This is a genomic window from Inhella proteolytica (assembly GCF_016093275.1).
GTDB lineage: Bacteria > Pseudomonadota > Gammaproteobacteria > Burkholderiales > Burkholderiaceae_C > Inhella > Inhella proteolytica.
This window is the reverse complement of the sequence record NZ_JAEDAK010000008.1, coordinates 112,828-226,931: the sequence shown is the minus strand read 5'-3', so window position 1 is coordinate 226,931 and position 114,104 is coordinate 112,828. Positions and strand designations below refer to the sequence as shown.

Below are 114,104 nucleotides of genomic sequence, written 5' to 3'. Positions count from 1 at the left end.
GAGCGAGCTGTTCGGCCACGAGCGCGGCGCCTTCACCGGCGCCCAGGCCACGCGCCGCGGGCGCTTCGAGCAGGCCGAGGGCGGCACGCTGTTCCTGGATGAAATCGGCGACATGCCGCTGGAGCTGCAGACCCGCTTGCTGCGCGTGCTCAGCGATGGTCACTACTACCGCGTCGGCGGCCACAGCCCGATCAAGAGCCAGGTGCGCGTCATCGCCGCCACGCACCAGCATCTGGAGCAGCGCGTGCGCGAAGGCGCGTTTCGCGAGGACTTGTTTCACCGGCTCAACGTCATCCGCCTGCGCCTGCCGCCGCTGCGCGAGCGCCGCGAGGACATTCCCTTGCTGGCGCGCTTTTTTCTGGCGCAGAGTGCACAGGAACTGGGCGTGGAGCCCAAGCGCCTGAGTGAGGCGGCGCTGGCGGCGCTCACCGCCTTCGACTTCCCCGGCAATGTGCGCCAGCTGCAGAACCTTTGCCACTGGCTGAGCGTGATGGCGCCCAGCCAGGCGGTGGAGCCACGCGACCTGCCGCCCGAGGTGCTGGAGCGGCGCGAGTCCGAGCTCGCCCCGGATGCGGCGCAGGCCCTCGCACCCGCGCAGGCGGCACCCGTGCTGCCGGTGGCGGCCCTGCCGCCGCCGGTGTCCGACTGGGCCCAGGCCATGGCCGTGCAGGCGCGCGAACTCCTGCGTGCCGGCGCGCCCGAGGTCTGGGACCAGCTCACGCGCCGCTTCGAGGCCACGCTGATCGAGGCGGCACTGGCGCATACGCAGGGCCGGCGCGTGGACGCCGCTCGCCAGCTCGGCATCGGCCGCAACACCATCACGCGCAAGATCCAGGAATTGGGCCTCGACCACCGCGACGAAGACGCCTGAGCTAGGCTGTGGGTTCAACTCGACGGAGGACCCATGGCGAAGAAGAGCAAGGCGGCCAGCGACGGCATCGACATCGGCATCAGCGGCAAGGAGCGCGCGGCCATCGCGGCCGGCCTGAGCCGCCTGCTGGCGGACACTTACACCCTCTACCTCACCACGCACAACTTCCATTGGAACGTCACCGGGCCGCAGTTCAATTCGCTGCACGCGATGTTCATGGCCCAGTACACCGAGCTGTGGAACGCGGTGGACCCGATTGCCGAGCGCATCCGCTCGCTCGGCCATGTGGCGCCGGGCAGCTACGCCCAGTTCGCGGCCCTGTCCAGCTTGCCCGATGCCCCGGCCCAGCCGCCCAAGGCCGACGAAATGGTGCGCCTGCTGATGCAAGGCCACGAGGCCGTGGCGCGCACCGCCCGCGCGGCCTTCCCCACGGCCGACGCCGCCAACGACCAGCCCAGCTGCGATCTGCTGACCCAGCGCCTGGACGTGCACGAGAAAACCGCCTGGATGCTGCGCAGCCTGCTGCAGGGCTGAGCATTTGACCCCGCCGCCTGCCCAAACCCAGCAAACGGTGGGCGTGCGCGCCTTCTGGCGCGCCGCCACCCCGGCCGAGCGGCGCTGGGTGGGCCTGGGCTGGCTGCTGTCGCTGGCCTCCTGCATCGCCAGCGGCCTGGCCACGGTGATCTTGGCCTGGTCCGGGCTGCCGCTGCACTTTGCCGGCCTCACGGTCTATGTGACGGTCTACCCGCCGCTGGTGCTGGCCAGCTGGTGGGCCCTGTGCTTTGGCTGGGTCTGGGCCGCCCCGCTCGTCTACGCGGCCACCTTCACGCTGGCGCTGTACGCCGGCATGCCGCTGGCGTGGGCGCTGCTGTTCGCCTGCAGCAACCCGCTGGGTCTGGCGGTGTACGCCCTGGGCTACCGTGCCATCGACCGGCGACCCGAATTGCACAGCGGCAGCGCCTGGCTGTACTTCGTGATGCTGGCCTTTGCCTCCAGCGTGTTCGGATCGGCCGGCGCCCTGATCTGGAGCTACACCAACCGCATCGACAACACCGGCCTGCTGCCCATCTGGCAGGGCTGGTGGTTGGGCGGGCTGCTGCAGGCGGTGTTGCTGGTGGGGCCGCTGCTGTGGCTGACGCGCCGCCGCATCAGCGCCTGGCTGACCCGGCGTCCGGCCCTGCTGGCCCCGCCGCCGGCCGACCCACGTCGTCTGACCCTGCGCCTGATCCTGGTCATCGTGTGCGCGGTGCTCGGCTATGGTGCCGGCACCCTGGGGCTGGCCGAGGGCTGGGTGCAGCAGCGCCTGGCCGGCGCCGACGCCCGGCAGCTTGAAACCGTGCAGACCCTGCTCTCCACCGCCTGGAGCTTCTACTGGGTGATGGCGCTGTTCGTGCTGTTCGTCGGCTTCTTCGGCTACCGCAGCTTCCGGCACTGGAGCGCGGCCAATGACCGCTTGCTGGCCGAGCTGGAGCAACTGGCGCGCACCGACCGGCTCAGCGGCCTGTTGAACCGGCGCGCCATGGAAGAAGCGCTGGACGAGCAGATGCAGCGCGGCCGCCGCCATGGCGAGCTTGCCAGCCTGCTGATGCTGGACATCGACCACTTCAAGCGCATCAACGACGCGTACGGCCATGCAGTGGGAGACGCCGCCATCGTGGCCCTGGCCGACACCCTGCGCGCCGGCCTGCGCAGCCTGGACCGCGCGGCCCGCTGGGGCGGCGAAGAGTTCCTGGTGCTGCTGCCACAGCAGGACGCCGCCGCGGCCTGTGCCGTGGCCGAACGCCTGCGCGCCGCGCTGGCCACCTTGCCGGGCCCGGAATTGCCGCGCTTCACCGTCAGCGTGGGCGTGGCCAGCCTGCAGGCAGCCGACCGCGGATGGGGCGACTGGCTCAAGCGCGCCGACGGCGCGCTCTACGCCGCCAAGCAGGCCGGACGCGACCGGGTCGTGGCCACCGACTGAGCCCGCTAGGCCTTGCCCAGCCAGACCTCCAAGCCCTGGGCGTTGAGCTCCAGGTCCGTGGCCAGCAGGCGCTCGATCTCGTCCGCGTTCAGCGGGCTGCCGTGCTCGCGCAGGCTGCTGGCATAGAGCGCCAGCAGGCCTTGCTTGATGCGCTCGTGGCGCTCGGCTTGGGCCTGGCGGGCCACGGCGGCCATGCCGTCGATCAGCCCGTTCAACAGGGCGGCCAGGCGCGGCACCTCGCGCACGCGGCCGTAATGCGTCAGGTAGAGGCAGTCGGGCTCGGCCGCCAGCATGCGGGCGATCGAAGCCTTCATCGCCTCGGGCTCGAACTGCACCGGCGTGCTGGTGGGCAGGGCCCAGGGCCGGCCGCCTTCATCGAACTCGCGATAGGACAGGCCAAAGGTGTCGCCCGTGAACCAGCCGCGGCTGCGGGCATCCCAGATGCAGTGGTGGTGCTTGGCATGGCCGGGGGTGTCGATGAAGCGCAGCGGCCGGCCGGCCAGGTCGAGCACCAGCTCGTCGCTGCTCGGGCGGGCACGCTCTGCCGGCACGGGCACCAGTTCGCCATAGCTGCGTGCCATCTCCTCGGGGCCGTAGACGGCGGTGGCGCTGGCCCAGAGCTGGCTCGGGTCCACCATGTGGCGCAGGCCGCGGGGGTGGCAGATCAGCGTGGCGCCGGGCAGTTCGCGCATCAGCAGCCCCACGCCGCCGGCGTGGTCCAGGTGCACATGGGTCGGGATCACGTAGTCCACCGCCGCACGCGCCAGGCCCAGGGCCTCCAGGGTTTCGAGCAGGCGCGGCACCGAGTGGTTGGTGCCGGTGTCGATGAAGGCGGCCCGGCCGGCCTCGACCATGAGGTAGGCGGCGTCGAAGCGCGGGCGCTGGAAGCCGGTGTCGATGGCGTAGATGCCGTGGCCCAGGGCCTCGGTGTGATGGGGAAGAATCGCGTCCTTTGACATGGAGCGGGATTAGGCCATGGCCGTGCGCGAGATTCTGAGAATGGGCGATTCGCGCCTGCTGCGGGTGGCCCAGCCCGTTAGCACCTTCGACACCCCCGAACTGCGCGCCCTGGTGCAGGACCTGCGCGACACCATGCTGGCCGCCGGCGGCGCCGGCCTGGCGGCGCCGCAGATCGGCGTGGACCTGCGCGTGGTGCTGTTCGGCTTCGAGAAGCTGGCGCGCTACCCCGAGGCCGAGCCGGTGCCCGAGACCCTGCTGATCAACCCGGAGATTGAGCTGCTGGGCGCGGAGGAACAAGAAGGCTGGGAAGGCTGCCTCTCGGTGCCGGGACTGCGCGGCGTCGTCGCCCGGCCCAGCTACATCCGCTACCGCGGCCGCACGCTGGAGGGCGGCTGGATCGAGCGCGAGGCGCGCAGCTTCCACGCCCGGGTCGTTCAGCATGAATGCGACCATCTGGACGGCCAGCTCTACCCCATGAAGGTGCGCGACTTCCGCCGCTTTGGCTTCACCGAGGTGCTGTTCCCCGGCTTGTAAAGTCTTGCAAGCCGGTGCACCGAAACGGGGCTGGCCGCGTTGGGCGCACCATCCGTGCACCCCTGGAGAAGGGCACCATGAAGAACAAGCACCTCCCCGCCCCGTTGCGCACCTGGTTCGGCCTGCAGTTGCTGGCCCTGCTGGCCGCGCTGGCCCTGTTCATGCAGCCGGCCTGGGCCGACCCGCCGACGCGCGTGGCGCGCGTGGCCGAAGTGAGCGGCCAGGCCTGGTGGTTCGACACCGAGCAGCGCGAATGGCAGCCCCTGATGCGCAACCAGTCCCTGGCCGAGGGCGATCGCCTGCGCGTGGACGACAACGGTCGTGTGGGCCTGCGCATCGGCGCCAGCGCCTTGTGGCTGGACGAGCGCAGCCAGATGGAACTGATGCGCTTGGACGATGACCGCATCGACATCGCGCTGGACCGCGGCGCCCTGGCGCTGCGCTGGACCAGCGCCGAGCACGCCCGCGAGGCCCTGGTGCGTACCCAGGAGGGGCGCTTCCTGTTCGAACGTCAGGGCGCCTACCGCATTGACCAACTGGCCAAGGCCAGCCGCGCCCAGGCCTTCGAGGGCCGGCTGCGCTTCGAGGGTCGTGCCAATGGCGATGCCCCAGTCTGGTTGGATGCCCCCGAGCAGGCTGAGCTGTGGTGGGACGGCGGCCCGCGCGCCGAGCGCGGCCGCCTGCTGCGCCAGGACGATTTCGCCCAATGGCTGGTCAGCGAACTGGGCTTTGGCCGCGGCGACGACCGCTACGCCCGCCAGGACCGCCCGGCCTACCGCTATGTGTCGCCCGAGCTCACCGGCGCCGACGAACTGGATGCCAACGGCCGCTGGGAAGACAGCGGCGACTACGGCGCCGTGTGGATCCCGCTGCGTGTGGCGGTGGATTGGGCCCCGTACCGTCATGGCCGCTGGACCTGGACGCGCCACTGGGGCTGGACCTGGGTGGACGACCTGCCCTGGGGCTATGCGACTTCCCATTACGGCCGTTGGGTGCACTGGCGTGGCCGCTGGTGCTGGGCACCGGGCCAGCGCGTTGTGCGCCCAGTGTTCGCGCCGGCCCTGGTGGCCTGGGTGGGGGGCGGTTCGGTGTCGGTGGGCGTGCAGATCGGCAGCCGCTGGGCACCGCCGGTGGCCTGGGTGCCGCTGGCCCCGCGCGAGGTCTTCGTGCCCTGGTACCGCCACAGCCCGCAGTACGTGCGCCGCTTCAACCCCGACCCGGTGACCGTGCAGCGCCCCGAGACCTATGTGCACCGCAACCGGCAGGTGCCGGGCGCCGTCAGCTCGCTGGTGGTAACGGCCGACACGCCGGTGCGCGACGCCCGCCCGAGCCCGGTGCGCGATGACCGCGTGCTGCGCGAACTCACGCCGCTGCCGCTAGGCCCGGCGCACCAGGGCCCGCTGCCGGTGCGCGCCGCGCAAACGCAGGACGACTGGCGTGACCGCGGCAACCCGCGCGGCCGCCCGGCGCCGCCGGTGCTGAGCCAGGAGCCGCAAGCGCGCACCGAACCGCGCCCTGATGTCGGCCTGCCCGCCCGCATCGAAACGGTGCGTCCGGTGGCGCCGGAACAGGGCTTCTCGCGCCGAGACCGTGCGGAGCAGGAATCGGCCCCCAGCGGCAATGCGAACGCCTGGCCGCGCCGCGCGCCGGATGCCCCCCGTGTGGAGCCGGCCCCGGTGCTGCGTCAGGAGCCGCCGCAGCGGGCAGAGCCGCGTCAGGATTGGCCGATGCCGCAGCGGGCCGAGCCGCGTCAGGATTGGCCGATGCCGCAGCGGGCCGAGCCGCAGCGCCAGGCCCCGCCCGTGCTTGCGCCCCAACCGATGCAGCCCATGCAGCCGACGCAGCCTGAGAGTGGTTTCTCGCGCCGCGACCGTGCCGAGCGCGAAGCCGAGATGCCCGCGCGGCGTGCCCCGGAACCGCGCTTTGAGCCGCCGCGTGCTGAGCGCCAGGCCATCCCGCCGGTGCGCATGGAGCCGCCGCGCCCGGCCCCGCCGCCGCAGGAGTCGCGCCGCCCCGAGCCGCGCAAGGAGCGCGAGCGCGACAAGGACGACGGCGTGCCGCGCCGCGACAACCGCTGATCAGAGCAGGGGTTTGAGCGCCGCCCAGACGTTGTCGAGCATGACCGGATGGGCGCGCGCCAGCGGGTGGATGCGGTCCGGCTGGAACCAGGCCTCGGCGTCGGGGCGGTCGGCCACCCCGGCCAGCAGGAAGGGCGCGAGGGCGGCGCCTTCCTCCTTGGCCAATTCGGCAAAGAGCTGGAAGAACTCGCGCCCGTAGCGGGCGCCGTAATTGGGCGGCACCTGCATACCCACCAGCAAGGGCTTGGCCTTGGCAGCCTTGACGGCGCGCACCATGGCGCGCAGGTTGTCGCGGGTGTGCGCCAGCGGCATGCCACGCAGTGCATCGTTGCCGCCCAGTTCGATCACCACCAGGCTGGGCCGGTGCTCCTTCAGCAGCGCAGGCAGCCGGCTCAGGCCGCCGGCCGTGGTGTCCCCGCTGATGCTGGCATTAAAGACCTCGTAGCGCCGGCCGGTTTCCGCCAGGCGCTTTTCCAGCAGCGCCACCCATCCGCTGCCACGCGCCAGGCCGTACTCGGCCGACAGGCTGTCCCCCACCACCAGCAGCTTGCGTGCCGGTGCCGCCGCCAGCGGCAGTGGCCTGACGATCAGCGCGGCCAAGGCCGCGCGGCTACAGTGCGCGACCCATTGCCGCCGTCCCGTCATGTCCGATTCCGTCCTGCTTGAAGTCAAGGCCCTGAGCAAGCGCGTGCGCGACGCCCAAGGGGAGCTGACGATTCTGCATGAGCTGTCCTTTTCCCTGCAGGCGCAGACCTCGGTCGCCATCGTCGGCGCCTCGGGATCGGGCAAGAGCACCCTGCTCGGCCTGCTGGCCGGGCTGGATACCCCCAGCTCCGGTTCGGTGCGCATCCAGGGCCAGGAGCTCTTCGCGCTGAACGAGGACGAGCGGGCCGCGCTGCGCGCGCGGGTGATGGGTTTCGTCTTCCAGAGCTTTCAGCTCCTGCCCAACCTGACCGCGCTGGAAAACGTGATGCTGCCGCTGGAACTGCGCGGCGACCGGGATGCGGCCGAGCAAGCGCGGCAGATGCTGCGCCGCGTCGGCCTGGGCGAGCGCCTGAACCACCGGCCGCGTGTGCTTTCGGGCGGTGAGCAGCAGCGTGTGGCCCTGGCGCGTGCCTTCGTCGTCAAGCCGGCCCTGCTGCTGGCTGACGAGCCCACCGGCAGCCTGGATCACGCCACTGGCGCCCAGGTGATGGAGCTGATGTTCGAGCTGAACCGCGCCGAGGGCACGACCCTGGTGCTGGTGACGCACGACCCGGCCGTGGCCGCGCGTTGCCAGCGTCAGCTCAAGATCGAGGCCGGGCGGCTCGTAGCCTGAGGCGGCGGCGCCGCTCGAAGCGGATCACCCACCACCAGCCGACGTAGATCAGCACATAGGCCAGCGCGCCGATCACCAGGCCGGACAGCGGCAGGCCCACCAGCAGGGCCGGGCCCATGTCCAGCGCCCACACCTTGAAGGCCGGCCACCAGGTGGCGGGCGCCGTCCATTGCAGCGCCAGCACGGCCGGCTCGGCTGTCACGCCGCCATTGCCGATCACCAGGCTGCCCAGCCACAGAGCCAGGCCCCAGATGGGGAACATGGTGAAGGGATTGGTCAACCACGTCGCGGCCACGGCGGCCGCGACGTTGCAGCGCAGTGCCAGCGCACACACGGCAGCCAGCGCCATCTGGAGCGGCAGCGGGATGACGCCAACGGCCAGGCCGACGGCCACACCGAGCGCGACGCGGCGCCGATGCGCCACCCACAGCCAGGGGCGCGGCTGCAGGTAATGGCCCAGCCAGCGCAGGCCCTTGGTTTCGGCCAGGCGGTCCGGCGTGGGCAGCCAGCGGCGGGCGATGCGGGAGGCGGGCATAAGAAAAGCCGCCGGCTGGAGAGCGGGCGGCTTCGTTTCCTCGAACGGATTACTGGAACTTGTAGTCCGTCTTGGCGCCGTCGAACAGCTTCTTCTGGAACTCGGCCCAGCGCATCTGCTTCAGGCGCTCGACCACCTGGGGCTTGACGTCGGCGAAGGCCGGGAACTGCGACTCGCGCGTGTCGTCCAGGCGGATGATGTGGTAACCGAACTGGCTCTTCACCGGGTTCTGGGTCATCTCACCCTTCTTCAGCGCCATCATGGCCTGGCTGAACTCGGGCACGTAGGCGCTGGCATTGGCCCAGTCCAGGTCGCCACCGCGGGCAGCCGAACCAGGGTCCTTGCTCTTGGCGGCCAGGTCTTCGAACTTGGCGCCGCCGTTGAGCTGCTTGATCAGATCCACGGCCTCAGCCTCGGTCTCGACCAGGATGTGGCGGGCGCGGTACTCGGGGCCGCCTTGCTGGGCCTTGACCTTGTCGTACTCGGCCTGGGCGTCGGCGTCGCTCACCGGCGCGGTCTTCAGGTAGCTCTGCTGCAGCTCGCGCACCATGATGGCCTGGCGCGCCAGTTCCATCTGGGCCTTGAAGTCGGCGCTGGCCGGGATGCCGCGGCGCTCGGCCTCTTGCATCAGGATTTCACGGCGCACCACTTCGTCCTTCACCTGCTTCTCCATTTCGGGAGAACGCGGCTGGCCGTTCTTGGTGACCTGCTGGATCAGGGTCTCGGCGCGGGCCTTGGGCACCGCCTTGCCATTGACGATGGCGATGTTCTGGGCTTGCGCGGCAAACGAGGCCGACAGCAGCAGGGCGAGCAGGGACAGTTTCATCGGGGCAGTCTCAGAACAGGGCGCACGGAGGCGCCAAACAGAGGTTCAGGGGAGGGTGGCTCAGAACTCACCCGGGGCCAGGGCCTTGATGTTCAGCGCGTGGATGCGCTGCGCGGGCAGGGGGCCGAGGGCATCATAAATGAGCCGGTGCCGGGCAATCCGGCTGAGGTTTGTAAAGCGCGGGCTGACCACGCGCAATTGGTAATGACCACCCTCGCGTGCACCCGCATGCCCGGCGTGGGCGGCACTGTCGTCAATCAGTTCGAACTCGGTGGCCTGCAGGTGCAGGCGCAGGGCTTCGGCCCAGGCGGGGAGGGTCATGGCGCTTTGTCCTGTGCGTCATGTGGCTCCTCGGGCAGATGGCGCGAGAGGTACACCCCCTGCGCCAAGGTGAACACCAGCATCAGGCCGGTGGCGCCGAAGACCTTGAAGTTTGTCCAGGCCGCGGTGCTGAAGTTGTAGGCCACCAGCAGATTGAGCACACCCATGGCGGCAAAGAAGGCGATCCAGGCCTGGCAGAGTCGGGCCCAGACAGGATCGGGCAGTTCCAGATCCTTCAGCATGGCCTTGAGCGGATTGGTGCCGAAGAAGCGTGCGCTGACCCAGAAGCCCAGGCCCATGGCCCAGTAGAGGCCGGTGGGCTTCCATTTGATGAAGGTCTCGCTGTGGAAGTAGACGGTCAGCGCCCCCAGCACGACCACCAGGGCCAGGCTGACCCAGAGGATGGCGTCGACCTTCTGCCGCGTGAGCTTCAGGTAGAGCACCTGCAGCAGCGTGGCCAGCACGACGACGACCGTCGCCAGCAGCACCGGGGCCTCTTCGGCGCCCACCACACCGCCGGCCACCATGAAGCCAAGCTGCGAGGTGGCGAACGCGGCGGCCCATTCACGGTTCGCATCGGCGTATTTGAAGGCCGCGAAGAACAGGGCCAGCGGCAGGAAGTCGAGCAGCAGCTTCATGGACGCAGGGCCGGCAGCGCCGGCCCTGGAGGGTTCATTTGGAGGGCGCGAATGTTAAGGCGGCCGAATTGATGCAGAAGCGCTCGCCGGTCGGCTCCGGTCCGTCGGGGAAGACATGGCCCAGGTGGCTGCCGCACTGGCTGCAGCGCACCTCGATGCGCACCATGCCATGGCTGCGATCCACCACGCGCTCGACGATCTCGGCGTTCACCGGCTCGTAGTAGCTGGGCCAGCCGCAGCCGGCGTCGAACTTGGTGTCGGAACGGAACAGCGTGGCGTCGCAGCCCACGCAGCGGTACTCGCCGTCCTGCCAGTGGTTCCAGTAGGCGCCCGTGAAGGCGCGCTCGGTGGCCGCGTGGCGCGCCACCTCGTAGGCCATGGGGTCGAGCTGAGAGCGCCATTCGGCGTCGGTCTTCTGGATAGGGTAGTCCTTGTCGTCCGTGTTCATGGGGTAGTCCTGAGAGGGGGGAGGGCGCGGGTGAACCCGTAGCGCGGCCCTGGGTCTTCGTGCAGGGCCGCGGCCTAAGATCGGTCGCGATGATGCGCGTCTCCTTACATCTGTCTAGCCTGCTGCGCCACGCCGCGCGCGAGCATGGGCGCACCGAAGTGGTAACCCTGGACGGCCAGGGCCAGCTACACCGCAGCAACTGGGCCCTGCTGGAGCGCCGGGCGCGCCAATGGGGTCAGGCCTGGGAGCGCCTGGACCTGCCGATGCGCGCACCCGTGGCCCTGCTGGGCTGGAACGCCCAGGGCCTGCTGGAGGCCGTGCTGGGCACGGCGGCCAGCGGCCGGCAGGCGCTCACGCTCAACCCGCGCCAGTTTCCCGAGCAGCTGATCTGGGCCATCAACCAGACCCAGGCCCAGGCCCTGGTGTTCGACCAGGCGCTGGCGCCGCTGATCGACGCGATGCAGCTGCAGATGGCCAGCGTCAAGCACTACGTGCAGCTGGGGGGGCCGGACATGCTGCCCGAGCCCGGCACGTTGATGGTCGAGCCCATGGATGCCGAATCCCTGCTGGGTTTTGACGACCCCGACTGGCACTGGCCCGACCAGGTCGAGACCGATACCGCACTGATCTCCTTCACCGCCGCCAGCAGTGGCTGGCCGCGTGGCGTGCCCACCAGCCACCGCGCTGCCGTGCTGCAGGCCATGGCCGCGGCGCTGCCGGATGCCTATGGCATCGGCTACGAAGACGCCGTCATGCCCCTGCTGCCCGTGGCGCACAGCGGCGGCTGGGCGATGTGCCTGTGTGCGGCCATGGTCGGCTCGCGCCTGGTGCTGGTGCCGCCCGGCCTGGCGCCTGCCACGCTGGCCGAGACCATGGCCACGCTGGGCGTCTCGCTGGCGGCCGGCCCGCCGAACGTCTGGCAGGAGGTGATGAACCACATGGACGCCAGCGGCCTGAGGCTGCCGGCGCTGCGCCGTGCCGTGGTGGGCAGCGCAGCCTTCCCGCCCGAACTGCTGACGCGCATGCGCGCCGTGCCCGGCCTGGACGTGATGCACACCTGGGGCATGAGCGAGATCGCCCCGCCGGCCCTGGTGGCGCGCGGCTCCGCCCTGGTGCTCGGGCCGGATGGCCGGCTGCCGCAGGGGCGGGCGCGCTTTGGGGTCGAACTGGCCCTGGTGGACGACGACGGCCGCTCGCTGCCGCGCGATGGTCACACCGAAGGCCTGCTGGTGGCACGCGGCCCCTGGACGCTGGACGCCTACATCGGCGAGGCCGACTCCCCGCTGGTCTCCGTCGACGGGGTCTATGGCTGGTTCCCCACCGGGGACATCGCCCGCATCGACCCCGAAGGCTGGGTCACCATCACTGACCGCCGCAAGGACCTGATCCGCTGCGGCGGCGAATGGATCAGCGCCGCGCAGCTGGAGCGCATCGCGCTCAGCCTGCCCGAGGTGGCCGAGGCGGCAGCAATTGCCCGCAATGACCCGCTGCTGGGCGAGCGCCCGCTGCTGGTGGTGGTGCTGCACCCTGGCGCTAGCCTCGGTACCGATGAGCTGCTGGCCTATTTCCAGGGCCGGGTGGCCGACTGGCAACAACCCGCCGCGGCGCTGGTCTTCCCCGAGCTGCCGCGCCTGGGCAATGGCGAGGTCGACAAGCGCGAACTGCGCGCCCTCGTCGACACCGTGCTCGACTGACACATCCCCCCCCACCCATGAGCCTTGTTGAGTCCCTTCGCGACGGCGAACTGCTGCTGCTGCAATTTGCCAACCCCCCCGTCAACGGCCTGAGCCATGCCTTGCGCAGCGGCCTCTACGCCGCGCTGGAGCAGGCCGATGCCGACGCGAGCGTGGCGGCCGTGGTGCTGTACGGCGGCCCCAAGGCCTTTTCGGGCGGCGCCGACATCCGTGAATTCGGCCAGCCCCAGGCGCTGGCCGAGCCCAATCTGCCCGGCCTGTGCGCGCGCCTGGACGCGATGAGCAAGCCGGTGGTGGCCGCCGTGGATGGCCTGGCCCTGGGCGGCGGGCTGGAGCTGGCGCTGAGCTGTCACCACCGTGTGGTGGTGGGCACGGCCCAGATCGGCCTGCCCGAAGTGAACCTGGGCCTGTTGCCCGGCGCCGGGGGCACGCAGCGTTTCCCGCGTGCCGTGGGCCTGGCTACCGCGCTGCAGATGGTGCCAAGCGGCCAGCCGCGCCGTGCCGCCCAGCTCGCCGCCTTGTCGGGGCAGCTGCTTGTGGATGAATTGGCCGAGAGCGCGACCCTGCTGGACCAGGCCAAGGCCCTGGCGCGCCGCGTGGCGTCGCAGCGGCCCCTGGCCCGCTTGCGTGACCGCTCGGTGGAGGCTGATCCGTCCGAGCTGGCAGCCGCCGAGGCCCAGGCCGCCGCCCTGCCGTATCCGGCCCCGCTGGCTTGCGTGCAGGCGGTACGCGGTGCGCTGGAGCTGCCCTTCGACGAAGGCATCGCCGCCGAGCGCGCGGGCTTCCAGCGCCTGATGGCCAGCCCCGAATCGGCCGCGCTGCGCCACGCCTTCTTCGCCGAGCGTGCGGCGGCCAAGGTGCCGGGCATCGAAGCCGATACGCCGCGGCGTGCCATTCGCCGCGTGGGCGTGCTGGGGGCCGGGACCATGGGCAGCGGCATTGCCACCGCCTGCCTGATGGGCGGTCTGCTGGTCGATCTGGTCGAGCCCGATGCTGCCGCGCTGGCGCGCGGCGTGGCCGCGTTGGACAAGCACCTGCAGGCGCAGGTGAGCAAGGGCCGCTTGAGCGCCGACAAGGCCGCCGCGCTGCGCGCCAATCTGCGCCCGGGTGGCGACGACGCCGTGCTGGCCGATGCCGATCTCCTCATCGAAGCCGTGTTCGAGGACATGGCGCTCAAGCAGTCGGTGTTCCGCCGCCTGGACGCGCTGGCCAAGCCGGGGGCGATCCTCGCCACCAACACCTCGACGTTGGACGTGGACGCGATTGCCGCCGTCACCCAGCGCCCGGCCGATGTGCTGGGCCTGCACTTCTTCAGCCCCGCCGCGGTGATGAAGCTGCTCGAGGTGGTGCGCGGCGCCGCCACCGCGCCCGCCGTGCTGGCCTCGGCCCTGGGCTTTGGCAAGCAGATCGGCAAGACCTGCGTGGTGGCCGGCGTGTGCGATGGCTTCATCGGCAACCGCATGATCGACCGCTACCTGGAGCAGGCGCTCTTCCTGCTGGACGAGGGCTGCAGCCCGCAGCAGGTCGATCAGGCCATTGAGGCCTGGGGCTTCGCGATGGGTCCGTTCCGCATGATCGACCTGGCGGGCAACGACGTGAGCTGGCGCATCCGCCAGCAGCGCGCCAAGGACGGCACGCTGCGCCGTGCCCAGCCGCTGGCGGACCGCCTGTGCGAGCTCGGCCGCTTCGGGCAGAAGAGCGGTGGCGGCTGGTACGACTACGAGGGCCGCGAGGCCAAGCCCAGCAAGGCCGTGGCGGCCCTGATCGCGGCGCATCGCGAACAGCTGGGCCGCGCGCCGCGTGCCGTGGCGGCCGAGGAAATCGTGGACCGCCTGCTGCTGGCCCTGGCCGTCGAAGGCGAGCGCCTGCTGGCCGAAGGCGTGGCCCTGCGCGCCTCCGACATCGACCTCGTCTACCTGGCCGGCTACGGCTTCCCACGCTGGAAGGGCGGCCCGATGTTCGAAGCTCAGCGGCGCGGCCCCGAGGCGCTGGCCGCACGGCGGCGTGAGTTCGCCGCCCTGGCGCACGACGACCCGCAGTTCTGGATGCCCTGACCCTTCCCGTAAGTCAACCGATCCCACTCCATGCTCGCCAACCTCACCATCAAGCAGCGCGTCGTCATCAATGTCGGTCTCAGCCTGGCCCTGCAGGCCTATGTGATCACCGGCGTGCTGGCCGGCTGGAGCGCGGGCACGCTGATCATCGGCAGCCTGCTGATCGGCGGCCTGATCCTCTGGCTCTACCTGGACAGTGCCGCGCAGACCGGCCAGTTCGTGGTGCGCCTGATGCAGGGCGCCCAGCGCATGTCCGATGGCGATTTGCGCGAGGACGTGCCCATCACCGGCAGCCACACGGCGCGCGAGGGCCTGCAGGTGATGCAGCAGCTGCAGGAAAACCTGCGCGACATGATGGGCACGCTGAAGGACGGCTCCGAGCAGGTGTCCACCGCGGCCAGCGAGATTGCTGCGGGCAACCTGGATCTGAGCCAGCGCACCGAACAGGGCAGCGCCGACCTGCAGGCCTGCGCCCACTCGCTGCGCAGCATGACGGAAGCCGCCCAGCACAGCTCCGAAGCCATGGGCGAGGCCAGCGGCCTGGCCCAGAACACCGCCCGCCTGGCCAAGGACAGCGGCGCCGTGGTGGGCCGCGCGGTGGAGGTGATGGGTCAGGTCAGCCACAGCAGCCGCAAGATCGCCGACATCATTGGCGTCATCGACGGCATCGCCTTCCAGACCAACATCCTGGCCCTGAACGCCGCCGTGGAAGCGGCGCGGGCCGGCGAGATGGGCCGCGGCTTTGCGGTGGTGGCGGGCGAGGTGCGCTCGCTGGCCGGCCGCAGCGCCGATGCCGCCAAGGAGATCAAGAGCCTGATCACCAGCTCGGTCGAACAGGTCGAGCAGGGCTCGCAGTTGGTGAACGACACCGGCGCGCGCATGCAGGAGGTGGTGGGCGCGGTGGAACGCGTGGCCGCGCTGATTGCCGACTCCACCGCCATGGCGCGCACGCAAAGCAACGGGCTGCAGGAGATCGCCGATTCGGTGGACCGCCTGGACCAGTCGATGCAGCAGAACGCCGCCCTGGTGGAAGAGGGCGCCGCGGCAGCCGAAAGCCTCAAGGCCCAGGCCCAGCGCTTGAACGAACTGGTGCAGCGCTTCCGCACCCGCTGAGCTTGCGCTGACCCCCGGCGGCCGCCCGCGCAGGGCGTGCGAGGATCGCCCGCCCTGCCTGCCCCTGGAGCCGCCGCCGTGACCCTGCGCCAGACCCTCGCCTTCCTGTTGTTCGATTGGCTGCAGGTGCAGACCTTGTGTGAACGCCCGCGCTTTGCCGAGCATTCGCGCGAACAGTTCGAGGCCATGCTGGACGCCGCTGAGCGCAGCGCGCGGGAGCAGGTGGCGCCGGCCAACCGCGCCTGCGATGCCGAAGAGCCGCGCCTGGACGCCCAGGGCCGTGTGCAGCTGCCCGCCAGCACCGCCACGGCCTTGCGCGCGTACCGAGACAGCGGCCTGCTGGCCGCCACCGCCGATGCCGAATGGGGTGGCCTGCAACTGCCCTGCGCCGTCGCCATGGCCGCCAATGCCTTCTACAGCCGGGCCAGCGTGGGCGTGGCGGGCTACGGCCTGCTGACCAGCGGCAACGCGCACCTGGTGCTGGCCCATGGCACCGCGCGCCAGCGCGAGGTGTTCGCCCAGCCCTGCCTGGAAGGGCGCTGGTTCGGCACCATGTGCCTGAGTGAGCCGGCGGTGGGTTCTTCGCTGGGCGACCTGACCACGCGTGCCCGGCCGGACGGCGCCGACTTCGAGGCCGACCCGCTGGGCCCGCGTTACCGGCTGAAGGGCAGCAAGACCTGGATTTCCGGTGCCGACCACGAGCTGGGCGAGAACATCGTGCACCTGGTGCTGGCCAAGGTGGTCGGCGCCGACGGTGCGCTGCCGCCGGGTTCCGCGGGGATCTCGCTGTTCATCGTGCCCAAGTTCCGCGTCGAGGACGGTCGCCACAACGGCGTGACCCTGGCCGGCCTGAACCACAAGCTGGGCTGGCGCGGCACCGTCAACGGCCTGCTGAACTTCGGCGAGGCGGACGACTGTTTGGGCTACCGCGTCGGTGCCGAGGGCCAGGGTCTGGCCTGCATGTTCCACATGATGAACGAGGCGCGCATCGGCGTAGGCCTGGGTGCGGCGCTGCTGGCCTACGCTGGCTTCGAAACCAGCCTGGCTTACGCCAAGGAACGCACGCAAGGCCGCCCGGTGGGCCAGCGCGAAGGCCCGATGGTGCCCATCGCCCAGCATCCCGACGTGCGCCGCATGCTGCTGGCGCAGAAGGCGATTGCAGAGGGGGCGCTGGCCCTGTGCCTGTACTGCGCGCAGCTGGTGGATGCCGAGGACGAGGCCAGCCAGGAGCTGCTGGCGCTTCTCACGCCCATCGCCAAGTCCTGGCCCAGCCAATGGGGCCTGGAGGCCAACAGCCTGGCCATCCAGGTGCTGGGCGGCGCCGGCTACACGCGCGACTGGCCGCTCGAGCAGTACTGGCGCGACCAGCGCCTCAACATGATCCACGAGGGCACGCACGGCATCCAGGCACTCGACCTGCTGCTGCGCAAGGCCAGCCGGCCGCAGGCGCTGGGCCTGCTGGCCGCGCGCATCAACACCACGGTGGAAGCCGCACTGCAGCGCCCTGAGCTGGCCGAGGCCGCCAACCAGCTGGCCGCCGCACTCGCCCTGGTAGGCAAGGCCACCAAGGCCGCCTGGGCCAGTGGCGACCCGGCGCAGGCCGCGTTGCAGGCCACGCCCTATCTGCAGGCCTTCGGGCACACCGTGATCGCCTGGATCTGGCTGGATCTGGGGTTGTGCGACACCGACCCCGGCCGCGCCGCCGCGCGCCAGTATTTCTTTGCCTACGAACTGCCGCTGGTGGCGGCCTGGCTCGCGCCGGTGCTGGCGCGCCAGGCCCTGCTGGCTGACGTGAACCCCGACACCCTATGAGCGAACTGACCTGGGCCTGCCGCCCCTTTGCCGAACTCAGCGGCGCCGAGCTGTACGAGGCCCTGCGCTTGCGCTGCGAAGTCTTCGTCGTCGAGCAGCGCTGCCTCTACCTGGACGTGGACGGCGCCGACCCGCAGGCCCTGCACCTGATGGCCTGGCAGGCCGGCCGCCTGCAGGCCTATGCGCGCCTGTTCGCGCCCGGGCTGAAGACAGCGGATGTCTGCTTCGGTCGCGTGCTCACCGCGCCGGCCGCGCGCGGCACCGGCCTGGGCCATGAGCTGGTGCGCCGCATCCTGACCGAGTGCGAGCGCCACTGGCCCGGGCAGAGCATCACCATCTTTGCCCAGTCTCATCTGCAGCGCTATTACGGCGCGCATGGCTTCGTGCCCGTGGGCGCGGAGTTCATGGAAGACGACATCCCCCATCAGGAAATGCAGCGAAAGGCAGCGCCATGAAGGAATTGCAGGGCAAGACGGCCGTCATCACCGGCGCGGGCTCGGGCTTCGGCCTGGAGCTGGCGCGTTTGTGCGCGGCCGAGGGCATGAAGCTGGTGCTGGTGGACGTGCAGGCCGACGCCCTGGCCCGCGTGGCCGAGGAACTGGCCGCCCACCACCCGATGGCGCAGCGCGTGGATGTGTCGAGTGCCGCTGAGATGGAAACCCTGGCCGCCGCCGTGCAGGCCCGCTTCGGCGCGCCGCACCTGGTCTTCAACAACGCCGGCGTTGGCTTTGGCGGCCTGATCTGGGAGGCCCGCGTGGCCGACTGGAACTGGGTGATGGGCGTCAACCTGATGGGCGTGGTGCACGGCGTGCGCCTGTTCACGCCGCTGATGCTGGCCGCCGCCCAGGCCGACCCGACCTGGCAGGGCCATATCGTCAACACCGCCTCAATGGCCGGCATGCTGGATGCGCCGAATCTGGGCGTCTACAACGTCTCCAAGCATGCGGTGGTGTCCTTGAGCGAGACGCTCTACCAGGACCTGGCCCTGGTCAGCGACCAGGTCAGCTGCTCGGTGCTCTGCCCCTACTTCGTGCCCACCGGCATCCACCAGAGCCACCGCAACCGCGACAAGGACGAACTGGCCGCCCCGACGCCCAGCCAGCGCATCTCGCAGGTCATGGTCAACAAGGCGGTCGAGTCCGGCAAGCTCACCGCGGCCGATGTGGCCAAGCTGGTGCTGGACGGCGTGCGCGAGCGCCGCTTCTGGCTCTTCAGCCACCCCCAGGCCCTGGGGCCGGTGGGCGAGCGCGCAGAGGCCTTGCTGGTCGGGCGCAACCCGCCCGATCCGTTTGCGGACAAGCCGGAGGTGGGGGCGCAACTACGCACAGCTCTGCGGCGGGCTTGAGCGGCGCCGAGCCGGTTTGCTACTCAGGTTCCTTTGGGGGCGGCTACCTTGAAAATGGCACGGCACTCAGGATGAGAGCCGCCAGCCAAAGGAAGGCAGCGAAAAAGCCGACGAAAACCAGGGCAATTACCGTGTGCCACTTCCTCTTTGCCAAAAGCACCCAAAGCGGAGGGAGCATCAATCCTCCAACTGTGCCCAATACGGGCAAAGGCGCCTCGCCAATCATTGGCAGCAGCCCAGCTGCGAAAAGGAAGTAGGGGGCCGCAACAAGCCACCTCAGCCACCTCAACCAAGCAGTCCCCTGGGGCTCGGTGCGCGTCGAGGTAGGCGCAGCTTCGTCCCCACAGCCGTAGCCAAATTTGGCCGCGCCGCATGATGGGCAACTTGCTAAGGGTGGGAGGACCAATTTTCCGCAGCCATGGCAGACGTAGGAGGTCATCGATGTCATGTTCAGGAGGCGGTCTTTGGGCCAAGACGCCGAGAAGGAGGTGTGAAGGCAGACTTTGGCAGAATCCGCCCCCTTCGCGTTACGCCCCAGGGCGCCTCCTCAGGCGCCCTTGTTGTTTGTGGATCGAATCCTTTCCCAGATTGCCGCCGAACTGAAGGTTCGGCCGGCCCAGGTGCAGGCCGCGGTGGACCTGCTGGACGGCGGGGCCACGGTGCCCTTCATTGCGCGTTACCGCAAGGAGGCCACCGACGGCCTCGATGACATCCAGCTGCGTGAGCTGGAGGCCCGGCTGGGCTACCTGCGCGAGCTGGAGGACCGCCGCGCGGCCGTCATCAAGAGCGTGGAGGAGCAGGGCAAGCTGACGCCGGAGCTGCGCGCCGCCCTTGAGGCCGCCGACACCAAGCAGCTGCTGGAAGACTTGTACGCGCCCTACAAGCCCAAGCGGCGCACCAAGGGCCAGATTGCCCGCGAGGCCGGCCTGGCGCCCTTGGCTGAGAAGCTGTTTGCCGACCCCGGCCTGGACCCGATGGGCGAGGCCGCCGGCTTCATCAATGCCGAGGCCGGCTTTGCCGATGCCCTGGCGGTGCTGGACGGCGTGCGCGACCTGCTCAGCGAGCAGTGGGCCGAGGATGCCGCCCTGGTGGGCAAGCTGCGCGACTGGCTCTGGGCCGAAGGCCTGTTCCAAAGCAAGCGCGTGGAAGGCGCGAACGAGAACGACGCCGAGGTCGCCAAGTTCCGCGACTACTTCGACTACGACGAACCGATCGCCAAGGTGCCCAGCCACCGCGCGCTGGCGGTGTTCCGCGGCCGCACGGCGGGCTACCTGGATGCCAAGCTGGTGGTGGACGAAGAAGTGCTGCCCGGCAAGCCCACGCTGGCCGAGATGCGCATTGCCCGCCATCTGAACTGGTCCAACGAGAACCGTCCCGGCGACGCGCTGATCAAGAAGACTGTGGCCTGGACCTGGAAGGTCAAGCTCAGCATGAGCCTGGAGCGCGATCTCTTCACCCGCCTGCGCGAGGCCGCCGAGGCCACCGCCATCAAGGTGTTTGCCGAGAACCTGCGCGACCTGCTGCTGGCCGCACCGGCCGGCCGCAAGGTGGTGATGGGCCTGGACCCGGGCATCCGCACCGGCGTCAAGGTGGCGGTGGTGGGCGAGACCGGCAAGGTGCTGGACACCTCCACCGTTTACCCGCACGAGCCGCGGCGCGACTGGGAGGGCAGCCTGCACACCCTGGCCAAGCTCTGCGCCGCGCATGGCGTGAACCTGATCGCCATCGGCAACGGCACCGCCAGCCGCGAGACCGACAAGCTCGCTGCCGACCTGATCAAGCGTCTGCAAAGCCTGGCGCCCGGCGTGGCGATCCAGAAGGTGGTGGTGAGCGAGGCCGGCGCCTCGGTCTACTCGGCCTCGGAAGTGGCGAGCAAGGAACTGCCCGAGCTGGACGTGAGCCTGCGCGGCGCGGTGTCCATCGCCCGCCGCCTGCAGGACCCGCTGGCGGAACTGGTCAAGATCGACCCCAAGAGCATCGGCGTGGGCCAGTACCAGCACGATGTGAACCAGAGCGAGCTGGCGCGCAGCCTGGACGCGGTGGTGGAAGACTGCGTGAACGGTGTGGGCGTGGACCTGAACCTGGCCTCGGCGCCGCTGCTGGCGCGGGTCTCGGGCCTGACGCAGAGCCTGGCCGGCGCCATCGTGCGCCACCGCGATGCCCAGGGCCCGTTCAAGAACCGCAAGGCCCTGCTGGACGTGACGGGCCTGGGCCCCAAGACCTTCGAACTGGCGGCCGGCTTCCTGCGCATCCGCGAGGGCGACAACCCGCTCGACCAGAGCGGCGTGCACCCCGAGACCTACCCGGTGGTGCAGCGCCTGCTTGATCAGCTCAAGCTCCCCATCCAGGACGTGATGGGCCGCAGCGATGTGCTGCGCAAGGTCAAGCCCGAGGCCCTGGCCGATGAGAAGTTCGGCGCCATCACCGTCAAGGACGTGCTGGCCGAGCTGGAAAAGCCCGGTCGCGACCCGCGCCCCGATTTCAAGGTGGCGCGCTTCAACGACGGCGTCGAGGACATCAAGGACCTGCAGCCCGGCATGGTGCTGGAGGGCACGGTCAGCAACGTCGCGCAGTTCGGCGCCTTCGTGGACCTGGGCGTGCACCAGGACGGGCTGATCCATGTGAGCCAGCTGAGCAACAAGTTCGTCAACGATGCCCGCGAAGTGGTCAAGACCGGCGACATCGTGCGCGTCAAGGTGCTGGAGGTGGACCTGCAGCGCCAGCGCATCTCGCTCACGATGAAGATGGACGCCCAGCCCGAGCGCCGCGCTCCGCAGGGCGAGCGCCCTGGGCCACGCACCCCGAGTGCGGGCATGACGAACGCCAAGAACGCGCCGATGGGCAATGCTTTCGCCGCTGCGTTTGCAAAAGCGCAAACCTCCAAGCGCTGAACCCGGCGCGCCGAAAGCCTCCCCCATGAACTTGAAGCCCATCGCCCTGGCGGCCGCCATGCTGGCCGCCCAGACCGCCCACGCCCAGCAGGAAGTGGGCGCCGACGACAACCGCGCCAGCCCCCAGCAGCTGGACCGTGTAGAGGTGCGGCGCCAGAACACCGACACCGATTTGCGCCGTCGCCAGCCCGTGGCCAAGCAGATCTATGGGCGCGACGAGCTGGATAAGTACGGTGACACCCAGCTCAGCGATGTGCTCAAGCGCCTGCCCGGCGTGAACATGCAGGGCGGCCAGCTGCGCATGCGCGGCCTGGGTGGGGCCTTCACGCAGATCCTGGTGAACGGCGAGCCCGCGCCCCCGGGCTTCTCGGTGGAGCAGCTGAACCCGGCCCAGGTCGAACGCATCGAGGTCAGCAAGGCCCCGACGGCCGACCAGAGCGCGCAGGCGATTGCCGGCAGCATCAACATCATCCTCAAGGACGCGCCACGCGTGGTGCAGAAGGATCTGCGCCTGGGGCTGGCCTACAACCACGACAAGCCCGTGGTGAACGGCAGCTTCACCTACGGCGACCGCGTGGCCGGCGGCATGGCGGCCGTGCTGCCGATCTCCTTCTTCTCCTGGCGCCTGCTGAACGAGACCGAGGGCGAGCGCCTCGGGCGCGACGCCCAGGGCCGGCCCCAGCGCCTGGCCACCGAGGGCTGGGATCTGCCCTACGGACATGGCTTCAACGTCGCGCCGCGCGTCAACTGGAAGCTGGGCGAGGACGAAACCCTCAGCCTGCAGGGCTTTGCGGTGCGCAACAACTTCCGCAACCTGGGCCACACCGACACCACGGTGCTGCAGGGCGCGGCGCCCACCAGCGTGGACGACCAGTTCAGCAACCGCGGCAACTTTCAGGCCGCGCGCCTGAGCCTGCAATACAACAAGCGCTTTGAGGACGACCAGCGCATCGAGCTGCGCAGCACCGTGGGCAATGGCGGGGCCGAGTTCGACACCCGCTTCCTGGGCCGCAACGCCGCAGGCGTGCAGACCATGGACCGCCGCACCACCGGCGAGGGCAAGAACCGCGGCGCCACCCTGAGCGGCAAGTACTCGCGCTTTCTGGGCGAGGCGCACAGCCTGACGGTGGGCGGCGAGCTGGAACGCCGCAGCCGCGACGAGCAGCGCCGCACCGTGCAGAACGGAGCCGAGCTGTTGCCCGGCATCGAGGGCCAGCCCTTCGACGCCACCATCAACCGCAGCGCGGTCTATGCCCAGGACGACTGGGAGATCAACAAGCAGTGGTCCGGCTACCTGGGCCTGCGCCACGAGCGCATCCGCACCACCAGTGAAGGCGCGGGCAGCGAGTTCCGCAACACCAGCTCGGTCACCACGCCGCTGCTGCACCTGAACTACAAGTTCGACCCGGCCGCCCGCGACCTGCTGCGCATGAGCCTGACGCGCAGCTACAAGGCGCCCGATGTGCAGCAGCTGATCGCCCGCCCGACCATCAATACCGAGTACCCGACCAGCGGCGGCAACACCGAAACCGCGCCGGATCGGGTTGGCAATGCCGCACTCAAGCCCGAACTGGCCACCGGGCTGGACATCGCCTTCGAGAAGTACCTGAGCGGCGGTGGCCTGGTGTCGGTGGGCGTGTTCCACCGCCGCATCACGGGCCTGATCCGCAACAGCCTGGTGCAGGAATCCGTGCCCTGGGCGGCCGTGCCGCGCTGGGTGGCCAAGCCGATCAACCTGAGCCGCGCCAACACCTCGGGCCTGGAGCTGGAGATCAAGGGCCGCGCCGCCGAGCTGATGCCCGGCTGGTTCGCGCCCACCACGGCCCTGAACCTGCGCGCCGCGCTGTCTTTCTACGACTCCAAGGTCAAGGACGTGCCGGGTCCGGACAACCGCCTGGAGCAGCAGCAGCCCTGGTCGCTGAACCTGGGGGTGGATTACCGCCTCAAATCCCTGCCCGTCAGCATGGGTGCGAGCCTGGCCTTCACGCCCAGCTACGAGGTGCAGCAGACCGAGCTCACGCGCCTGGAAACCGGCCGCGCGCGCACCATCGATGCCTTCATCCTCTGGAACCTGAGCAAGACGGACAGTCTGCGCTTCGCCATCCAGAACCTGGCGCCGACGGCGGGCACCAGCAACACGCTGATCCGCGGCGGCGACTACAACTGGAGCGAGCGCCGGCCCAACACCTGGTACGCGCTCAACTGGGAGCACAAGTTCTGATGCAGGCCCTGCAGGTCTTCGCCGGAGCGGCCGCGCGCCAGCGCCTGGCCGAGCGAGGCCTGCAGCCGCAGGACGTGGGCCTGATCCCGGCCGCGGCGGGCGGGCCCAAGGGCTTGGTCCTCAACGGCCTGGATCGCCATCTGTTCAGCGAGTTCCTGCCACGCAGCCGGCAAGCGGTGCACCTGCTCGGTGCCAGCATCGGGGCCTGGCGCATGACCAGCGCGGCCTCGGCTGCAAGGCCCGAAGATGCCGAGGCGGCCTTTCGCGCCATGGCCGAGGCCTACATCGCCCAGCAGTACGACCCCGAGCCCGGGCGCAAGAGTCCGAGTGCCGGCTCGGTCTCCCGCAAGTTCGAGCAGACCCTGGCCGAGCAATTCGCCGGTCGTGAGGCCGAGGTGCTGGGCCATTCGCGCTGGCGTCTGCACATCGTCACCTCGCGCGGGCGCGGGCTGCTGGCGCGTGAATCGCGCTGGCGCACGCCGCTGGGCTACCTGGGCGCCTTCGCCGCCAATGCCCTGCACCGGCCCTGGCTGGGCCGCTGGCTGGAGCGCGTGGTGTTTTCGGACCCCCGTGAGCGCCTGCCCCTGCGCCTGGGCGACTTTCCCAGCCGTGAGGTGCATCTGAGCGAGCGCAACCTGCGCGCGGCCTTGCTGGCCAGTTGCTCGATCCCCTTCTGGCTCGAAGCCCAGGCCGATCTGCCGGGGGCACCCAAGGGCGCCTACTGGGACGGCGGCATCACCGACTACCACCTGCACCTCGACTACCGCGCCCTGCTCGGACGCGAGGCGCCGCTGGTGCTGTACCCGCACTTCCAGCGCCAGGTGGTGCCCGGTTGGCTGGACAAGGCGCTCAAGCACCGCCACCGCGCCAGCGATTTCCTCAGCAATATGGTCCTGCTGGCCCCGCACCCCGACTGGGTGCGCAGCCTGCCGGGCGCCAAGCTGCCGGACCGCAATGACTTCCTCAAGTTGGAACTGGCGGAGCGCCAGCGCCGCTGGCGCGTCGCGGTGGCCGAGAGCCAGCGCCTGGCCGAAGAATTCGAGCGCCTGACCTGTCAGGCCTCGATTCAGGCGCTGCCGCTTTAGAATCGCGATCTTTCCAAACCCCACAAGAGCGAGAAAGGCACGACGGGTTATGACACCGCGGACTACTTTCACCACTGAACGGCGCGCCTCCGCCGCGTGGTGCCGCGCCTGAATTTCCCTGCTCCTTCCTTCTCGAACGCGGCCCCCGGGCCGCGTTTCTCTTTCCAAGGTGACCCCATGATTTCGATTCAACTCCCCGACGGTTCCGTTCGCCCCTTCGAGGGCCCCGTCACCGTCGGCCAGGTGGCCGCCAGCATCGGCGCCGGCCTGGCCAAGGCGGCCCTGGGCGGCAAGGTGGACGGCAAGCTGGTGGACCTGAGCCACCTCATCGAGCAGGACGCCAAGCTGGCCATCGTCACGGAAAAAGACCCGGACGGGCTGGACCTGATCCGCCACAGCACGGCCCACCTCCTGGCCTATGCGGTCAAGGAGCTCTTCCCCGAGGCCCAGGTCACGATCGGCCCGGTGATCGAGAACGGCTTCTATTACGACTTCTCCTACAAGCGCCCCTTCACGCCCGAGGACCTGCAGGCCATCGAAGCCAAGATGCAGGAGCTGGCGAAGAAGGACGAGAAGGTCGAGCGCCGCGTGCTGCCGCGTGACCAGGCCATCGAGCACTTCAAGGCCATGGGCGAGGCCTACAAGGCCGAGATCATTGGCAGCATCCCAGCCGGTGAAGACGTGAGCCTCTACCGCGAGGGCGCCTTCGAAGACCTGTGCCGCGGCCCGCACGTGCCCAGCACGGGGAAGCTCAAGCACTTCAAGCTGATGAAGGTGGCCGGCGCGTACTGGCGCGGCGACCATCGCAACGAGATGCTGCAGCGTGTCTACGGCACGGCCTGGGCCAGCAAGGACGATCTGCAGGCCTACTTGACGCGCCTGGAAGAGGCCGAGAAGCGCGACCATCGCCGCCTGGGCAAGGAACTCGACCTCTTCCACCTGGACGAGCACAGCCCCGGCACGGTGTTCTGGCACCCCAAGGGCTGGACGGTCTGGCAGGAGGTTGAGCAGTACATGCGCCGCGTGTACCGCGACAACGGCTACCAGGAGGTCAAGGGCCCGCAGATCGTCGACCGCAGCCTGTGGGAGAAGACGGGGCACTGGGACAAGTACCGCGACAACATGTTCACGACGGAGAGCGAGAAGCGCGAGTACGCCCTCAAGCCGATGAACTGCCCGGGCCACATCCTGATCTTCAAGCAGGGTGTGAAGAGCTACCGTGACCTGCCGCTGCGCTACGGCGAGTTCGGCCAGTGCCACCGCAACGAGCCCACCGGTGGCCTGCACGGCATCATGCGCGTGCGCGCCTTCACGCAGGACGACGGCCACATCTTCTGCACCGAAGACCAGATCCTGCCCGAGTGCATCGAATACACGGCGCTGCTGCAGAAGGTCTACAAGGACTTCGGTTTCGAGAACATCCTCTACAAGGTGGCCACGCGCCCAGACGCCCGCATCGGCTCGGACGAGATCTGGGACAAGGCCGAGCACGCGCTGATGGAATCGCTGCGCGCCTCGGGCTGCGAGTTCGTCATCGCCCCGGGCGACGGCGCCTTTTACGGCCCCAAGATCGAATACACGCTCAAGGACGCGCTGGGCCGCGAATGGCAGTGCGGCACGATGCAGGTTGACTTCAGCATGGCCGAGCGCCTGGGCGCCGAATACGTGGCCGAGGACAGCAGCCATCGCCCCCCGGTGATGCTGCACCGCGCCATCGTCGGCAGCCTGGAGCGCTTCATCGGCATCCTGATCGAACAGCACGCCGGCGCACTGCCCACCTGGCTGGCGCCGCAGCAGGTGGTGGTGTGCTCGATCAGCGAAAACCAGGCCGAATACGCCCAGGAAGTCGCAAAAATGTTGCAGAAACAAGGGCTTAGGGCTCAGGCTGACGTTCGCAGCGACAAGATCACCTATAAAATTCGCAGTCACGCCTTGCAAAAGGTGCCCTTCATCTGCGTCGTCGGTGACAAAGAGAAGGAAAACCACAGCGTCGCCGTGCGCGCCCGTGGCAATCAGGACCTCGGTGTCATGCCGGTCAGCGACTTTGCTTCGAAGCTCGCGGCCGACATCGCAGCCAAGGTCTGACCGCCCAGGCGCGCATCGCGTTTTCTGAAACCAACAAGGAACCACCATCGCTACCTTCTTCGACCGTCGCCAGCCGAACGTCGAGCGCAAGCATCGGCTGAACCGCGAGATCTCTGCCACTGAAGTGCGCCTGAACGGCGTGGAAAACGAGCCGCTGGGCATCGTTTCGATCATGGAGGCCCTGCGTCTGGCTGGAGAGGCGGACGTGGACTTGGTCGAGATTGCCGCCACCGCCAACCCGCCTGTGTGCCGGTTGATGGACTACGGCAAGTTCAAGTACCAGGAGCAGAAGAAGGCGGCCGAGGCGAAGGCCAAGCAAAAGGTCATCGACGTCAAGGAAGTCAAATTCCGCCCCGGCACCGATGACGCTGACTACGCCGTGAAGATGCGCAACCTGCGCCGCTTCATCGGCGAAGACGGTGACAAGGGCAAGGTCACGCTGCGCTATCGCGGCCGCGAGATCACTCACCAGGACATCGGTCTGCGTCTGTTGGAAAAGATCCGCGACGAGTTGGCCGACGTGGCGGTGGTGGAGCACATGCCGAAGTTGGAAGGCCGCCAGATGATCATGATCCTGGCGCCCAAGAAGAAGTAAGTCAGAGGAATCAGCGGGGCGGCTTTGGTCGGCGGCCCCACTGCATAAGCCGAGCAGGCCATCAAGTGCCGGAGTCTCTCCGGCCGCCCAGCCCGGCGCACATAGAAGGAGCAGTCATGCCCAAGATGAAGACCAAGAGCAGCGCGAAGAAGCGTTTTCGCGTGCGTCCGGGTGGCACCGTGAAGCGCGGTCAAGCCTTCAAGCGCCACATCCTGACCAAGAAGACCACGAAGAACAAGCGCCAGCTCCGCGGCGCTGCGAACGTGCATGAGACCAACATGGGCCACATCGCCGCGATGCTGCCCAGCGCTGGTCTGTAATCCACTACAACAAGGAGAACACTCATGCCTCGCGTCAAACGTGGTGTAACCGCCCGCGCCCGTCACAAGAAGGTCCTGGCCCTGGCCAAGGGTTTCCGTGGTCGTCGTAAGAACGTCTTCCGCATCGCCAAGCAGGCGGTGATGAAGGCCGGTCAATACGCCTACCGTGACCGCCGCGCCAAGAAGCGCGTCTTCCGTCAGCTCTGGATCGCTCGTATCAATGCCGCCTCGCGTGGCCTCGGCCTGTCCTACAGCAAGTTCGTGGCCGGCCTGAAGAAGGCCCAGATCGACATCGACCGCAAGGTCCTGGCCGATCTGGCTGTGCACGATCCCGCTGGTTTTGCCGCCATCTTCAACAAGGTGAAGGCCGCGCTGGCGTAATTCGACCAGGGTGTCGCAAGACACCGAAACAGCCGGCCCGGGTAACCGGGCCTGCCCATTCCGAAGGCCGACACGCCCGTGCTCGGCCTTCCTTTTTTCTGCTGTCCCATGCTTGAACTGATCCAAGAGGCGCAAGAGTCCTTTGCCCAAGCGAGCACGCCGGCCCAGTTGGAGGACGCCAAGGCGCGCTTCCTGGGCAAGAGCGGTCGCGTGACCGAACTGATGAAGGGCCTGGCCCAACTCAGCGTCGAAGAGAAGAAGACCCGTGGCGCCGAGATCAACCAGATCAAGCAGGGCATCGAAGCGGCGCTGACCCAGCGACGCCAGGCGCTGGCCGAGGCCGAGCTGGCGGCCCAGTTGAAGGCCGAGGCGCTGGACGTCAGCCTGCCGGGCCGCGCGCGCGGTCAGGGCGGCCTGCATCCGGTCACCCGCACGATGGAGCGCATCGAGGCCATCTTCGGTTCGATGGGTTTCGACGTTGCCGACGGTCCCGAGATCGAGACCGACTGGATGAACTTCACGGCGCTGAACAACCCGGCCAATCACCCGGCGCGTTCGATGCAGGACACCTTCTACGTCGACATGAAGGACGCCGAAGGCCTGCCCTACTGTCTGCGCACCCACACCAGCCCGATGCAGGTGCGCTATGCGCGTGCCCACGCGGCCAAATACGCGGGCCAGGCGCACATGCCTGAGATCCGTGTCATCGCCCCCGGCCGCACCTACCGGGTCGACAGCGATGCCACGCACTCGCCCATGTTCCACCAGTGCGAAGGCCTGTGGATCGGCGAGAACGTGAGCTTCCGCGACCTCAAGTCGGTGTTCACCGAGTTCTGCAAGCGCTTCTTCGAAACCGATCAGCTGGAGCTGCGCTTCCGCCCCAGCTATTTCCCCTTCACCGAGCCCTCGGCCGAGATCGACATCGCCTTTGGCGATGGTCCGCTCAAGGGCCGCTGGCTGGAAGTGGCCGGCTCCGGCCAGGTGCACCCGAATGTGGTGCGCAACTTTGGTCTCGATCCGGAGCAGCACATCGGCTTTGCCTTCGGCATGGGGCCGGACCGCCTGACCATGCTGCGCTATGGCGTGAACGATCTGCGCCAGTTCTTCGAGGGCGACCTGCGCTTCCTCGCCCAGTTCAAGTAATTCGTTCGAGCCTGAGCATGCAATTTCCGGAATCCTGGCTGCGGTCCTTCTGCAACCCGCCGCTGAGCACCCAAGAACTCGCCGATACCCTGACGCTGGCCGGTTTTGAAGTCGAAGAGCTGCGCCCGGTGGCGCCGGCCTTCAGCGGCATCGTCGTGGCCGAAATCGTCGAGGCCGTCCAACACCCAGACGCCGACCGACTGCGTGTCTGCAAGGTCAATGCCGGTGGACCCGAGCTGCTGCAGATCGTCTGCGGCGCGCCCAATGCGCGCGTCGGCATCAAGGTGCCGCTGGCCACCGTGGGCGCCGAACTGCCGCCCGGCGAAGATGGCAAGCCGTTCAAGATCAAGGTGGGCAAGCTGCGCGGCGTCGAGAGCTTCGGCATGCTGTGCTCGGCCCGCGAACTGGGCCTTTCGACCGATCACGGCGGTCTGCTGGAGCTCGGTGCCGAGGCGGTGATCGGCCGCGACATCCGCGCCGAGCTGAATCTGGACGACCAGCTCTTCACCCTCAAGCTCACGCCCAATCTGGGGCATGCGCTGTCGGTGATGGGCATCGCGCGCGAAGTCTCGGCACTCACCGGCGCGCCGCTCAGCCTGCCGGCCATGCCGCCGGTGGCGCCGCAGATCGATGACCGCCTGCCGGTGAAAGTGGAAGCCACCGATCTGTGCGGCCGCTTTGCCGGCCGCGTGGTGCATGGCGTGAATCCCAAGGCCCAGACGCCAGCCTGGATGGTGGCGGCGCTGGAGCGCTGCGGCCAGCGCCCCGTGTCGGCCCTGGTCGACATCTCGAACTACGTGATGTTCGAGCTGGGCCGGCCCAGCCATATGTTCGATCTGGACAAGATCCAGGGCGGCTTGCAGGTGCGCTGGGCGCGCCGTGGTGAGCAGCTCAAGCTGCTCAACGGCAACACCATCGAGCTCGACGAGAAGGTAGGCGTGATTGCCGATGCCCGTCATGTCGAATCGCTCGCCGGCATCATGGGTGGCGACAGCACGGCCGTCAGCGACGACACGCGCAACCTCTACATCGAAGCCGCGTTCTGGTGGCCCGAAAGCATCCAGGGGCGTGCGCGCCGCTACAACTTCAGCACTGATGCTGCGCACCGCTTCGAGCGCGGCGTGGACCCGGCCTCGATCGCCGATCACATCGAGCGCATCACGGCCCTGGTGCTGCAAATCTGCGGTGGCCAAGCCGGCCCGCTGGACGATCAGGTGCTGAACGTGCCGGTGCCCAAGCCTGTGCGCCTGCGCGTGGCGCGCGCCGCCAAGGTGCTGGGCATCCCCGTCAGCCCGGCCGAATGCGTGCAGGTGATGCAGCGCCTGGGCTTCCCGTTCACGCAGGAAGAGGGGGCGCTGACCGTCACCCCGCCCAGCTGGCGCCATGACATCCTGATCGAGGAAGACCTGATCGAGGAGGTCATCCGCGTGCTCGGCCTGCATCGCTTGGATGACGTAGCGCCTCTGGGGCCGGTGATTCCGCGGGTGCGGCCCGAAGCCCTGCGCCCCCTGAGCCTGCTGCGCCGTCAGCTGGTCGACCTGGGCTACCAGGAGACCATCAACTTCAGCTTCGTCGAGGAACGCTGGGAGCGCGAGCTGGCCGGCAACCCCGATCCGATCCGAGTGCTCAACCCCATCGCGGCGCCCCTGGCCGTGATGCGCAGCTCGCTGATGGGCAGCCTGATCGAAGCCCTGCGCCACAACCTGGCGCGTCGCCAGCCGCGTGCCCGCCTGTTCGAGACCGGTCGCGTGTTCCTGCGCGATGCCGCGCAGGGCGACGCCGCGCTTGAAGTGGCCGGCGTGCACCAGCCGCGTCGCGTCGCCGGCCTGCTCTACGGTGCGGTCGACGGCCTGCAATGGGCCAGCAAAGAGCGTCCGGTGGACTTCTTCGACGCCAAGGGCGACGTGGAAGCCCTGCTGGTGCCGCGCCAGGCCCGCTTTGTGGCGGCCGAGCACCCCGCCTTGCACCCGGGCCGCAGTGCCCGCATCGAGCTGGATGGGCGCTCCATCGGCTGGGTGGGTGAGCTGCACCCGCGCTGGCGCCAGGCCTATGAACTGCCCCAGGCGCCGATGCTGTTCGAGCTCGATCTTGACGCCGTGCTGCAGCAGCCCCTGCCCCAGGGCAAGGTGCCGCCCAAGCATCCGGCCAGCGTGCGGGATCTCGCCGTCATCGTGGCGGACGGCGTGAGCCACGAAGCCCTGATCAATGCTGTGCAGGCCGCGGGCGATGCCATCGTTCGCTCCGCCCGCCTGTTCGACGTCTTCAAGCCGGCCCAACCCAGCGGCGAGCTGCGCTCTGGTGAACGCAGCCTGGCCCTGCGTCTGGAACTCCTGGACGAGCAGGCCACGCTGACCGACGAGCGCATCGACGCCGCGATGCAGGCCGTGCTGGCCAGCTTGCAGACCCATGTGGGCGCGCGACTGCGTGCCTGAACCGAAAGGACACCATGAGCGACAACCCGCCGCTGCGTCTGGTACTGCCGACGCTGGAGACGCCCACGCTGACCAAGGCCGAGCTGTCCGAGCTGCTGTTCGACAAGCTGGGCCTGAACAAGCGCGAGGCCAAGGATGTGGTCGAGGCCTTCTTTGACCTGATGGGCGACAGCCTCAAGGCCGGTCGCGAGGTCAAGCTCAGTGGTTTCGGCAACTTCGGCTTGCGCCTCAAGGCGGCCCGGCCGGGCCGCAACCCGCGCACCGGCGAGCTGATCCCGATCGAAGCGCGCCAGGTCGTGACTTTTCACGCCAGCCAGAAGCTCAAAGCCTCGGTTCAGGGAGACGAAGAGCCCTCCACCCTCGGCTAGCATCGCCGGCCCTGTGCACGCCTGAGCCGCCATGTCCACGCTGCCTGCCATCCCGGCCAAGCGCTACTTCACCATCGGTGAGGTGAGCGAGCTGTGCGGCGTCAAACCCTATGTGCTGCGCTACTGGGAGCAGGAGTTCACGCAACTGCGGCCGCAGAAGCGCCGCGGCAACCGGCGCTACTACCAGCACCACGAGGTGCTGCTGATCCGCCGCATCCGTGACCTGCTGTACGACCAGGGCTTCACCATCAGCGGGGCCCGCAACCAGCTCAGCGACGGCCCCGCCGCCCTGGGAGGCATGGATCCGATCGCCCTGCCCAGTGACGAGCCGATGAGCATGGCCGAATTGCGCATCGAACTGCTGCGCCTGCGCGATGCCCTTGCAGACGACTGATCGACAAGAGAAATTGCCGGCCGCAAAAAAGCGCAAAAATCTCGCTATACTGCGAGGCTTCGTCGGGGTGTAGCGCAGCCTGGTAGCGCACTTGCATGGGGTGCAAGGGGTCGCGAGTTCGAATCCCGCCACCCCGACCATAGAGAAAAAGCAGAAGCCCGGTTCCGAAAGGAGCCGGGCTTTTCGCTTTCTGGGGTCCGCTGGTCACCGTTCGGTCACCGTTTGCGTTTTGCTGGGGCTGGTGAGTTGGCTGTGCGGCTGCCTTGATTGATTTCAGTGCGGGGAAATATTCTGTGCGTGGGGTGCCGGGTGGTCGTGGCGAGCGAGGCCCCCAAGGATTTGACGCCCCCCGCCCCTCAGCGCAGGGCGCCAAACCAGTTGGCGGCAACGCGCAGCAACTCCGCATCGCGTCGCGCCTCGCAGTTCTCGATTACCGCTTGCAGGCGTTCATATGTCGCCCAATGCATCCCAGGGGGCTTGCTGCCGTCCGGGCTCAGCTTCGCCTCGGCCTTCTTCTGTTTGCGCCACGCGCGGCCCATGCGATCCTCGCTTTGACTGGCATAGGCGAGTCGCGCGCAGCTTCGGCATCGGAAAGGCGCCTTACCGCGCAAGTGCAGCACCGCAGCCCGCTGGTGGCAGGAAGGGCAACGGAACCATGTTCGGGCGCCGCCATAGTGGCAGGGCGTGCGCTCCAGTTGGATGTGATGGTCTGCAGGCTGGTTATTCACTGAACACATCACCCGCAGGGCATGGGCTTCGGCCAGCAAGCCCACGCTGCCGGTCTGCTCGCCGTCGCGATGCCAGGCCCAGACACACGAGGCCCCAGGCCTCAGCCAGCCATCGCGCTGCAGGCGCCGCACGTCAAGGCGTAGAGCGTGCTCAGCCTTGCCCTTCCAGCCGGGCCGGCCGGCCCCGAATCTGCTACCCCCTGTACCCATGCTGATTGCCTCCACAGAATTCGAAATCAATAGGTAATCGACTCGCGCGCACGGTAGGCCGCGCAGCGCTGCGCGTGCCCCGGCGGCGCCCAGGTCAGGATGAAGCGGGGCCACAGGCCGGCGGCCTCGGGTTCCGTGCAATTGCCGTGCTTGGCGCGGTTCGCGCAGTCCTTGCATGTGCGCGCCAGCAGGCGCAGCAACTCGCCTTTGTGCGTACGGATCGCCTCCCGCAGAGATTCGGTCAGCCGATTGGCGGGCGCCACGCGCAAGCCGGCGGGAGTGGCGGTCACGTCGAACTGCTCGGCGCGGAGGGCCTGGAGCAAGTCAGTTGCGTCCATCAAAACACCTCGGCTTCGGCGTCAAGCGGGCCAAGGGTGCCAACAGTGCCAAGGGGTTCAGGCTTGGAATTCTTGGCCTCCTTGGCCTCCTTGATCGGCAGGCGCCAGAGCCAGCCGCCGCTCTCCTTCTGCGAGTCCACCCCCAGCCGATTCTTGGCGCGCTTCAGGGTGCGCTCGCTGTGTCCGGCATGACGGGCTTCGCTGAGCAGGTACTTGGCGGGCTTGGGACCGTGGGCCAACTCGCTCGACAGGAAGGCGCAGGCATCGTCCAGCGCAGTGGATTCGTCGTCCTCGGTGGCTTCGGCATCTGCCAGCAGTTCGCGTGCCGAACCCTGCAGGCATTGGCCCCAGCGCACCCACTGACCCTCAACCCCGGCTGCAACCTCCTTACGCTCCAGTGCATAGCCGATGCCGCCTGAGTCCGGTCCGATGTTGGACTTGGCGCGCAGCAGTACCCGCTCGGCTTCGGCGTCCTCACCCTCGCCCATTCGGCCCTTTGCGGCCACCAGCACCATGCGGGCCAGTGCCCCAAAGGCCAGGCTGCCGGTGATGCGCTCCACCGGCTCGCGCCCTGCAGTGCCCTTGCTGAAGTGCGTGATGCCCAAGACGGCGCAGCCCAGGCGCTGCCCCAGGTCCACCATGGGCTGCAAGCTGCGCCGCACCTCATTGCTTTTGTGCGCATCGCCCGCAACGGCCGACACGATGGGGTCAAGGATCAGCAGGCGTAGGGCCGGCAGGCGCGCGGCCGTGGCCTCCAGCAGCGGCATGTCGCGGCCCGGGTCGAAGGCATCCGCTTCGTTGCGCAGCGGGTTGTCCACGCCCTCAATGAAGCGGACCCGGTCCAGGTCCGCACCCATGGCGCGCAGGCGTGCGGCCAGCACAGGGCGCGCATCCTCGCCACTCCAGATCAGAACGTCCCCTGCCTCGGCGCAGCGGGTGCCGTCCGGCCAGGGCAGGGCGCGAGACAAGGTTGCAGCCATGCTCAGGGCGATGGTGGTCTTGCCGCAGCCGGGCGCGCCGCCCAGCACCGTAAACATGCCAGCAGGGAGGAAACCGGGCCATAGCCAGCGCACCGGCTCCAGCTTCACATCGCTGGCGCAAACCAGGCGTACTGCGTGGCCCGCTGCGCCCGATGCCCCATTGCCGGTGTTCCCGTGCTGGGCGGCGGCATGGGCGTCCAATTTCGCGGCGCTCGCCTCCAAGCGCTTGAAGTCAGGGGCCTTCATTACTGCGCTCCCTGAGCCAACATCTGCACACGCCCCGCAGCCTGAAGGAAGCGCTGCCAGTCGGGGTCGGGGGGCAGGACACCGCGCCTTGCATCGCTCAGCACGATCATGGCGAGCTGCAACTCAAAGGCGGCCAGCTCCAAGGCGTCGGCGGCCGAAAGGCCTGCAGGGGCACGGGGGCGCTGAACATTGGCACCGGTCCAGCAGCCCAAGTCACGCGCGGCCTGCACGAAATCGAGGCCCAGGTGCTGCATGTGAAAGGCCAGAACATCGCCGCCCTTGGCACCACATGCCATGCAGCACCACCCGCCGCTATGGCTGTTGACGCGCATCGAATCGCTGCCGCCGTGGAAGTCGCAGCGGGTGGTGCGCCACTTGCCGCGTCCCGTCAGCGCAAAGCCCTGGTTCTCGAAGTAGCTGATCGGATCGGGGAGGCGGGAGCGGTCAAACGCGCTGTCAGGGGGCGTCGGAATCTGTCGGGCTTGTGCCGTGGCGGAGTGCCGCAGAGAATCCATGGCGTCAGCTTTGATGAAGGTCTTGGAGCCCTGTGCCGCTGCAACGGCCGGGGCTTCGCTCATTCGGGCGGTGTTAGGCGGCATGGCTAGCCCCCTTCTTCAGCGTGTAGAGCCCGATGCAGTGGCGCTCGCCGCTCTCGGTGCGCTCATTGCGGCGCAGGGTGAGGATTTCGTGGCCTTCGCGGACGAGTTCCAGCTTGCGCGGCCTGGGGTCGAAGATGTCCAGATGGCGCATGGCCTCGAAGGTGGTGACATGGCCCAGCGTCTGCAGGGCCACCAACAGGCGCTGGCGCTGGGTGGCAGTGGCCTCGCCCCGGTGGGCGTCGCGAATCGCGTGCAGTGCGGCGATGCGGGCCGGATTGGCGTGAAGGGCCTCCATGTTCAGCCCTCCACCGTTGCCGGGGACTTGCCGCGGCGCTGAGCCGAAGCGGCGGCGCTGGCCTTGGCAGCCTGCGCGGTCAAGCGGGCAGTGGCTTCCTGGTCGGCCTGTTCGGCGCGACAGGCCCAGAACTCGCGCACGTCCTTGAGGCGCCAGCGGGTGCAGCGCGGCTGCTGGATGGCGGGCTTCGGTGCGCGGCCGGCGGCAACCTCGGCCAGCCACCATGAGACACCCATGCTGCCAGTGGCTGCGCAGGCACGAGCGTCAATCAGCGCAACATCCGCCAGCAGTGCGGGAACTTGAGAAATCTCTTTGCGGGTCATACCGGCCCCTAGTGGTGAACACGGGGCACAGTGTTTTGCTGGCAGGCCTTTTTGCCGCTACTTGCGCGGCTTCGCGCGGCTTGGCGCGGCCTGGCGCGCCTTTGCGCGCCTTCGCAAGCGGTCGCCTAGTGCTTTGCGGGTCAATGTCTCGGTGGAGCCTCCGTTGTGCCACCGAACGCCGCCGGAAGTGACCCCGGCGAGCGGTGCGGGGCGCTCCTTCTCGGGAAGACGTGCGCGCTTCTCCAACTCAGCCATCACTTCGGCATTACCTGGAGTCCCAGGTAGGGAGCTAAGGATTTGGTCGATCAATGGCGCAAGCAAATCGCGAGGAAGCCTGTGCCGGATAGTCCCAGGCGCCCCAGTGGCGGTGTCTGAGTCAGGAGGCTGGGAAATTGCCAACCGCAGGCGAACAGGGCGCCCACCGCTCGCGTCCGCTTCGACTGATTCGGCTGGTACGCCACTCCCAACTCGGACTGCCATTTTTCGCGTAGCGAGTAGCCATGCCGCAAGATCGTCCACCGCGACATTTGCCTCTTGCAGCGCAGCGCCATGCGGGAAGCTGTGCTGGCCATCAGAGCGCGGATCTAGGACTGGCAGCTGATTGCGTCGAACTGCCAACCGAAGTTCCTCTTCCAGGTTCACTCTGGCGGCTGCGTACTTCATCCGAGAGTCGTTGGGTCCCGCAGGAGGCCAGAGGGCGTCGGCGATCAGGTCGGCCAAGTCGGCAAACCGTAGACGTGTAGTGCCCGCCGGCAGGGGAAGCACTGTCCTCGGCGCAGTCACAGTCGCCTGATTTGAAGGAGCATGAGGCGGCAGCTCTTCAACCTGGGGCGCTGGTCGCTCGGCTGCAAACTCATCTATGAGCGCGATCAGGTCCTGATCGAAGGCATTTGGGATGCCGGAGACTTGCGCCAACGCGGATGAGGTCACCCCCCAGCTCATCGCCTCAAGTTTCATTAACAGCTTGCCGCAGCCAATCGCGTATGCCAATGGGCCGAACTCGGCTTCCAATCTGGCTAGGTCATATGGTCGCTGCCGCAGCCTCGTGCGCGCCAATTCAAGCAGCCGATCGCGCAGTGCGTCGCGGTTCAAATTCACATCCCCCGATGTGCCCCGGAAATGGTCGCCGCGCCAGCCCGCCGGGGGACGGGTTTTCGGGAATCAGCCTAGGCGCGGCGAAAGCGTGCGGCGGGTCAAATGGCCCGATGCGATCATTTTCAAGCGAGTCGCTGCATCGCAAAAACGTTGTCCGTGGCCTCACGTTCGCCAGTCAGCAAAGCCGACAACTGCACCCCCAGCGCATCAAAAGCCCGGGCTTGATCTGCCTCCCGGCGGTCATGGACGTACACGCGACGAACCCGGCTCTCGATCTTGTGATTTAGGCACTCGTCGATCACGTCCCCGCTGATCCCCAGCCGCGCCATCAGCGTGCCGGCAGTGCGGCGCAGGTCGTGCAAGGTCCAGGGGCCACCGGGCAGCAGCAGGGCCTCGGTGTTCTTGCTGCGGCCGCTCATTCGCTTTTCGGCCGGGCGCTGCCGATCCGCAATCTGCTTGCCCAGGCTCTTGACGCAAACCGGCTGCCGGCGGCTGCGATCTGGGAACAGCCAGGGGCTGGACTCTCCGCTTTCGTCCAGTTCGCGCAGGCCGGCCAGTTCCAGCAGGAAGGTCATTGCAAAGTCGCTCAGGTGGATGGTGTGCGCGCGCTGGTTCTTGGTGTCGGGCAGGTGCCAAGTGCGTGCCTTCAAGTCCACGATGCCGAACTTCGTTTCTGCCGCTTCGGCAATCGCGCGCAGCGTGTCGGTCCGGCTCCGGTCTGCGTGGGAGTCGGCCCAGGTGGCGCCAGTGACTTCACCCGCACGGGCGCCCGTGGCGAGGATCAGCCCCAGCGCGCAGCGGCTGCGCGGATTGAGGCGGGCAGAGGGTAGGGCGGCCCAAAGCTGGCGCAGCTCGATGTCGCTCAAGACGCGGTCGCGCTCGGTGTCCTTGCCGCCTACCTTCTTGCGTTTGACTCCGGCCAGCGGATTGGCCGGGATGATTTCGCGGTCTGCGGCGAAGTCCAGCATCTGGCGCAAGTCGCTGAACAGCACATTCGCGGTGCGCAGCGTGCCGGCGGCCTTTCGGGCATCCAGCACAGCCATCAGATCGGAGCGGGTCAAGTCCGCTGCAGCCAGGTCACCGATGCGCGGGAATACATGGCGTTCAAACTGCGCCAGCACATAGGCGCCGCCATCCTTGCGGCCTTCGCGGGTGCCATCAGCCAGTGTGCGGGGCTGTAGATCTGTGGCCTGCCAGCGGCTGAAAAGTTGGCGCACTGTCAAGCGGCGTTCGGCTTCCTGGGCGGCGGCTGCGGCGTCTTCGGTCAGCTTGCGCGCTTCGGCCTCGGCTTTCAGTCGTTCAGCTTCCAGCGCAGCGGCCTTGGCTGCGGCCTCGGCTTCGAAGTGCTCGCGCAGGTCCTTGTGCCCGTTGGCGTACAGGAGGCTCCACTCGGCGGCAATCGTGTAGGCCTGCGCAACGGTCAGCCCGCCGCCCTGGCCCTTGGGATGGAAGCTGCCGATTGGCAGGAAGGGTCGCCGCCCCTTGGAGTCCGTGTAGCGGAAGTAGAAAAGCCGTTCACCGGCTGGCGTGATGCGGCCCAGGAACACCCCCGCACCGCGCTTGAAAGGTTGGGTCAGCCACTGCTCTTTGTCGGTGGCCTTGGCCTTCATGGCCAGGTCGGTGATGGTCGCCATTGCAGCCCCTTGAAAGTCTGGTCACCGTTCGGTCACCGTTTTGCGCTGGCTGTAAGTGTAGTCACGCGGTCCTATGTGGAGCCGATGAATCGATAAGGCATTGATTTGTAATGGATATGCTTGGCGCATAGGACCGAATCGGCCCCATAAAAATCAATGTTGTATTGAATGGGGTGCAAGGGGTAGCGAGTTCGAATCCCGCCACCCCGACCATAGAGAAAAGCAGAAGCCCGGTTCCGAAAGGAGCCGGGCTTTTCGCTTTCTAAGGTCTCTTGGTGACCAGCCGTGATCGCTCGGTGACTACTACTCACGGCTGGCTTGAGGGTTTCGCGCATGTGGGTGCCTCACCCCCAACTCTCTCCCAACGTCTCCGCCTGGCTCAGCACCAGCTCCACGGCGGCATCCTGCTGATCCGGCGGGTACTTGTACTTCCGCAGGATGCGCTTGACCATCAGCCGCAAGCTGGCCCGCACGCTCTCGCGCTGTGACCAGTCCACGCTGATGTTCTTGCGCAGGTTCTCGGTCAGCTCGTGGGCGATCTTCTTCAGCGTCTCGTCGCTGAGTTCGCGCACGGCCGACTCGTTGGTGGCCAGGGCGTCGTAGAAGCGCACCTCGTCCTCGCTCAGGCCCAGTTGCTCGCCCCGCTGGGCGGCGGCGCGGAACTTCTTGGCCATCTCGACCAGCTCTTCCATCACCTGGGCGGTCTCGATGGAGCGGTTCTGGTAACGCGTCACCACATCGCCGAGCAGCTCTGAAAAGCGCCGCTGCTGCACGATGTGGGTGGCGAACTTGGACTTGATCTCGCCCTCCAGCAGGCGCTCCAGCAGCTCCACCGCCAGGTTGCGCTCCGGCAGGTTCTGCACTTGGGCCAGGAACTCGTCGTCCAGCAGGCCGATGTTGGGCTTCTCCAGGCCTACGGCGTCGAAGATGTCCACCACGGCTTCAGACACCACGGCCTGGCTGATGATGCGGCGGATGGCGTGATCGCGCTGCTCGTCCGCCTGCTTCTGGGCCGACAGATCCCGCTTGGTGAGGATGACCTTCACCGCCTGCAGGAAGGCGACTTCCTCGCGCACCGCCTTGGCCTCGTCCAGCGTGCAGCACAGCGAGAACGCCTTGCTCATGGCCAGCGCCGCATCGGCAAACCGCTTCTTGCCGCTCAGGCCGGCCTCCAACGGCAAGCCCAGCACATGGTTGGCCGCACCGGCCAGGGTCTTGTGGCCCCCGGTCAGGAAGCCCGACCAGTCAAAGCCGTGCAGCAGCGCACGCAGCACGTCCAGCTTCTCGGCCAGCAGCGCATAGGCCTCGTGCGCGTCCACCGTGGGCCGGCCGCGACCCTGGCTCGCGGTGTACTCCTTCATTGCGGCCTTCAGCTCATTGCCGATGCCGATGTAGTCCACCACCAGGCCGCCCTGCTTGTCCTTGAAGACGCGGTTCACACGGGCGATGGCCTGCATCAGGTTGTGGCCCTTCATGGGCTTGTCCACGTACATCGTGTGCACGCAGGGGGCATCGAAGCCGGTCAGCCACATGTCGCGCACGATCACCAGCTTCAGCGGGTCGTCCGGATCTTTGAACCGCTTTTCCAGCCGCTTCTTGACCGGGCCGCCGTACAGGTGCGGGCGCAGCAGGGCCTTGTCGCTGGCCGAACCCGTCATCACCACCTTGATGGCCCCCTTCTCGGGGTCTTCGTCATGCCAAGCGGGGCGCAGCTTCACGATCTCGTTGTAGAGGTGCACGCAGATTTCGCGGCTCATGGTCACCACCATGGCCTTGCCGGGCTGTGCAGCCTCCCGGGCTTCGAAGTGCGCCACCAGGTCCGCCGCCACGCTCGCCACGCGGGGTTCGGCGCCCACCACCTTCTCCAGCGCCGCCCAGCGGCTCTTGAGCCGCGCCTGGGTGCTCTCTTCCTCGTCCTCGGCCAGTTCGTCCACCTCGGCGTCGATGACGGGCAGCTCCTCGTCGCGTAGCTTCAGCTTGGCCAGCCGGCTCTCGTAGTAGATGGCGACCGTGGCGCCATCCTCCTTGGCCTGCTGCATGTCGTAGACATGGATGTACTCCCCGAACACCGCCCGGGTGTCGCGGTCGGCGGCCGACACCGGCGTGCCCGTGAAGGCCACAAACGTGGCATTGGGAAGGGCATCGCGCAGGTGCTGGGCGTAGCCCACCTGGTACTTGGTTTGGAAGGCAGGGGGCTCGAAATGGGCCTCGGGTGCATCAGTGGGTAGCAGGGGCCCATCGCTCGTGCGCAGCGGCTTGGCCTTCACCGTCTTCAGCTTGGCCTCAAAGCCGTACTGCGTGCGGTGGGCCTCGTCCGTAATCACCACGATGTTGTGGCGGTCCGAAAGGCAAGGGAAAAGGTCCTCGTCCTCGCCGGGCATGAACTTCTGGATCGTCGCGAACACGATGCCGCCCGAGGGGCGATTGCTCAGCAGCGCGCGCAGCTCCTGGCGCGTGGTGGCCTGCACCGGCTGCTCGCGCAGCAGGTCTTGCGAGAGGCTGAACACGCCGAACAGCTGGCCGTCGAGGTCGTTGCGGTCGGTGATCACCACCAGCGTCGGGTTCTGCATCGCCGGCTCCTGCATCACCCGGGCGGCGAAGCAGGTCATGGTGATGCTCTTGCCGCTGCCCTGGGTGTGCCACACCACACCGCCCTTGCCACGCTGCGCCGCCGCGCTGCTGGGCCGGGAGGCGGCGACCACCTGCTCGATGGCCGCCTGCACCGCATGGAACTGGTGGTATCCGGCGATCTTCTTCACCAGCTGGCCGTCGTCCTCGAAGAGTACGAAGTGGCGCAGGTAGGCCAGCAGGCGCGCAGGCTCCAGCAGGCCGCGCACCAGGGTCTCCAGCTCGTTGAACTCGCCCAGCGGGTCCAGCTGCACGCCGTCGATGGTGCGCCACTGCAGAAACCGTTCGGCATTGCTGGAGAGCGAGCCCACGCGCGCTTCGCTGCCGTCGGCAATCACCAGCAGCTCGTTGTACTGGAAGACGTCGGGGATCTGCGCCTTGTAGGTCTGCAGCTGCTCGAAGGCCTTCCAGATGTCGGCCTGCTCGTCCGCCGGGTTCTTCAGCTCCAGCATCACCAGCGGCAGGCCGTTGATGAACAGCACCACATCGGGCCGGCGAGTGTGGTGCGCGCCCTTCAGCGTGAACTGGTTTACCGCCCACCACTCGTTGGCGCCCGCGTCCTGCCAGTCGATCAGGCGCGCGAAGTCGCCGCGCGTCTCGCCATCCCGCTGCAGTTGCACTGGAACACCGTTCACCAGCAGCTTGTGAAAAGCGCGGTTGGCCGCCAGCTGCGAGGGCAGCCCCAGGTTCAACACCTGCTGCAAGGCGTCCTCGCGCGCGCTGGCTGGCAGCTGTGGGTTCAGGCGGGCCAGGGCCGCGGCCAGGCGCTCGCGCAGCAACACCTGGCGGAAGTCGCTGCGCTGGGGGCTCGCGCTGTCCGGGGCAATGGTCTGGCCGGGGTGGTGCTGCCAGCCCAGCTCGGCCAGCCAGCCCAGGGCTTCTTGTTCGAGTTGGTCTTCGGTCATCCCATTCCCAGCTTTTGTGTGTGGCCTGGTGCGGCTCAGGCTGCCAGCCTGGCGGCCCGATACGGCAGGCCCATTCGCTCATCCCCCACCAGTTCATCCCTGTCCAGGTCGAAGGGCAGCACCTCCAGCCGCAAGCCGGCATTGAACTCGAACGGGGCCAGAGGGGTGCGGAAGGACTCGGTACGGGGGTAGATCAACGCCATGCGCCCCGCACCGCCCAGGTACTTCTGCCCATAGGCGTAGAGCTGATAAAAGTCCGCCTGGCTGAGCCCGTACTTGGCGGCCCGGTCCTGGCCGTCCAGCAGCTTCCACTTGGTGTCCAGCACCCAGTGCTCACCGCCCCGGCTGATGAAGAGATCCGGCTCCAGCTGAAAGATCGGCTGATCCTGTTGCGTGCACAAGGACTTGAACCGGGCCGGCGTACGCAGGGTCACGTCGGCGACCAGGCGCCGCTGCAGCCACCGGGCCACATAGCGTTCGAACAGCTTCTCCATCGGGAACAGCATGCTCAGGCCCTCGAAGTCGCCCGCCAGGGCCAGGGGCATGTGCTCGCCCAGGATCAGTTCGCACCAGGGGCGCACGGGCCGGTAATGCGCCAGCAGCCGGTCCGTGCCCCAGGCGCGGAAGTCCTGCTTCAGCTGCCGGCTCGGGGGGATCTCCAGCATGCGGCTGCTCAGCTCCTGGGCCAGGCGCCAGTTCTCCGGGTCCTGTGTGCTGGTGCGGGCCCGCTCCAGCGCGCGCTTCAACAACCGGTTCTCGGGCCGGTCCGGCAGGTAGACCTCGTGCCGCACATGAAAGCGATGCTGCCGCCCGGGCGGCTGGCGCAACTGCTGGTTCAGGTCCAACTGGCCGCGCATGAAGGGCAGCTCTTCCTCAACCCGTTGGTAGTCGAACCGCAAGCCCCGGCCCAGCAGGGTGTCCAGCTCGCGCAGGAAGCGGCCCAGCACCCATTCGGACAGCGGCGCCTCGAACAGCTGCAGCGCCGCCGCGCCCACGCCGCGGGCCGGCAAGTCCAGCACCGCCTCCAGCAGCTTGCGCAGCAGCGCGCGGGCCTCGGCCAGGCTGCCGGCTTCGGCATGGTGCTTGGGCAAGATCTCCAGCACCGTGCCGCAGGGCGTTTGCACCACGCCCACAAAGTTGTCCAGCTTCAGGCGCCGCTGGCCCTCGATCTGCACCAGCCGCGCGCCCCCGCGCGACGCCTGCTCGCTCAGGCGGCACAGGTACTCGAAGGCCGACTCGCTCACCTGCGCGCAGTCCAGCGTCGCGCGCACTGGCTCGGTGCTGAGCCATCCGTGTTCGCGAACGCTGATGCAGCGGCGGGTCGGCGTCATTCCGCGTCCAAGACCCCGGCGTGGTCGATCACCCCCAGATAGCTCTCCGCATGCCCGAAGGCGGCGGCATTGACGCTCCAGGCCGTGGGGCTGCGGGCCACGTTCACATCGCTGCCAAACAGCGCCTCCACATCCACCGCCTGCCCGCTGACGAAACGGAACGCCGCCGGCTTGCGGTGGTCGTTCAGCACCCATTGGATGCGCTGCCAGTCGTCGAAGAAGTACTCCTGCAGCAGCGGCAGCACCTGGTTGCGGAACACCTCCGCCAGCCGGCCCAGCGTGGGTTCCTGCTGCAGCGGCATGAAGTAGGCATGCCCCAGGCAATGGTCGCGGTCCAGCAGGGCCTCGATGCGCTGGTTCATCACGGCCAGCAGCCGGTCCACCGGCACGCCCTCCACCTCCAGCCCTTCCAGCAGCTCCGGGCGCGGCGGCATGGCCTTGAACACGAAGCGGCGGCGCAGCGCCACGTCCATGGCGGTCAGGGAGCGGTCTGCGGTGTTCATCGTGCCGATCAGGTACACGTTTTGTGGCACGCTGAAAGGTCTTTTTGAGTAGGGCAGTACTACTTCCAGAGCCTCGCTTGCTCCGGCGCGCTTGGAGGGTTCGATTAGCGTGATCAGCTCGCCAAAGATTCGCGAGATGTTGCCGCGGTTGATCTCGTCAATGAGCAATACGTAAGGTGACGCACTGCTTGTTGCGGCGGGTGCCTGTCCATCGGCCGACTGGTATCCGTGGCTTTCAAGATGAGCCAACAAGTCGGGCCAATTGAGTCGGGGCAACCGATACACGGTCTTCTGTACAAAGCCCGCTCCGTCATTCAGCGGACCGATCGGCAGCGTCAATCCCTTGTACAGCCACTTAACGGGTCGCACATGTTGGTAGTCCGCCTTTAGTCCGTTGGGCACTTGGCTGGGTGCCTCAAATCGATACTCACCGGTAACGACACCGACCGCCGCAATTGCATCGGCAGAGTGAATACAAAGCATCACATCGCCCACCGCCACTTCGTCAGCGAAGTACCGCAATGTCCCGCGATTGCTCGTGCCTAAGGAGTTGTAGTACTCGTTGCCCGAATCGAGCAATTGAAGGTCTCCCGTTTTCCCCCAGCCTATGCGTGCTTCGTCATGGGAAAGGCAGTAGGCCCTGGTCGGCGAGGTGCCCGTCCCATCAATCGAGATCTTCCAAAAGCGAGCATTGGACCGAACGGGCGTTGAGCCCACCGCGACCGGTGTGCGGGCGTCGTCACAGAGCTGCTTGAACACCCCCGGCTCTACCTGGTACTCCAGTTGCTCTTCGTCGTTCACCTGAGCCCGCAGCCCTTCGACAAAGTCCTCGTAGCTGAAGCTTTGATGGAAGGTCACGAAACGAATGCGGCGCTGCTGCATCAGCGCATCGAAGCGGGCCTTGAGAGCGGCACGGTTCGCGTGGTGCTGCGCCAGATGGCCCGGGTCCAAGATGGCCAGGGCCGCATCAACGGTTGCAAAGGTCTTGCCGGTTCCTGGTGGGCCGTAGAGGATCTGGTTTAGCGCCGGCATGGTGCCTTTCGTTGAAGTCGCATCCAATTCAGACTGCTCCCACTCATCGCTGTCCGTGGGCGTGACATTGGCCTGCGCTGCCTCGACCTGTGCCCAGATGGCGTCTCCGTAGGCCAGCACTGGCTGCATGCCCCGGCGGTTCATGAAGCCCTCGTACAGGGCCACCGAGTCTTTGGGGGGCTCCCCTGGCCCAGGCCACACCTGGCGCAGCAGCGGGGCCATGTAGACCGGCAGGATGCAGGGGTGTTCGCGGTCCTGGTACAGGAAGGCGATCTTGCGGCGGACGATGGGCCACAGGTCGATGCCCTCCACCTCGTCCAGCCGCCCGGCGCGCGCCGCCTGGGCCGTCTGCACGATCAAGGCGCGAATGGCCGCAAAGGCCTCCTCTGCCGTGCGGCCGTACTTGGCGTACCAGCCGTAGTGCTCGTCCTGCATCACGCCCTTTTGGGCAGAGGGCTCCTTGGTGGCCGAGCTGCTGCGCGAGTAGATGCCGAACTTCAGCGACGAACCGCCCCAGATCGAACCCAGGGTCTCGGTGCGCTTTTCCAGCCAGCGGCAGAAGTGGTCGTCTTCACCGGCCTGGTTGTAGTCGCGCAGCGTCATGCCCGCGAGCTTGTCCAGCGGCCAACGCTGCAGGAACTGGGTCCAGAGCGTTTCGCGGTCCGCCAGGCTGCTGGGCTGGGCGGGGCTGCTCATGCCAGTGCCTCCTCAACGAATTCGGCGGCCTCGGGCAGGCGCAGCTGGCCGGAGATCAGGCGGGGGAGGAGGGTGTCTCGGAGGGCGGTGAGCGTCTGGCCACGTTCCTCATTTGCAATCCAACCATTCAACAACTGGCCAATGGTGCTTTCGAACTCAAAGGCAATTACTTCGGGCGGACGCACAAGGCGATGACTTTCAACGAGCCCCTTGTTCAAATTCTGTTGCGCTGAACCTGACGACTTCGCTGCGAGCGCTTCCCGCTCGCGTCTTGTAGCGAAGAACAGAAATGCACGAAAGCCAGGCCGAGGTAGTAGGCCGCAGCAAGCTTGATTCGCAGTCGCTGGTTTGGCTAGCAGACACACCTCGCCCGCAGTCGCCCCGTACATCGCGACTACTGTGGTGCCAGCAGGCCAGAGCTTTGCAGAACTCTCAGCGACGCCAAGGTCACTGATGGTTTCTTTGGTATCGAAAACTATCGGATTGCGCACTTCACCCGAAGTGAGCCAAGGCACACAACCTGACCAGTAGGAAGGCACGGACCGCTTTGGAGTGCCGCCGCTCTCGACGCGTGTGCAGAGGGCGCCAAGTGACGAGCACGTCCACCCCCTCGGCACCTCCCCCAATTCCGAGTCCTCGAAGCTCTCGGGGAAGAGGGCGGCGGTGGCATCGTCCATGCCTTCGGGGGCGCGGCCGGCCTGCTTGGCGCGCACGGGGTCGAAGTCCACGAACCAGGACTTGAACAGCGCCTGGGCGATGGCTTCCAGCGTGGCGTTGGTTTCGCGGAGGAGGGTGATACGGTTGTCGAGTACCGCAAGCAGCCTCGCAATTCTTGTTTGCTCAGGCAGTGGTGGTACGGGGATGAACATTGAGCGAAACGTAGGCGCATGCCCTTTGTATTCCTCAAGCACAACTCGCCCCTGTGCCGCGTAATAGATATATCGCGTGTCTAGGCCTTCGCGGGCCTGGAACACAAACACGTTCTGGATGCACGAGAAGGGGCCGGTCATCCAGCGCATCGCACATGTGTGATTGGCAAACGTGAAAACCGGGTCTTCCAGAGAGGCTGGAACTCCTGGCGCATCGTTGTGGTGGCCCATCACACCCGATGGCGACTGATCAATGACCGGAACGATGCCTCCAGGCACAACCGTCTTCCCGTCGTACTTGCGGCCTACAGGTAGTGCAATCGTGGCGTCCTCCAACTTGGTCCATCGCCAGTCAGGCGGCACCGGAGGAAGCGAGCCAGAGTCCAGCAGAAGGGGCTGCAGACGGTCAGAACTCATACCCGAGGGCCCCCAACTTCGCTCGAATCACCGCGTCCAGCTCCGCCCCCTTCGCCATCTGCTCCCCCAGCAACTCGGTCAACCGGGTCATCTTGTCGGCAAAGGCCTCTTCGTCGTCCTCGACGGCTTCAGCGCCCACATAGCGCCCGGGCGTCAGCACATGGCCGTGCTGGGCAATCTCGGCCAGCGGCACGCTGCGGCAGAAGCCCGGCACATCGGCGTACTCACCCTCCGCCTCACCCGGCGCCGCCTCGCCACGCCAGGCGGCCACGGTGGACGCGATGCGGGCAATGTCTTCCTCCGCCAGCTGCGCCTGCACGCGCGAAATCATGCGGCCGAGCTTGCGGGCGTCGATGAACAGCACCTGGCCCTTGCGGGCGGCGGGCTTCTGCTTGGCCAGGAACCACAGGCAGGCGGGGATCTGGGTGTTGAAGAAGAGCTGGCCGGGCAGGGCCACCATCACCTCCACCACATCGGCCTCCACCATGGCTGCGCGGATCTGGCCCTCGTTGTTCTGGCTGGAACTCATCGAGCCATTGGCCAGCACGATGCCGGCACGGCCGGTCTCATTGAGGTGGTGCAGCATGTGCTGCAGCCAGGCGGTGTTGGCGTTGCCTTGCGGTGGGTCGCCATAGACCCAGCGCGGGTCGCCTTCCAGGCTGCCGTGCCACCAGTCGCTGATGTTGAAGGGCGGGTTGGCGAGGATGTAGTCGGCGCGCAGGTCGGGGTGCTGGTTGCGGATGAAGCTGTCGGCGGGTTCGCGGCCCAAGTTGAAGTCGATGCCGCGGATGGCCAGGTTCATGGCCGCCAGGCGCCAGGTGGTGGGGTTGCTTTCCTGGCCGTAGATGGACACGTCCCCAAGCTTGCCGCCATGGGCCTCGATGAACTTCTCGCTCTGCACGAACATGCCGCCCGAGCCGCAGCAGGGGTCGTAGACCTTGCCGTGGTGCGGGCTGAGCACGGCCACGAGCGTCTGCACGATGCTGGCCGGGGTGTAGAACTGCCCGCCCTTCTTGCCCTCGGCGCTGGCGAACTGGCCGAGGAAGTATTCGTAGACCTGGCCGAGCACGTCGCGGGCCTGGCTGGGGTTGTCGCCAAAGCCGATGGTGGACACCAGGTCCACCAGCTCGCCGAGCTTGCCGTCGGGCAGCTGGGCGCGGCCATAGCGTTTGTCCAGGATGCCTTTGAGCTTGGGGTTCTCGGCTTCGATCAGGGCCAGGGCGTCGTCGATGCTGCGGCCGATGGTGGGCTGCTTGGCCTGCCCACGCAGATGCTCCCAGCGCGCGCCTTCCGGCACCCAAAAGCAATTGACGGCGGTGTAGTAGTCGCGGTCGTCGGCCTCGGCGGCCAGGTCTTCGGCGCGGGCCTCGCCGTAGTAGTACTCGTCGTCGGGGTTGGAAAGGCGTGCGATCACCTCGGCGCGGCGGGCGGCGAAGGTGTCGGACACGTACTTCAGGAAGATCAGGCCGAGGACGAGGTGCTTGTATTCGGCGGCGTCCATGTTGGCGCGCAGCTTGTCGGCAGCGGCCCAGAGGGTTTTCTTGATGTCGTCGAGCATGGAGTGGGGGAGCGTCCGGTGTGGGCCGGAGGAAAGGCAATCAGGAGGCGTCTTTGCCGTTGGCCAGGGCGACCATCCAATGGCCGCCGGGTTCTTGGCGCAGGGTGAGCAGGTCGTAGGTCTTGAGCATGCTGACCAGGCCGGAGTGGCCGTAGGTCTGCGGGGTGAAGGCCGGGTCGGTGCGCCGCAAGTAGGAGCCCAAGCCGCCGACGTGCACCAGGCCGTCTGGCGTTTCGGCCGCCAGCAGTTTGACGGCATTGACGATGGACTTGGGCCGCAGCTTGGGCTTGGGCTGCACGGTGGGCTTAGGGTCTGCCGTTACGGGAGCCGGCTCGACCGGTGGCGGTGCAGGTGCCCATTCGAAGAACTGGTCGCTGGCATTGCGCAGGGCTTCGGGGGCTTTGGCCTCGCCCACGATGTGCACGAAGGCACCGCGCTCGCGCAGCTTGCGGCACAGGCCGGCGAAGTCGGAATCACTGGTGACCAGGCAGAAGCTGTCGGCACGCTGGTCGAATAGGGCTTCCATGGCGTCCAGAGCCAGCGCCAGGTCGGAGGTGTTCTTGCCGGCGGCGTACTGGTACTGCAGGCAGGGGGTGAAGGCCAGGCGCACCAGGGCCTCTTGCCACTTGTTGGCCAGGGTGGCGTGGTTGCCATAGCCTCGGCGCACCACCACCCGGCCGAACTGGGCGGCCACCCGCAGGGCAAATTCGAGAATCTCGGGCGAGGTGTTGTCGCAATCTGCGAGCACGGCGACCCGGGCTTCGGCTTCCGGCGCGATACGGTTCATGGAGCTCCCTGATACTTTTTGTGATCGTATGCGGAGCGCTCTGCCGGTTTCTGGCACCGGCAGCAAGGCTGCGTTTGCAAGGGCTGGGACTGGGATCTACCCCAGGCACCAAGCAAAAAGGCCCGGCTCCTTGCGGAGCCGGGCTTTCCAACGGAGGGCGTGGGACAGGGGTCAGGGCTCGGTGCTGAGCTGGCCGGAGCCCCAGCTGCCCAGAGTCAGATCTGTGGTTTCGTCGGCCACGCCGATCAGGCTGACCGTCTGGTCATCGGTGTGGAACACCGTGTATTCCACCGGGCCGTTGTAGCTGTCGACGCCGTACTCCAGGTCCACATCGAGATCGATCTTGAACAGATCGAGCGAGAAGCCGCGGTCGTAGCTCAGGTCGGTCTTGTTGTGCAGGGTGGCCACGCCGTCCAGCACGATCTTGTATTCGACGATGCCGTTGCCATTGCCGCCCTGGGCGAGGGCGTCGTAGGTGGCGGCCGCGTTCTGGATCAGCAGTTCATCGCCGAAGGTGATGGGCAGGGCGGCGCCGTTCTCGAACACCACCTTGCCGGTCAGGGTCTTGGCGCTCAGTTCGAGTTGCTGTTGCAGGCCCAGGGCGGCGTTGAGGTCCATGTCGAACAGCGACAGGAAGCCGGCGATGTCCGGGGTCTCCGGCTCGATGTCCAGGTCGATGCCGTCGTACACCACCACCGGGATGTCGAAGGGGCTGAGGCCGAAGCCCAGCACGGCGCTGAAGAGGGCGGCGTCCAGATCGGACTGCATGCTCAGGAAATTGGCCGACCCCGTGCCCTTGATGGTTTGGGTGTTGGCATTGAACGCGCCGTTCATGGAGACGTCGGCCCACTGCATCAGGCCACTGGTGCCGTTCAGCAGGTCCAGGCTGATGCTGGGATCGCCCTTGGCGAGGTCAAACAGGTTCACCAGGGTCCAGGTGTCCTTGATGCCCATGTCGATGAAGTCGACGGTGGGAATGAGGTCGATGTCCGGGGTGTCGAAGTCCAGCCCGACCTTGAGGCCGAGTTCGTAGCCGAACACCCAGTCCAGCCCCATGCTGCCGCCCGGGCCCTGGCTGCTGAAGCTGCCGCCGCTGAGCGTGGCAGTGGTGGTGAGCTTGAGGGTGTCGGTGGTCTTGTTCATCACCGACTCGGCGGTGACGTCGTAGGTGAGCTGGGCATCGAGCGTGCCGCCCTGGATGTCGATGAAGGACTGCAGACCGGTCTTCACCTGGGCGGTAGCCGAGTAGTAGAGCGGCCAGGCGTAGAGGTCGAGGTCGGGGCCGAGCTCGATGCCCACGAAGGGCCCGTTGATGTCGGCTTGCGGGTCGTTTCCATTGGCCCACAGGCTGGCGTCATCCACCTTGAGGGCGGCGTCCATCTCGTTGAGCTTGTGGAACTGCTGGATAGGCAGGCTGGCGGTGGCGGTCTCGGTGTCGCCATTGGCCACTTCGCGCGAATCGGCGCTGAAGAGCTGGCTGTAGTTGACGTTGCCGTCGGCCGGCAGGGTGATCATGAACTCCTGCTGGATCTGGCCGGGCTGGCCTTGCACGGGCACGCTGGCCGGGCTGATGCTGACGCCGGCCGGCAGCGCGCCGGCGGTCAGGGCAGTGAGGTACTCGCTGCCATCGTTGTCGCCCTGGGTGGCGGTGACGAGCACGCGCACCTGGTTGACGGCGTCGGCGGCGTCCAACACTTGGATTTGCATCTCGGGCTTGTCGGCCACCGGGGTGATGTTCAGGCTGACCTTGGCGGTGTCGAAGCCGCCCTTGCCGTCGCTGATGCGGTAGTTGAAGCTGTCGCTGCCGGCGTAGTCGGTGACGGGGGTGTACTCCAGCGCATCGCCCGGCAGGTTGTCGGCGTCGGGGCCGTCGACGATCTTGACGGTGCCATGTGCACCGTTCTCCACCTCGACGATCTTCAGCACATCGGCTGCATCGGCGTCGCTGTCATTGGCCAGCACCAGCAGCTTCACGCCCTGGGCGCTGCTGCGGGCATCGCCCAGGCCGCTGGCACCGTCTTCAAAGATCTGCATCGCGTCGTCGAATGCGTGCGGGGCGGCGTGCGAGGTGGCGACGAGCTTGGCGCCGTCCTTTTCGCTGCGCTTGGTGTCGGTGGGGCTGCCGATGCTGGTCAGGCGCAGGCCGAACTGGGTGTGGGCGATGTCGTCCAGCGTCAGGTTGTGGGCGGCGTTGTCGAGCGTGAAGCTGGCGGTCTTGATGTCGTCCTTGGCGATGCCGGCGGTGCCGAACTCGAAGCCGACGTCGAAGGGCGAGGCAGCGCCATTCATGTTGGCGCCGTTCTTGAGCTGGATGACGTCGACGGTGTCGAAGTCGCTGACCTTGTTGCCGCTCTGGCTGAAGCTCAGGCCAGTGAGCTTGGTGGCATCGGCCAGGTCGAAGAACAGGCCGCGCAGGTCGGCCGTGGTGCTGGCGGTCTGCAGGACGGTGACGGTGAAGTCGATCTTGCCGCCTGCGGCCTCGACGGCCTGAATTTCCACACTGGGGCTGCCGTTGCTGCCGGGGACGGTGAAGCGGATGCTGCGAGCTTGTTCCATGATGATCTCCTGTTGCTGGATGCGACCGTTTGGATCGATGGCGTCATGCTCGAAGCGGGCGGTATCAGCTGGGTTTCGTGGGTCTGTGCAAGGGGTTTCATTTGTTACGGTCAGGTTGCGAGGGCATTTCGGCGGGGGGCGCGGAGCCCGCGGTGTTGCGCTGGATCACGGCGCTGCAAGACTTGCCGGCCACGCAGTGGGATGCCCTGCTGGAACAGGCCGACGCCCCCACACCCTTCATGCGGGCGGGCTGCCTGCAGGCGCTGGATGCGGCAGCGCGTTCGGAACAGGGCTGGCGGGCGCGCTTTGCCACCTTGTGGCGGGCGGAGCGTCTGGTGGCCGCATGCCCGCTCTATCTGAAGGCGCATTCCTGGGGCGAGTTCGTGTTCGACCAGGCCTGGGCCCGTGCCTACGAGGTGCATGGCCTGCGCTACTACCCCAAGGCCCTGGTGGCGGTGCCGTTCACACCGGTCCCTGGCAGCCGCTTGCTGGCAATCGGCCCGGCGGAGCGACTGGCGCTGGTGGAGCAGCTGCAGGAGTGGGTGCAGCAGCAGGGGCTATCGGGCCTGCATGTGCTGTTCGGCAGCGTGGCCGATGCGCAGGCCTTGCAGGCCTGCGGCTTCAGCCGGCGTGAGCAACCCCAGTTCCACTGGAAGCGGGCGCCGCATTGGCAGGGCTTTGCCGACTTCCTGGCCGACTTGCGGCGCGACAAGCGCAAGAAGATCCAGCAGGAGCGCCGCCGCGTGGCGGAGGCGGGTGTGCAGGTGCAGGTGCTGCGGGGCAGTGCCATCACGGCGGCGGAATGGGACTTCTTCTACGCCTGCTACACGCGTACCTACGCGCTGCGCGGCATGTCTGCCTACCTGCCGCGCTCCGTGTTCGAGCAGGGCCTGGGCGAGCAGGCCGACTGGGTGCTGTTCCTGGCCTGGCAGGGCGGCGAGCGCGTGGCCGCTGCCCTGGTGGCGGTGGACTGGCGCGCTGGCACCGCCTTCGGGCGCCACTGGGGCGCGCTGCGCGAGCTGGACTGCCTGCACTTTGAGCTCTGCTACTACGCCCCGCTGGCCTGGTGCCTGGAGCAGGGCCTGCAGCGCTTCGAAGGCGGGGCCCAGGGCGAACACAAGATGGCGCGCGGCCTGCTGCCAGTCGGCACCCACAGCCAGCACTGGCTGGTGCACGCCGAGTTCCAGGATGCCGTGGCCCGCTTCACCGAAGCGGAGCAGCAGGCGGTTGGCGCCTATGAAGAGGAGCTGGCCGCCCGTTCGCCCTTCAAGCCGCCGGGGCCCCGCAAACCCTTGGCGTGAGCCGGGCCGGTGGTGGGTGCCTCGCCCCAACGCGCCTGCCACTGCGCGAGGAAGTCGCGGCTCAGCGGGCTGCGCGGTTGCAGGCGCTCGCCGATGTAGAGCTGGCGGCGCAGTTCCTGGGCCTGGGCGCGCAGGCGCAGCTCCATGATGGCCAGGGCATCCAGGCCGCGCCCGCGGGCGCGTTCCACATGCTCGGCAAACACGGTGACGGGGTGCTGCCGCAGCAGCACCAGATGGGCGCGAAGCAGGCGCAGCCGGCCCTGGGCGAGCTGCTCGCAGCGTTCCAGCCAGCGCCAGTGGGCATGGATGTCAAAGCCGCCCAGGCGCTGCGGCGATTCGCCGGCGGCGATCAGCAGGGCTTCGAGCGTGGCACGGTCCTGATCGGCATAGGCCAGGTTGGCGTCGCGCATCAGGCCCTCGCGGCGCTGGCGGTCGATCTCGTTGCTGGCGCGGTCCGGGTGCAGGCGCATCGCCGCGCGTCGGTGCAGGTCCTTCAGGCTGGGGGCGGCCAGCTCGGCCTCCTGCGGCGGTGCTTCCGGCCAGGGCACAGCCGGTGGCAGCTGGGGCAGGGCCTGCTGGCGGCGCTGCGGGGGCACCGGGGGCAGGGGGGCACCGTCGGCGCGCGCCAGGCCTTCCAGGGTGCGCAGCAGCTCGCCCTGCAGGCTTTCCACCTCGGTCCAGCCTGCGCCCAGGCGCTGCTGGTAGCTGGCCTGGAAGGCCAGCACCTGTTGCTCCAGGGCCGTGAACTCGGCTTCCATGCGCGCCAGGTAGCCCTGCAGCTCTTCGAGCTGGCGGCGGCGGCGCGCGACCTCCAGCCGCCACAGCTGCGGGTTGAGCAAGGCCTGGGATGCGTCGGGCGTCATTGCGCCGGATTTTGCGGGCGCGGCCCCAAGAAAAATGCCCGCCGAAGCGGGCATCCTTCATGGGACGGGCGGTTTACTGCGAAGCCGCCTCGCTGGCCGGAGTGGCCATGCTGGCGGCCTCGGCCACCGGTGCCGGCATGGAGGCCGCCTCCGGTGCCGCCACTGTGGTCGCCGCCGGGGTGGGCTCGGGCATGGCCTTGAGCGCCGTCATCGGCAGCAGGGGCACGATCAGCAGGGCCACGATGTTGATGATCTTGATCAGCGGGTTCACGGCCGGGCCGGCGGTGTCCTTGTAGGGGTCGCCCACGGTGTCGCCGGTGACGGCGGCCTTGTGCGCTTCCGAGCCCTTCTTGTGCACCACGCCCTTGTCGTCCTTGAAACCTTCCTCGATCAGCTTCTTGGCGTTGTCCCAAGCGCCGCCGCCGGTGCACATCGAGATGCCGACGAACAGGCCGGTGACGATGGTACCCATCAGCAGGCCGCCCAAGGCTGCGGGGCCGAGCGTCATACCCACCACGATCGGCGCGATCACCGGCAGCAGCGAGGGGACGATCATTTCCTTGATGGCCGCGGTGGTCAGCATGTCCACCGCCGCGCTGTAGTCGGGCTTGCGCTTGCCGGCCATGATCTGGCCGTCGGCGAACTGCTTGCGCACCTCCACCACCACCGAGCCGGCGGCGCGGCCCACCGCCTCCATGGCCATGGCGCCGAACAGGTAGGGAATCAGGCCGCCGATGAAGAGGCCCAGGATCACCTTGTAGTCGCTCAGGTCGAAGGCCACGCTCATGCCGCGCTCGTGCAGGGCATGGGTGTAGTCGGCAAACAGCACCAGCGCGGCCAGGCCGGCCGAGCCGATGGCGTAGCCCTTGGTCACCGCCTTGGTGGTGTTGCCCACCGCGTCCAGCGGGTCGGTCACGTCACGCACGCTGTCGGGCAGCTCGCTCATCTCGGCAATGCCGCCGGCGTTGTCGGTGATGGGGCCGTAGGCGTCCAGCGCCACGATGATGCCGGCCATGCTGAGCATGGCCGTGGCTGCCACCGCAATGCCATACAGGCCGGCCAGCTGGTAAGAGGCAAAGATGGCTGCGCAGACGAACAGCACCGGCCAGGCAGTCGACTTCATCGACACGCCGATGCCGGCGATCACATTGGTGCCGTGGCCGGTCGTCGAGGCCTGGGCCACGTGCTGCACCGGGTGGTACTGGGTGCCGGTGTAGTACTCGGTGATCCAGACCATCGCGGCCGTCAGCACCAGGCCCACCAGGCAGGAGCCGAACAGGGCCATCGCGCTGGTGCTGCCGCCGCCCACCAGCGCCACTTCGCCGGGGAACATCGCCTTGGTGACGAAGAAGAAGGCCACGGCACTGAGCGCACCGGCCACGATGAGGCCGCGGTAGAGCGCCGGCATCACGTTCTTCATGCCCGGGCTGGCCTTCACGAAGAAGCAGCCGATGATGGACGCGATGATGGACACGCCACCCAGCGCCAGCGGGTAGATGACGCCGTTCAGTGCGGCGCTCGGGGCCAGCATCAGCACGCCCAGGGCCATGGCGGCAATCAAGGTCACCGCGTAGGTCTCGAACAGGTCGGCGGCCATGCCGGCGCAGTCGCCCACGTTGTCACCCACGTTGTCCGCAATCACGGCCGGGTTGCGCGGGTCATCCTCGGGGATGCCGGCTTCGACCTTGCCGACCAGGTCGGCGCCCACGTCCGCACCCTTGGTGAAGATGCCGCCGCCCAGACGGGCAAAGATGGAAATCAGCGAAGAGCCGAAGGCCAGGCCCAGCATCGGCTTCAGGTCGGCGCTGGTGGCGCCGGTGCCGCCACTGATGGCGTAGTAGAAGCCGCCGACGCCCAGCAGGCCCAGGCCCACCACCAGCATGCCGGTGATGGCGCCGCCCTTGAAGGCGACGTCCAGCGCCGGGCCGATGCCCTTGGTGGCCGCCTGCGCGGTCCGCACGTTGGCACGTACCGAGATGTTCATGCCGATGAAGCCGCAGATGCCCGACAGCACCGCGCCGAGCACGAAGCCGGCCGCCGTCTTCAGGCCCAGGCCCGGCACCACCGCGATGGCGATGGCCAGCACCACGCCGACGATGGCGATGGTGCGGTACTGCCGCCCCAGGTAGGCGGCGGCACCCTGCTGAATCGCCGCGGCGATTTCCTGCATGCGGGCGTTGCCCGCGTCTTGCGAAAGGATCCAGCTGCGCTGGATGAAACCGTAGATCACTGCGGCCAGGCCGCAGGCCAGCGCGAAGTACAGCGCCAAGTCCGTAGTCATGCGTACCACTCCAATTTGCCGAACAGAGAGAAAGAGGACCCAGGCGCCCTTGACGCCGCGCGCGGATGCTAGGCAGCCCGTCTTGCGCGAAGGCTGCGTAATAACCAGCGAAGTGCGGGTTTGCTCCCCCAGCGCTTGCCCTTGGGGGCCTTGCCTAGAATCCGGGTTTCCCCTTGAGAAGCCCACCATGAGCCTGCACAACGTCACGCCCGGCGCCAAGGCGCCCGAAGAGTTCAACGTCATCATCGAAATCCCGATGAATGGCGACCCGATCAAGTACGAGGTCGACGAGGACAGCGGTGCGCTGTTTGTGGACCGCTTCATGGGCACGTCGATGCACTACCCGTGCAACTACGGCTACATCCCGCAGACCCTGGCCGCCGATGGCGACCCGGTGGACGTGCTGGTGATCACCCCGGTGCCGCTGATCCCGGGCGTGGTGGTGACCTGCCGCCCCCTTGGCATCCTGAAGATGGAAGACGAGGCGGGTGGTGACAGCAAGCTGCTGGCGGTGCCGACCACCAAGATCCTGCCGATCTACTCGCAGTGGAAGACGCACGAGGACCTGAACCCGATGCGCCTCAAGGCCATCCAGCACTTCTTCGAGCACTACAAGGACCTCGAAGAGGGCAAGTGGGTCAAGGTGCAGGGCTGGGAAGGCCCGGAAGGCGCCGTCGCCGAGATCCGCGAAGGCATGGCGGCCTGGGCTGCCAAGCAGAAGAAGGCCTGATCCTCCAGGCATGATGGCAAGGCGGCTTCGGCCGCCTTTTCTATTTGGCACCTTTGGAGTTCGAGCACCATGAGCCTTCGCGTCGCGCTGGGTCAGATCAACGTCACCGTGGGTGACCTGGCCGGCAATGCCGCACGCATCCTGGCTGCCGCGCAGCAGGCCCATGCGCAGGGCGCCCAGCTGTTGCTGACGCCCGAGCTGGCGCTGTGCGGCTACCCGCCCGAGGACCTGTTGCTGCGTCCGGCCTTTCTGGCGGCCTGCGAGGCGCAGCTGCAAAGCCTGGCCGCTGAGCTGGCCGCCTTGCCCGGGCTCACCGTGGTGGTGGGCCTGCCGATGGGGCGCGAGGGTGTGGCCCGTGGCCGCTCGCAGCAGCAGGCACCGGCGCTCAACGCGGCGGCCGTGCTGCGTGACGGCCAGGTGCTGGGCCGCTATGCCAAGCGCGAGCTGCCGAACTACCAGGTGTTCGATGAGCGCCGCTACTTCTGCAGCGGCCGCGAGGCCGGCCTGGCACCTTTTGTCTTCGAGGTCTCAGGTCGGCGCATCGGTCTGCTGATCTGCGAGGACGCGTGGTTCGACGAGCCCGCCGAGGCGGCCAAGGCCGCGGGCGCTGAGGTGCTGGCCGTCATCAATGCCTCGCCCTTCCACATGGGCAAGACGGCCGAACGCGAGGCGCGCATGGGCGACACCGCGCGCCGGCTCGGGCTGCCGCTGCTCTACGCGCATCTTTGTGGCGGGCAGGACGAGGTGGTGTTCGATGGCGCCTCGTTCGCTGTCGATGCCACCGGCCAGGTGCAGGCGCGTGCCCCCTTCGCTGAAGAAGCGCTGCTGCTGGTGGATCTGGACCCACAACCGCACGGCGCCCTGGCCGCACTGCCCGAGCCGCTCGCGCAGGTCTGGCAGGCGCTGGTGACCGGGGTGCGCGACTACATCGGCAAGAACGGCTTCCCCGGCGTGGTGATCGGCCTGTCCGGCGGTATTGATTCCGCCCTGGTGCTGGCCATTGCCGTCGATGCCCTCGGGGCCGAGCGGGTGCGCGCGGTGATGATGCCCTCGCCCTATACCGCCGACATCTCCTGGATCGATGCGCGCGAAATGGCCGAACGGCTGGGTGTGCGCTACGACGAGATCGCCATTGCGCCGCTTTTCGAGCAGTTCAACACCGCGCTGCAGCCGCAGTTCGTCGGCCGCACGGCCGACACGACCGAGGAGAACCTGCAGGCGCGCATCCGCGGCACCCTGCTGATGGCGCTCTCCAACAAGTTCGGCAGCCTGGTGCTGACCACGGGCAACAAGAGCGAGATGGCGACCGGCTACTGCACGCTGTACGGCGACATGGCCGGTGGCTTCGCCGTCATCAAGGACGTGGCCAAGACTCTGGTGTTCGAACTGGCGCGCTGGAAGAACCGCCAGCTCAGCCGGCGTGCCGACGGCTCGATCGGCCCGGTGATCCCCGAGCGCATCATCGAGCGCCCGCCCTCGGCGGAACTGCGGCCGGACCAGAAGGACGAGGACAGCCTGCCGCCCTACGCGGTGCTGGATGCCATCCTCGCGCGCTACATGGAAGAGGACGCCTCGGTGGAGCAGCTGCTGGCCGAAGGCTTCGACGCCGCGGCGGTGGAGCGCGTGACGCGCCTGATCAAACTCAATGAGTACAAGCGCCGCCAAGCCCCGATCGGCATCCGCATCACGCACCGCAGCTTCGGCCGCGACTGGCGCTACCCGATCACCAACCGCTTCCGTGCTTAAATCATCCGAACCCCAGGAGACCCCACCATGAAGCAGATCACCGCCGTCATCAAACCCTTCAAGCTCGACGAGGTGCGCGAGGCGCTGGCCGAACTGGGCGTTTCGGGGCTGACGGTGACCGAGGTCAAGGGTTTCGGGCGCCAGAAGGGCCACACCGAGCTCTACCGGGGCGCCGAGTATGTGGTCGACTTCCTGCCCAAGATCAAGGTCGAGGTGGTGGTGAAGGACGAGGACGTCGAGCGTTGCATCGACGGCATCCTGCGCGCCGCCAAGACCGGCAAGATCGGCGACGGCAAGATCTTCGTCACCCCGATCGAGCAGGTGGTGCGCATCCGCACCGGCGAAACCGACGACGCGGCGATCTGATCAAACTTTGACGCCCGGCGGCTGGCGCAGGTCCACCAACTCGGTGCCCGCCAGCCTGTCGTGCAGGTACTGCCGGCCCGGCAGCCAGCGGGTGCTCACGGCATAGATCAGCAGGTTGATCAGCAGCGCGACGTAGATCCAGCGCCGCTGCGATTCCAAGGCCAGCAGGTGCGAGATCGCCAGCGCCGGCAGGAACATCAGCCAGGACCAGGCGAAGCGCTTCAGGGACTGGCCCCAGACCGGTGGGCGGCTGGTACGTGCATCGCGTACGCCGATGTACCAAGTCTTCATCGCCAGCGTCTCGCCGCGCGACCAGCACCAGCTGAAGTACACCGCCAGCACCCCCAGGAACACCAGGCTGGCGCCGGTGGCCTGGCCGGGTTCGAAGCTGCGGCGCGTCAGCGCGTAATGCGCGAAGCCGGCCACCATCAGCAGGCCGAAGACCAGGAAGCTTTCGTAGAACAGACAAGCCAGGCGGCGCCGCAGGCTGGGCGCCTGGGTGATCGGGGCCGGGCTCACGGCGCGCTGGCTGCGCGCGCAGGCGCCTTGGGCAGCAGGGTCACCGGGTCCAGCCCGGACACCTGGAGTGGCCGCTTGCGCGGCGCAACCGGCTTGGCGGCCAGCTGGGTCAGCGGCACGGTGCTCACGCCGGGGCCGGCTTGCACCAGCAGGGGCGTGGCGGGTTTCTGCGGGGCCGGTGCACGGCGCTGTGCGGCACGTTCCTGCAGGGCCTGACGTTCCTCTTGAGGCAGGGCCTGGTAGCGCTCCCACTTGGCCTGACGCTCGGCGGCGGTGACGCGCTTGGCGTCCTGCCAGCCGATGCGGGCGCGCAAGCGCTCCTGCGGGCTCAAGCGCGACCACTCGGCCATGCGCAGCTGCAGGCGCTGTTGTTCGTCGGCGGCCAGATTCGGGTAGCGCGCTGCCACCTTGAGCCATTTTTCCTGGGTCGTGGCATCCAGCTCGGACCACTGCCCGGCCAGCGGGCGCAATGCCTCACGCTGCGGCGCGTTGAGCGAGTTCCAGGGACGGGCGGCGGCCAGCAAGGGGGCGGGCGCGGGCAATTCCTGCGCCATGACCAGGGGCTGAGCGAGCAGTCCCGTCAGCGCCAAGCCGGCAAACGCCCCCCGCATCGTCATGCGCCTTCGTCCTTCTGATCGTCTTCGGGGCGCGCTTCCTTGTCGGTCTTCTGCGCGTCCTCGTCCAGGTACTCGTTGAAGCCAGGGTCTCCGTAGGCGTTGGGCGGCAGTTGGTCCTTCAGCAGCTCGGTATCCACCTCGCTGATGCCCAGCACCTGCTGGAACCACTGCCCCTGGGCCAGCGCCACCAGGCCGAGCACCAGCACCAGCGCCGGCAGCCAGGCCGCGCCAAAGCGCTTGCGGCCACCCGGGCCACCCGAAAGCACGGCCTGACCGGACGCGTCGGCCTGCACGGCCGAGGCCTCGCGCGCGGCGCGTGCCGCGGCCAGCGCCTGGGCGCGTGCGCCTTCCAGGCGGGCCTGGATTTCCGGAGGCAGTTGGTCGGCCTCGGCCTTCAGGGATTGCGCCAAGGCGCGGCCGGCCTGATCCACGGCGTCGTCGGTCATCGTCTGGTTCGGCTTCATCGTTGCAATCCCCGGGCAGTCAAGGCCTTGGCCAGCGCATGCACGGCCCGCGAACAATGCGTTTTCACGCTGCCCTCGGAGCACCCCATGGCGCTGGCGGTTTCGGCCACATCAAATTCCTCCCAATAACGCAGCATGAATGCCTCGCGTTGACGCGCCGGGAGTTTTTGTACTTCTTCGGTGATCAGCGCGAATATTTGCGCCTTCTCCACCTCATCTGCAGCGCTCAGGGCGCCCAGGGCGCCGTCGCCGCCGTCGATGGCTTCGAGCAGATTGAAGCTGTCGTCGGCGTCGTCGCCCTCGAAATCCGACAGATTGACCAGCACCGCGTTGCGCACCTTCTGGCGGCGGAACCAGTCCATCGTGGCGTTGGAGAGGATGCGCTGGAACAGCAGCGGCAGCTCCTCGGCCGGGCGGTGCGCATAGTGCTGGGCCAAGCGGATCATGGCGTCCTGCACGATGTCGAGCGCAGCGTCGTTGTCACGCACCATGTAGGCCGTGCGCTTGAACGCCCGCCGCTCGACCGAGCGCAGAAAGTCGTTGAGTTCGGAATCCGTAGCCAAGGCGATCAGCCGTGCGCAAAAAGGTCGCGGATTATCGACGCGCTTTTGCCTTCGTGTTTGGAGAAGTCAGTCTGGGTTTCAAGCCCGATCTGACTGCGCATAATGAAAGCACTTTCGGCCCCCAGAGGCCGGATGCCAATAGAGCCCGAGCCCGTCTCATAAGGACGCGAGGAGGGGGACCGATGAGTTTTCTTGCCAGAAGACGCAGGAGGTTGCGATGACCGCAATGGAAGCGATGGCGCGCACGGGTGCGCCGGCCGAAGGCCAAAACCCGAACGAAGATCTGAACGGCGCCGAAATCATGGTGCGCTGCCTTCAGGAAGAAGGAGTCAAGTTCTTGTGGGGCTATCCCGGCGGTGCCGTGCTCTACATCTACGACGCGCTCTACAAGCAACAGACGATTCAGCATGTGCTGGTGCGCCACGAGCAGGCGGCCATCCATGCGGCCGACGGCTATGCCCGCGCCACCGGCGAGGTTGGCGTCGCCCTGGTGACCTCCGGCCCCGGTGTGACGAATGCGATCACCGGCATCGCCACCGCCTACATGGACTCGATCCCGATGGTGATCGTGACCGGCCAGGTGCCGACCGCCGCCATCGGCCTGGATGCCTTCCAGGAGTGCGACACCGTGGGCATCACGCGTCCGGTGGTCAAGCACAACTTCCTCGTCAAGGACGTCAAGGACCTGGCGCTGACGATGAAGAAGGCCTTCCACATCGCCCGCACCGGTCGACCCGGTCCGGTGGTGGTGGACATCCCGAAGGACGTGTCCCTGCACAAGACGGCCCTCGAGTACCCGCAGACGCTGCACATGCGCAGCTACCAGCCGGTCAAGAAGGGCCACCCCGGCCAGATCCGCAAGGCGGTGCAGCTGCTGCTGGCGGCCGAGCGCCCCTACATCTACACCGGCGGGGGCGTGATCTTGGGCGAGGCCACGGCCGAGCTGCGCCAGTTGGTGGATCTTCTGGGCTACCCCACGACGAACACCCTGATGGGCCTGGGCGCGATGCCGGGCACCGACCCGCGCTTCCTCGGCATGCTGGGCATGCACGGCACCTACGAGGCCAACATGACCATGCAGCACTGCGATGTGCTGCTGGCCGTGGGCGCGCGCTTCGACGACCGCGTGATCGGCAACCCCAAGCACTTCGCGCAAGTGCAACGCAAGATCATCCACATCGACATCGACCCCTCGTCGATCTCCAAGCGCGTCAAGGTGGACATCCCCATCGTGGGCGATGTGAAGGAGGTGCTGCAGGAGCTGATCAGCCAGATCAAGGAGGCGCGCGAGCGCCCCGACGCCGACAAGCTCAATGCCTGGTGGCGGCAGATCAAGGACTGGCGCGGCAAGGACTGCCTGTCCTACAAGGCCAGCGACACGCTGATCAAGCCCCAGTCCGTGGTCGAAAAGCTCTGGGAGCTGACCCGCGAGCGCGACACCTACATCACCTCGGATGTCGGCCAGCACCAGATGTGGGCCGCGCAGTTCTACAAGTTCGACGAGCCGCGCCGCTGGATCAACAGCGGCGGCCTGGGCACCATGGGCGTGGGCCTGCCCTACGCGATGGGCATCAAGCTGGCCAAGCCGGATGCGGACGTGTTCTGCATCACCGGCGAGGGCTCGATCCAGATGTGCATCCAGGAGCTGAGCACCTGCCAGCAGTACCGCACGCCGGTGAAGATCATCAGCCTGAACAACCGCTACCTGGGCATGGTGCGCCAGTGGCAGCAGCTGGACTACGGCGGCCGCTACAGCCATTCCTACATGGATGCGCTGCCCGACTTCGTCAAGCTGGCCGAGGCCTACGGCCACGTCGGCATCCAGGTCAACCACCCGAGCGAAGTGGAAGACGCGCTGAAGGAGGCGATCCGCCTGAAGGACCGCACCGTCTTCCTGGACGTGCGCACCGACCCGAGCGAGAACGTCTGGCCGATGGTGCAGGCCGGCAAGGGCATCACCGAGATGCTGTTGGGCTCGGAGGACCTCTGAGATGAAACACATCATTGCCGTCCTGATCGAGAACGAAGCCGGCGCGCTGTCGCGCGTGGTCGCCCTGTTCTCTGCCCGTGGCTACAACATCGAGTCGTTGTCCGTCGCGCCGACCGAGGATCCGTCCCTCTCGCGCATGACCATCACCACCACCGGTTCGGACGAGGTGCTGGAGCAGATCACCAAGCACCTGAACCGCCTGATCGAGGTGGTGAAGGTGGTCGACCTGACCGAAGCCCAGTTCATCGAGCGCGAGCTGATGCTGGTGAAGCTGCGTGCGGTGGGCAAAGAGCGCGAAGAGCTCAAGCGCACCGCCGACATCTTCCGTGGCCGCATCGTCGATGTGACCGAGAAGACTTACACCATCGAGCTGACCGGCGACGGCACCAAGCTCGATGCCTTCCTTGAGGCGGTGGACCGCACCGCCATTCTTGAAACCGTGCGCACCGGCGCCAGCGGCATCGGCCGCGGCGACCGCGTGCTGCGTGTCTGAACCTTGCCTGCCCCCGAACTGGAGAACTGAAATGAATGTGTATTACGACAAGGACGCCGACCTCTCCCTCATCAAGGGCAAGCAAGTCGCCATCATTGGCTATGGCTCGCAAGGCCATGCCCACGCGCTGAACCTGCACGAGAGCGGCGTCAACGTGACCGTGGGCGTGCGCCGTGGCGGCCCGAGCTGGGGTAAGGCCGAGGGCGCTGGCCTGAAGGTGGCTGAAGTGGGCGAAGCCGTGAAGGCCGCCGACGTGGTGATGGTGCTGCTGCCTGACGAGCAGATCGCTTCGGTCTACCGCAAGGACATCGAGCCCAACATCAAGAAGGGCGCCTCGCTGGCCTTCGCGCACGGCTTCAACGTGCACTACGGCCAGGTGCAGCCGCGCGCCGACCTGGACGTGTGGATGGTGGCCCCCAAGGCCCCCGGCCACACCGTGCGTGACACCTACAAGCGGGGCGGCGGCGTGCCGCACCTGATCGCCGTGCATGCCGATGCCACCGGCCGTGCGCGCGACCTGGCACTGAGCTACGCAGCGGCCAACGGCGGCGGCAAGGCCGGCATCATCCAGACCACGTTCCGCGAAGAAACCGAGACCGATCTGTTCGGCGAACAGGCCGTGCTGTGCGGCGGCGCGGTGGAGCTGATCAAGGCCGGTTTCGAGACCCTGACCGAAGCCGGCTACGCGCCCGAGATGGCCTACTTCGAGTGCCTGCACGAGCTCAAGCTGATCGTCGACCTGATCTATGAAGGCGGCATCGCCAACATGAACTACTCGATCTCGAACAACGCCGAGTACGGCGAGTACGTGACGGGTCCGGAGGTCATCACCGCGCAGAGCAAGGCCGCCATGAAGGAAGCGCTGCGCCGCATTCAGACCGGCGAGTACGCCAAGAGCTTCATCCTGGAAAACCAGGCCGGCGCCCCGACCCTGATCAGCCGCCGCCGCCTGATGGCCGAGCACCCGATCGAGATCGTGGGCGAGAAGCTGCGGGACATGATGCCGTGGATCAAGGCGAACAAGATGGTGGACAAGTCCAAGAACTGAGCGCCTTGAACGGCAGGCCCGCGCTGGCAGGCGCGGGCCCGTTCGCTGCCTAACCGAGGCGCGCAGGCGCCTCGGTCTTCACGGCGCTCACTGCCGTGGATCAAGGCGAACAAGATGGTGGACAAGAGCAAGAACTGATCGGACGCGGCCGCTCTCTCAGGGCCGCAAGAAAAGAGCGCCAACACAGCGCATCCCCCGAACCCCTGGGCCGTGAGGCCCAGGGGCTTTTTTTTCGTCCGGCCCTTAGCTGCGCCAGATGCGTGGCTCGCAGGGTGCCAGGCCCCAGGCGCGTTCGCGCCAGAGGGCGCGCACGCGGCGCATCAGGGCCGCGGCGGGTTCCAGCTCGGCCGCCAGCACGCGCAGCAGCAGCAGGCGCCCGTGCAGCAGGGTGACGCCGGCCCGCAGGGGTTGCGCCTCCAGCAGGGCGCGGGTGCGCTCCAGCAGCGCCTCAGCCTCGGCTGAAGTCCAGGCCTGGCCTTGCGCCAGCACCATCGTGCCCAGCACCGGCAGGCCCGCCAGGCCGCAGGGGCCCTCCAGCAGGGCGCGGTCCTGGGCGCGGATCCAGCCGCGATCGCGCCACAGGCCTTCGATGTGCAGCTCCTGCAGCAGCTCCCCCTCAGTAAAAGGCTGGCCGGCTGCGGCCAAGCCCAGCACCAGCAGCTCGCTGGCCAACAGTTGGCCCTGCAGTTGCACCGTCACCTGGTTGCGCGCCTTGCAACCGCGGTAGGCCAGGGTCTCCTGCGGCAACCATTCAAGGCGGCCGCCGGGCGCCACGCGGGCGCTGAGCTGTTGGGCGGCCTCCAGCGTGGCCGAGCGGTAGAAGCGTGTCGCGGCCGGTGTCGTCACCAGCAGGTGCGCGCCGGGCTCCACCGCCACCTCCATGTCGAGGCGGTCGCCGCCCACCAGGCCGCCGGGGGGGTGCACCAGCACGGCGTGCGCGGTGGCCGGCCCTTCGGGGTAGAGCGTCTTGAGCAGGCGCAGCGGGCCGTGGTGCTCGGCGTGCAGCAGGGTGCCCGCGCCCTCGCGGCGCGCCTGCAGGGCCAGGCGCGCCGGCCAGCGGATGCCGGGCTCACGCAGCAAGCAGCAGGCCCTTGGTTTCGATGAAGCGGATCACCTCGTCCAGGCCGCTCTGGGTCTTGAGGTTGGTCATCACCCAGGGCTTGGTAGGGCGCATGCGGGCGGTGTCGGCGCGCATGATGTCCAGGTTCGCGCCCACATGCGGGGCGAGGTCGGTCTTGTTGATGACGAACAGGTCGCTCTTGGTGATGCCGGGGCCGCCCTTGCGCGGGATCTTCTCGCCGGCGGCGACGTCGATCACGTAGATCGTCAGGTCGCTCAGCTCCGGACTGAAGGTGGCGGCCAGGTTGTCGCCGCCGCTTTCGATGAAGACGATGTCGGCATTGGGGAACTTCTCCAGCATCCGATCGACCGCTTCGAGGTTGATCGAGCAGTCCTCGCGGATGGCGGTGTGCGGGCAGCCACCGGTTTCCACGCCGACGATGCGCTCGGGCTCCAGCGCGCCCGCCACGGTGAGCAGGCGCTGGTCTTCCTTGGTGTAGATGTCGTTGGTGACGACGACCAAGTCGTAGCGCTCGCGCAGGGTCTTGCAGAGCATCTCGACGAGCGTGGTCTTGCCGGAGCCGACCGGCCCGCCCACGCCCACGCGCAGTGGGGGCAGCTTCTTGGTGCGCCCGGGCAGGGCATGCAGGGCGTGCAGGGGTGTGTTCATGAGCGGAACAGGCGGGAGTACTGGGTTTCGTGGCGGGCGCTGAGCAGGCCCAGGCCCGGGCTGAAGGCGATGGGTTCGGGCGCCGCCAGGGCATCCGCCACGGCGGCCGCGATGGCGGCCACCAAGCGCGCCAGCAGGCGCTGGCCGGCGCTCTGGCCCAGCGGCACGCCGCGCACGGCGGCCATGACCAGGTTCTCGGCCCAGGCAAAGGCGGCTGCATGCAGCAGGCCGGGCAGGGTGGCGCCGCGCTGCTGGCCCACCACTGCGAACACCACCGGCCAACTGGGCGGCTGCAGGGCTTGCAGCCGCGTGCAGTCGATGCCCTGGCCCTGGGCCCAGGCGAGCAGGCTGCGGCCCATCTGCTGGCTCTGCGCCAGCAGCTCGGCGGATTCACGCGTCTGCAGCACCCAGTCATTGCAGCGCTGCAGGCTGGCTGCATCGCCCGCCGCGCTGGCTTGCCAGGCTTGGGCCATCAGCGGCAGTTCGGCCCGCGCCTGCACCAGCTCCAGCTGGTTCAGCAGCCAACGGGCGCTGCTGGCTTCGTCGAACACCTCGCCGGCATCGACGGCAGCCTCCAGGCCTTCGGAGTAGCTGAAGGCGCCCACCGGCAGGGCGGGGCTGGCCAGCCAGAGCAATTGCAGCAGTTCAGTGCTCATGGGGGTGGGCATGGGAGTGGGCATGGGCGTGGGTATGCGCGTGCGCGCCATAGGCACCGCCCTCCGGCTCGAACGGGGCCAGGGCCTCGTTCACCAGCAGGTGCTGGGCGCGCAGCATCTGCGCCAGCACGGGGTCGGGCTCCAGCTGCAGCAGCTCGGGCTGCAGCTCCAGCGGCACATGGCGGTTGCCCAGGTGGTAGGCGGCGCGCAGCAGGTCGAAGGGCGAGCCGTGCTGCGCGCAGTGGCGCACCTGCAGCACGGGTTGGGGTGCGGCCTGCACGCGCAGCAGGGCACCGTCCTCGGCCACCAGCACATCGCCGCCGCGCAGCACGGTGCCGCGCGGCAGCAGCACGGCCAGTTCCTCACCGGTGTCATCCTGGGCGGCGAAGCGGCTCTTTTGCCGCAGGTCCCAGTCCAGGGTCAGGGTGGGCAGGCGCTTGCGCAACGCGGCGGCCAGGCCCTGGCCGGCGCTCAGATGCTTGATGAAGTGGCGCATTCAGAACAGGAAGTAGCGCTGCGCCATCGGCAGCTCGTGGGCGGGCTCGCAGCTCAGCAGCGCGCCATCGGCCCGCACTTCGTAGCTCTGGGCGTCGATCTCCATCGTGGGCGTGTAGCTGTTGTTCACCATGTCCGCCTTCTTCACGCTGCGGCAGCCGCGCACGGGGCTGAGCGTCTTGCGCAGGTTCAAGGCTTGCGCGGCGCCCAGGCCGGCCTGGGACACGAAGGTCAGCGACCCCTGGCTGAGCGCGCCGCCAAAGCTGCCGAACATGGGGCGCAGGTGCACCGGCTGCGGGGTGGGGATGCTGGCGTTGGCGTCGCCCATGGCCGCCATGGCGATGAAGCCGCCCTTGAGCACCAGGCTGGGCTTGACGCCGAAGAAGGCCGGCTTCCACAGCACCAGGTCGGCCCATTTGCCCACCTCGATGGAGCCCACCTCATGCGCCACGCCATGCGTAAGCGCGCCATTGATCCCTAGCTTGGCGATGTAGCGCTTCACGCGCGCGTTGTCGTGGCGTTCGCTGTCGCCGGGCAGCGGGCCGCGCTGCAGCTTCATCTTGTGCGCGGTCTGCCAGCAGCGGATCAGCACCTCGCCCACGCGGCCCATGGCCTGGCTGTCCGAGCTGAACATGCTGATGGCGCCGAGGTCGTGCAGGATGTCCTCGGCGGCGATGGTCTCGCGGCGGATGCGGCTCTCGGCAAAGGCCAGGTCTTCGGCGATGCCGGCGTCCAGGTGGTGGCAGACCATCAACATGTCCAGGTGCTCGTCCAGGGTGTTCACCGTGAACGGGCGCGTGGGATTGGTGCTGGAGGGCAGCACGTTCGCTTCGCCCACCACCTTCATGATGTCCGGCGCATGGCCGCCGCCCGCGCCCTCGGTGTGGAAGCTGTGGATGGTCCGGCCCTTGAAGGCGGCAACGCTGTCTTCCACGCAGCCGCTCTCGTTCAGGGTGTCGGTGTGGATGGCGACCTGGGTGTCGGTTTGGTCGGCCACGCTCAGGCAGCAATCGATCGCGGCCGGTGTGCTGCCCCAGTCCTCGTGCAGCTTCAGGCCGATGGCACCGGCCTCGATCTGCTGGCGCAGCGCCTCGGGCCGGCTGGCATTGCCCTTGCCGAAGAAGCCCAGGTTCATCGGGAAGGCCTCGGCCGCCTTCAGCATGGTGGCCAGGTGCTGGGGCCCTGGGGTGCAGGTGGTGGCCAGCGTGCCCGTGGCCGGCCCGGTGCCGCCGCCAATCATGGTGGTGACGCCCGAGGCCAGCGCTTCCTCGATTTGCTGCGGGCAGATGAAGTGGATGTGCGTGTCCACCGCGCCGGGCGTGACGATCATCCCTTCGCCGGCAATGATCTCGGTGCCCGGGCCGATGACGATGTCCACGCCCGGCTGCACGTCGGGGTTCCCGGCCTTGCCGATGGCGGCGATGCGGCAGCCGCGCAGGCCGATGTCGGCCTTCACGATGCCCCAGTGGTCCACGATCACCACATTGGTGATCACCGTGTCGACCGCGTCTGCGGGGCCGGGTCCGTTCGGGCGCTGGCTCTGGCCCATGCCGTCGCGCACGGTTTTTCCGCCGCCGAACTTCACCTCCTCGCCGTAGCCGCCGGCGCGCAGGGTCAGGTCCTGTTCAATCTCGATCAGCAGCGCGGTGTCGGCCAGGCGCAGGCGGTCGCCCACGGTGGGGCCGAGCATTTCGGCATAGGCGCGGCGGGGCAGGGTGGCCATCACAGCGCTCCGTTCACCAGGCCGCGAAAGCCCCAGACGGCGCGGTCGCCCGCGTAGTCCACCAGCTCCACGGTGCGCACCTGGCCGGGCTCGAAGCGCACGGCGGTGCCGCTGCAGATGTTCAGGCGCATGCCGCGTGCGGCGGCGCGGTCGAAGTCCAGCGCGGCATTGGTTTCCGCAAAGTGGTAGTGCGAACCCACCTGGATGGGCCGCAGGCCGGTGTTGGCCACGCGCAGCGTGAGCGTGCGCCGGCCGGGGTTCAGCACCAGCTCGCCCACTTCCGTCAGCAGCTCGCCGGGAATCACAGCACCCCCGTGAGGCGCAGGGCGCCGAAGGTCATCAGCCCAGCGCCCAGGCCCTCGGCCCAGCGCGCCGCCATGGGCCGCAGCAGGGCGCCCGCCGCCAGGCCCAGGCCATGAAGCAGCACGGTGCCGGCCAGCATGCCCAGCAGGGCGGCCAGGCCGTGCAGCTCGCTGCCGTGGGCAGCCCCATGCATCCAGGCAAACACGGCGATGAAGGCCAGCGCCACCGGCTGCGGCAGCGGCACGCGCCAGGCCACCAGCAGGCCCAAGCCCAGAAGCGAAACGGCGATGCCCGGCTCCACCCCGGGCGGTAGCCAGCCGGCCCAGGCCACGGCCAGTGCACCCAGCAGCAGCGCGGCGGCAAACACGAGCGGGCCGCGCAGGGCTTCGGCGGGGCGGCGGTAGGTGAGCGCTCCCCACAGGCCCACGGCCAGCATGGCGGCCAGATGGTCGGCGCCGCCGAGCGGGTGGGCCAGCCCGGCGCTGAAGCCGGTCAGGCCGTGCTCGCCGCCGTGGGCAAAAGCGTTCTGGCCAACGAATAGAAGGAGCAGCAGGGCAGTGCGCATGGGGTCTCAGGCAATGGGTTGGTGCACGGTGACGAGCTTGGTGCCGTCGGGGAAGGTGGCTTCGACCTGGATCTCGGAGAGCATCTCGGGCACGCCCTCCATCACCTCGGCGCGCGTGAGCACGCTGCGGCCGCTGCTCATCAGCTGGGCCACGCTCTGGCCGTCGCGGGCGCCTTCCAGGATGGCGGCGCTGATGAAGGCCACGGCCTCGGGGTAGTTCAGGCGCAGGCCGCGCGCGCGCCGCCGCTCGGCCAGCAAGGCCGCGGTGAACACCAGCAGCTTGTCCTTTTCACGCGGGGTCAGGTCCATGGGGTGTGGGGGCAGAAGCGATACCTGGCTTTTGCAAGCTTTGGGCCAGCCCCATTTCGGCGCGTGCCTGCCGGCCCTGCGCCGAAGTGGCGCGGCCGCGGCGGGGTTCAGGCGCCAGCTTGGGGCGGCCCTGCACCAGCGCGGCGCATGCGCGGGCCGGATGGTGGGAGCACGGGGGTGGCACAGCCCTTGCTGCAGTGCAGCAGGAGTTTTGACCCTCACCCACCCCAAGGAGTTCCGATGCTGCGCCGTTCTGCCCTGCGATCCATCAGCCTTGCCGCTGCCAGCCTGCTCGCCGTTCCCGCCTGGGCCGCCGACACCATCAAGGTCGGCGTGCTGCACTCCCTCTCCGGCACCATGGCCATCTCCGAGACGGTGCTCAAGGACACCGTGCTGATGGCGATCGACGAGATCAATGCCAAGGGCGGTGTGCTGGGCAAGAAGCTCGAGCCGGTGGTGGTGGACCCGGCCTCCAACTGGCCGCTGTTCGCGGAAAAAGCCAAGCAGCTCATCAGCCAGGACAAGGTGGCCGTGGTGTTCGGCTGCTGGACTTCGGTGAGCCGCAAATCGGTGCTGCCGGTGTTCGAGAGCACCAACTCGCTGCTCTTCTACCCCGTGCAGTACGAGGGCGAGGAACTGAGCAAGAACGTGTTCTACACGGGCGCTGCGCCGAACCAGCAGGCCATCCCTGCGGTGGAGTACCTGATGAGCAAGGACGGTGGCGGGGCCAAGCGCTTCGTGCTGCTGGGCACCGACTATGTGTACCCGCGCACCACCAACAAGATCCTGCGCGCCTTCCTCAAGACCAAGGGCATCGGCGAGGCCGACATCCTGGAGGAGTACACCCCCTTCGGCCACAGCGATTACCAGTCCATCATCGCCAAGATCAAGAAGTTCGCCGCCGAGGGCAAGAAGACCGCGGTGGTCTCCACCATCAATGGCGACTCCAACGTGCCCTTCTATAAGGAACTGGGCAACCAGGGCCTGAAGGCCACGGACGTGCCGGTGGTGGCCTTCAGTGTGGGCGAGGAAGAGCTGCGCGGCGTGGACACCAAGCCCCTGGTGGGCCACCTGGCCGCCTGGAACTACTTCATGAGCCTGAAGAACCCCGCCAACGAGGCCTTCACCAAGAAGTGGGCGACCTATGCCAAGGCCAAGAACATCGCCGGCCACAAGGACAAGCCGCTGACCAACGACCCCATGGAGGCCACCTACATCGGCGTGCACATGTGGGCCCAGGCCGTGGCCAAGGCCAAGAGCACCGAGACCGACAAGGTCATCGCCGCCATGGCCGGGCAGACCTTCACCGCCCCCTCGGGCATCACCTCCAAGATGGACGAGAAGAACCACCACCTGCACAAGTCGGTGTTCATCGGCGAGGTCAAGGCGGATGGCCAGTTCAACGTGGTGTGGAAGACCCCGGGCCCGGTGCAGGCGGACCCCTGGAGCGACTACATCCCCGAAAACAAGGGCAAGAAGAACGAGCCCGAGAAGAAGTAAGCCATGCGCGCGGGCTGGCGGGTCTTCTTGCTGGGTCTGGCGCTGCTGCTGGGCGCCGGCCCGGCGCGGGCGCTGAGCCCGGCGCTGCAACTGCAGCTGGCGCAGGGCGAGGGCGACGCACGCGTCGCCGCGCTCAACCAGGCCTTGCTGGCGGGCGACCGGCGCCTGGGCGCCTACCTGCAAGCCCTGCTGGAGGGGCGGGTGCGCATCCAGGGGGATCAGGTGCGCGTGGCCGCACCGGGCGAGCCGCCCGCCACCGAGGGCGAAGAGCCGATGCTGAACAACCGCCTGCGGCGTGAGTTCGAGAACGCGCTCGCCGCCCTGGACCTGCTAGCCCCCGAGCCGGAGCGCCGTGCCCAGGCCCTGCAAGTGCTGGCCGACCAGCCCGACCCCGCCCGCCTGCCCCTGCTGGAGCGCGCCCGCGCGGCCGAAACCCTGCCGGCCCTGCAGCAGCAACTGGACCGCCTCTTGGCGGCGGCCCGGCTCTCCGCCGCCGAGCCCGCACAGCGCCTGCGCGCCGCCCAGGCCCTGGCCCAGGCCGCCGACCCCAGCACGCGAGCCTTGCTGTTGGAGCGGCTGGCCGCCGAGACCGACCCCACGGTGCGCCGCGCCCTGCAGCAGGCTGCCCAGGCGGTGGCCGAGCGCCTGGCCTGGGGGGAGCGCGCGCAGCTGCTCTTCAGCGGCCTGAGCCTGGGCTCCATCCTGCTGCTGGCTGCCTTGGGCCTGGCCATCACCTACGGGCTGATGGGCGTGATCAACATGGCCCATGGCGAGCTGCTGATGATTGGCGCCTATGCCACCTGGGGCGTGCAGCAGGCCTTCCGTGCCTGGTTGCCGCCGGGCGCCTTTGATGCCTACCTGCTGCTGGCGCTGCCGGCCAGCTTCCTGGCCGCGGCCGCGGTGGGTGTGCTGATGGAGCGGCTGGTGATCCGCCACCTGTACGGCCGGCCGCTTGAATCCCTGCTGGCCACCTGGGGCCTGAGCCTGATCCTGATGCAGACGGTGCGCAGCCTCTTTGGCGCGCAGAACGTGGCGGTGGAGAACCCCGGTGTCTTGAGCGGCGGCTGGGCCTTGCTGCCCAACCTCACGCTGCCATGGAACCGCCTGGCCATCATCGGGCTGGCCGCCCTGGTGCTGCTGGGCGTGGCCCTGCTGCTCACCCGCACGCGCCTGGGCCTGCTGGTGCGCGGCGTGACGCAGAACCGCCGCATGGCGGCCTGCGTGGGCGTGGACACGGCGCGGGTGGACACCCTGGCCTTCGCACTCGGCTCCGGCCTTGCCGGCCTGGCCGGCTGTGCGCTCAGCCAGGTGGGGAATGTGGGGCCGGACCTGGGCCAGAGCACCATCGTGGACGCCTTCATGGTGGTGGTGCTGGGCGGCGTGGGGCAACTGGCCGGCACGGTGTACGCCGGCCTGGGCTTGGGCGTGCTGGCCAAGCTGCTGGAAGGCTGGCAGGGCGCGGTGCTGGCCAAGATCGGCCTGCTGCTGCTGCTCATCCTCGTCATCCAGAAGCGCCCGCAGGGCCTGTTCGCCCTCAAGGGCCGGAGCGTGGACGCATGAGCACTCCCCGCTTGCTTTCCCCGCGTGGCTGGGCCGTGCTGGCAGCCCTGGCCGCCGTGTGGCTGCTGGGCGTGCCGCTGCTGCACCTGGCCGTGCCGGCTGGGCACCCGCTGCATCTGTCGGAGTTCTACGTCGGCCTGCTGGGCAAGTTCGCCTGCTATGCCATCTGCGCCTTGGCCATCGACCTGATCTGGGGCTTCACCGGCATCCTCTCGCTCGGCCATGGCCTGTTCTTCGCGCTGGGCGGCTATGGCATGGGCATGTACCTGATGCGCCAGATCGGCCGCGAGGGCCAGTACGGCAGCGAGCTGCCCGATTTCATGGTCTTCCTGAACTGGCAGGAGCTGCCCTGGCACTGGGCGCTGAGCGACTCGCTGCCCGCGCAGCTCTTCCTGGCGCTGGCCGTGCCCGGGGCGCTGGCCGCGCTGTTCGGCTGGTTTGCCTTTCGCAGCCGCATCCAGGGCGTGTACTTTTCCATCATCACGCAGGCGCTGACGGTGGCCGCCATGCTGCTCTTCTTCCGCAACGAAACGGGCTTTGGCGGCAACAACGGCTTCACGGATTTCAAGCGCCTGGCCGGCATCAGCCTGCAGCTGCCCGCCATGAAGCTGGCGCTGTGCCTGGCCTCGGGCCTGGCGCTGCTGGGCTGCTACCTGCTGGCGCGCTGGCTCACGCAAGGCCGCTATGGCCGCCTGCTGCTGGCAGTGCGCGACGCCGAGAGCCGGCTGCGCTTCTGCGGCTACGACCCGGTGGCCTACAAGCTCAGCATCTGGGTGCTCTCGGCGCTGATGTGTGCGCTGGCCGGGGTCTTGTACGTGCCCCAGGTCGGCATCATCAACCCGAGCGAGATGAGCCCGGCCGCCAGCATCGAGATGGCGATCTGGGCTGCCGTGGGCGGGCGTGGCACCTTGATCGGGCCGATTCTTGGCGCCTTCTTCGTCAATGGTGGCAAGTCGGTGTTCACGGCCTGGCTGCCCGAGGTCTGGCTGTTCGTGCTGGGCGGGCTGTTCATCGCCGTCACCCTGTTCCTGCCGCGCGGCCTGATCGGCTTGATCGGCGCGCTGAGCCGCAAGGAGCGCCCATGACGCCCGATCTGATGGAAGCCGGCGCCCAGGCGCGCGCGCGCCTGCAGGCCCAGGTGCTGGCGCGGGGCGAGCCGGTGTTCAACCAGGGCGTGGCGCTGTACGTCGAAGACCTGCGCGTGGCCTTCGATGGCTTCCAGGCGCTCGGCGGGCTCTCGCTCACCTTGGGCCTGGGCGAGCTGCGCTGCGTCATCGGCCCCAATGGCGCGGGCAAGACCACCTTGATGGACTGCATCACCGGCAAGACCCGGCCCGACAGCGGCCGGCTCTTCTTCGGCTCCAACCTGGACCTGCGCCGCATGAGCGAGACCGAGATCGCCCGGGCCGGCATCGGCCGCAAGTTCCAGAAACCCACCGTGTTCGAAGCCTTGACGGTGCAGCAGAACCTGGAACTGGCCCTGGCCGGCGACCGGCGTGTGCGCCAGGCCCTGCGCGCCCGCCTGAGCGCCGCCCAGCGCGACCGCCTGGACGAGCTGCTGCAGGAGGTGCACCTGTGGAGCGAGGCCGACCGCGTGGCCGGCCTGCTGAGCCACGGGCAAAAGCAGTGGCTGGAGATCGGCATGCTGCTGGCACAGGACCCGCGGCTGCTGCTGCTGGACGAACCCGTGGCCGGCATGACGGACGAGGAAACCGCGCGCACCGCCGAGCTGTTCCGCTGCCTGGCCGGGCGCCACACCCTGCTGGTGGTGGAGCACGACATGGCTTTCGTGGGCGAGCTGGCCGGCGCTGACGGTCAGGTGACCGTGCTGCACGAGGGCCGCGTGCTGGCCGAGGGGCGCATGGACGAGGTGCAGGCCAACGAGCAGGTGATCGAGGTGTACCTTGGCCGCTGATTCCTTGCTGCAGGTGCAGGGCCTGCACCAGCACTACGGCGGCTCGCACATCCTGCGCGGGCTGGACTTTGGCCTGCGCGCCGGTGAGGTGACGGTGCTGCTGGGCCGCAACGGGGTGGGCAAGACCACGCTGCTCAAGACCCTGATGGGCCTGGTGCCCGCCAGCCAGGGCCAAATGCTGCTGGACGGGCAGGAGCTGAACGCGCTGCCGCCCCACCGCCGCGTGCGTGCCGGCCTGGGCTTCGTGCCGCAGGGGCGCGAGATCTTCAACCGCCTGACGGTGCGCGAGAACCTCTTGATGGGCCTGGCCCCGCGGCCGGCCGGCAGCCCGCTGCCGCCGGAGCTCTTCACCCTGTTCCCGGTGCTGCAGCAGATGCTGGGCCGGCGCGGCGGGGATCTCAGCGGCGGCCAGCAGCAGCAACTGGCCATCGCCCGCGCGCTGGCCTGTGGTCCCCGCGTCCTGTTGCTGGACGAACCCACGGAAGGCATCCAGCCCAGCGTCATCAAGGACATCGGCCGCGTCATCCGCCACCTGGCCCATGAACGCGGCCTGGCGGTGCTGCTGGTGGAGCAGTTCTACGACTTCGCCGCCGAGCTGGCCGATCAATACCTGCTGATGCAGCGCGGGCAGCTGGTGGCGCAGGGGCGGGGGGGCGACATGGCCGCCGACGGCGTGCGCGAGCGTTTGGCCTTGTGAGGGCGCTAGGAAGGCCCGGGCGGCCTGGGTACAGTCGCGCCCAATGAGCCCAAACCCGAGTGACCCCTCTTCCGACTTCCAGGATTCGGACCTGGATGCGCTGGCCGCCCCCGTGCGCAAGCCCCGCAAGGGCTTGTACGTGCTGCCCAATCTGTTCACCTTGGCGGCCCTGTTCGGGGGTTTTTACGCCATCGTCATGGCCATGAACGGCCGCTACGAGAACGCTGCCATCGGCATCTTTTGCGCCATGGTGCTGGACAGCCTGGATGGCCGTGTGGCGCGCATGACGGGCACCCAGTCCGCCTTTGGCGAACAGATGGACAGCCTGTCCGACATGGTCAGCTTTGGCGCCGCCCCCGCCCTGGTGGCGTACGAGTGGGCGCTGAAAGATCTCGGCAAGCTCGGCTGGATCGCTGCCTTCGTCTACTGCGCGTGCGCCGCGCTGCGCCTGGCGCGCTTCAACACCAACATCGGTGTGATCGACAAGCGCTTTTTCCAAGGCCTGCCCAGCCCCGCGGCTGCGGCGCTGGTGGCTGGTTCGCTGTGGCTGGCGGTGGACGCTGGCTGGACGGTGGAATCCCACCCTTGGCTGAGCTTTGCGATGGTCGGCATCACTCTCTATGCCGGCCTCACCATGGTGACCAACGCGCCCTTCTACAGCTTCAAGGATTTCAGCCTCAAGCGCTCGGTGCCCTTCGCGCTGCTGGTGGCCTTGGTGCTGCTGATCGCGCTGGTGTCCAGCCACCCGCCTATCGCCCTGTTTGCGCTGTTCTGCTGCTACAGCGTGTCCGGCTATGCCGAGTACGCGCGTCGCAAATGGAAGGGGCGGCACGCCAGCCTGATCGCCACCTCGACCGACGAGCCCGACGAAGCGGGCCTGCACGGTTGACGAAGCGTGTTTCGGCTGCCGCTGCTACATTCGCCGCATGACGTTTGCCCGCACCCTCGCCCTACTACCGGAGGCCTCTCGGGTGCGTTGACGCGTCCAGCCTTGTGCTGACCCCCTCCACGGCCCGCCCAGTCCAAGCTGCGCGGGCCGTTTTGTTTTTCCGACTCTGGAGCACCAAATGGCCGACCGCCTGATCATCTTTGACACCACCTTGCGCGATGGCGAGCAGTCGCCCGGCGCCTCGATGACCAAGGACGAGAAGCTGCGCATCGCGCGCCAGTTGGAGCGCCTGCGGGTCGATGTCATCGAGGCCGGCTTTGCGGCCGCCAGCCCGGGCGACTTCGAGGCCGTGAAGGCCATCGCCGACGCCATCAAGGACAGCCGCATCTGCTCGCTGGCGCGCGCCAACGACCGCGATCTGAGCCGTGCCGCCGAGGCGCTCAAGGGCGCCAACGCCGCGCGCATCCACACCTTCATTGCCACCAGCGAACTCCATATGGAGAAGAAGCTGCGCATGACGCGTGAGCAGGTGCTGGAGCAGGCCCGCCTGGCCGTGCGCTTCGCGCGGCAGCATTGCGACGACGTCGAGTTCTCGCCCGAGGACGGCTACCGCAGCGACCCGGACTTTCTCTGCCGCGTCATCGAAGCGGTGATCGAGGAGGGCGCGGGCACCATCAACATCCCCGACACCGTCGGCTACGCCATTCCGGAGCTGTATGGCGAGTTCATCGCCAATCTGCGCCGCCGCGTGCCCAACTCTGACCGCGCGATCTGGAGCGTGCACTGCCACAACGACCTCGGCATGGCGGTGGCCAACTCGCTGGCCGGCGTAAAGATCGGCGGCGCGCGGCAGATTGAGTGCACGATCAACGGCCTGGGCGAGCGCGCCGGCAACTGCTCGCTCGAAGAGGTGGTGATGGCGGTCAAGACCCGCCGCGACCACTTCGGCCTGGAAGTGGGCATCGATGCCAGCCAGATCGTCGCCGCCTCGCGGCTGGTCAGCCAGACCACCGGCTTCGTCGTGCAGCCCAACAAGGCCGTGGTGGGCGCCAACGCCTTTGCCCATGCTTCGGGCATCCACCAGGATGGCGTGCTGAAGGCCCGTGACACCTACGAAATCATGCGCGCCGAGGACGTGGGCTGGGCGGCCAACAAGATCGTGCTGGGAAAGCTCAGCGGCCGCAACGCCTTCAAGCAGCGCCTGGAGCAACTCGGCATCACGCTGGAAAGCGAGGCCGAGCTGAACGAGGCCTTCCAGCGTTTCAAGGTGCTGGCCGATCGCAAGGCCGAGGTGTTCGACGAGGACATCCTGGCCCTGGTGATGGAAGAGCAGGCCGACCACGAGCCCGATCACTACAAGCTGCTGGCCCTGAAGCAGAACTCCGAGATGGGCGAGCGCCCGCGCGCGGCAGTGGTGTTCGAGGCCGGCGGCACCGAGTACCGCGCCGAAAGCGAAGGCAATGGGCCCGTGGACGCCTGCGTGCGCGCGATCGAATCGCAGCTGCAAAGCGGTGCGGAGTTGCTTCTATTCAGCGTCAATGCCATCTCCAGCGGCAGCTCCGAGAGCCAGGGCGAGGTGAGCATGCGTCTGCAGCTGGGCGGGCGCGTGGTGAACGCGGTGGGCGCTGACCCGGACATCATCGTGGCCTCCGCCAAGGCCTACCTCAATGCGCTGAACAAGCTCCGAGCCAAAGGCGAAAAGCTGCTGGCACAGGGCTGAGATCGGACCGAGGACAGCCCCCGCCGAGGCCAGAGGCCTCGGCCTTCGTGGGGCATGAACAGCCCAATGGGCTGTTCATGTCCGCGCTCAGTCCTGCGGGGGCTGGTTGGGGCGCGGTGGAAGTCAATGAAGACTCCCCTTCGAAGGCCACATTTCCGACCGCCCAGCCACCCCACCCCCAACCCGTGACAAACCGCAACTTTCGACCCCATCTCAAGACTTCCCCCTAAGTCTTTGATGTTGAAAGCCCGCAAGACCGACCGTTACACTCGACACCCCTTTGCTGGAGAGCTGTCGATGCGTTTGCTGGGCCTGTTGTGCTTGAGTCTGGTTCTGAGCGTGGCGGACGCGGGCCTGGGTGTGCAGACGGCCGACGCAGCCACCAAGAAGACCCAGCAGGCCGAGCGCCAGCAGGTTCGCAAGAGCAAAGCCAAGAGCCCACGCAAGACGGCGGTGCAGGCGCCCAAGCGCCGTGTGGTCGCAGCGGTGGCGCCGGCCCGGCCCAGTTTCGGGCAGCAGCTCGGGCTGGAAGAGAGCCCGTCGCCGCTGGCGCTGAAGTCCAATGTGGCCCTGGTGCTGGACCAGGAGACCAATGAGGTGCTGCTGGCCAAGAACGAGGGTGCGGTGCTGCCGATCGCCTCGATCACCAAGCTGATGACCGCCCTGGTCGTGCTGGAAGCCCAGCAGCCGCTGGATGAAGTGCTGACCATCAGCAACGAAGACATCGACACCGAGAAGCACACCGGCTCGCGCCTGGCCGTGGGCACGCAGCTGACGCGGGGCGAGATGCTGCACCTGGCGCTGATGTCGAGCGAGAACCGGGCCGCCAATGCGCTGGGGCGCCATTACCCCGGGGGGCTGGCGGCTGCGGTCGAGGCCATGAACGCCAAGGCCCGGCAGTTGGGCATGCGCGACACCCGCTATGTGGAGCCGACCGGCCTCAGCAGTTCCAACCAGAGCAGCGCCAGCGATCTGGCCCGGCTGGTCAAGGTGGCCTACGAAGTGCCGCTGCTGCGCGAGCTTTCCACCACGGCCGAGCACCGCGTGCGTGTGGGGCGGCGCGACATGGCCTTCCACACCACCAATGGCCTGGTGCGCAGCCGCAGCTGGGACATCGGTTTGCAGAAGACCGGCTACATCGCCGAGGCCGGCCGCTGCCTGGTGATGCAGGCCGAGTTGGCGGGCCGCAAACTGATCATGGTGTTCCTCGACTCGGCCGGCAAGTACAGCCGGATCGGCGATGCCGAGCGGGTCAGGAAGTGGCTGAGCAGCGACCGAGCAGGGTCCTGAGGGCGAGGCCGGACTGAAACAGCCCCGTGGGCTGTTTCAGCCTGCCGAGCGCCAAGGCCTCTGGCCTTGGCTGGGGCGCTGGCAGCCGGTCAGCCTTCTGTTGCTAAGCCCGATACCCCAGGGCTGCCGAAATCGCCGCGGCCGTGTCCCGCAGCTTGGGCTCCCACCCTTCCTCCAGCCGGTCCGAGGGCGCGGAGATCGACAGCCCCGCCACCAACTTGCCCTGGTCGTCAAAGATGCCGGCGGCCATGCAGCGCACCCCCAGCTCCAGTTCCTCTTCGTCGCGTGAGACCCCGCGCGCGCGCACCGTGGCCAGCTCGCGCTCCAGGCGGGGCAGGTCGGTGATGCTGTTGCGCGTATGGCCGGCCAGACCGGTGCGCGTGGCGTAGGCGCGCACGCGCGCCGGCTCGTCATGGGCGAGGAAGAGCTTGCCCACCGAGGTCAGGTGCAGCGGGGCGCGGCCGCCCACCGCACGCACCACCTGCATGCCGCTGCGCTCGCTGTAGGTGCGTTCGATGTAGACGATTTCGTCGCCCTGACGCACCGAGAGGTTCACCGGCTGGTGCGTGAGCTTGTGCAGCTCGCGCATCGAATCCAGTGCGGCGTCGCGCACATCCAGCCGCGCCTTGACCAGATTGCCTAATTCCAGCAGGCGCATGCCCAGGCGGTAGCTGCCGGGTTCGGGCCGGTCGACATAGCGGCCCAGGGTCAGGTCGTTGAGGATGCGATGGGCGGTCGAAGGGTGCAGTCCGGTGGCCTCGGCCAGGGCCTTCAGCGGAATCGGATCGGCATGGCGGGCCAGCACATCCAGCAGCGCAAAGGCGCGCTCCAGCACTTGGATCGCGGGCGTGGGGGCTTCACTCATGGCGTCATTGTGCAAGCGCTGCCCGCGCGGCCTGTTGCCCCGAGCGCACGGCGCCCTCCAGGGTGGCAGGGTAGGGGCCCTCGATGTAGTCGCCGCAGGCCCACAGGCCGGGCCGGATCTGGGCGGGCGGGCGCTGCAGATTGGCGGTGCAGGCGAAGGTGGCGCGACGGTCGGCATGGCTGCGCAGCAGGCGCGCCTGGCTCAGCCCGGGCACCTGGGCGGCAACCTGCGCGCGCACGGCCTCAGTCAAGGCGGCACGTCCTTCCGGCAGGCGGCCTGCCAAGGCGCTGCCCACGGCCGCGAAGCGTCCAGGGGTGCCGCCGATGGCCTGCAGGTCGAACAGAAACTGCGCCGGTGCGCCGCGCAAGGCCACCATGGGAGCGGGCAGCTGCACGGCGTCGGCCTCCAGGTAGACGGTCAGGATGGCTTCGCTCTGCAATGCGGCGGTGCTGGCGGACCAGGCGGGCGCGAGGGGCGTGCACAGCCGAGCCGCTTCGGTGGCGCTGCAAGCCAGCAGCACCCGCGTGCAGGGCTCACCGTCCAACAGCCACCGCCCCGCTTCGCCCGCCTGCAGGGCTTGCACGCGCCGCCCCAGCTCGATCTGGGCACCCTGCGCGCGCAACCAGCGGGCCGCGGGCGCGGGCAACAGCTGGTCCAACGGACGGCGCGGCAAGAGCAGGTCGGCGGCGCCGGGCCCGCCCAGCAAGGCATCGCGCAGCACGCGCAGGAACACGCTGGCACTGGCCTGCTCGATCGGCGTGTTCAGCGCCGCGATGCACAGGGGTTCGAACAAGTCCTCGCGCACCGCGGCGGGCAAGCCATGGCAGAGCCGGGCCACGCTCCATTCGCGCGGGCAGCGCAGTCCGCGCAGCAGCAGGCCCGCGCCCCAGCGGGCCAGGGCCAGGCGCTCGCGCAGCTGCCAGCCCGGGTGGCCCGCCACGGCCTGCACCAGTGCCAGCGCCGCCGGGCGCCCCGCAGGCCAGCGCAGGCCGCGGCCTTGTGCGTCCACCAGGGCCAGCGGGCCGCGCCACAGCAGGGTCTGCGGGTCGGCGCCTACCCGGCGCATCAGATCGAGGGTGTGGCGATAGGCGCCGATGAGGATGTGGTGCCCGCTGTCCAGCGCGTCGTCGCCTGCGCTCAGGCTGCGCGCCCGGCCTCCGAGCTGGGGTGCCATCTCCAGAAGGCGCACGCGGGCGCCGGCCTGCACGGCCTGCACCGCCGCCGCGATGCCGGCCCAGCCGCCCCCGACGATCGTGAGGTCCGCGCTCAACGGCCGCGCCAATTGGTGCGCATGGCGATCCACAGCTTGCGCAAGGGCGTGAGGGCGATGCGCTGGTGCAGCACCTGGAAGTGCTCGGCCTCCAGCTCGCACAGCAAGGCGCGGTAGATGTTGGCCATCATCAGCCCGGGCTTCTGGGCCTGGCGGTCGGCCTCGGGCAGCAGGGCCAGCGCCTCGTCGTACAGGCGGTGCGCGCGCTCGGCCTGGAACTTCATCAGGGCCGTGAAGCGCTCGCTGTAGCCCCAGGGCGCCTCGCGCTTCAGGATCTCGTGGGCCTTGACGTCGAACTGCTGCAGCTCGTTCACCGGCAGGTAGATGCGGCCGCGGCGGGCGTCGTCGCCCACATCGCGCAGGATGTTGGTGAGCTGCAGGGCCAGGCCCAGCTTGTGGGCGTAGGCCACGGTCTGCTTCTGGGTGCGCCCGAAGATCGCACTGGCCACCTCGCCCACCACGCCGGCCACCAGATGGCAGTAGCGCTCCAGTCCGGCGAAGTCCAGGTAGCGGGTCTGCTGCAAATCCATCTCGCAGCCTTCGATGACGGCGAGCAGGTGCCGGGCCTCGATGCCGTAAGGGGCTAGATGGGGACTGAGCGCCAGCATCGCCGGGTGGCTGGGCTGGCCGGCAAACAGGCGCTGAACCTCCTGGCGCCACCAAGCCAGTTTGGTGGCGGCAACGCCCGGGTCCTGCACTTCGTCCACCACATCGTCCACCTCGCGGCAGAAGGCGTAGAAGGCGGTGATGGCGGCGCGCCGCGGCGGGGTCAGGAACTTGAAGGCGTAATAGAAGCTGGAGCCACTGGCGGCCGCCTTGTCTTGCACGTATTGCTGGGGCGTCATGCGCGCGGGTCCATGCGCGCGGCGCGCCAGAGCAGGAGTGGGGCGTCCCAGGCGCGCAGGCGCGGCCGGTGCAGCAGGGTGGCGTGGTTCATGGTGCGAATTTTCTCCGCCACCCGCAGGCCACCCTGAACGACCAGGCGCAGCTCCCAGCCCATGCGGCCGGGCACGCGGAAGGGCAGGCTGGCGCCCTCGCACATCAGTGCGCAGGCCCAGTCCAGTTCGCCCGCCACGCACAGGCGCAAGCTCGGGCTGTCGTGGCCATCCAGAACCTGTCCGACGCTGCTGCCGGCCGCCGCCAGCCGGTCTGCCGGCAGATAAACCCGCCCTTTCAGCCGATCCAGCGACAGGTCTTGCCAGAAGTTGATCAACTGCAGGGCGGTGCAAATGGCATCGGAGGCCCGCAGCGCCGCGGCGTCCTGGATGCCGAAGAGATGCAGCAGCAGGCGACCCACCGGGTTTGCCGAGCGCTCGCAGTAGTGCAGCAGCTCGGCCCGGTTGGCGTAGCGCTGCACCCAGGTGTCTTGGTGAAAGGCGTCCAGCAGGGCCTCCAGAAGCGGCAGCGGCAGTTGGTGGTCCCGCAGGGCCTGCGCCAGCGGATCCAGCACCGGACGCAGCGCGGGCTCGCAGGGCTGGCCCTCCTTGATGGCGCGCAGCTGGGAGCGCAGCTCGGCGATGGCCTGTTGCCGTTCGGCCACAGACGTGTTGCCCTCGTCCGCCAAGTCGTCGGCGTAGCGCGCGAATCGGTAAATGGCCAGGATGGGGGGGCGCAGCGCTGGGGGGCAGAGCCAGGAGGCGACCGGAAAGTTCTCCTGCTGGTGGCGTTGCGCGCTCGGAAGGGCAGATAAGGGCACGGCGCGCATTGTGTCTGCGGCTCTGCCACTGGAAGGAGCTCCAGTACATTAGCGGCGCATCTAAGAACATCGGCACGCCTGGGGGCGAAGCCGTCGATCCCAAAGAGGTTGCGATGACAGCTGCAGCGGGCGCCCATGGCAGGCGTCGGATGGGGGTTTGGGCCTTGGGCTTGGCCCTGGGCGTACTGGTGAGCGGCTGCGGCCGCAAGGACGCCGAACCGGCTCCCGAGCGTGCCGTGCGCACCCAGGTGCTGAAGGTGGCCCAAGCCGGCCAGACCCTGGAGTTCGCGGCCGAGGTGCGCGCCCGCACCGAATCGCGCCTCGCGTTCAGGGTGCCCGGCAAGGTGCTGAGCCGCACCGTCGGCCTGGGCGACAGCGTCAAGGCGGGCCAGGTGCTGATGCGCCTCGATCCGGCCGACCTGAGGCTGGCGGCCGATGCGGCTGAAGCCGCGCTGACGGCGGCCAAGGCCAATCGCGACCAGCAGGTGGCCGACATCAAGCGCTTCCGCGAGCTGAAGAACCAGGGCTTCATCAGCGGCGCGGAGCTGGAACGCCGCGAGGCGGCCTTGCAGGCGGCACAAGCCCAGTTCGAACAGGCCCGCGCCCAGGCCAAGGCGCAGCGCAACCAAAGCCAATATGCGGCGCTGGAGGCCGACGCCGCCGGTGTCATCACCTCCGTGGATGCCGAGCCCGGCACCGTGGTGGCAGCCGGCACGCCGGTGCTCCGGCTGGCCCAGAAGGGCCCGCGCGACGTGGTGTTCCAAGTGCCCGAGCACCAGGTTCTGGCATTGCGCCAGCTGGCGGCGCAGCCCGGCGCGCTGGCCGTGCGCTTATGGGGCCAATCGGAGCTGCTGCCTGCCAAGCTGCGCGAACTCGCCGAAGCCGCCGATCCGGTGACCCGCACCTTCACTGCCAAGGTCGACATCGGTGCCGAGGCGCCGGTGAAGCTGGGTCAGACCGCGACGGTGCTTCTCACTTCGCCCAAGCAGACCGGTGTGGTCAAGCTGCCGATGGCCGCGGTGTTCGAGGCCAAGGGCCAGACGCAGGTGTGGGTGCTGGACCCGGCCACGATGACCGTGCGCACCCAGGCCATCCAGGTGGCCGGGGCGGACGGCAACGAAGTGGTGGTCAGCAGCGGGCTGAGCCCGACCCAGGAAGTAGTGGTGGCGGGCGTGCATGCGCTGAGCCCGGGCCAGAAGGTGCGGCGCTACGGCGCACCGGCCGGCAAACCCTGAGCGGCCCAGGCGCAGCAGCATGAGCAACGCTTCCACGGCCGGCAACGGCAAGTTCAATGTGTCGCGCTGGGCGCTGGAGCACCCGGCGCTGACGCGGTATCTGATGGCCGTCCTGCTGCTGGTGGGCTTCGCGGCCTATTTCCAGCTCGGACAGGACGAAGACCCTCCCTTTACCTTCCGCGCCATGGTGGTGCAGGTGTTCTGGCCCGGCGCCACGGCCCAGCAGATGGCCGAGCAGGTCACCGACAAGGTCGAGCGCACGCTGCAGGAAGTGGCCTATGCCGACAAGATCCGCAGCTTCACCAAGCCCAATGAGTCGCTGACGATCTTCCAGCTCAAGGACAGCGTGCCGTCCAAGGACGTGCCGGGCACCTGGTACCAGGTGCGCAAGAAGCTGGGGGATATGCGCGGCACGCTGCCGCAGGGCGTCATCGGGCCCTTCTTCAACGACGAGTTCGGTGACGTCTACGGCACTATTTACGCTCTCTCGGGCGATGGCTACAGCGCCGAAGAACTGCGCCGCCACGCCGAGACCGTGCGCGCCAAGCTGCTGCGCGTGCCCGATGTGGCCAAGGTCGAGCTGTTCGGCGTGCAGCCTGAAAAGGTCTATGTCGAGATTTCGCACAAGAAGCTGGCGCAGCTTGGCATCGACATCACCCAGGTCATCGGCCAGCTGAATGCGCAGAACGCCGTCGAGGGCGCGGGCCTGCTGAACACGCCGGAAGGCAACGTCGGCGTGCGTGTCGAGGGGCAGTTCGAGAACCTCGACACCCTGCGCGATCTGCCGATCCGGGCCATGAACCCGCAGACCGGCCAGGCCAGCAGCCTGCGCTTGGCCGACATCGCCACCATCACCCGCGGCTATGCCGAGCCGCGCGGCGTGACCGTGCGCCACCAGGGCCGCGAGGTCGTGGCCCTGGGCGTCTCGATGGCCAAAGGCGGCGACATCATTCGCCTGGGCAAGGTCCTGCGCGAGGCCATGAAGACCGTCACGCCCGACCTGCCCTTGGGCGTGGAGCTGCAACAGATCCAGGACCAGCCCCAGGCCGTGCAGCGCTCGGTGGGCGAGTTCGTGCAGGTGCTCATCGAGGCGGTGGTGGTGGTGCTGGCGGTGAGCTTCATCTCGCTGGGGCTGCACACCCGTCCGCTGCGCATCGACATCTGGCCGGGCCTAGTGGTGGGCATCACCATCCCGCTGGTGCTGGCGATCACCTTCGTCACCATGTTCTATTGGGGCGTGGGCCTGCACAAGATCTCGCTCGGCGCCTTGATCATTGCGCTGGGCCTGCTGGTCGACGACGCCATCATTGCCGTCGAAATGATGGTGCGCAAACTGGAGGAGGGGCACGACAAGCTGCATGCCGCCACCTTCGCCTACGAGGTGACCTCGATGCCGATGCTGACCGGCACCCTGATCACCGCCGTGGGCTTTCTGCCGATCGCGCTGGCGCGTTCGGCGGTGGGCGAGTACACCTTCGCCATCTTTGCCGTCACGGCTGCGGCGCTGGTGATCTCCTGGGTGGTGTCGGTCTACTTCGTGCCCTACCTGGGCGCCTTGCTGCTGCACACCCGGCCCGCCTTGCCAGGCGAGGCGCACGAGCTGTTCGACACCCCGTTCTACACGCGTTTTCGCGCCGTCGTGCGCTGGTGCGTGGTGCACCGGTGGCTGACCATCGGCATGACGATCGGCGTGTTCGCCCTGGGCATCGTCGGCATGGGCCGGGTGCAACAGCAGTTCTTCCCCGACTCCAGCCGGCCGGAGATCCTGGTGGACATGTGGCTGCCCGAGGGCTCGCCGATCCAGGCCACCGAAGCCTTGGCGCAGCGCTTTGAAAAGCGGCTCATGAAGGAGCCGGAGCTGCAGTCGGTCAGCATCTGGGTGGGCAGCGGCGTGCCGCGCTTCTATCTGCCGCTGGACAACATCTTTCCGCAGAGCAATGTGGCGCAGGCCATCCTGCTGCCCAAGTCCTTGAAGGAGCGCGAGGCCCTGCGCATGCGCCTGCCGGAGTTGCTGGCGGCCGAATTCCCGGAGGCCCGTGCGCGCACCAAGCTGCTGCCCAACGGCCCACCGGTGCCTTACCCGGTGCAATTCCGCGTCATCGGCCCGGACCCCAAGCTGCTGCGCCAGTGGGCGGACGAAGCCAAGGCCCTGGTGCGCGCCAACCCCAATATGCGTGGGGTGAACGACAACTGGAATGAATCCATCAAGGTGCTGCGCCTGCAGGTCGATCAGGACAAGGCGCGGGCGCTCGGGGTGTCGAGCCAGAGCCTGGCGCAGGCCTCGCGCACAATCCTGTCCGGCACCACGGTGGGCCAGTTCCGCGAGAACGACCGCCTGATCGACATCGTGCTGCGCCAGCCCTTGGACGAGCGCAGCGCCGTCACCGACCTGGCCAGTGCCTATGTGCCCACGGCCACCGGGCGTTCGATCCCGCTATCGCAGATTGCCCGCCACGAGTTCGGTTTCGAGCCTGGCGTGATGTGGCGCGAGGGCCGTCAGTTCGCCATCACCGTGCAGGGCGATGTGGTGGAAGGCTTGCAGGGCGCCACCGTCAGCGGCCAGATCTGGCCCAAGCTGCAGGAGTTGCAGCAGAAGATGCCGGTGGGCTACCGCATCGAGGTGGCGGGCGCCGTGGAGGAGAGCAGCAAGGGGCAGGGCTCCATCTTTGCCGGCGTGCCGCTGATGCTGTTCATCACCTTCACGCTGCTGATGCTCCAGTTGCAGAGCTTCTCGCGCTCGATGCTGGTGTTCCTGACCGGACCGCTCGGTATCGCCGGGGTGGCCGGGGCGCTGATCTTGCTGGGGCGGCCCTTCGGCTTCGTGGCCATGCTGGGCGTGATCGCCTTGATGGGCATGATCATCCGCAACTCGGTGATCCTGATCGATCAGATCGAGCAGGACCGCGAGCGCGGGGTGCCCGCCTGGTCGGCCATCGTCGAGGCCGCGGTGCGGCGCTTCCGCCCCATCGTGCTGACGGCAGCGGCTGCGGTGCTGGCCATGATCCCCCTGTCGCGCTCCGTGTTCTGGGGGCCGATGGCGGTGGCCATCATGGGGGGCTTGATCGTCGCCACGGCTCTGACGCTGCTCGCCCTGCCGGCCATGTATGCGGCGTGGTTCCGTGTACGGGTGCCGGGTCAGCGCCGCTGATTCCTGCGCTTAGCGCATTAGAATCGCGGGTTCGCCGAATCCAGGCTTGGAGCCGGCCGCGCAAGCGGCGGGCTCGGGCTATCCACCGCGCGGGTGGCGAAATTGGTAGACGCACCAGGTTTAGGTCCTGACGCCTTCACCGGCGTGCCGGTTCGAGTCCGGCCCCGCGCACCATCCACATTTAGAGATTTTGGCCATGGCCGTCACCGTTGAAACCCTCGAGAAGCTCGAACGCCGCATCACCCTGACCCTGCCCTCGGCAATGGTCAACAGCGAGGTGGAGAAGCGCCTCAAGAAGCTGTCGCGCACCGTGAAGGCCGATGGCTTCCGCCCCGGCAAGGTGCCGATGAGCTTCGTGGCCCAGCGCTACGGCGCCTCGGTGCAGTACGAGGTGGTCAGCGACCAGCTGGGCGAGGCCTTCGCCAAGGCAGCCAGCGAGGCGCAGCTGCGCGTGGCCGGTCTGCCCAAGCTGGCGCAGAAGGATGTGGCGGGCGAGGGCGAACTGGCCTTCGACGCGACCTTCGAGGTCTACCCCGAGATCAAGCTGGGCGATCTGGCCGGCGTTGAGGTCGAGCGCGTCAGCAGCGAAGTGACCGAAGAAGCGGTCGACCGCACCGTCGAGATCCTGCGCAAGCAGCGCCGCAGCTTCGCCCAGCGCGCTGCGGACGCTGCCGCGCAAGATGACGACCGCGTCACCATCGACTTCGAAGGCAAGATCGACGGCGAGCCCTTCGCCGGCGGCAAGGCCGAAGGCTTCCAGTTCATCCTGGGCGAAGGCCAGATGCTCGAAGCCTTCGAGAAGGCCGTGCGTGGCATGAAGGCCGGCGAAAGCAAGACCTTCCCGCTGACCTTCCCCGAGGACTATCACGGCAAGGACGTGGCCGGCAAGGAAGCTGACTTCCTCGTCACCGTGAAGAAGATCGAGGCGCAGAACCTGCCCGAAGTCAACGAGGCCTTTGCCAAGAGCCTGGGCATCAAGGAAGGCACCGTCGAAGGTCTGCGCGCCGACGTGCGCAAGAACCTCGAGCGCGAGGTCAAGTTCCGCGTGCTGGCCCGCAACAAGGCGGCCGCCATGGAAGCCCTGATCCAGGTGGCCGAGCTGGACCTGCCCAAGGCCCTGATCGAGGAAGAGGCGGGCCGCCTGGCCGAGCAGTTCCGCGAGCGCCTGAAGTCGCAAGGCCTGAAGGACGTCGAGAAGGTGCCGCTGCAGAGCGAAATGTTCGCTCCGCAGGCTGAGCGCCGCGTGCGTCTGGGCCTAGTGGTTGGCGAGCTGGTCCGCACCGAGAAGCTGCAGGCCAAGCCCGAGCAGCTGCAGGCCCACATCGAAGAGCTCAGCCAGAGCTACGAGAAGCCCGCCGAAGTGATGCGCTGGTACCTGAGCGACCGCGAGCGCATGCAGGAAGTCGAGGCCGTGGTGATCGAGAACAACGTCACCGACTTCGTGCTGGCCAAGGCCAAGGTCACCGACAAGGCCCTGCCCTTCGATGAGCTGATGGCGCAAGCCCAGGCCTGATCCGGGCCTCGGCCCAAGCGGGGCGCCGTGCCTTCCCGGGCCGGCGCCCTGGTCATTTCTGAGCCCCCATAATCGCCAGCTTCAAGCCGTAGGAAGCCCTTTCGAATGAGCGCGTTGGAAACGAGCAATCTGGGTATGGTGCCCATCGTCATCGAGCAATCCGGCCGTGGCGAGCGTGCGTACGACATTTACAGCCGCCTGCTGCGCGAGCGCATCGTGTTCCTGGTCGGGCCGGTCAACGATGCGACGGCCAATCTAGTCGTGGCGCAATTGCTGTTCCTGGAGAGCGAGAACCCGGACAAGGACATCTCGCTCTACATCAACTCGCCCGGCGGCTCGGTCAGCGCCGGCCTGTCGATCTTCGACACCATGCAGTTCATCAAGCCGCAGGTCAGTACCCTGTGCCTGGGCATGGCTGCCAGCATGGGCGCCTTCCTGCTGGCGGCCGGCGAGAAGGGGAAGCGTTTCGCGTTGCCCAACTCGAAGATCATGATCCACCAGCCGCTGGGTGGTGCGCAGGGGCAGGCGACTGACATCGAGATCCATGCCCGCGAAATCCTGAAGACCCGCGAGCAGCTGAACAAAATCCTGGCCGACCGCACCGGCCAGGCGCTGGACAAGATCCAGAACGACACCGAGCGCGACTACTTCATGTCCGCCGCCGAGGCGGTCGACTATGGCCTGATCGACAAGGTCGTCGAGCGCCGCGCCTGAGGCGCCAAGCGCGGTTTTTCACTTGACAGGGCCCTGGGGGGGCTGGTCTATCATCGACCGCACCCCAGCCGCCGAGAGACACCCCATGGCAGACAAAAAAGGCGGCTCCAGCGAGAAGGTGCTGTACTGCTCCTTCTGCGGCAAGAGCCAGCACGAAGTCAAGAAACTCATCGCCGGACCCTCGGTCTTCATCTGCGACGAGTGCATCGAGCTGTGCAACGACATCATTCGCGACGAGGTGGCGGCTCCTGCGCCGGCCCTGCGCAGCGCCAAGACCGATCTGCCCACCCCGGCGGAGATCAAGACCACGCTGGATCAGTACGTGATCGACCAGGACGCTGCCAAGCGCACCCTGGCCGTGGCGGTCTACAACCACTACAAGCGCCTGCGTCACCTGGGTGAGGCCGGCAGCGAAGTCGAGCTCAGCAAGAGCAACATCCTGCTGATCGGCCCGACCGGCTCGGGCAAGACCCTGCTGGCCCAGACGCTCGCACGCCTGCTCAACGTCCCCTTCGTGATCGCCGATGCGACCACGCTGACCGAGGCCGGCTATGTCGGCGAGGACGTCGAGAACATCATTCAGAAGCTGCTGCAGAACTGCAATTACGACGTCGAACGGGCGCAGCGCGGCATCGTCTACATCGACGAGATCGACAAGATCAGCCGCAAGGCCGACAACCCCTCGATCACCCGCGATGTGTCGGGCGAGGGCGTGCAGCAGGCCTTGCTGAAGCTGATCGAGGGCACGATGGCCTCGGTGCCGCCGCAGGGTGGGCGCAAGCATCCGAACCAAGACTTCCTGCAGATCGACACGACCAACATCCTGTTCATTTGCGGCGGCGCGTTCGATGGTCTCGAAAAGGTCATTCAGAACCGTTCCGAGAAGTCGGGCATCGGTTTTGGCGCCAGCGTCACCAGCAAGAGCGAAAAGCGCGTGGGTGAGCTGTTCAAGGAGATCGAGCCGGAAGACCTGATGAAGTTCGGCATCATTCCCGAACTCGTCGGTCGCCTGCCGGTCGTCGCCACGCTCAGCGAGCTGAGCGAGGAGGCCCTGGTCAAGATCCTGGTCGAGCCCAAGAACGCGCTCATCAAGCAGTACCAGCAACTGCTCGCCATGGAAGGCGTGGAGCTGGATGTGCGCCCCTCGGCCCTGCAGGCCATCGCCCGCAAGGCCCTGAAGCGCAAGACCGGCGCGCGCGGGCTGCGTTCCATCCTGGAAGCGGCGCTGATCGACACCATGTTCGATCTGCCGAGTCTCGATGGCGTGGCCCAGGTCGTGCTGGACGAGAGCAACATCGACGAGGGCAGCAAGCCCCTGCTGGTCTATCGCGAGGCGAAGGCCAGCGCCTGAACGCATTGGCACCGCGCCGCCCTTGTGGCGGCGCCCTATGGCCCCACATGGGTCTGACCGAGGCCGGTGTCTAGCCGGCCTCAAGCCAAGAAGGATTCCCCAATGTCTGGTCAAACCCCCCTGCCGTCCGAGCTGCTGACGCTGCCGCTGTTGCCCCTGCGCGATGTGGTGGTGTTCCCGCACATGGTGATCCCGCTGTTCGTCGGCCGCCCGAAGTCCATCAAGGCGCTGGAGGCCGCGATGGAGTCGGGCCGCCAGATCATGCTGGTGGCCCAGCGTGCCGCGGCCAAGGACGAGCCCAAGGCCGACGACCTGTTCGAAATCGGTTGCGTGTCCAGCATCCTGCAGATGCTCAAGCTGCCTGACGGCACCGTGAAGGTGCTGGTGGAAGGTTTGCAGCGGGCCCGCACGGTGGCCGTGCACGAGGTGACGGAACACTTCACCGCCGAGGTCCTGCCGGTCTCGCCCGATGTGGCCCAGGCCCCCGAGATCGAAGCCCTGCGCCGGGCGGTGGTCCAGCATTTCGACCAGTACGTCAAGCTCAACCGCAAGATCCCACCCGAGATCCTGACTTCGATCGCCGGCATCGACGATCCGGGTCGCCTGGCCGACACCATGGCCGCGCACCTGCAGCTCAAGCTGGAGGCCAAGCAGGCCGTGCTGGATCTCAGCGACGTGGCCAAGCGCCTGGAAAAGCTGCTGGAGCTGCTGGAGCACGAAGTCGATATCCTGCAGGTGGAAAAGCGCATCCGGGGTCGCGTCAAGCGCCAGATGGAGAAGAGCCAGCGCGAGTACTATCTGAACGAGCAGGTCAAGGCGATCCAGAAGGAGCTGGGTGACGGCGAAGAGGGTGCCGACATCGAGGAACTGGAAAAGCGCATCCAGGCGGCCAAGATGCCCAAGGAAGCGCGCCAGAAAGCCGAAGGCGAGCTCAAGAAATTGCGCCTGATGTCGCCGATGTCCGCCGAGGCCACGGTGGTGCGCAACTACCTGGACACCCTGATCGGCCTGCCCTGGTCCAAGAAGACCAAGATCAAGCACGACCTGCCGCTGGCCGAGGACGTGCTGAACGAAGACCACTTTGGTCTCGACAAGGTCAAGGAACGCATCCTCGAGTACCTCGCGGTGCAGCAGCGCGTCGAAAAGGTCAAGGCTCCCATCCTGTGCCTGGTCGGCCCTCCTGGCGTGGGCAAGACCTCGCTGGGCCAGAGCATTGCCCGTGCCACCGGCCGCAAGTTCGTCCGAATGGCCCTCGGTGGCGTGCGCGATGAAGCCGAGATCCGCGGCCACCGCCGCACCTACATCGGCGCGATGCCGGGCAAGGTGCTGCAGTCGCTGACCAAGGTCGGCACGCGCAATCCGCTGTTCCTGCTCGACGAGATCGACAAGCTGGGTCAGGACTTCCGCGGTGACCCTTCGTCGGCCCTGCTGGAGGTTCTGGACCCCGAGCAGAACCACACCTTCAGTGACCATTACGTCGAAGTCGATTACGACCTCAGCGACGTGATGTTCGTGGCCACAGCCAATTCGCTGAACATCCCGCCGGCCCTGCTGGACCGTCTGGAAGTGATCCGCCTGTCTGGCTACACGGAAGACGAAAAGGTTCACATCGCCCAGAACTACCTGATCCCTAAGCAGCGCAAGAACAACGGCGTCAAGGATGAGGAACTGGTGGTCGAGGAAAGTGCCATTCGTGGCGTGATCCGCTACTACACCCGCGAAGCCGGCGTGCGTTCGCTCGAGCGCGAGATCGGCAAGATCAACCGCAAGGTGGTGAAGGGTCTGCAGTTGAAGAAGATGCAGGCCCCGGTGATCGTCAATGAGGACAACCTCAACGAGTTCCTGGGCGTGCGCAAGTACGACTTTGGCCGCGCTGAGAAGAAGAACCAGGTGGGGCAGGTGGTGGGCCTGGCTTGGACCGAGGTGGGTGGCGACTTGCTGACCATCGAGGCGGCGGTGATGCCTGGCAAGGGCGCCACCATCCGCACCGGTTCGCTGGGTGACGTGATGAAGGAATCCGTCGAGGCCGCGCGCTCGGTGGTGCGTTCGCGTGCCGCCCAGCTCGGCATCAAGGACGAGCTGTTCGAGAAGCGCGACATCCACATCCACGTGCCCGATGGCGCCACACCCAAGGACGGCCCCAGCGCTGGTGCTGCGATGACCACCGCCATCGTCTCGACGCTGACCGGCATCCCCGTGCGCGCCGATGTGGCGATGACCGGCGAGATCACGCTGCGCGGCGAGGTCACGGCCATCGGTGGCTTGAAGGAAAAGCTGCTGGCGGCGCACCGGGGTGGCATCAAGACCGTGCTGATCCCGGAGGAGAACGTCAAGGACCTGCAGGACATTCCCGACAACGTCAAGGAAAGCCTGGAGATCCTGCCGGTGCGCTGGGTCGAGAAGGTGCTGGAACTTGCGCTGGAGCGTGCGCCCGTGCCGCTGACCGAAGAAGAGCTGGCGGCCAAGCCGGCCGAGGCGAAGCCGGCGGCGGGTGAGGCCATCAAGCATTGACGCGAAGACGGGCGGCCCGCTTGTCGAGCCATAAATTTCGCGTATAGAATGTGCGACTTCGCTGACAGCAGCAATGCAATAGGCGAAGCCCTGAAAAGGGTCGGTGCGGGAATAGCTCAGTTGGTAGAGCGCAACCTTGCCAAGGTTGAGGTCGCGAGTTCGAGCCTCGTTTCCCGCTCCAAGAATTCCGAAAAGGGGAGCTTGACCGGCTCCCTTTTTCATCCCGGTCACCAACCGGGGACTGGTCACAGCGGCGCGGTAGCAAAGCGGTTATGCCCCGGATTGCAAATCCGGTCAGTCCGGTTCGACTCCGGACCGCGCCTCCAGGAACAGTTTGTTTGCGGGAATAGCTCAGTTGGTAGAGCGCAACCTTGCCAAGGTTGAGGTCGCGAGTTCGAGCCTCGTTTCCCGCTCCAGATGCTGTGCCGTGCGCCTCGCGCGGCTAGGCGGGAATAGCTCAGTTGGTAGAGCGCAACCTTGCCAAGGTTGAGGTCGCGAGTTCGAGCCTCGTTTCCCGCTCCAGCACAATGCCCCGCTACCCAGCCTGGGTGGCGAAATCGGTAGACGCAGCGGACTTAAACTCCGCCGGTTCCTGAAAAGGGCCGTACGGGTTCGAGTCCCGTCCCAGGCACCAGCGGCGCCCGCCGCTTTCAGACGGTGCAGCGCTCCAGCGCAAACCCCTCCCAGCCCAGCCCTTCGCGCGCCAAGCGCTCCAGTACCGCCGGTTCGCCGGTGGTGGCCAGCCGAATTGGCGCGGGCGCGGCAGCCCGTAAGGGGGTGGACCACAGCCTTGCCGCCTGCAGGGCCACCGCCTCCTCGATCTGCAGCAATTGCACCCCCGGGCCCAGCTCGGCTTGCCAGAGCGTGCGGATGAACGGGTAGTGCGTGCAGCCGAGCAAGGCGGTGTCCACACCGGCCAGCTTGAGCGGCGCGCAGTAGCGCGCCACCAATTCGCGCAAGGCCGGGCTGTCGAGGTCACCCTCTTCGATGTGCTTCACCACCCCCGAGCAAGCAACCGCGGTGATCTGCGCGCCGGCCGCATGGCGTTCGATCAGCGCCTGGAAGCGTGCGCTGTTCACCGTGGCGGTGGTCGCCAGCACACCGACCCGGCCGTTGCGGCTGGCCGCCGCGGCGGGCTTGATGCCGGGTTCGATCCCGACGATGGGTAGATCGGGGTGTTGGCAGCGGAGTGCGTCGGCGGCGGCGGCGGTGGCGGTGTTGCAGGCCACCACCACCAGGGCGGCGCCCTGATCGCGCAGGTGCTGGGTCAGCGCCAGGCTGCGTTCGGTGATGAACTCGCGGCTGCGCTCGCCATAGGGTGCGTTGGCGCTGTCGGCGATGTAGTGCAAGGGCACGCCCGGCAGGGCGTCGCGCAGTGCGGCCAGCACGCTCAGCCCGCCCACGCCGGAATCAAACACCCCCACCGATGCGCTCACATCCTGTCCTTTTGACCCTGCACAAAAAATAGAACGACCGTTCTATTTTCGCCGCAGGTTTGCCCTGAAACCACCCGTTCCCCCTGGGGGCGACCCCTAGAATGCCCGCAGTTTTTCCCTTCTGGAGACCGGGATGAAAGTGCTGGTGCCCGTCAAGCGGGTCGTCGATTACAACGTCAAGGTGCGCGTCAAGAGCGACGGCACCGGTGTGGACATCGCCAACGTCAAGATGTCGATGAACCCCTTCGATGAAATCGCCGTCGAAGAGGCCGTGCGTCTGAAGGAAAAGGGCGTCGTCACCGAGATCATCGCCGTCTCCTGCGGCGTCACGCAGTGCCAGGAGACCCTGCGCACCGCCATGGCCATCGGCGCCGACCGCGCCATCCTGGTCGAGACCGACGCCGAGTTGCAGCCCCTGGCCGTGGCCAAGCTGCTCAAGGCCCTGGTCGACAAGGAGCAGCCGCAGCTCGTCATCCTGGGCAAGCAGGCCATCGACGACGACTGCAACCAGACCGGCCAGATGCTGGCCGCGCTGACCGGCATGCCGCAAGGCACCTTTGCCTCCAAGGTCGAGGCCGTGGATGGTGGCGTGAACGTGACGCGCGAGGTGGACGGCGGCCTGGAAACCGTCAAGCTGGCCCTGCCGGCCGTGGTGACCACCGACCTGCGCCTGAACGAGCCGCGCTACGTCACTCTGCCCAACATCATGAAGGCCAAGAAGAAGCCGCTCGACGTCGTCAAGCCGGCCGATCTGGGCGTCGACGTGACCCCGCGCATCAAGACCCTGAAGGTCATGGAGCCGGCCAAGCGCAGCGCCGGCATCAAGGTGCCCGACGTCGCCACGCTGGTGAGCAAGCTCAAGAACGAAGCCAAGGTGATCTGAAGATGTCCGTCCTCGTCATTGCCGAACACGACCATGGCACCCTGAAGGGCGCCACCCTGAACACCGTCACGGCCGCTGCGGCCTGCGGCGGCGATGTGCACGTCCTGGTGGCTGGCCACAACGCCGCGGCCGCTGCCGCTGCGGCGGCGCAGCTGGCGGGTGTGGCCAAGGTGCTGCATGCCGATGGCGCCTCGCTGGCCGAAGGCCTGGCCGAGAACCTGGCCGCCCAGGTGGTGGCCTTGGCCTCGGGCTACACGCACATCCTGTTCCCGGCCACCGCCAGCGGCAAGAACGCCGCCCCGCGCGTGGCCGCCCTGCTGGATGTGGCGCAGATCAGCGACATCACCAAGGTCATCAGCGCCGACACCTTCGAGCGCCCGATCTACGCCGGCAACGCCATCGCCACCGTGCAATCGGTCGATGCCGTGAAGGTCATCACCGTGCGCACGACTGGCTTTGATGCCGCCGCCGCAGGCGGCAGCGCCGCGGTGGAGTCCATCCCCGCCGTCACCGACTCGGGCAAGAGCAGCTTTGTGGGCCGCGAGCAGACCAAGAGCGACCGCCCCGAGTTGACCGCCGCGAAGATCATCGTCTCCGGTGGCCGGGCCCTGGGGTCGAGCGACCAGTTCAACACCGTGCTGACCCCGCTGGCCGACAAGCTGAACGCCGCCCTGGGTGCCAGCCGTGCCGCCGTGGATGCGGGCTACGCCCCGAACGACTGGCAGGTCGGTCAGACCGGCAAGATCGTCGCGCCGCAGCTCTACATCGCCTGCGGCATCAGCGGTGCCATCCAGCACCTGGCGGGCATGAAGGACTCCAAGGTGATCGTGGCGATCAACAAGGATCCGGAAGCGCCGATCTTCAGCGTGGCGGACTACGGCCTCGAGGCCGATCTGTTCACCGCCGTGCCCGAGTTGGTCAACAGCCTGTAAACCGACCCAGCCTGATTCCGAGGCGCCGCCACCAGAGGGTGCCGGCGCCTTTTTCATTCCCGAAAGCCACCCCATGAGCTACACCGCCCCCGTCAAGGACCTGCTGTTCAACATGGCCCATCTGGCCGAGCTGGACAGCCTGACCCAGATCCCCGCCTTTGCCGATGCCGGCCTGGACACCGCACAGGCGGTGCTGGAAGAGTGCGCCAAGCTGTGCCAGGACGTCATCGCCCCGCTGAACCATGCGGGCGACAAGAACCCGAGCAGCTGGGCCGACGGCCAGGTCACCACCACGCCGGGCTTCAAGGAGGCCTTCCGCCAGTACGTGGAGGGCGGTTGGCAGGGCCTGGTGCACCCCACCGAGTTCGGCGGCCAAGGCCTGCCCAAGGTCATCGCTGCGGCCTGTCAGGAGCTGGTGAACAGCGCCAACCTGAGCTTCGCGCTGTGCCCGCTGCTCACCGACGGCGCCATCGAGGCCCTGCTGACGGCCGGCAGCGATGAGCTCAAGACCCGCTATATCCCCAAGATGATCGACGGCAGCTGGACGGGTTCCATGAACCTGACCGAGCCGCAGGCCGGCTCCGACCTGGCCCTGGTGCGCACGCGCGCCGAGCCGCAGGGTGATGGCACTTACAAGGTCTTCGGCACCAAGATCTTCATCACCTATGGCGAGCACGACATGGCCGAGAACATCGTCCATCTGGTGCTGGCCCGCGTGCCCGGCGCGCCGGCGGGCGTGAAGGGCATCAGCCTCTTCGTGGTGCCCAAGTTCCTGGTGAATGGCGATGGTTCGCTCGGCGCGCGCAACGACGTGCACTGCGTCTCCATCGAGCACAAGCTGGGCATCAAGGCCAGCCCCACGGCCGTGCTGCAGTTTGGCGACCACGGCGGCGCGGTGGGTTACCTGGTGGGCGAGGAGAACCGGGGCCTGGAGTACATGTTCATCATGATGAACGCGGCGCGCTACGGCGTGGGCGTGCAGGGCTTGGCGCTGAGCGAGCGCGCCTACCAGCAGGCCGTGGCCTACGCGAAGGACCGCGTGCAGAGCCGCCCGGTGGATGGCTCGCAGCCGGGCGCGGCCACCATCATTCACCACCCCGATGTGCGCCGCATGCTGATGACCATGCGCGCCCTGACCGAGGGCTGCCGCGCCATGGCCAGCGTGGCCGCGGCCGCCTACGACCGCACCCATGCGGCGGGCGACAAACAGGCGCAGGCCTTCTACGAGTTCCTGGTGCCGCTGGTGAAGGGCTACAGCACCGAAGCCAGCCATGAGGTCACCTCGCTGGGCGTGCAGATCCATGGCGGCATGGGCTTCATCGAGGAAACCGGTGCGGCCCAGCATTACCGCGACGCCAAGATCCTCACCATCTACGAGGGCACCACCGCCATCCAGGCCAACGATCTGGTGGGCCGCAAGACCCTGCGCGACGGTGGCCAGTACGCCCGCTCCATCGCGGCCCTGGTGGAAGCCACGGAGCTGGAGCTGGCGCAGGGCGGCGAGGCCGCACACGCCGTGCGTGCCAACCTCAGCCATGCCCGCCAGGCCTACCTGGCCGTGGTGGACTACATGGCCGAGCAGGGCAAGAGCAACCCCAACGCCGTCTTCGCCGGCTCGGTGCCTTACCTGATGCTGGCCGGCAATCTGGTGGCGGGCTGGCAGCTGGCGCGCAGCCTGCTGGTGGCCGAGAAGGAATTGGCCGCTGGCCAGGACGCCGCCTTCATGCAGGCCAAGATCACCACCGCGCGCTTCTATGCCGAGCACATCCTGCCGCGCACCGCGGCGCTGCGCGATGCGGTGCTGAACGGCGCCGGCTCTGCCCTGGCGCTGCCGCTGGAGGCCTTCTGATGGCTTTGCCCCCGATCCTGCAGGGCCTGCGGCTGCCGGTGGTGGCCTCGCCGATGTTCATCGTCTCGGTGCCGGCGCTGGTGATCGCCCAATGCAAGGCCGGCATCGTCGGCTCCATGCCGGCGCTCAATGCGCGGCCGGCCGAGTTGCTGGACGACTGGCTGGCCGAGATCACCGAGGCCCTGGCCGCGCACGACCGCGCGCATCCGGAGGCCCCGGCGGCGCCGTTCGCCATCAACCAGATCGTGCACAAGAGCAATGACCGCCTGGAGCACGACATGGCGGTGTGCGCCAAGTACAAGGTGCCCATCGTCATCACCAGCCTGGGTGCACGTGAAGACATCAACCAGGCGGTGCACGACTGGGGCGGCATCGTGCTGCACGACATCATCAACAACAAGTTCGCCAAGAAGGCAATCGAGAAGGGCGCCGACGGCCTGATCGCCGTGGCCGCGGGCGCGGGTGGCCACGCCGGCGTGAAGAACCCGATCCCGCTGATCCAGGAGATCCGTGAGTGGTTCGATGGTCCCCTGCTGCTTTCCGGCGCCATCGGCACCGGTGACGGCATCCTGGCCGCCCAGGCCATGGGGGCGGACCTGGCCTACATCGGCTCGGCCTTCATCGCCACCGAAGAGGCGCGCGCCACGCCCGAGTACAAGGCGGAGATCGTGGGCGGGACGAGTGACGACATCGTCTACACGAACCTGTTCACCGGTGTGCACGGTAACTACCTGCGTGGCTCCATCGAGCGCGCCGGCCTGGACCCCGAAAACCTGCCGGAATCCGACCCCAGCAAGATGAACTTCGGCGGCGGCGCCGCGGCCAAGGCCTGGAAGGACATCTGGGGCTGCGGCCAGGGCATTGCGCCTATCAAGGAAGTGCTGCCTACCGCGGCGTTGGTGGAACGCCTGGCGCGCGAGTACCGCGCCGCACGCGAGCGCTTGAAGCTCTGAACAGCGGCGCGGCCTTCAGGGGGACGGGCTGAGGCCGCGCGGCGTCGGCTGAGGCGCTTCCTCCAGCAGGCCGCGGCCGCGCTGTTGCCGGTACTTGTGGCTCAGTGCGTTGCGCTGCGCCGTGGAGGTCGGCATGCGTGCGTCTACGGCCCGGCTCTCGCCTTCGGCCAGCAACTGCTGCAGCCAGGCCGCGCCGGCGGAGTTGGGATGGCAGCGCGCCTCCTGCTCGATCCAGGCCGTGGACTCGCCCAGGAAGTCCCCATTCATCCACGCCATGCGAGCCTCCGTGTCGCGTGCGCGATCCTTCCAGTGCTCTGGCACGGGCCGTGCCGTGCGTGCCAGGGCCAGCAGCAGGGCCTCGTCCAGCAGATCCTGGCGCTGGTGCTTCCAGAGATGCTCGGCCAAGGCGCCGCAGTCCAGGCCTGCGCTGGTCACTCGTTCGCGGCAATGCCGGATCAAGGACGACCAGTGCGGCGCCACGAAGGCGGCGCGCATGCCGATCAGGATGAAGACTTGGCTGCTGCGCTGCAGGCCCGGGCCGGGGGCTGGGTCCAGCGCAGCCAGGCGGCGCAGGTATTCGATGCGTGGGTCGACCGACTGCGTGCCCCTGAACAGGGCTCTGGCATAGCGTTCGACCACTTCTGGTGCGGCATGCGCCCCAGGCGGGCGCAGCTGCAGGGCTTGCAGATTGCTGGGCTCCACTTCGATCCACAGCGCGGCCAGGGCTTCGCAGCCCGGCTCGCTGGTCTTGCAGAGTGTGTGCGCTGAGAGCCCGACCACATAGGGGTCGCGTGTGCGTTCCGCCAGGGCCTGCAGGCGCGCGTGGGCGCCTGAGCGGTCATGGCCTGGATGGTTGAGCAGCCAGAGCACATCCGCCGTGGCTTGAGAAGGCGGGTCGGGCCGCGCGCGCAGCAGCTGCTCCCATTCCCGCGTCAGATCTTGCGCTGCGCGCTCCTGCTCGGCCTGCCATTGCTCGGCCACGGTGATGAGCGCCGCCGACGCCTGGCCCTGGGCCTGCGCGGCCAGCAGGGCCTGGCCGTTGGCGCACCAGGCCTGGCCGCGTGCGCGCCAGCGTGCTTCGCGGCTCTGCGGTTCGGCGGGAGCAGTTGCCGGTCGTGTGACGAGCCGGGCCGGCCCGATGGCGGGTGGAGGTGGCGTGCCAAGCGGCGCAGCGGTCAATGCCTTGGCAAGCGGTGGCGTTGCGGATTCGACCCTGGTCTGCGGCCGCAGCAGCCAGACGGCCAGCAGCCCTGCAGCCAGGCAGGTGGGTAGTGCGACCCACAAGATGGTGCGGCGAGGCGGGGGCATGGGGCAGCTGAAAACTGAGCGAACCAAGGCGCGCGAAGTATGCGTGTTGCGGCATGGCGCGGGGTTCGGAGCCGCCGTGCCGATGCCATTGCACGCGGCGCGGGGTTGCGGGTATTCCGAATTCCCCGACCCGGACAAATCCCAGCCCGTTTGAAATCTTCCGTAACAGCTCTGACGAAGCCTCCCTCCTAGACTGCGCCGCCTCAGCCCAGCCCCCGCGCTGGCTGCTGAACCCGGCGGGAACCGCGCGTTCCCGCCCCGCTGTACCGGGGGCTTCAAGCCGTGCCCTGGGGGGCCGATGGCCCCGGAACCCGCAGTAACCGCAGTAACCGTTTTGCAGTTGACCCCGAGCAGTAGCGCGCTCCCCGCCTTGGGAGTTGGATCGCTGAACCGGAGGAAGCATGGCTGTAATCAATCGGAAGGCCTTCAAGCAGACCTTTCTGGCCGCCTGTGTGCTGGCCGCAGTGGGTGGGTCGGGCATGGCCCTGGCGGGTGGGGTGGACGTGAGTCCTCCCGCCCAGATGACGGATCGCCTGATCGTCAAGTACCGCGAGGGCGCGCGCCCCTCGCCCGCGCTGAGCCGCATCGGCATGGAACGCGGGCTGGCGCTGACCGAGCTCAAGACCAATGCCCTGGGGGCCACCGTGTTCGCGCTCAATCGCGCGGGCAGCCTGGACGAGCTGCGCGCCTTTGCCGCCCAGCTGGCGGCGGACGATCCTTCAATCGAGTACGCCGAGCCCGACCGCATCCTGCAGGCCCTGATGACGCCCAATGACCCGGACTACAGCAAGCTCTGGGGTCTGCAGGGCGGCGCCGGCGGCATCCGCGCCAACACCGCCTGGGACAGCCGCAATGGCGCCGGTGTGGTGGTGGCGGTGATCGACACCGGCATCCGCCCGCATGCCGATCTGGCGGGCCAGACCGTAGCCGGCTACGACATGATTGCCAACACCACCACGGCCAATGACGGCGGCGGGCGTGATAGCGACCCCTCCGACCCTGGTGACTGGAACACCTCGGGCCAGTGCGGCACCTCGCCGGCGCGCAATTCGAGCTGGCATGGCACCCATGTGGCCGGCACCATTGCCGCGGCGGGCAACAACAGCCTCGGGGTCATCGGCGTGGCCTATGGCGCCAAGATCCAGGCGGTGCGGGTGCTGGGCCGCTGCGGCGGCTACACCTCGGACATCGCCGACGCCATGATCTGGGCCTCGGGCGGCACGGTGTCCGGCGTGCCGGCCAATGCCACGCCCGCAAAGGTGCTGAACCTCAGCCTGGGCGGCGGCGGCAGCTGCGACACCACCAGCCAGAACGCCATCAACAGCGCGCGTTCGCGCGGCACCACGGTGGTGGTGGCAGCGGGCAACTCCAATGCCAATGCCAGCGGCTTCAGCCCGGCCAGCTGTGCCGGCGTGATCAGCGTGGCGGCCATCGGCCCCACCGGTGGCAAGGCGCCGTACTCGAACTACGGCGCGGTGGTGGACGTGGCTGCACCGGGCGGCAACACCAGCAGCGGTGCGGCCAACGGCATCTACTCCACGCTCAACAGTGGCACCACCACGCCGGGTTCGGACAGCTACGCCTTCTACCAGGGCACCTCGATGGCGGCCCCGCATGTGGCAGGCGTGGCGGCGCTGCTCTACCAGGCCAAGCCCACGGCCACGCCGGACGAGATCGAGGCCGCCATCAAGAGCTCGGCGCGCGCCTTCCCGGCCGCCTGCAGTCAGTGCGGCACCGGCATCGTGGATGCACCGGCCGCGCTGGCGGCCCTGGATGGCACGCCGCCACCGCCAACCGTGGCCGAGGTCGAGCCGAACAACTCGATCTCCGCGGCCCAGCTCATCAGCACGGCGGGGGTGCAGGTCAACGGCGGCCTGTCCAGCAGCAGCGACGGCGACTACTTCCGCGTTGATCTGCCGGCCGGCAAGACCCTGACGGCGACGCTGAACCCGGGCTCGCGAGACTTCGATCTGTACATCGTCAACAGCAGCGGCAGCACCCTGGCCAGCAGCGTCAAGGGGGCCGGTCAGATCGATGTGGCCAGCTCGACCAACACCGGCAGCAGCACGGTCAGCCGCTATGTGCGGGTGCGCTACTACAGCGGGGGCGCCGGCTCCTACACGCTGAAGCTGAGCTGGTAAGCGCCAGCCTCCGAGCCCGCGGGGGCGCCCTGGTGGGGCCCCCGCTCCCCTTCCTTTCCGTTCGATTCCGCAGGGCCGTTGCCATGCTGCCGGCTCGCATCCTGGAGAAGCCTTGTGACCCTCCGTCTCACCCCCCTGGCCGCTGCACTGAGCCTGTTCGGCCTGATCTCGACGGCCCAAGCGAACTCCGGCCATGCCCAGGCCGGCTCGCCCGAAATGAGCCAGGCGCGTGCGCAGGAACTGCAGCGCAGCGCGCAGATCTTTGAAGTGCGCCATGCCAGCCCGGCCATGCTGCGCAAGGCCGCGATCAGCTTCCACCACGCGGTGCTGGAGGCGCCGGAAGGCTTGCTGGTGCTGGAGCTGGACAAGAGCGAGCAGGCGCAGCTGCGCGGCTTCGGCTTCAAGCTCAGCCCGGCCAAGGATTTCATTGGCCGGCGCGATGGCGTGCTGAACGAGCTGCAGCGCCGCGCTGCGGCAGGCGAGGGCGCTTCGGTGCAGTCCATCCCCAGCTACAGCTGCTACGAAACGGTGGAGGAGAGCTTCACCGCGGCGCAGGCCATGGCCACGGCCAAGCCGGCGCTGGCGAGCTGGATCGACGTGGGGGATTCCTGGCAGAAGGCGCAGGGTTCGGGTGGCTACGACATCCGCGTGCTCAAGCTCACCAACAGCGCGGTGGCGGCCCCCGCGGGCGGCAAGCCCAAGCTCTTCATCAACAGCGCCATCCATGCGCGCGAATACGCCACCGCCCCGCTGTCCCTGGCCTTCGCGCGCTGGCTCTTCGACGGCCATGGCGTGGACGCCGACGCCACCTGGATCCTCGACCACCACGAGGTCCACTTCATGCTGCAGACCAACCCCGACGGCCGCAAAAAGGCCGAAGGGGGCCTGAGCTGGCGCAAGAACGCCAACAACAACTACTGCGCCAACACCAACACCCGTGGCGCGGACCTGAACCGCAACTTCAGCTTCGGCTGGAACACCACCAACGGCCAGGGCAGCAGCGGCAGCGTCTGCAACGAGACCTACCGCGGGCCCAGCGCCGGCAGCGAACCGGAGATCCAGGCCATCCAGGCCTATGTGCGCTCGATCTTCCCGGACCGCCGCGGCCCCAACAAGACGGATGCGGCGCCGGCCGACACCCCGGGCATCCATCTCGACATTCACAGCTACAGCCGCCTGGTGCTCTGGCCCTGGGGTGATGTGAGCACGCCCGCGCCGAATGGCACGGCGCTGCAGACCCTGGGTCGCAAATTCGCCTTTCACAACGGCTACACGCCCCAGCAATCGGTCGGTCTCTACCCCACCGACGGCACCAGCGATGGCGTGAGCTATGGCGAACTCGGCGTGGCGGCCTACACCTTCGAGCTGGGCACCGCCTTCTTCGAGAGCTGCACCAACTTCAACAACACCATCAAGCCCGGCAACCTGCCCGCGCTGATCTACGCCGCCAAGGTGGTGCGCACGCCCTACATCACCCCCGCCGGGCCGGACATCACCAGCCTCGCCCTGGGTCAGGGTGCCTCGGGCGGCGGGGTGCAGCCCGGCGTGGCGGTCACGCTCACGGCCGCCGCCAGCGATGCCCGCTTCAATAACAGCAATGGCAGCGAAGGCACCCAGGCGATTGCGGCGGCCGAGTACTACCTCGACACCCCGCCCTGGCTGCCCGGTGCGGTGGCGGTGCCCATCCAGGCGGCCGATGACAGCTTCAACAGCGTGAGCGAGAACCTGACGGCGACCATCCCCACCGGCACCCTGCCGGTGGGCCGCCACACGGTGTTCGTGCGCGCCCGCGATGCCTCCGGCGCCTGGGGCGCCTTCTCGGCCGCCTTCCTGAACATCAGCAATGGGACGCCGACGCTGGACGCCAACTTCTTCGCCCAGTGCAATGGCCTGAGCTGCAGCTTCGACGCCAGCAGCTCCACCGGCAGCCCGAGCAGCTACCAATGGGCCTTCGGGGACGGCGGCAGTGGCAGCGGCGTCAGCATCGGCCGCACCTACGCCGCAGCCGGCACCTACAACGTCACGCTCACCGTGGGCAATGGCAGCAGCACCAACAGCGAGACCAAGGCCGTGGTGGTGACCAACCCCAGCACCATCGTCAACGAGGTGGAGAGCAACAACACCATCGGCACGGCCACGATGGTGTCGCCGCCGCAGGCCATCGTGCCGGGCAGTCTCTCGACCACCAGCGACACCGACTACTTCGCGGTGCCGCTGCCGGCCGGGGCCACGCTGAAGGCCACGCTGACGCCGCCCAGCAGCGGCGTGGACTACGACCTCTACATCGTCAACAGCAGCGGCACCACGCTGGCCAGCGGCACCAAGGGGGCCGGCCAGGTGGACGTGGCCAGCAGCACCAACACCGGCAGCACGCAGGTGACGCGCTATGTGCGGGTGCGCTACTACAGCGGCGGCGCGGGCAGCTACTCGCTGAAGATCGAGCGCTGAACGCGGGGCGTCGCCCGGGAAATCCCCGGGCGGCGCCGGCCCCTGCCGGGCTGAGGGGCGGGCATGATGGTCTGCGCCATGGACCTCACGCCCGCCCAAGTCATCGTCTTCGCCACGCCGGTCTTTCTGGGCCTGATCGCGCTGGAATTCGGCATCGGCTGGGCGCGCGGCCGGCGTGACTACCGCTGGGCGGACGCAATGAACTCCATCGGCCTGGGGATGCTCAGCCAGCTCGTGGGTCTGTTCACGCGCGTCTTCAACCTGGGTATCTACACCTGGGTCTACCAGCACGCGGCCTTGTTCGAGCTCTCGGCCCAGTCCCTCTGGGTCTGGCTGTTCGCCCTGCTGGGCTACGACTTCTGCTACTACTGGCTGCACCGCGGCGGGCACCGCGTGGCCCTGCTCTGGGCGGCGCACTCGGTGCACCACCAGAGCGAGGATTTCAACCTCAGCACCGCGCTGCGCCAGACCAGCAGCGGCTTCCTGTTCGGCTGGCTCTTCTACCTGCCGCTGGCGCTGCTGGGCGTGCCGCCGCTGGTGTTTGGCGTGGTGGCGCTGATCGACCTGCTCTACCAGTTCTGGGTGCACACCGAGCTGGTGGGCAAGCTGGGTTGGTTCGACCGCTGGTTCTGCTCGCCCAGCAACCACCGCGTGCACCACGCCGTGAACCCGCAGTACCTGGACAAGAACTACGGCGGCATCCTCATCATTTGGGACCGCCTGTTCGGCACCTTCGCCGAGGAAGAGGAGCGCTGCGTCTACGGCACGGTCAAGCCCCTGCGCAGCTGGGACCCGCTGTGGGCGAACGGGATCGGCTATGTGGAGATCGCCAAGGCCTGGCGGGCCGCGCGGGGCTGGGGCGGCCGGCTGGCCGCGCTGCTGGCGCCACCGGGCTGGCAGCCGGGTGGGGCCATGCCCCAGGTGGACTTGCAGCGCCCGCGCTTCGACCCGCCGCTGGCCGGCGCGCGCCTGGCGCTGGCCTTGCTGCTCTTCGTGGGGGCCATGGCCGCCACCCTGGCCCTGCTGTGGTGGGCCGCGAGCCTGGCGCCGCTGCCGCTGGCAGCGGCCTCGGCCGCGGTGGTGGGGCTGCTGTGGGCTTGCGGCCGGGCCTGCCAGCCGGGTTCAGCTCACCCTTAGCTGGCGGTCGTGCCAGCGCCCCAGCAGCAGCAGGGCGCTGACTGAACCCAGCAGGGCCATGCCCATGTCGGATTGCGTGTCCCAGGGGTCGCCCTGGGTGCCCAGGAATTCATCCGCACCCTGGCCCAAGCCGACGGCGGCGCCCCACTCGATGAGTTCGTAGCAGGCGCTGATGGCCAGGCAGATGCAGACGACGATGAAGAACAGCATGCGGCGCCCCTGCACATGGGCGCCGCGCAGCAGGATTTCCCGCGCCACCAGGGCCGGCACGAAACCCTGGGCGAAGTGGCCGATCTTGTCGTAGGGGTTGCGCGCCAGGCCGAACCAGTCCTGCAGGGTGAAGCCCAGGGGCACGCGGGCATAGCTGTAGGCGCCGCCCAGCATCAGGATGGCGGCGTGCACGAACAGCGCGCCGTAGAGCAGGCTGGTGAGCGGGTAGCGCCCATGCGTGGCCATCAGCAGCGGCAGGGCGATCAGCACCGGCGCCACCTCCATGAACCAGGTCAGGCGATCAAACGGCTGCCAGCCGGACCCGACCAGCAGGCCGAGTTGCGCGGCCAGGGCGATCCAGAGGGTGCGGGTGCTGGGGGTGTGCAGGTTTGTCATCGTTGCAGGGGCAGGGGGCTGCTCTTGAGGCGGCGCAGCACGAAGCTGCTCTTGCTGTGGCGGATGCCGGGGATCTTGTAGAGCCGCTCGCGCAGCAGGCGCTCGTAGTCGCGCGTGTTTTCCACTGCGATGCGGATGAAGTAGTCGTAGTCGCCCGAGACCAGATAGGCATCCAGCACCTCGGGGATCTCGGCCAGCGCACGGCCGAAGGCGAACAGGGCTTCGTCGGAATGGCTGTCCAGCGTGACCTGCACGATCACCGTGTCGCCCAGGCCAAGCTTCTCGGCATTCAGCTGCACGGTGTAGCCCTCGATGACCCCGGCCGCCTCCAGGCGCTTGATGCGCGCCCAGCAGGGCGAGCTGGTCAGGCCCACCGCCTTGCTGAGCTCGTTGAGGCTGATGCGGGCATCGCGCTGCAGCTCGGCGAGGATGGCGCGGTCGAACTTGTCCAGCTGGCTCATGCTGAGTAAAGTCCTAGTAGAAGCAAAGTTTGCTGATTTAACCAGAAACCAGCAGAAAAGCAGCAGCACTTTCTGGGCACGCTTCGGCACAGTGAGCGCATGAACGCACGCCTTGACCCGGCCGATCTGCTGGCCCTCGATGAGCCCGCGCCGCCCAGCGGCGCCGCGCAGCTGATCCGCACCCTGATTGATCTGGGGGTGGACACGGTGTTCGGCTACCCCGGCGGCGCCGTGCTGCCGCTCTACGACGCCCTGCACGCCGAGCCGCGCCTGCGCCATGTGCTGGTGCGCCACGAACAGGCGGCGGTGCATGCGGCCGAAGGCTATGCGCGCAGCACCGGGCGCATCGGCGTGGTCTTCGTCACCTCGGGGCCGGGCGTGGCCAACACGGTGTCGGGGCTGCTGGATGCGTTCTCCGATTCCATCCCGCTGCTCTGCATCAGCGGCCAGGTCAAGCGCGAGGCCATCGGCACCCAGGCCTTCCAGGAATGCGATGCCCTGGCCATCACAAGCTCGGTGACGAAGTGGAACGTGCAGGTGCGCGCGGCCGACGAGATCGACGCCACCGTGCGCCGCGCGGTGGCACTGGCGCAGCAGGGTCGGCCCGGGCCGGTGCTGATCGATCTGCCGAAGGACGTGCAGGCCGAGCCCGTGCGCGCCGCCGCCTTGGCGCGCCCGGCGCCGCCTGTGCCGGTGGCGCCCAAGGCCAGCCTGCGGGCACGGGCCGAGCTGGCCGCGCTGGCCCTGGCCGCCGCCCGCCGGCCGGTGTTCTACGGCGGTGGCGGCCTGGTGAATGCGGGGGAGGGCGCCTGCGCCGCCTTCACCGAGCTGGTGCGCCGCACCGGTGCCCCCTGCACGCTCACGCTGATGGGCCTGGGCGCGCTGCCGGCCAGCAGCCCGCAATGGCTGGGCATGCTGGGCATGCACGGCACGTACGAGGCCAACCTGGCCATGCACGAGGCCGATGTGATCGTGGCCGTGGGCGCGCGCTTCGACGACCGCGTGACCAGCCGGCTGCACGACTTCTGTCCGCATGCCAGCTTCATCCAGCTGGACATCGACCCGGCGCAGATCGGCCGCGTGGTGCAGCCGCGCCTGGCCCTGGTGGGCGACTGCGGCGAGAGCTTGCAGGCCCTGCTGACCGCCTGGGGCGAGCGGCCCGCACCCGATTTGACGGAGTGGCGGGCGCAGATCGAGGCCTGGCGCGCGCGCCGCTCGCTGGCCTACCGCGACGACCCCGCGCACATCGTGCCGCAGGCCCTGCTGCAGGCGCTGGACCGCCAGCTGCATGGGCGCGACGCCATCGTCAGCACCGATGTCGGCCAGCACCAGATGTGGGCCGCGCAGTACCTGGGCTTCGAGCGGCCGCGCCGCTTCCTCACCAGCGGCGGCGCCGGCACCATGGGCTACGGGCTGCCGGCGGCCATTGGCGCGCAGATCGCCCACCCGGGGCGCACGGTGGTGTGCGTCAGCGGCGACGCCTCGGTGCTGATGAACTTGCAGGAGCTGGCCACGGCAGTGCAGCACCGCGCGCCCGTCAAGCTGGTGCTGGTGAACAACGGCCGCATGGGCATGGTGCGGCAGTGGCAGCAGCTGCACTACGAGGGGCGCTACAGCCACAGCTACACGGAGGCCCTGCCGGACTTCGTGCAGGTGGCGCGCGGCTTTGGCTGGCAGGCACGCCGGGTGACGGCGCGCGCCGAGCTGGAAGACGCGTTGGCCGAATGCCTGGCCAGCGAGCAGCCCTTCTTCCTGGATGCGGTGGTGCAGGCCGAGGAGAACTGCTACCCCATGATCCCGGCCGGCGCCGGCCATCACGAAATGCTGCTGGCGCCGGCTTGAACTCGGGGCCAGGCGCCCCATCTGCCAAGCCTTGCTGCTGCGGATCGCGTCATGGCCCTTGTGTTTGTGCTGCTGCTGGGCCTGGCCCTGATCGCCTGGTGGCTGGCCGAGCCCTGGCTGCGTTCGCTGCGCCGGGCCCGCCTGCGCAATCAGCCCTTTCCGGCCGCTTGGCGGCGCATCCTGCGCCGGCGCGTGCCCCAAGTGGCCACTCTGCCGCCCGACCTGCAGCTGCGCCTCAAGGGCCTGATCCAGGTCTTCCTGGCCGAGAAGCCCATCATTGGCTGCGGTGGCCTCACGGTGACGGACGAGATGCGCGTCACCATCGCCGCCCAGGCCTGCCTGCCCCTGTTGGGCGCCACGCGCGGCTACTACCCGGCGCTGCGCCAGGTGCTGCTCTACCCCGGTGCCTTCGTCGTCAACCGGCCCGTCAACGCCCCCGGCGGCGTGGTGCAGGACCAGCGCCGCGCGCTGGCCGGCGAGAGCTGGGTGCAGGGCCAGGTGCTGCTGAGCTGGGAGGATGTGCGCGCCGGCGCGGCCGACCCGCGCGACGGCCAGAACGTCGTCATCCACGAGTTCGCGCACCAGCTCGACCAGGTCAAGGGCCATGCCAATGGCGCGCCGCCGCTGGCCACTGCGCAGGCCCAGGCGGTGTGGAGCCGCGTGATGCAGAACGAATTCGACGCCCTGCAGACGCGGGTGGCCTGGGGCGAGCCGGGCCTGCTGGGAAGCTACGCGGCCACCGACCCGGCCGAGTTCTTTGCCGTGCTCAGCGAGCTGTTCTTCGAGCGGCCGTATGAACTGCGCGCGCAGCACGCGGCGCTGTATGCGGAACTGGCGAACTTCTATCGCCTGAACCCCGCAGCCTGGTAGTCGGGTCATGGGTTTCTCCTGGGGATGACGCGCCGGGCGCGTCGTCCAATGGCGCGCTCGAATTGCGCCGCCACCCCAGGAGGAATCCATGCTGACCACCAACGCCACCCCCGCCCAGCAGCCCACCCTGCCGCAGCAGGATGACGCCGCCGCGCGCAAGCAGCGCGCCTTTGATCTTTCGCTGGCGCGCACCAACTACAACTACATGCTGAGCTACCTGGACGGCGTACCGATCTCGGCCGACCTGCCCAAGGGCGAGGAGTTCACGCCGGCCTACGAGATGAAGGTGTTCGAGGTCTTCGAGCTGCTGGCCGACAACTTCAAGAACGCCGTCATGCTGCTGCTCAGGCGCCAGCTCGAAAGCGATCTGCCCACCGAGACCCTGCAGCGCGTCAAGCAGACCTACGAGCAGCTCAAGCAGGATTTCAGCCTGCTGCACCTGAAGCGCGAGGCGCAGGAGTTCGATGCCTTCCTGAAGGCTTTGTCCGAGCTGCCCGAGGCGCTGGAGAAGGTCATGCGCCTGCCGGCCGACCTGCTGAAGATGGCCACCGGGCTGCAGAAGGTGTTCGAGGATTTCAAGAAGGACGGCCCGACCGCCTTCCTCAAGTCCACCCTCTTCGACATGCTGGCCCAGACCCATGGCCGCAACTACCTGCTGGCCCAGAGCCTCGACGATTACGAAGCGCTCTTCATCAACCTGCCCAAGCCGCTGATGCTGAGCATCGACGAACAGCCCTGGATGCCGCAGGACGGCCAGAAGCCCTGCGAACAGGACTGGTACTTCGGGCTGATGCAGACCGCCGGCTACAACACCACGCTGCTGCGTGGCCTGGTGCTGGAGCCCAGCAGAACGGCGCCGCAGGCGGTGGTCTTGAGCGAGCTGCAGCGCAAGATGCCGATCAGCGACGCGCTGCTTCAGAAGGTGGTGGGCGACCCGACGCTGACCCTGGTCGACGCGGTGCGCAAGAACCGTCTTTATGTGTGCGACTACGCGATGCTGGAAGGCGCCAAGCCCGACGAGCTGCAGGGCGTGCCGCGCTACCTGGCCGCGCCGATTGCGCTCTTCTACTGGAACCCGCAGCCGCCGGCCGGCTACCCACCGCAGGCCGAGGGCGTGATGCAGCCCATCGCCATCCAGCTGCTGCAAGCCCACGACCCCGAGACCGCGCCGATCTTCACCCCCAACGACTGCGCCGGCGCGCAGGACCCGAACGGCCTGAAGTGGCGGGTCGCCAAGTTCATTGTTGGTGCGGTGCAGGCCATCCAGCACGAGTCGGTGGCGCATCTGGGCGAGACGCATTTGATGATCGAGCCCATGGCCGTGGCTGCGCACCGCCAGCTGGCGCTGACGCACCCCTTGATGAAGCTGCTGATTCCGCACTTCCGCTTCACCATCAACATCAACGACTCGGCCCTGCACAGCCTGATCGCCCCGGGCGGCGTGGTGGCCACCAATGTCGGGCCGGCGATCGAGTCGACGCTGGAGATGGTTCGCCTGGCCCACGAAGCCTGGCGCTGGGACGACAACCACCCCGAGCGCCTGTTCAAGCTGCGCGGGGTGGACCATCTGCCGGACTTCGCCTTCCGCGACGACGCGCTGCTGCTCTGGCCGGCCATCCACAAATTCGTGTCCGGCTATCTGCGCATCTATTACCAGTGCGACGCCGACCTGCTGGAGGACAGCGAGCTGCAGGGCTGGATCCACGAGCTGACCGCACCGCAGTACGGCGGCCTCCAGGGTCTGGGCGGGCTGACGGCGACGGGTGACCCGCAGCGTCCCTGGCGCATCGACAGCCTGGACTACCTGATCGACATGGTGGCGCAGATCCTCTACATCGCCGGACCGCAGCATGCGGCGGTGAACTACGCCCAGTACCCCATGATGAGCTACATGCCGGTGGTGGCCGGCACCATCTACGCGCCGCCGCCCACGCGCAGCACCGTCATCCAGACCAAGGAAGACTGCAAGCTCTGGTTCCCGCCTCTGGATGTGGGCCTGTACACCTTCTCATTCGAGTACCTGCTCAGCGGCGTGCAGTTCGACCGCTTTGGCCATTACGAGCACAACCCGCGTGTGCCGTACTTCCAGGACGAGCGCGTGCAGCCCTGCGTGGCCGAGTTCCAGGACGCGCTGGCGCTGGCTGAGATCGAGATCCGGCGCCGCAACCGCCTGCGTCCGCTGCCCTACCTCTACCTGCTGCCCTCGCACATTCCGAACAGCATCAGCATCTGAGTCTTCTGTTCCGGGCTGCGCCCAGCCCGGGGCAAGGCCCGTTCACCTTAGGTGCGTTCAGGCCGGTGCGTTGCGGCTGCAGTTGCGGCCCTCGCGCTTGGCCTGGTAGAGCGCCTGGTCGGCGGCGCGCAGCAGGCCTTCTGCACCCGACTGGGCATCGGCCACGCAGGTGGCGTGGCCGATGCTGAGGCTGACCCGCCCGCCCGCCGCCGAGCCCA

Annotated in this window: 96 protein-coding genes, 7 tRNA genes and 3 pseudogenes (2 of these 106 only partly in view); 61 read left to right on the top strand and 45 right to left on the bottom strand. The window is 68.0% G+C overall.

The features are described from left to right. The 3 genes in view from ntrC to I7X39_RS13395 are tightly spaced (at most 33 nt apart) and all read left to right on the top strand, a layout consistent with a single transcriptional unit that may run on beyond the window. Positions 1-871: the 3' portion of a nitrogen regulation protein NR(I) gene (ntrC, locus tag I7X39_RS13405; protein WP_198111658.1), read on the top strand. 608 nt of this gene lie to the left of the window's left edge; only the last 871 of its 1,479 coding nucleotides appear in the window; its start codon lies off the left edge, out of view; its stop codon occupies positions 869-871. 33 nt (positions 872-904) lie between these two features. Then, positions 905-1,405: a Dps family protein gene (locus I7X39_RS13400; protein WP_198111657.1), complete on the top strand. Its 501-nt coding sequence runs from the start codon at positions 905-907 to the stop codon at positions 1,403-1,405. 4 nt (positions 1,406-1,409) lie between these two features. After that, complete coding sequence (locus tag I7X39_RS13395; protein ID WP_198111656.1) at positions 1,410-2,831, top strand: GGDEF domain-containing protein; 1,422 nt, start codon at positions 1,410-1,412, stop codon at positions 2,829-2,831. Between the two features lie 5 nt (positions 2,832-2,836). On the opposite strand, the gene I7X39_RS13390 is transcribed toward I7X39_RS13395, so the two are convergent. Then, positions 2,837-3,790, bottom strand: a complete 954-nt coding sequence (locus I7X39_RS13390) for an MBL fold metallo-hydrolase (RefSeq protein ID WP_198111655.1) — start codon at positions 3,788-3,790, stop codon at positions 2,837-2,839. 16 nt (positions 3,791-3,806) lie between these two features. Between I7X39_RS13390 and def the strand changes: the two genes are divergently transcribed. Beyond that, positions 3,807-4,325, top strand: a complete 519-nt coding sequence (gene def / locus I7X39_RS13385) for a peptide deformylase (RefSeq protein WP_198111654.1) — start codon at positions 3,807-3,809, stop codon at positions 4,323-4,325. 77 nt (positions 4,326-4,402) lie between these two features. After that, a complete protein-coding gene (locus tag I7X39_RS13380) occupies positions 4,403-6,403 on the top strand; it encodes a DUF6600 domain-containing protein (protein WP_198111653.1) in 2,001 nt (666 codons plus the stop codon). Here the strand turns inward: I7X39_RS13380 and I7X39_RS13375 are convergent, their stop codons facing one another. Further along, complete coding sequence (locus I7X39_RS13375; RefSeq protein WP_198111652.1) at positions 6,404-7,048, bottom strand: arylesterase; 645 nt, start codon at positions 7,046-7,048, stop codon at positions 6,404-6,406. Here I7X39_RS13375 and I7X39_RS13370 point away from each other — a divergent pair. Then, positions 7,047-7,721 (top strand): ABC transporter ATP-binding protein, encoded by a 675-nt coding sequence (locus I7X39_RS13370; RefSeq protein WP_198111651.1) that lies wholly within the window; start codon positions 7,047-7,049, stop codon positions 7,719-7,721. The two genes, I7X39_RS13375 and I7X39_RS13370, sit on opposite strands and share 2 nt — an antisense overlap. Here the strand turns inward: I7X39_RS13370 and I7X39_RS13365 are convergent. The 5 genes from I7X39_RS13365 to msrB are packed head-to-tail and all read right to left on the bottom strand — an operon-like array spanning position 7,690 to position 10,489. After that, positions 7,690-8,256 (bottom strand): DUF2062 domain-containing protein, encoded by a 567-nt coding sequence (locus tag I7X39_RS13365; protein WP_198111650.1) that lies wholly within the window; start codon positions 8,254-8,256, stop codon positions 7,690-7,692. The genes I7X39_RS13370 and I7X39_RS13365 overlap by 32 nt on opposite strands. A gap of 49 nt (positions 8,257-8,305) precedes the next feature. Further along, a complete protein-coding gene (locus I7X39_RS13360; protein ID WP_198111649.1) occupies positions 8,306-9,082 on the bottom strand; it encodes a peptidylprolyl isomerase in 777 nt (258 codons plus the stop codon). Positions 9,083-9,142: 60 nt separating this feature from the next. Continuing rightward, entirely contained in the window at positions 9,143-9,403 is a 261-nt protein-coding gene (locus tag I7X39_RS13355; protein ID WP_198111648.1) for a BolA family protein, read from the bottom strand. After that, the gene (locus I7X39_RS13350; protein ID WP_198111647.1) at positions 9,400-10,041 is read right to left on the bottom strand and encodes a septation protein A; all 642 of its coding nucleotides are present in this window, start codon (positions 10,039-10,041) and stop codon (positions 9,400-9,402) included. The genes I7X39_RS13355 and I7X39_RS13350 overlap by 4 nt, the downstream gene beginning before the upstream one ends. 34 nt (positions 10,042-10,075) lie before the next feature. Further along, a complete protein-coding gene (gene msrB, locus I7X39_RS13345; RefSeq protein WP_198111646.1) occupies positions 10,076-10,489 on the bottom strand; it encodes a peptide-methionine (R)-S-oxide reductase MsrB in 414 nt (137 codons plus the stop codon). Positions 10,490-10,581: 92 nt separating this feature from the next. Between msrB and I7X39_RS13340 the strand changes: the two genes are divergently transcribed. From I7X39_RS13340 to I7X39_RS13255, 18 genes are all read left to right on the top strand, one after another. Then, positions 10,582-12,183: an AMP-binding protein gene (locus tag I7X39_RS13340; RefSeq protein ID WP_198111645.1), complete on the top strand. Its 1,602-nt coding sequence runs from the start codon at positions 10,582-10,584 to the stop codon at positions 12,181-12,183. Positions 12,184-12,200: 17 nt separating this feature from the next. Then, complete coding sequence (locus I7X39_RS13335; protein ID WP_198111644.1) at positions 12,201-14,237, top strand: 3-hydroxyacyl-CoA dehydrogenase NAD-binding domain-containing protein; 2,037 nt, start codon at positions 12,201-12,203, stop codon at positions 14,235-14,237. 30 nt (positions 14,238-14,267) lie between these two features. After that, the gene (locus tag I7X39_RS13330; RefSeq protein WP_198111643.1) at positions 14,268-15,350 is read left to right on the top strand and encodes a methyl-accepting chemotaxis protein; all 1,083 of its coding nucleotides are present in this window, start codon (positions 14,268-14,270) and stop codon (positions 15,348-15,350) included. A gap of 78 nt (positions 15,351-15,428) precedes the next feature. Next, the gene (locus I7X39_RS13325) at positions 15,429-17,162 is read left to right on the top strand and encodes an acyl-CoA dehydrogenase (protein WP_198111642.1); all 1,734 of its coding nucleotides are present in this window, start codon (positions 15,429-15,431) and stop codon (positions 17,160-17,162) included. Continuing rightward, a complete protein-coding gene (locus I7X39_RS13320) occupies positions 17,159-17,617 on the top strand; it encodes a GNAT family N-acetyltransferase (RefSeq protein WP_198111641.1) in 459 nt (152 codons plus the stop codon). Before I7X39_RS13325 ends, I7X39_RS13320 begins: the two co-directional genes overlap by 4 nt. Next, positions 17,614-18,507 (top strand): SDR family oxidoreductase, encoded by an 894-nt coding sequence (locus I7X39_RS13315; RefSeq protein ID WP_198111640.1) that lies wholly within the window; start codon positions 17,614-17,616, stop codon positions 18,505-18,507. Before I7X39_RS13320 ends, I7X39_RS13315 begins: the two co-directional genes overlap by 4 nt. Positions 18,508-19,073: 566 nt before the next feature. Beyond that, complete coding sequence (locus I7X39_RS13310; RefSeq protein WP_198111689.1) at positions 19,074-21,398, top strand: Tex family protein; 2,325 nt, start codon at positions 19,074-19,076, stop codon at positions 21,396-21,398. Between the two features lie 25 nt (positions 21,399-21,423). Continuing rightward, on the top strand, positions 21,424-23,619 hold the full coding sequence (locus I7X39_RS13305; protein WP_198111639.1) for a TonB-dependent receptor plug domain-containing protein: 2,196 nt from the start codon (positions 21,424-21,426) through the stop codon (positions 23,617-23,619). After that, positions 23,619-24,704, top strand: coding sequence for a patatin-like phospholipase family protein (locus I7X39_RS13300; RefSeq protein ID WP_198111638.1), 1,086 nt, complete (start codon positions 23,619-23,621; stop codon positions 24,702-24,704). Before I7X39_RS13305 ends, I7X39_RS13300 begins: the two co-directional genes overlap by 1 nt. A gap of 177 nt (positions 24,705-24,881) precedes the next feature. Further along, on the top strand, positions 24,882-26,789 hold the full coding sequence (gene thrS / locus I7X39_RS13295) for a threonine--tRNA ligase (protein ID WP_198111637.1): 1,908 nt from the start codon (positions 24,882-24,884) through the stop codon (positions 26,787-26,789). A 46-nt stretch (positions 26,790-26,835) separates the two neighbouring features. Further along, the gene (gene infC / locus I7X39_RS13290; protein ID WP_198111688.1) at positions 26,836-27,384 is read left to right on the top strand and encodes a translation initiation factor IF-3; all 549 of its coding nucleotides are present in this window, start codon (positions 26,836-26,838) and stop codon (positions 27,382-27,384) included. Positions 27,385-27,500: 116 nt separating this feature from the next. Beyond that, entirely contained in the window at positions 27,501-27,704 is a 204-nt protein-coding gene (gene rpmI / locus I7X39_RS13285; protein ID WP_138857261.1) for a 50S ribosomal protein L35, read from the top strand. Positions 27,705-27,728: 24 nt separating this feature from the next. Further along, positions 27,729-28,085, top strand: coding sequence for a 50S ribosomal protein L20 (gene rplT / locus I7X39_RS13280; RefSeq protein ID WP_138857260.1), 357 nt, complete (start codon positions 27,729-27,731; stop codon positions 28,083-28,085). 108 nt (positions 28,086-28,193) lie between these two features. Beyond that, positions 28,194-29,228: a phenylalanine--tRNA ligase subunit alpha gene (pheS, locus tag I7X39_RS13275; protein ID WP_198111636.1), complete on the top strand. Its 1,035-nt coding sequence runs from the start codon at positions 28,194-28,196 to the stop codon at positions 29,226-29,228. Positions 29,229-29,245: 17 nt separating this feature from the next. Continuing rightward, a complete protein-coding gene (gene pheT / locus I7X39_RS13270) occupies positions 29,246-31,660 on the top strand; it encodes a phenylalanine--tRNA ligase subunit beta (protein ID WP_198111635.1) in 2,415 nt (804 codons plus the stop codon). Positions 31,661-31,674: 14 nt separating this feature from the next. Then, on the top strand, positions 31,675-32,028 hold the full coding sequence (locus I7X39_RS13265; RefSeq protein WP_198111634.1) for an integration host factor subunit alpha: 354 nt from the start codon (positions 31,675-31,677) through the stop codon (positions 32,026-32,028). Between the two features lie 31 nt (positions 32,029-32,059). Continuing rightward, positions 32,060-32,422, top strand: a complete 363-nt coding sequence (locus I7X39_RS13260) for a MerR family transcriptional regulator (RefSeq protein ID WP_198111633.1) — start codon at positions 32,060-32,062, stop codon at positions 32,420-32,422. A 63-nt stretch (positions 32,423-32,485) separates the two neighbouring features. Beyond that, positions 32,486-32,562: transfer RNA gene (locus I7X39_RS13255), tRNA-Pro, on the top strand. Between the two features lie 216 nt (positions 32,563-32,778). Here I7X39_RS13255 and I7X39_RS13250 read toward each other — a convergent pair. From I7X39_RS13250 to I7X39_RS13185, 15 genes and pseudogenes are all read right to left on the bottom strand, one after another. Further along, positions 32,779-33,282 (bottom strand): hypothetical protein, encoded by a 504-nt coding sequence (locus I7X39_RS13250; protein ID WP_198111632.1) that lies wholly within the window; start codon positions 33,280-33,282, stop codon positions 32,779-32,781. 104 nt (positions 33,283-33,386) lie between these two features. Continuing rightward, positions 33,387-33,698: a hypothetical protein gene (locus I7X39_RS13245; protein WP_198111631.1), complete on the bottom strand. Its 312-nt coding sequence runs from the start codon at positions 33,696-33,698 to the stop codon at positions 33,387-33,389. Next, positions 33,698-34,924: an AAA family ATPase gene (locus I7X39_RS13240; RefSeq protein ID WP_198111630.1), complete on the bottom strand. Its 1,227-nt coding sequence runs from the start codon at positions 34,922-34,924 to the stop codon at positions 33,698-33,700. The genes I7X39_RS13245 and I7X39_RS13240 overlap by 1 nt, the downstream gene beginning before the upstream one ends. Next, positions 34,924-35,502, bottom strand: coding sequence for a CHC2 zinc finger domain-containing protein (locus I7X39_RS13235; RefSeq protein ID WP_232351931.1), 579 nt, complete (start codon positions 35,500-35,502; stop codon positions 34,924-34,926). Before I7X39_RS13235 ends, I7X39_RS13240 begins: the two co-directional genes overlap by 1 nt. Positions 35,503-35,512: 10 nt before the next feature. Then, a complete protein-coding gene (locus tag I7X39_RS13230) occupies positions 35,513-35,818 on the bottom strand; it encodes a helix-turn-helix domain-containing protein (RefSeq protein ID WP_198111629.1) in 306 nt (101 codons plus the stop codon). 2 nt (positions 35,819-35,820) lie between these two features. Continuing rightward, positions 35,821-36,054: a hypothetical protein gene (locus I7X39_RS13225; RefSeq protein ID WP_198111628.1), complete on the bottom strand. Its 234-nt coding sequence runs from the start codon at positions 36,052-36,054 to the stop codon at positions 35,821-35,823. Between the two features lie 1,304 nt (positions 36,055-37,358). Next, a complete protein-coding gene (locus I7X39_RS13220; RefSeq protein WP_198111627.1) occupies positions 37,359-38,870 on the bottom strand; it encodes a tyrosine-type recombinase/integrase in 1,512 nt (503 codons plus the stop codon). Positions 38,871-39,214: 344 nt separating this feature from the next. Next, positions 39,215-40,201, bottom strand: a pseudogene (locus I7X39_RS23820) (DUF3387 domain-containing protein); the annotation flags it as partial. A gap of 66 nt (positions 40,202-40,267) precedes the next feature. Continuing rightward, positions 40,268-42,403: pseudogene (locus I7X39_RS13215) on the bottom strand (type I restriction endonuclease subunit R); the annotation flags it as partial. 35 nt (positions 42,404-42,438) lie between these two features. Then, entirely contained in the window at positions 42,439-43,734 is a 1,296-nt protein-coding gene (locus I7X39_RS13210; RefSeq protein ID WP_198111625.1) for an McrC family protein, read from the bottom strand. Continuing rightward, entirely contained in the window at positions 43,731-45,965 is a 2,235-nt protein-coding gene (locus tag I7X39_RS13205; protein WP_198111624.1) for a DUF8426 domain-containing protein, read from the bottom strand. Before I7X39_RS13205 ends, I7X39_RS13210 begins: the two co-directional genes overlap by 4 nt. After that, positions 45,962-47,251, bottom strand: coding sequence for a restriction endonuclease subunit S (locus I7X39_RS13200; protein ID WP_198111623.1), 1,290 nt, complete (start codon positions 47,249-47,251; stop codon positions 45,962-45,964). The genes I7X39_RS13205 and I7X39_RS13200 overlap by 4 nt, the downstream gene beginning before the upstream one ends. Beyond that, complete coding sequence (locus I7X39_RS13195) at positions 47,241-48,809, bottom strand: class I SAM-dependent DNA methyltransferase (protein ID WP_198111622.1); 1,569 nt, start codon at positions 48,807-48,809, stop codon at positions 47,241-47,243. Before I7X39_RS13195 ends, I7X39_RS13200 begins: the two co-directional genes overlap by 11 nt. Positions 48,810-48,849: 40 nt before the next feature. Next, entirely contained in the window at positions 48,850-49,596 is a 747-nt protein-coding gene (locus tag I7X39_RS13190; protein WP_198111621.1) for an NYN domain-containing protein, read from the bottom strand. Positions 49,597-49,767: 171 nt separating this feature from the next. Then, positions 49,768-52,152 carry an Ig-like domain-containing protein gene (locus tag I7X39_RS13185; RefSeq protein WP_198111620.1) on the bottom strand — a complete coding sequence of 795 codons (2,385 nt, stop codon included), beginning with the start codon at positions 52,150-52,152 and terminating at the stop codon, positions 49,768-49,770. A gap of 152 nt (positions 52,153-52,304) precedes the next feature. Here I7X39_RS13185 and I7X39_RS13180 point away from each other — a divergent pair, with 152 nt between their 5' ends. Further along, entirely contained in the window at positions 52,305-53,453 is a 1,149-nt protein-coding gene (locus I7X39_RS13180; RefSeq protein WP_310739919.1) for a GNAT family N-acetyltransferase, read from the top strand. Here the strand turns inward: I7X39_RS13180 and I7X39_RS13175 are convergent. Together I7X39_RS13175 and I7X39_RS13170 are read right to left on the bottom strand one after the other, a co-directional pair. Further along, complete coding sequence (locus I7X39_RS13175; protein ID WP_198111619.1) at positions 53,387-54,316, bottom strand: hypothetical protein; 930 nt, start codon at positions 54,314-54,316, stop codon at positions 53,387-53,389. The genes I7X39_RS13180 and I7X39_RS13175 overlap by 67 nt on opposite strands. A gap of 73 nt (positions 54,317-54,389) precedes the next feature. Next, on the bottom strand, positions 54,390-56,597 hold the full coding sequence (locus I7X39_RS13170) for a sodium-translocating pyrophosphatase (RefSeq protein WP_198111618.1): 2,208 nt from the start codon (positions 56,595-56,597) through the stop codon (positions 54,390-54,392). 187 nt (positions 56,598-56,784) lie between these two features. Here I7X39_RS13170 and ppa point away from each other — a divergent pair, with 187 nt between their 5' ends. The 3 genes from ppa (at position 56,785) to I7X39_RS13155 (ending at position 59,439) form a co-directional block, all read left to right on the top strand. Next, positions 56,785-57,327, top strand: coding sequence for an inorganic diphosphatase (gene ppa, locus I7X39_RS13165; protein WP_198111617.1), 543 nt, complete (start codon positions 56,785-56,787; stop codon positions 57,325-57,327). Between the two features lie 69 nt (positions 57,328-57,396). Then, positions 57,397-59,073 (top strand): NAD+ synthase, encoded by a 1,677-nt coding sequence (locus I7X39_RS13160; RefSeq protein WP_198111616.1) that lies wholly within the window; start codon positions 57,397-57,399, stop codon positions 59,071-59,073. Between the two features lie 27 nt (positions 59,074-59,100). Beyond that, the gene (locus tag I7X39_RS13155) at positions 59,101-59,439 is read left to right on the top strand and encodes a P-II family nitrogen regulator (protein ID WP_198111615.1); all 339 of its coding nucleotides are present in this window, start codon (positions 59,101-59,103) and stop codon (positions 59,437-59,439) included. Here the strand turns inward: I7X39_RS13155 and I7X39_RS13150 are convergent, their stop codons facing one another. Genes I7X39_RS13150 through I7X39_RS13135 form a run of 4 tightly spaced genes read right to left on the bottom strand, consistent with a single transcriptional unit; the run spans position 59,440 to position 61,602 of the window. Further along, complete coding sequence (locus tag I7X39_RS13150; protein ID WP_198111614.1) at positions 59,440-59,958, bottom strand: RDD family protein; 519 nt, start codon at positions 59,956-59,958, stop codon at positions 59,440-59,442. It lies immediately after the preceding gene. Then, positions 59,955-60,575 carry a DUF3106 domain-containing protein gene (locus I7X39_RS13145; protein WP_198111613.1) on the bottom strand — a complete coding sequence of 207 codons (621 nt, stop codon included), beginning with the start codon at positions 60,573-60,575 and terminating at the stop codon, positions 59,955-59,957. Before I7X39_RS13145 ends, I7X39_RS13150 begins: the two co-directional genes overlap by 4 nt. Beyond that, a complete protein-coding gene (locus tag I7X39_RS13140) occupies positions 60,572-61,039 on the bottom strand; it encodes a DUF3619 family protein (RefSeq protein ID WP_198111612.1) in 468 nt (155 codons plus the stop codon). Before I7X39_RS13140 ends, I7X39_RS13145 begins: the two co-directional genes overlap by 4 nt. Further along, positions 61,036-61,602, bottom strand: a complete 567-nt coding sequence (locus I7X39_RS13135; RefSeq protein ID WP_198111611.1) for an RNA polymerase sigma factor — start codon at positions 61,600-61,602, stop codon at positions 61,036-61,038. The genes I7X39_RS13140 and I7X39_RS13135 overlap by 4 nt, the downstream gene beginning before the upstream one ends. A gap of 226 nt (positions 61,603-61,828) precedes the next feature. On the opposite strand from I7X39_RS13135, the gene I7X39_RS13130 reads away from it, so the two are divergent. Genes I7X39_RS13130 through ilvC form a run of 3 tightly spaced genes read left to right on the top strand, consistent with a single transcriptional unit; the run spans position 61,829 to position 65,133 of the window. Continuing rightward, a complete protein-coding gene (locus tag I7X39_RS13130) occupies positions 61,829-63,592 on the top strand; it encodes an acetolactate synthase 3 catalytic subunit (protein WP_232351949.1) in 1,764 nt (587 codons plus the stop codon). Position 63,593: 1 nt separating this feature from the next. Continuing rightward, positions 63,594-64,085, top strand: a complete 492-nt coding sequence (ilvN, locus tag I7X39_RS13125; RefSeq protein ID WP_198111609.1) for an acetolactate synthase small subunit — start codon at positions 63,594-63,596, stop codon at positions 64,083-64,085. Between the two features lie 31 nt (positions 64,086-64,116). Continuing rightward, positions 64,117-65,133, top strand: coding sequence for a ketol-acid reductoisomerase (ilvC, locus tag I7X39_RS13120; RefSeq protein WP_198111608.1), 1,017 nt, complete (start codon positions 64,117-64,119; stop codon positions 65,131-65,133). 243 nt (positions 65,134-65,376) lie between these two features. On the opposite strand, the gene I7X39_RS13115 is transcribed toward ilvC, so the two are convergent. The 8 genes and pseudogenes from I7X39_RS13115 to I7X39_RS13080 all read right to left on the bottom strand — a co-directional run bounded on the left by I7X39_RS13115 (position 65,377) and on the right by I7X39_RS13080 (position 70,913). Next, positions 65,377-66,213, bottom strand: a complete 837-nt coding sequence (locus I7X39_RS13115) for an urease accessory protein UreD (protein WP_232351930.1) — start codon at positions 66,211-66,213, stop codon at positions 65,377-65,379. Then, positions 66,203-66,862, bottom strand: a complete 660-nt coding sequence (ureG, locus tag I7X39_RS13110; protein WP_198111607.1) for an urease accessory protein UreG — start codon at positions 66,860-66,862, stop codon at positions 66,203-66,205. The genes I7X39_RS13115 and ureG overlap by 11 nt, the downstream gene beginning before the upstream one ends. Next, positions 66,859-67,518: an urease accessory protein UreF gene (locus tag I7X39_RS13105; protein ID WP_232351929.1), complete on the bottom strand. Its 660-nt coding sequence runs from the start codon at positions 67,516-67,518 to the stop codon at positions 66,859-66,861. The genes ureG and I7X39_RS13105 overlap by 4 nt, the downstream gene beginning before the upstream one ends. Next, positions 67,511-68,014 (bottom strand): annotated as a pseudogene (ureE, locus tag I7X39_RS13100) (urease accessory protein UreE); the annotation flags it as partial. The gene I7X39_RS13105 and the pseudogene ureE, both read right to left, overlap by 8 nt. Continuing rightward, positions 68,015-69,736, bottom strand: coding sequence for an urease subunit alpha (gene ureC / locus I7X39_RS13095; protein ID WP_198111604.1), 1,722 nt, complete (start codon positions 69,734-69,736; stop codon positions 68,015-68,017). Then, positions 69,736-70,041, bottom strand: a complete 306-nt coding sequence (locus tag I7X39_RS13090) for an urease subunit beta (RefSeq protein ID WP_198111603.1) — start codon at positions 70,039-70,041, stop codon at positions 69,736-69,738. The genes ureC and I7X39_RS13090 overlap by 1 nt, the downstream gene beginning before the upstream one ends. Continuing rightward, positions 70,038-70,604 carry a HupE/UreJ family protein gene (locus I7X39_RS13085; protein WP_198111602.1) on the bottom strand — a complete coding sequence of 189 codons (567 nt, stop codon included), beginning with the start codon at positions 70,602-70,604 and terminating at the stop codon, positions 70,038-70,040. Before I7X39_RS13085 ends, I7X39_RS13090 begins: the two co-directional genes overlap by 4 nt. A gap of 6 nt (positions 70,605-70,610) precedes the next feature. Then, complete coding sequence (locus I7X39_RS13080) at positions 70,611-70,913, bottom strand: urease subunit gamma (RefSeq protein ID WP_198111601.1); 303 nt, start codon at positions 70,911-70,913, stop codon at positions 70,611-70,613. Positions 70,914-71,153: 240 nt separating this feature from the next. Between I7X39_RS13080 and urtA the strand changes: the two genes are divergently transcribed. The 8 genes from urtA to pbpG all read left to right on the top strand — a co-directional run bounded on the left by urtA (position 71,154) and on the right by pbpG (position 80,484). Continuing rightward, a complete protein-coding gene (urtA, locus tag I7X39_RS13075) occupies positions 71,154-72,413 on the top strand; it encodes an urea ABC transporter substrate-binding protein (protein ID WP_198111600.1) in 1,260 nt (419 codons plus the stop codon). A 3-nt stretch (positions 72,414-72,416) separates the two neighbouring features. Next, positions 72,417-73,973 (top strand): urea ABC transporter permease subunit UrtB, encoded by a 1,557-nt coding sequence (gene urtB, locus I7X39_RS13070; protein ID WP_198111599.1) that lies wholly within the window; start codon positions 72,417-72,419, stop codon positions 73,971-73,973. Next, positions 73,970-75,058 carry an urea ABC transporter permease subunit UrtC gene (gene urtC, locus I7X39_RS13065; RefSeq protein WP_198111598.1) on the top strand — a complete coding sequence of 363 codons (1,089 nt, stop codon included), beginning with the start codon at positions 73,970-73,972 and terminating at the stop codon, positions 75,056-75,058. The genes urtB and urtC overlap by 4 nt, the downstream gene beginning before the upstream one ends. Beyond that, positions 75,055-75,888 carry an urea ABC transporter ATP-binding protein UrtD gene (gene urtD, locus I7X39_RS13060; RefSeq protein WP_198111597.1) on the top strand — a complete coding sequence of 278 codons (834 nt, stop codon included), beginning with the start codon at positions 75,055-75,057 and terminating at the stop codon, positions 75,886-75,888. Before urtC ends, urtD begins: the two co-directional genes overlap by 4 nt. Positions 75,889-75,892: 4 nt before the next feature. Then, the gene (urtE, locus tag I7X39_RS13055) at positions 75,893-76,585 is read left to right on the top strand and encodes an urea ABC transporter ATP-binding subunit UrtE (protein WP_198111684.1); all 693 of its coding nucleotides are present in this window, start codon (positions 75,893-75,895) and stop codon (positions 76,583-76,585) included. A gap of 43 nt (positions 76,586-76,628) precedes the next feature. Beyond that, positions 76,629-77,474, top strand: coding sequence for a CDP-diacylglycerol--serine O-phosphatidyltransferase (gene pssA, locus I7X39_RS13050; RefSeq protein WP_198111596.1), 846 nt, complete (start codon positions 76,629-76,631; stop codon positions 77,472-77,474). 178 nt (positions 77,475-77,652) lie between these two features. Continuing rightward, entirely contained in the window at positions 77,653-79,194 is a 1,542-nt protein-coding gene (locus tag I7X39_RS13045; protein WP_198111595.1) for a 2-isopropylmalate synthase, read from the top strand. A gap of 297 nt (positions 79,195-79,491) precedes the next feature. After that, positions 79,492-80,484 carry a D-alanyl-D-alanine endopeptidase gene (gene pbpG / locus I7X39_RS13040; RefSeq protein ID WP_198111594.1) on the top strand — a complete coding sequence of 331 codons (993 nt, stop codon included), beginning with the start codon at positions 79,492-79,494 and terminating at the stop codon, positions 80,482-80,484. Positions 80,485-80,587: 103 nt separating this feature from the next. Here pbpG and I7X39_RS13035 read toward each other — a convergent pair whose 3' ends face one another. The 4 genes from I7X39_RS13035 to hpnC are packed head-to-tail and all read right to left on the bottom strand — an operon-like array spanning position 80,588 to position 84,324. Next, on the bottom strand, positions 80,588-81,349 hold the full coding sequence (locus I7X39_RS13035) for an IclR family transcriptional regulator (protein ID WP_198111593.1): 762 nt from the start codon (positions 81,347-81,349) through the stop codon (positions 80,588-80,590). 4 nt (positions 81,350-81,353) lie between these two features. Next, positions 81,354-82,619, bottom strand: a complete 1,266-nt coding sequence (gene hpnE / locus I7X39_RS13030) for a hydroxysqualene dehydroxylase HpnE (RefSeq protein ID WP_198111592.1) — start codon at positions 82,617-82,619, stop codon at positions 81,354-81,356. Beyond that, entirely contained in the window at positions 82,616-83,464 is an 849-nt protein-coding gene (gene hpnD, locus I7X39_RS13025; protein ID WP_198111591.1) for a presqualene diphosphate synthase HpnD, read from the bottom strand. Before hpnD ends, hpnE begins: the two co-directional genes overlap by 4 nt. Further along, on the bottom strand, positions 83,461-84,324 hold the full coding sequence (gene hpnC / locus I7X39_RS13020) for a squalene synthase HpnC (protein WP_198111590.1): 864 nt from the start codon (positions 84,322-84,324) through the stop codon (positions 83,461-83,463). The genes hpnD and hpnC overlap by 4 nt, the downstream gene beginning before the upstream one ends. A gap of 140 nt (positions 84,325-84,464) precedes the next feature. On the opposite strand from hpnC, the gene I7X39_RS13015 reads away from it, so the two are divergent. The 12 genes from I7X39_RS13015 to I7X39_RS12960 all read left to right on the top strand — a co-directional run bounded on the left by I7X39_RS13015 (position 84,465) and on the right by I7X39_RS12960 (position 95,421). After that, positions 84,465-85,550, top strand: a complete 1,086-nt coding sequence (locus tag I7X39_RS13015) for an efflux RND transporter periplasmic adaptor subunit (RefSeq protein WP_198111589.1) — start codon at positions 84,465-84,467, stop codon at positions 85,548-85,550. A 19-nt stretch (positions 85,551-85,569) separates the two neighbouring features. Further along, positions 85,570-88,698, top strand: a complete 3,129-nt coding sequence (locus tag I7X39_RS13010) for an efflux RND transporter permease subunit (protein WP_198111588.1) — start codon at positions 85,570-85,572, stop codon at positions 88,696-88,698. A gap of 87 nt (positions 88,699-88,785) precedes the next feature. Further along, positions 88,786-88,872, top strand: a tRNA-Leu gene (locus tag I7X39_RS13005). A 22-nt stretch (positions 88,873-88,894) separates the two neighbouring features. Further along, the gene (gene tig / locus I7X39_RS13000; RefSeq protein WP_198111587.1) at positions 88,895-90,211 is read left to right on the top strand and encodes a trigger factor; all 1,317 of its coding nucleotides are present in this window, start codon (positions 88,895-88,897) and stop codon (positions 90,209-90,211) included. A 105-nt stretch (positions 90,212-90,316) separates the two neighbouring features. Continuing rightward, complete coding sequence (gene clpP, locus I7X39_RS12995) at positions 90,317-90,925, top strand: ATP-dependent Clp endopeptidase proteolytic subunit ClpP (RefSeq protein WP_310739918.1); 609 nt, start codon at positions 90,317-90,319, stop codon at positions 90,923-90,925. 85 nt (positions 90,926-91,010) lie between these two features. Next, positions 91,011-92,276: an ATP-dependent Clp protease ATP-binding subunit ClpX gene (clpX, locus tag I7X39_RS12990; RefSeq protein ID WP_198111586.1), complete on the top strand. Its 1,266-nt coding sequence runs from the start codon at positions 91,011-91,013 to the stop codon at positions 92,274-92,276. 102 nt (positions 92,277-92,378) lie between these two features. Next, positions 92,379-94,787, top strand: coding sequence for an endopeptidase La (gene lon, locus I7X39_RS12985; RefSeq protein ID WP_198111585.1), 2,409 nt, complete (start codon positions 92,379-92,381; stop codon positions 94,785-94,787). A gap of 105 nt (positions 94,788-94,892) precedes the next feature. After that, positions 94,893-94,968 (top strand) — tRNA-Gly (locus I7X39_RS12980). A gap of 71 nt (positions 94,969-95,039) precedes the next feature. Next, positions 95,040-95,113: transfer RNA gene (locus tag I7X39_RS12975), tRNA-Cys, on the top strand. 14 nt (positions 95,114-95,127) lie between these two features. Next, a tRNA-Gly gene (locus I7X39_RS12970) sits at positions 95,128-95,203 on the top strand. 30 nt (positions 95,204-95,233) lie between these two features. Next, positions 95,234-95,309 (top strand) — tRNA-Gly (locus I7X39_RS12965). Positions 95,310-95,329: 20 nt separating this feature from the next. After that, a tRNA-Leu gene (locus I7X39_RS12960) sits at positions 95,330-95,421 on the top strand. 16 nt (positions 95,422-95,437) lie between these two features. Here the strand turns inward: I7X39_RS12960 and murI are convergent. Continuing rightward, positions 95,438-96,223, bottom strand: a complete 786-nt coding sequence (gene murI, locus I7X39_RS12955) for a glutamate racemase (RefSeq protein ID WP_198111584.1) — start codon at positions 96,221-96,223, stop codon at positions 95,438-95,440. A 133-nt stretch (positions 96,224-96,356) separates the two neighbouring features. Here murI and I7X39_RS12950 point away from each other — a divergent pair, with 133 nt between their 5' ends. The 4 genes from I7X39_RS12950 to I7X39_RS12935 all read left to right on the top strand — a co-directional run bounded on the left by I7X39_RS12950 (position 96,357) and on the right by I7X39_RS12935 (position 100,840). Next, on the top strand, positions 96,357-97,106 hold the full coding sequence (locus tag I7X39_RS12950) for an electron transfer flavoprotein subunit beta/FixA family protein (RefSeq protein ID WP_198111583.1): 750 nt from the start codon (positions 96,357-96,359) through the stop codon (positions 97,104-97,106). Between the two features lie 2 nt (positions 97,107-97,108). Further along, on the top strand, positions 97,109-98,038 hold the full coding sequence (locus I7X39_RS12945; RefSeq protein ID WP_198111582.1) for an electron transfer flavoprotein subunit alpha/FixB family protein: 930 nt from the start codon (positions 97,109-97,111) through the stop codon (positions 98,036-98,038). Positions 98,039-98,111: 73 nt separating this feature from the next. Further along, positions 98,112-99,887: an acyl-CoA dehydrogenase gene (locus I7X39_RS12940; protein WP_198111581.1), complete on the top strand. Its 1,776-nt coding sequence runs from the start codon at positions 98,112-98,114 to the stop codon at positions 99,885-99,887. Further along, on the top strand, positions 99,884-100,840 hold the full coding sequence (locus I7X39_RS12935) for an NAD(P)H-dependent flavin oxidoreductase (protein ID WP_198111682.1): 957 nt from the start codon (positions 99,884-99,886) through the stop codon (positions 100,838-100,840). The genes I7X39_RS12940 and I7X39_RS12935 overlap by 4 nt, the downstream gene beginning before the upstream one ends. A gap of 15 nt (positions 100,841-100,855) precedes the next feature. Here I7X39_RS12935 and I7X39_RS12930 read toward each other — a convergent pair whose 3' ends face one another. Next, a complete protein-coding gene (locus I7X39_RS12930; RefSeq protein WP_198111580.1) occupies positions 100,856-102,148 on the bottom strand; it encodes a hypothetical protein in 1,293 nt (430 codons plus the stop codon). A gap of 401 nt (positions 102,149-102,549) precedes the next feature. Between I7X39_RS12930 and I7X39_RS12925 the strand changes: the two genes are divergently transcribed. The 3 genes from I7X39_RS12925 to I7X39_RS12915 all read left to right on the top strand — a co-directional run bounded on the left by I7X39_RS12925 (position 102,550) and on the right by I7X39_RS12915 (position 107,874). Further along, entirely contained in the window at positions 102,550-104,289 is a 1,740-nt protein-coding gene (locus tag I7X39_RS12925) for a S8 family peptidase (protein ID WP_198111579.1), read from the top strand. 114 nt (positions 104,290-104,403) lie between these two features. Next, positions 104,404-106,737: a M14 family zinc carboxypeptidase gene (locus tag I7X39_RS12920; RefSeq protein ID WP_198111578.1), complete on the top strand. Its 2,334-nt coding sequence runs from the start codon at positions 104,404-104,406 to the stop codon at positions 106,735-106,737. Positions 106,738-106,815: 78 nt separating this feature from the next. Further along, positions 106,816-107,874 carry a sterol desaturase family protein gene (locus tag I7X39_RS12915; RefSeq protein ID WP_198111577.1) on the top strand — a complete coding sequence of 353 codons (1,059 nt, stop codon included), beginning with the start codon at positions 106,816-106,818 and terminating at the stop codon, positions 107,872-107,874. Here I7X39_RS12915 and I7X39_RS12910 read toward each other — a convergent pair. After that, a complete protein-coding gene (locus I7X39_RS12910) occupies positions 107,860-108,480 on the bottom strand; it encodes a DUF2238 domain-containing protein (RefSeq protein ID WP_198111576.1) in 621 nt (206 codons plus the stop codon). The genes I7X39_RS12915 and I7X39_RS12910 overlap by 15 nt on opposite strands. Next, positions 108,477-108,941: an Lrp/AsnC family transcriptional regulator gene (locus I7X39_RS12905; protein WP_198111575.1), complete on the bottom strand. Its 465-nt coding sequence runs from the start codon at positions 108,939-108,941 to the stop codon at positions 108,477-108,479. The genes I7X39_RS12910 and I7X39_RS12905 overlap by 4 nt, the downstream gene beginning before the upstream one ends. A 99-nt stretch (positions 108,942-109,040) precedes the next feature. Here I7X39_RS12905 and ilvB point away from each other — a divergent pair, with 99 nt between their 5' ends. The 3 genes from ilvB (at position 109,041) to I7X39_RS12890 (ending at position 113,886) form a co-directional block, all read left to right on the top strand. Next, positions 109,041-110,783: a biosynthetic-type acetolactate synthase large subunit gene (gene ilvB / locus I7X39_RS12900; RefSeq protein WP_198111574.1), complete on the top strand. Its 1,743-nt coding sequence runs from the start codon at positions 109,041-109,043 to the stop codon at positions 110,781-110,783. Between the two features lie 51 nt (positions 110,784-110,834). Further along, positions 110,835-111,653: a M90 family metallopeptidase gene (locus I7X39_RS12895; protein WP_198111573.1), complete on the top strand. Its 819-nt coding sequence runs from the start codon at positions 110,835-110,837 to the stop codon at positions 111,651-111,653. 88 nt (positions 111,654-111,741) lie between these two features. Further along, positions 111,742-113,886 (top strand): lipoxygenase family protein, encoded by a 2,145-nt coding sequence (locus tag I7X39_RS12890; RefSeq protein ID WP_198111572.1) that lies wholly within the window; start codon positions 111,742-111,744, stop codon positions 113,884-113,886. 57 nt (positions 113,887-113,943) lie between these two features. Here I7X39_RS12890 and I7X39_RS12885 read toward each other — a convergent pair whose 3' ends face one another. After that, positions 113,944-114,104, bottom strand: the 3' portion of a protein-coding gene (locus tag I7X39_RS12885; RefSeq protein ID WP_198111571.1) for a diguanylate cyclase domain-containing protein. Its footprint extends 4,834 nt past the window's final position; the window shows 161 of its 4,995 coding nt (coding positions 4,835-4,995); its start codon lies beyond the right edge, outside the window; its stop codon occupies positions 113,944-113,946.

Coding starts and splice junctions, on each gene's coding strand:
- I7X39_RS12945 (WP_198111582.1), top strand. CDS start 97,109: ATGTCCGTCCTCGTCATTGCCGAACACGACCATGGCACCCTGAAGGGC.
- I7X39_RS13320 (WP_198111641.1), top strand. CDS start 17,159: ATGAGCGAACTGACCTGGGCCTGCCGCCCCTTTGCCGAACTCAGCGGC.
- I7X39_RS12905 (WP_198111575.1), bottom strand. CDS start 108,941: ATGAGCCAGCTGGACAAGTTCGACCGCGCCATCCTCGCCGAGCTGCAG.
- I7X39_RS13035 (WP_198111593.1), bottom strand. CDS start 81,349: ATGAGTGAAGCCCCCACGCCCGCGATCCAAGTGCTGGAGCGCGCCTTT.
- I7X39_RS13190 (WP_198111621.1), bottom strand. CDS start 49,596: ATGAACCGTATCGCGCCGGAAGCCGAAGCCCGGGTCGCCGTGCTCGCA.
- I7X39_RS13330 (WP_198111643.1), top strand. CDS start 14,268: ATGCTCGCCAACCTCACCATCAAGCAGCGCGTCGTCATCAATGTCGGT.
- ilvN (WP_198111609.1), top strand. CDS start 63,594: ATGAAACACATCATTGCCGTCCTGATCGAGAACGAAGCCGGCGCGCTG.
- I7X39_RS13305 (WP_198111639.1), top strand. CDS start 21,424: ATGAACTTGAAGCCCATCGCCCTGGCGGCCGCCATGCTGGCCGCCCAG.
- I7X39_RS13045 (WP_198111595.1), top strand. CDS start 77,653: ATGGCCGACCGCCTGATCATCTTTGACACCACCTTGCGCGATGGCGAG.
- I7X39_RS13360 (WP_198111649.1), bottom strand. CDS start 9,082: ATGAAACTGTCCCTGCTCGCCCTGCTGCTGTCGGCCTCGTTTGCCGCG.
- ilvB (WP_198111574.1), top strand. CDS start 109,041: ATGAACGCACGCCTTGACCCGGCCGATCTGCTGGCCCTCGATGAGCCC.
- I7X39_RS13195 (WP_198111622.1), bottom strand. CDS start 48,809: ATGCTCGACGACATCAAGAAAACCCTCTGGGCCGCTGCCGACAAGCTG.
- rplT (WP_138857260.1), top strand. CDS start 27,729: ATGCCTCGCGTCAAACGTGGTGTAACCGCCCGCGCCCGTCACAAGAAG.
- I7X39_RS13225 (WP_198111628.1), bottom strand. CDS start 36,054: ATGGGTGTCTCATGGTGGCTGGCCGAGGTTGCCGCCGGCCGCGCACCG.
- clpX (WP_198111586.1), top strand. CDS start 91,011: ATGGCAGACAAAAAAGGCGGCTCCAGCGAGAAGGTGCTGTACTGCTCC.
- hpnC (WP_198111590.1), bottom strand. CDS start 84,324: ATGCGCGCCGTGCCCTTATCTGCCCTTCCGAGCGCGCAACGCCACCAG.
- I7X39_RS13315 (WP_198111640.1), top strand. CDS start 17,614: ATGAAGGAATTGCAGGGCAAGACGGCCGTCATCACCGGCGCGGGCTCG.
- I7X39_RS13170 (WP_198111618.1), bottom strand. CDS start 56,597: ATGACTACGGACTTGGCGCTGTACTTCGCGCTGGCCTGCGGCCTGGCC.
- I7X39_RS12930 (WP_198111580.1), bottom strand. CDS start 102,148: ATGCCCCCGCCTCGCCGCACCATCTTGTGGGTCGCACTACCCACCTGC.
- I7X39_RS13140 (WP_198111612.1), bottom strand. CDS start 61,039: ATGAAGCCGAACCAGACGATGACCGACGACGCCGTGGATCAGGCCGGC.
- urtD (WP_198111597.1), top strand. CDS start 75,055: ATGACGCCCGATCTGATGGAAGCCGGCGCCCAGGCGCGCGCGCGCCTG.
- I7X39_RS12890 (WP_198111572.1), top strand. CDS start 111,742: ATGCTGACCACCAACGCCACCCCCGCCCAGCAGCCCACCCTGCCGCAG.
- pssA (WP_198111596.1), top strand. CDS start 76,629: ATGAGCCCAAACCCGAGTGACCCCTCTTCCGACTTCCAGGATTCGGAC.
- I7X39_RS13350 (WP_198111647.1), bottom strand. CDS start 10,041: ATGAAGCTGCTGCTCGACTTCCTGCCGCTGGCCCTGTTCTTCGCGGCC.
- I7X39_RS13160 (WP_198111616.1), top strand. CDS start 57,397: ATGAGCCTTCGCGTCGCGCTGGGTCAGATCAACGTCACCGTGGGTGAC.
- hpnD (WP_198111591.1), bottom strand. CDS start 83,464: ATGACGCCCCAGCAATACGTGCAAGACAAGGCGGCCGCCAGTGGCTCC.
- I7X39_RS13355 (WP_198111648.1), bottom strand. CDS start 9,403: ATGACCCTCCCCGCCTGGGCCGAAGCCCTGCGCCTGCACCTGCAGGCC.
- urtC (WP_198111598.1), top strand. CDS start 73,970: ATGAGCACTCCCCGCTTGCTTTCCCCGCGTGGCTGGGCCGTGCTGGCA.
- I7X39_RS13130 (WP_232351949.1), top strand. CDS start 61,829: ATGGAAGCGATGGCGCGCACGGGTGCGCCGGCCGAAGGCCAAAACCCG.
- I7X39_RS13230 (WP_198111629.1), bottom strand. CDS start 35,818: ATGGAGGCCCTTCACGCCAATCCGGCCCGCATCGCCGCACTGCACGCG.
- msrB (WP_198111646.1), bottom strand. CDS start 10,489: ATGAACACGGACGACAAGGACTACCCTATCCAGAAGACCGACGCCGAA.
- pbpG (WP_198111594.1), top strand. CDS start 79,492: ATGCGTTTGCTGGGCCTGTTGTGCTTGAGTCTGGTTCTGAGCGTGGCG.
- I7X39_RS12915 (WP_198111577.1), top strand. CDS start 106,816: ATGGACCTCACGCCCGCCCAAGTCATCGTCTTCGCCACGCCGGTCTTT.
- lon (WP_198111585.1), top strand. CDS start 92,379: ATGTCTGGTCAAACCCCCCTGCCGTCCGAGCTGCTGACGCTGCCGCTG.
- I7X39_RS13390 (WP_198111655.1), bottom strand. CDS start 3,790: ATGTCAAAGGACGCGATTCTTCCCCATCACACCGAGGCCCTGGGCCAC.
- I7X39_RS13260 (WP_198111633.1), top strand. CDS start 32,060: ATGTCCACGCTGCCTGCCATCCCGGCCAAGCGCTACTTCACCATCGGT.
- I7X39_RS13145 (WP_198111613.1), bottom strand. CDS start 60,575: ATGACGATGCGGGGGGCGTTTGCCGGCTTGGCGCTGACGGGACTGCTC.
- urtB (WP_198111599.1), top strand. CDS start 72,417: ATGCGCGCGGGCTGGCGGGTCTTCTTGCTGGGTCTGGCGCTGCTGCTG.
- I7X39_RS13175 (WP_198111619.1), bottom strand. CDS start 54,316: ATGACGCCCGACGCATCCCAGGCCTTGCTCAACCCGCAGCTGTGGCGG.
- pheT (WP_198111635.1), top strand. CDS start 29,246: ATGCAATTTCCGGAATCCTGGCTGCGGTCCTTCTGCAACCCGCCGCTG.
- ureG (WP_198111607.1), bottom strand. CDS start 66,862: ATGAACACACCCCTGCACGCCCTGCATGCCCTGCCCGGGCGCACCAAG.
- I7X39_RS12910 (WP_198111576.1), bottom strand. CDS start 108,480: ATGACAAACCTGCACACCCCCAGCACCCGCACCCTCTGGATCGCCCTG.
- I7X39_RS13375 (WP_198111652.1), bottom strand. CDS start 7,048: ATGACGGGACGGCGGCAATGGGTCGCGCACTGTAGCCGCGCGGCCTTG.
- I7X39_RS13300 (WP_198111638.1), top strand. CDS start 23,619: ATGCAGGCCCTGCAGGTCTTCGCCGGAGCGGCCGCGCGCCAGCGCCTG.
- ureC (WP_198111604.1), bottom strand. CDS start 69,736: ATGGCCACCCTGCCCCGCCGCGCCTATGCCGAAATGCTCGGCCCCACC.
- I7X39_RS13365 (WP_198111650.1), bottom strand. CDS start 8,256: ATGCCCGCCTCCCGCATCGCCCGCCGCTGGCTGCCCACGCCGGACCGC.
- I7X39_RS12925 (WP_198111579.1), top strand. CDS start 102,550: ATGGCTGTAATCAATCGGAAGGCCTTCAAGCAGACCTTTCTGGCCGCC.
- I7X39_RS12940 (WP_198111581.1), top strand. CDS start 98,112: ATGAGCTACACCGCCCCCGTCAAGGACCTGCTGTTCAACATGGCCCAT.
- I7X39_RS13015 (WP_198111589.1), top strand. CDS start 84,465: ATGGGGGTTTGGGCCTTGGGCTTGGCCCTGGGCGTACTGGTGAGCGGC.
- I7X39_RS13380 (WP_198111653.1), top strand. CDS start 4,403: ATGAAGAACAAGCACCTCCCCGCCCCGTTGCGCACCTGGTTCGGCCTG.
- tig (WP_198111587.1), top strand. CDS start 88,895: ATGGCCGTCACCGTTGAAACCCTCGAGAAGCTCGAACGCCGCATCACC.
- I7X39_RS13205 (WP_198111624.1), bottom strand. CDS start 45,965: ATGAGCAGCCCCGCCCAGCCCAGCAGCCTGGCGGACCGCGAAACGCTC.
- I7X39_RS13400 (WP_198111657.1), top strand. CDS start 905: ATGGCGAAGAAGAGCAAGGCGGCCAGCGACGGCATCGACATCGGCATC.
- pheS (WP_198111636.1), top strand. CDS start 28,194: ATGCTTGAACTGATCCAAGAGGCGCAAGAGTCCTTTGCCCAAGCGAGC.
- ilvC (WP_198111608.1), top strand. CDS start 64,117: ATGAATGTGTATTACGACAAGGACGCCGACCTCTCCCTCATCAAGGGC.
- I7X39_RS13010 (WP_198111588.1), top strand. CDS start 85,570: ATGAGCAACGCTTCCACGGCCGGCAACGGCAAGTTCAATGTGTCGCGC.
- I7X39_RS13265 (WP_198111634.1), top strand. CDS start 31,675: ATGAGCGACAACCCGCCGCTGCGTCTGGTACTGCCGACGCTGGAGACG.
- I7X39_RS13370 (WP_198111651.1), top strand. CDS start 7,047: ATGTCCGATTCCGTCCTGCTTGAAGTCAAGGCCCTGAGCAAGCGCGTG.
- I7X39_RS13235 (WP_232351931.1), bottom strand. CDS start 35,502: ATGAGCGAAGCCCCGGCCGTTGCAGCGGCACAGGGCTCCAAGACCTTC.
- I7X39_RS13210 (WP_198111625.1), bottom strand. CDS start 43,734: ATGACGCCGACCCGCCGCTGCATCAGCGTTCGCGAACACGGATGGCTC.
- I7X39_RS13080 (WP_198111601.1), bottom strand. CDS start 70,913: ATGGACCTGACCCCGCGTGAAAAGGACAAGCTGCTGGTGTTCACCGCG.
- clpP (WP_310739918.1), top strand. CDS start 90,317: ATGAGCGCGTTGGAAACGAGCAATCTGGGTATGGTGCCCATCGTCATC.
- I7X39_RS13105 (WP_232351929.1), bottom strand. CDS start 67,518: ATGAGCACTGAACTGCTGCAATTGCTCTGGCTGGCCAGCCCCGCCCTG.
- def (WP_198111654.1), top strand. CDS start 3,807: ATGGCCGTGCGCGAGATTCTGAGAATGGGCGATTCGCGCCTGCTGCGG.
- I7X39_RS13200 (WP_198111623.1), bottom strand. CDS start 47,251: ATGAGTTCTGACCGTCTGCAGCCCCTTCTGCTGGACTCTGGCTCGCTT.
- ppa (WP_198111617.1), top strand. CDS start 56,785: ATGAGCCTGCACAACGTCACGCCCGGCGCCAAGGCGCCCGAAGAGTTC.
- rpmI (WP_138857261.1), top strand. CDS start 27,501: ATGCCCAAGATGAAGACCAAGAGCAGCGCGAAGAAGCGTTTTCGCGTG.
- I7X39_RS13240 (WP_198111630.1), bottom strand. CDS start 34,924: ATGAAGGCCCCTGACTTCAAGCGCTTGGAGGCGAGCGCCGCGAAATTG.
- I7X39_RS13085 (WP_198111602.1), bottom strand. CDS start 70,604: ATGCGCACTGCCCTGCTGCTCCTTCTATTCGTTGGCCAGAACGCTTTT.
- I7X39_RS13335 (WP_198111644.1), top strand. CDS start 12,201: ATGAGCCTTGTTGAGTCCCTTCGCGACGGCGAACTGCTGCTGCTGCAA.
- I7X39_RS13185 (WP_198111620.1), bottom strand. CDS start 52,152: ATGGAACAAGCTCGCAGCATCCGCTTCACCGTCCCCGGCAGCAACGGC.
- thrS (WP_198111637.1), top strand. CDS start 24,882: ATGATTTCGATTCAACTCCCCGACGGTTCCGTTCGCCCCTTCGAGGGC.
- I7X39_RS13340 (WP_198111645.1), top strand. CDS start 10,582: ATGCGCGTCTCCTTACATCTGTCTAGCCTGCTGCGCCACGCCGCGCGC.
- I7X39_RS13155 (WP_198111615.1), top strand. CDS start 59,101: ATGAAGCAGATCACCGCCGTCATCAAACCCTTCAAGCTCGACGAGGTG.
- I7X39_RS13220 (WP_198111627.1), bottom strand. CDS start 38,870: ATGGCGACCATCACCGACCTGGCCATGAAGGCCAAGGCCACCGACAAA.
- I7X39_RS13245 (WP_198111631.1), bottom strand. CDS start 33,698: ATGGACGCAACTGACTTGCTCCAGGCCCTCCGCGCCGAGCAGTTCGAC.
- I7X39_RS12895 (WP_198111573.1), top strand. CDS start 110,835: ATGGCCCTTGTGTTTGTGCTGCTGCTGGGCCTGGCCCTGATCGCCTGG.
- I7X39_RS12950 (WP_198111583.1), top strand. CDS start 96,357: ATGAAAGTGCTGGTGCCCGTCAAGCGGGTCGTCGATTACAACGTCAAG.
- urtA (WP_198111600.1), top strand. CDS start 71,154: ATGCTGCGCCGTTCTGCCCTGCGATCCATCAGCCTTGCCGCTGCCAGC.